General features: G+C 35.8%; 91 protein-coding genes and 1 riboswitch (1 of these 92 running past the window's edge). Of the genes, 57 read left to right on the top strand and 34 right to left on the bottom strand.

The window, feature by feature from the left end; genetic code table 11:
* Window positions 1–195 carry the 3' portion of a Holliday junction branch migration DNA helicase RuvB gene (gene ruvB / locus QV06_RS06935; RefSeq protein WP_065237506.1) on the top strand. It extends 807 nt beyond the left edge of the window, so the window shows 195 of its 1,002 coding nt (coding positions 808–1,002); its start codon lies beyond the left edge, outside the window; its stop codon occupies window positions 193–195.
* Window positions 196–292: 97 nt separating this feature from the next.
* Here the strand turns inward: ruvB and QV06_RS06930 are convergent, their stop codons facing one another.
* Window positions 293–7,765, bottom strand: coding sequence for an autotransporter-associated beta strand repeat-containing protein (locus QV06_RS06930; protein ID WP_065237505.1), 7,473 nt, complete (start codon window positions 7,763–7,765; stop codon window positions 293–295).
* A complete protein-coding gene (locus tag QV06_RS06925) occupies window positions 7,740–9,185 on the bottom strand; it encodes an ESPR domain-containing protein (RefSeq protein WP_065237504.1) in 1,446 nt (481 codons plus the stop codon). The genes QV06_RS06930 and QV06_RS06925 overlap by 26 nt, the downstream gene beginning before the upstream one ends.
* A gap of 426 nt (window positions 9,186–9,611) precedes the next feature.
* Here QV06_RS06925 and infC point away from each other — a divergent pair, with 426 nt between their 5' ends.
* The 4 genes from infC (at window position 9,612) to QV06_RS06905 (ending at window position 11,664) form a co-directional block, all read left to right on the top strand.
* Window positions 9,612–10,154, top strand: a complete 543-nt coding sequence (gene infC / locus QV06_RS06920) for a translation initiation factor IF-3 (RefSeq protein ID WP_082985063.1) — start codon at window positions 9,612–9,614, stop codon at window positions 10,152–10,154.
* 102 nt (window positions 10,155–10,256) lie between these two features.
* On the top strand, window positions 10,257–10,454 hold the full coding sequence (gene rpmI / locus QV06_RS06915; protein ID WP_013745268.1) for a 50S ribosomal protein L35: 198 nt from the start codon (window positions 10,257–10,259) through the stop codon (window positions 10,452–10,454).
* Between the two features lie 59 nt (window positions 10,455–10,513).
* Entirely contained in the window at window positions 10,514–10,867 is a 354-nt protein-coding gene (gene rplT, locus QV06_RS06910) for a 50S ribosomal protein L20 (RefSeq protein WP_065234471.1), read from the top strand.
* Window positions 10,868–10,959: 92 nt separating this feature from the next.
* Window positions 10,960–11,664 carry a DUF7606 domain-containing protein gene (locus QV06_RS06905; RefSeq protein ID WP_065237502.1) on the top strand — a complete coding sequence of 235 codons (705 nt, stop codon included), beginning with the start codon at window positions 10,960–10,962 and terminating at the stop codon, window positions 11,662–11,664.
* 85 nt (window positions 11,665–11,749) lie between these two features.
* Here the strand turns inward: QV06_RS06905 and QV06_RS06900 are convergent, their stop codons facing one another.
* Complete coding sequence (locus tag QV06_RS06900; RefSeq protein WP_065237501.1) at window positions 11,750–12,040, bottom strand: YfcZ/YiiS family protein; 291 nt, start codon at window positions 12,038–12,040, stop codon at window positions 11,750–11,752.
* Between the two features lie 230 nt (window positions 12,041–12,270).
* On the opposite strand from QV06_RS06900, the gene QV06_RS06895 reads away from it, so the two are divergent.
* Window positions 12,271–13,608 carry an outer membrane protein transport protein gene (locus QV06_RS06895; RefSeq protein WP_065237500.1) on the top strand — a complete coding sequence of 446 codons (1,338 nt, stop codon included), beginning with the start codon at window positions 12,271–12,273 and terminating at the stop codon, window positions 13,606–13,608.
* A 62-nt stretch (window positions 13,609–13,670) separates the two neighbouring features.
* On the opposite strand, the gene QV06_RS06890 is transcribed toward QV06_RS06895, so the two are convergent.
* From QV06_RS06890 to QV06_RS06850, 9 genes are all read right to left on the bottom strand, one after another.
* On the bottom strand, window positions 13,671–13,982 hold the full coding sequence (locus QV06_RS06890; protein ID WP_065237499.1) for a c-type cytochrome: 312 nt from the start codon (window positions 13,980–13,982) through the stop codon (window positions 13,671–13,673).
* A 4-nt stretch (window positions 13,983–13,986) separates the two neighbouring features.
* The gene (locus tag QV06_RS06885; RefSeq protein ID WP_065237498.1) at window positions 13,987–14,475 is read right to left on the bottom strand and encodes a TlpA family protein disulfide reductase; all 489 of its coding nucleotides are present in this window, start codon (window positions 14,473–14,475) and stop codon (window positions 13,987–13,989) included.
* A 15-nt stretch (window positions 14,476–14,490) separates the two neighbouring features.
* Window positions 14,491–15,165, bottom strand: coding sequence for an ABC transporter ATP-binding protein (locus QV06_RS06880; protein WP_065237497.1), 675 nt, complete (start codon window positions 15,163–15,165; stop codon window positions 14,491–14,493).
* A gap of 2 nt (window positions 15,166–15,167) precedes the next feature.
* Complete coding sequence (locus tag QV06_RS06875; protein ID WP_065237496.1) at window positions 15,168–16,307, bottom strand: ABC transporter permease; 1,140 nt, start codon at window positions 16,305–16,307, stop codon at window positions 15,168–15,170.
* Entirely contained in the window at window positions 16,294–17,616 is a 1,323-nt protein-coding gene (locus QV06_RS06870) for an ABC transporter permease (RefSeq protein WP_065237495.1), read from the bottom strand. Before QV06_RS06870 ends, QV06_RS06875 begins: the two co-directional genes overlap by 14 nt.
* Window positions 17,616–19,016 carry a Fe-S-containing protein gene (locus QV06_RS06865; protein ID WP_065237494.1) on the bottom strand — a complete coding sequence of 467 codons (1,401 nt, stop codon included), beginning with the start codon at window positions 19,014–19,016 and terminating at the stop codon, window positions 17,616–17,618. The genes QV06_RS06870 and QV06_RS06865 overlap by 1 nt, the downstream gene beginning before the upstream one ends.
* Before the next feature lie 135 nt (window positions 19,017–19,151).
* On the bottom strand, window positions 19,152–19,673 hold the full coding sequence (locus QV06_RS06860) for an iron transporter (RefSeq protein WP_065237493.1): 522 nt from the start codon (window positions 19,671–19,673) through the stop codon (window positions 19,152–19,154).
* 47 nt (window positions 19,674–19,720) lie between these two features.
* Window positions 19,721–21,634 (bottom strand): FTR1 family protein, encoded by a 1,914-nt coding sequence (locus QV06_RS06855; protein ID WP_065237492.1) that lies wholly within the window; start codon window positions 21,632–21,634, stop codon window positions 19,721–19,723.
* 248 nt (window positions 21,635–21,882) lie between these two features.
* Window positions 21,883–22,887: an AI-2E family transporter gene (locus QV06_RS06850; RefSeq protein ID WP_065237491.1), complete on the bottom strand. Its 1,005-nt coding sequence runs from the start codon at window positions 22,885–22,887 to the stop codon at window positions 21,883–21,885.
* 147 nt (window positions 22,888–23,034) lie between these two features.
* Between QV06_RS06850 and hrpA the strand changes: the two genes are divergently transcribed.
* The 3 genes from hrpA to ribD are packed head-to-tail and all read left to right on the top strand — an operon-like array spanning window position 23,035 to window position 28,627.
* Entirely contained in the window at window positions 23,035–26,979 is a 3,945-nt protein-coding gene (hrpA, locus tag QV06_RS06845; RefSeq protein WP_065237490.1) for an ATP-dependent RNA helicase HrpA, read from the top strand.
* Between the two features lie 57 nt (window positions 26,980–27,036).
* Window positions 27,037–27,498: a transcriptional regulator NrdR gene (gene nrdR / locus QV06_RS06840; RefSeq protein ID WP_065237489.1), complete on the top strand. Its 462-nt coding sequence runs from the start codon at window positions 27,037–27,039 to the stop codon at window positions 27,496–27,498.
* A 1-nt stretch (window position 27,499) separates the two neighbouring features.
* Window positions 27,500–28,627, top strand: a complete 1,128-nt coding sequence (ribD, locus tag QV06_RS06835) for a bifunctional diaminohydroxyphosphoribosylaminopyrimidine deaminase/5-amino-6-(5-phosphoribosylamino)uracil reductase RibD (protein WP_065237488.1) — start codon at window positions 27,500–27,502, stop codon at window positions 28,625–28,627.
* Window positions 28,628–28,693: 66 nt separating this feature from the next.
* Here the strand turns inward: ribD and rimI are convergent, their stop codons facing one another.
* Together rimI and QV06_RS06825 are read right to left on the bottom strand one after the other, a co-directional pair.
* Window positions 28,694–29,143, bottom strand: a complete 450-nt coding sequence (gene rimI, locus QV06_RS06830) for a ribosomal protein S18-alanine N-acetyltransferase (protein ID WP_065237487.1) — start codon at window positions 29,141–29,143, stop codon at window positions 28,694–28,696.
* Complete coding sequence (locus tag QV06_RS06825) at window positions 29,130–29,552, bottom strand: DNA polymerase III subunit psi (RefSeq protein ID WP_065237486.1); 423 nt, start codon at window positions 29,550–29,552, stop codon at window positions 29,130–29,132. The genes rimI and QV06_RS06825 overlap by 14 nt, the downstream gene beginning before the upstream one ends.
* 311 nt (window positions 29,553–29,863) lie before the next feature.
* Here QV06_RS06825 and folE point away from each other — a divergent pair, with 311 nt between their 5' ends.
* Both folE and thrS read left to right on the top strand, forming a co-directional pair.
* The gene (folE, locus tag QV06_RS06820) at window positions 29,864–30,520 is read left to right on the top strand and encodes a GTP cyclohydrolase I FolE (RefSeq protein WP_065234229.1); all 657 of its coding nucleotides are present in this window, start codon (window positions 29,864–29,866) and stop codon (window positions 30,518–30,520) included.
* Window positions 30,521–30,690: 170 nt separating this feature from the next.
* Window positions 30,691–32,649, top strand: coding sequence for a threonine--tRNA ligase (gene thrS, locus QV06_RS06815; protein ID WP_065237485.1), 1,959 nt, complete (start codon window positions 30,691–30,693; stop codon window positions 32,647–32,649).
* A gap of 60 nt (window positions 32,650–32,709) precedes the next feature.
* Here the strand turns inward: thrS and selD are convergent, their stop codons facing one another.
* The gene (gene selD / locus QV06_RS06810) at window positions 32,710–33,795 is read right to left on the bottom strand and encodes a selenide, water dikinase SelD (RefSeq protein WP_065237484.1); all 1,086 of its coding nucleotides are present in this window, start codon (window positions 33,793–33,795) and stop codon (window positions 32,710–32,712) included.
* Between the two features lie 208 nt (window positions 33,796–34,003).
* On the opposite strand from selD, the gene QV06_RS06805 reads away from it, so the two are divergent.
* The 15 genes from QV06_RS06805 to QV06_RS06740 all read left to right on the top strand — a co-directional run bounded on the left by QV06_RS06805 (window position 34,004) and on the right by QV06_RS06740 (window position 48,892).
* Window positions 34,004–35,641, top strand: a complete 1,638-nt coding sequence (locus QV06_RS06805; RefSeq protein WP_065237483.1) for an ABC transporter substrate-binding protein — start codon at window positions 34,004–34,006, stop codon at window positions 35,639–35,641.
* Between the two features lie 224 nt (window positions 35,642–35,865).
* The gene (locus tag QV06_RS06800) at window positions 35,866–37,506 is read left to right on the top strand and encodes an ABC transporter substrate-binding protein (protein ID WP_065237482.1); all 1,641 of its coding nucleotides are present in this window, start codon (window positions 35,866–35,868) and stop codon (window positions 37,504–37,506) included.
* 73 nt (window positions 37,507–37,579) lie between these two features.
* Complete coding sequence (gene oppB / locus QV06_RS06795) at window positions 37,580–38,500, top strand: oligopeptide ABC transporter permease OppB (RefSeq protein WP_065235304.1); 921 nt, start codon at window positions 37,580–37,582, stop codon at window positions 38,498–38,500.
* Window positions 38,501–38,515: 15 nt separating this feature from the next.
* Window positions 38,516–39,427 carry an oligopeptide ABC transporter permease OppC gene (gene oppC, locus QV06_RS06790; RefSeq protein WP_065237481.1) on the top strand — a complete coding sequence of 304 codons (912 nt, stop codon included), beginning with the start codon at window positions 38,516–38,518 and terminating at the stop codon, window positions 39,425–39,427.
* Between the two features lie 10 nt (window positions 39,428–39,437).
* A complete protein-coding gene (locus QV06_RS06785) occupies window positions 39,438–40,436 on the top strand; it encodes an ABC transporter ATP-binding protein (RefSeq protein WP_082985062.1) in 999 nt (332 codons plus the stop codon).
* Window positions 40,433–41,410, top strand: a complete 978-nt coding sequence (gene oppF / locus QV06_RS06780; protein WP_065235301.1) for a murein tripeptide/oligopeptide ABC transporter ATP binding protein OppF — start codon at window positions 40,433–40,435, stop codon at window positions 41,408–41,410. The genes QV06_RS06785 and oppF overlap by 4 nt, the downstream gene beginning before the upstream one ends.
* A gap of 144 nt (window positions 41,411–41,554) precedes the next feature.
* The gene (locus QV06_RS06775) at window positions 41,555–43,357 is read left to right on the top strand and encodes an AMP-dependent synthetase/ligase (RefSeq protein WP_065237479.1); all 1,803 of its coding nucleotides are present in this window, start codon (window positions 41,555–41,557) and stop codon (window positions 43,355–43,357) included.
* A gap of 282 nt (window positions 43,358–43,639) precedes the next feature.
* Window positions 43,640–43,855: a hypothetical protein gene (locus QV06_RS06770; protein WP_065237478.1), complete on the top strand. Its 216-nt coding sequence runs from the start codon at window positions 43,640–43,642 to the stop codon at window positions 43,853–43,855.
* Window positions 43,856–43,946: 91 nt separating this feature from the next.
* Window positions 43,947–44,084: a hypothetical protein gene (locus tag QV06_RS11720; RefSeq protein WP_156541999.1), complete on the top strand. Its 138-nt coding sequence runs from the start codon at window positions 43,947–43,949 to the stop codon at window positions 44,082–44,084.
* 61 nt (window positions 44,085–44,145) lie between these two features.
* Entirely contained in the window at window positions 44,146–44,430 is a 285-nt protein-coding gene (locus tag QV06_RS06765; RefSeq protein WP_065237477.1) for a hypothetical protein, read from the top strand.
* 62 nt (window positions 44,431–44,492) lie between these two features.
* The gene (locus tag QV06_RS06760) at window positions 44,493–44,708 is read left to right on the top strand and encodes a hypothetical protein (protein WP_065237476.1); all 216 of its coding nucleotides are present in this window, start codon (window positions 44,493–44,495) and stop codon (window positions 44,706–44,708) included.
* Between the two features lie 40 nt (window positions 44,709–44,748).
* Window positions 44,749–45,354 carry a hypothetical protein gene (locus QV06_RS06755; RefSeq protein WP_065237475.1) on the top strand — a complete coding sequence of 202 codons (606 nt, stop codon included), beginning with the start codon at window positions 44,749–44,751 and terminating at the stop codon, window positions 45,352–45,354.
* A gap of 350 nt (window positions 45,355–45,704) precedes the next feature.
* Window positions 45,705–47,009 carry a branched-chain amino acid transport system II carrier protein gene (gene brnQ, locus QV06_RS06750; RefSeq protein ID WP_065237474.1) on the top strand — a complete coding sequence of 435 codons (1,305 nt, stop codon included), beginning with the start codon at window positions 45,705–45,707 and terminating at the stop codon, window positions 47,007–47,009.
* 516 nt (window positions 47,010–47,525) lie between these two features.
* Complete coding sequence (locus QV06_RS06745; protein WP_065237473.1) at window positions 47,526–48,452, top strand: SPFH domain-containing protein; 927 nt, start codon at window positions 47,526–47,528, stop codon at window positions 48,450–48,452.
* Complete coding sequence (locus QV06_RS06740; RefSeq protein WP_065237576.1) at window positions 48,452–48,892, top strand: NfeD family protein; 441 nt, start codon at window positions 48,452–48,454, stop codon at window positions 48,890–48,892. The genes QV06_RS06745 and QV06_RS06740 overlap by 1 nt, the downstream gene beginning before the upstream one ends.
* Before the next feature lie 80 nt (window positions 48,893–48,972).
* Here QV06_RS06740 and QV06_RS06735 read toward each other — a convergent pair whose 3' ends face one another.
* Together QV06_RS06735 and sbcB are read right to left on the bottom strand one after the other, a co-directional pair.
* A complete protein-coding gene (locus tag QV06_RS06735; RefSeq protein ID WP_065237472.1) occupies window positions 48,973–51,174 on the bottom strand; it encodes an NADP-dependent isocitrate dehydrogenase in 2,202 nt (733 codons plus the stop codon).
* 171 nt (window positions 51,175–51,345) lie between these two features.
* Complete coding sequence (gene sbcB / locus QV06_RS06730; protein WP_065237471.1) at window positions 51,346–52,764, bottom strand: exodeoxyribonuclease I; 1,419 nt, start codon at window positions 52,762–52,764, stop codon at window positions 51,346–51,348.
* Window positions 52,765–53,030: 266 nt separating this feature from the next.
* Here sbcB and cspD point away from each other — a divergent pair, with 266 nt between their 5' ends.
* Window positions 53,031–53,240, top strand: a complete 210-nt coding sequence (cspD, locus tag QV06_RS06725; RefSeq protein WP_065237470.1) for a cold shock domain-containing protein CspD — start codon at window positions 53,031–53,033, stop codon at window positions 53,238–53,240.
* Window positions 53,241–53,346: 106 nt separating this feature from the next.
* On the opposite strand, the gene tdeA is transcribed toward cspD, so the two are convergent.
* The 3 genes from tdeA to QV06_RS06710 form a co-directional block, all read right to left on the bottom strand.
* The gene (tdeA, locus tag QV06_RS06720) at window positions 53,347–54,717 is read right to left on the bottom strand and encodes a toxin/drug exporter TdeA (protein ID WP_065237469.1); all 1,371 of its coding nucleotides are present in this window, start codon (window positions 54,715–54,717) and stop codon (window positions 53,347–53,349) included.
* Between the two features lie 116 nt (window positions 54,718–54,833).
* On the bottom strand, window positions 54,834–56,771 hold the full coding sequence (locus tag QV06_RS06715; RefSeq protein WP_065237468.1) for a MacB family efflux pump subunit: 1,938 nt from the start codon (window positions 56,769–56,771) through the stop codon (window positions 54,834–54,836).
* A gap of 10 nt (window positions 56,772–56,781) precedes the next feature.
* Window positions 56,782–57,948 (bottom strand): efflux RND transporter periplasmic adaptor subunit, encoded by a 1,167-nt coding sequence (locus QV06_RS06710; protein WP_065237467.1) that lies wholly within the window; start codon window positions 57,946–57,948, stop codon window positions 56,782–56,784.
* Between the two features lie 295 nt (window positions 57,949–58,243).
* Between QV06_RS06710 and glnS the strand changes: the two genes are divergently transcribed.
* Window positions 58,244–59,908, top strand: coding sequence for a glutamine--tRNA ligase (gene glnS / locus QV06_RS06705; protein WP_065237466.1), 1,665 nt, complete (start codon window positions 58,244–58,246; stop codon window positions 59,906–59,908).
* An 84-nt stretch (window positions 59,909–59,992) separates the two neighbouring features.
* Here the strand turns inward: glnS and metF are convergent, their stop codons facing one another.
* The 5 genes from metF to QV06_RS06680 form a co-directional block, all read right to left on the bottom strand.
* Window positions 59,993–60,886, bottom strand: a complete 894-nt coding sequence (gene metF, locus QV06_RS06700; protein WP_065234754.1) for a methylenetetrahydrofolate reductase — start codon at window positions 60,884–60,886, stop codon at window positions 59,993–59,995.
* Window positions 60,887–60,997: 111 nt separating this feature from the next.
* Window positions 60,998–61,981 (bottom strand): bifunctional peptide-methionine (S)-S-oxide reductase MsrA/peptide-methionine (R)-S-oxide reductase MsrB, encoded by a 984-nt coding sequence (gene msrAB, locus QV06_RS06695; protein ID WP_065237465.1) that lies wholly within the window; start codon window positions 61,979–61,981, stop codon window positions 60,998–61,000.
* 147 nt (window positions 61,982–62,128) lie between these two features.
* On the bottom strand, window positions 62,129–63,466 hold the full coding sequence (rimO, locus tag QV06_RS06690; RefSeq protein WP_065237464.1) for a 30S ribosomal protein S12 methylthiotransferase RimO: 1,338 nt from the start codon (window positions 63,464–63,466) through the stop codon (window positions 62,129–62,131).
* 164 nt (window positions 63,467–63,630) lie between these two features.
* On the bottom strand, window positions 63,631–64,965 hold the full coding sequence (gene gudD / locus QV06_RS06685; protein ID WP_065237463.1) for a glucarate dehydratase: 1,335 nt from the start codon (window positions 64,963–64,965) through the stop codon (window positions 63,631–63,633).
* Between the two features lie 63 nt (window positions 64,966–65,028).
* Entirely contained in the window at window positions 65,029–66,384 is a 1,356-nt protein-coding gene (locus QV06_RS06680) for an MFS transporter (protein WP_065237462.1), read from the bottom strand.
* Between the two features lie 351 nt (window positions 66,385–66,735).
* On the opposite strand from QV06_RS06680, the gene garL reads away from it, so the two are divergent.
* The 5 genes from garL (at window position 66,736) to QV06_RS11710 (ending at window position 70,822) form a co-directional block, all read left to right on the top strand.
* Window positions 66,736–67,506, top strand: coding sequence for a 2-dehydro-3-deoxyglucarate aldolase (gene garL, locus QV06_RS06675; protein WP_065237461.1), 771 nt, complete (start codon window positions 66,736–66,738; stop codon window positions 67,504–67,506).
* Between the two features lie 44 nt (window positions 67,507–67,550).
* On the top strand, window positions 67,551–68,438 hold the full coding sequence (gene garR / locus QV06_RS06670) for a 2-hydroxy-3-oxopropionate reductase (protein WP_065237460.1): 888 nt from the start codon (window positions 67,551–67,553) through the stop codon (window positions 68,436–68,438).
* Between the two features lie 68 nt (window positions 68,439–68,506).
* Complete coding sequence (locus QV06_RS11715) at window positions 68,507–69,646, top strand: glycerate kinase (RefSeq protein ID WP_065237459.1); 1,140 nt, start codon at window positions 68,507–68,509, stop codon at window positions 69,644–69,646.
* A gap of 24 nt (window positions 69,647–69,670) precedes the next feature.
* Complete coding sequence (locus QV06_RS12095; RefSeq protein ID WP_280641930.1) at window positions 69,671–70,024, top strand: sugar diacid recognition domain-containing protein; 354 nt, start codon at window positions 69,671–69,673, stop codon at window positions 70,022–70,024.
* Window positions 70,025–70,039: 15 nt separating this feature from the next.
* A complete protein-coding gene (locus QV06_RS11710) occupies window positions 70,040–70,822 on the top strand; it encodes a helix-turn-helix domain-containing protein (protein WP_280641929.1) in 783 nt (260 codons plus the stop codon).
* A gap of 119 nt (window positions 70,823–70,941) precedes the next feature.
* Here the strand turns inward: QV06_RS11710 and garD are convergent, their stop codons facing one another.
* Window positions 70,942–72,501: a galactarate dehydratase gene (gene garD / locus QV06_RS06655; protein ID WP_065237458.1), complete on the bottom strand. Its 1,560-nt coding sequence runs from the start codon at window positions 72,499–72,501 to the stop codon at window positions 70,942–70,944.
* Between the two features lie 550 nt (window positions 72,502–73,051).
* Here garD and aceE point away from each other — a divergent pair.
* The 9 genes from aceE (at window position 73,052) to bioC (ending at window position 88,311) form a co-directional block, all read left to right on the top strand.
* Entirely contained in the window at window positions 73,052–75,715 is a 2,664-nt protein-coding gene (gene aceE, locus QV06_RS06650) for a pyruvate dehydrogenase (acetyl-transferring), homodimeric type (RefSeq protein WP_065237457.1), read from the top strand.
* Between the two features lie 30 nt (window positions 75,716–75,745).
* Window positions 75,746–77,644, top strand: a complete 1,899-nt coding sequence (gene aceF, locus QV06_RS06645) for a pyruvate dehydrogenase complex dihydrolipoyllysine-residue acetyltransferase (RefSeq protein ID WP_065237456.1) — start codon at window positions 75,746–75,748, stop codon at window positions 77,642–77,644.
* 100 nt (window positions 77,645–77,744) lie between these two features.
* On the top strand, window positions 77,745–79,169 hold the full coding sequence (gene lpdA, locus QV06_RS06640) for a dihydrolipoyl dehydrogenase (protein ID WP_065235047.1): 1,425 nt from the start codon (window positions 77,745–77,747) through the stop codon (window positions 79,167–79,169).
* A gap of 171 nt (window positions 79,170–79,340) precedes the next feature.
* Window positions 79,341–81,743, top strand: coding sequence for an endopeptidase La (lon, locus tag QV06_RS06635; RefSeq protein ID WP_065237455.1), 2,403 nt, complete (start codon window positions 79,341–79,343; stop codon window positions 81,741–81,743).
* Window positions 81,744–82,044: 301 nt separating this feature from the next.
* A complete protein-coding gene (gene ppiD / locus QV06_RS06630) occupies window positions 82,045–83,913 on the top strand; it encodes a peptidylprolyl isomerase (RefSeq protein ID WP_065237454.1) in 1,869 nt (622 codons plus the stop codon).
* Window positions 83,914–84,107: 194 nt separating this feature from the next.
* On the top strand, window positions 84,108–85,400 hold the full coding sequence (gene bioA, locus QV06_RS06625) for an adenosylmethionine--8-amino-7-oxononanoate transaminase (protein WP_065237453.1): 1,293 nt from the start codon (window positions 84,108–84,110) through the stop codon (window positions 85,398–85,400).
* A 59-nt stretch (window positions 85,401–85,459) separates the two neighbouring features.
* Complete coding sequence (locus QV06_RS06620; RefSeq protein ID WP_065237452.1) at window positions 85,460–86,617, top strand: 8-amino-7-oxononanoate synthase; 1,158 nt, start codon at window positions 85,460–85,462, stop codon at window positions 86,615–86,617.
* Between the two features lie 124 nt (window positions 86,618–86,741).
* Window positions 86,742–87,389: a DUF452 family protein gene (locus QV06_RS06615; protein ID WP_065237451.1), complete on the top strand. Its 648-nt coding sequence runs from the start codon at window positions 86,742–86,744 to the stop codon at window positions 87,387–87,389.
* 97 nt (window positions 87,390–87,486) lie between these two features.
* Window positions 87,487–88,311: a malonyl-ACP O-methyltransferase BioC gene (gene bioC / locus QV06_RS06610; protein WP_245174261.1), complete on the top strand. Its 825-nt coding sequence runs from the start codon at window positions 87,487–87,489 to the stop codon at window positions 88,309–88,311.
* Between the two features lie 41 nt (window positions 88,312–88,352).
* Here the strand turns inward: bioC and QV06_RS12090 are convergent, their stop codons facing one another.
* From QV06_RS12090 to pflA, 6 genes are all read right to left on the bottom strand, one after another.
* Entirely contained in the window at window positions 88,353–91,040 is a 2,688-nt protein-coding gene (locus QV06_RS12090) for a pertactin-like passenger domain-containing protein (protein ID WP_065237450.1), read from the bottom strand.
* Between the two features lie 337 nt (window positions 91,041–91,377).
* The gene (locus tag QV06_RS12085; RefSeq protein WP_065237449.1) at window positions 91,378–92,448 is read right to left on the bottom strand and encodes a S6 family peptidase; all 1,071 of its coding nucleotides are present in this window, start codon (window positions 92,446–92,448) and stop codon (window positions 91,378–91,380) included.
* Between the two features lie 398 nt (window positions 92,449–92,846).
* The gene (adk, locus tag QV06_RS06595; protein WP_065237448.1) at window positions 92,847–93,491 is read right to left on the bottom strand and encodes an adenylate kinase; all 645 of its coding nucleotides are present in this window, start codon (window positions 93,489–93,491) and stop codon (window positions 92,847–92,849) included.
* A gap of 170 nt (window positions 93,492–93,661) precedes the next feature.
* Window positions 93,662–94,930 (bottom strand): AmpG family muropeptide MFS transporter, encoded by a 1,269-nt coding sequence (locus tag QV06_RS06590; RefSeq protein WP_065237447.1) that lies wholly within the window; start codon window positions 94,928–94,930, stop codon window positions 93,662–93,664.
* A gap of 30 nt (window positions 94,931–94,960) precedes the next feature.
* Window positions 94,961–95,977 (bottom strand): UDP-glucose 4-epimerase GalE, encoded by a 1,017-nt coding sequence (galE, locus tag QV06_RS06585; protein WP_065237446.1) that lies wholly within the window; start codon window positions 95,975–95,977, stop codon window positions 94,961–94,963.
* A 26-nt stretch (window positions 95,978–96,003) separates the two neighbouring features.
* Complete coding sequence (gene pflA, locus QV06_RS06580; RefSeq protein ID WP_065234138.1) at window positions 96,004–96,744, bottom strand: pyruvate formate lyase 1-activating protein; 741 nt, start codon at window positions 96,742–96,744, stop codon at window positions 96,004–96,006.
* Window positions 96,745–97,306: 562 nt separating this feature from the next.
* On the opposite strand from pflA, the gene mutH reads away from it, so the two are divergent.
* From mutH to bioB, 7 genes are all read left to right on the top strand, one after another.
* Window positions 97,307–97,993 (top strand): DNA mismatch repair endonuclease MutH, encoded by a 687-nt coding sequence (mutH, locus tag QV06_RS06575; RefSeq protein WP_065237445.1) that lies wholly within the window; start codon window positions 97,307–97,309, stop codon window positions 97,991–97,993.
* Between the two features lie 52 nt (window positions 97,994–98,045).
* A complete protein-coding gene (locus QV06_RS06570; protein WP_065234140.1) occupies window positions 98,046–98,762 on the top strand; it encodes a TerC family protein in 717 nt (238 codons plus the stop codon).
* 178 nt (window positions 98,763–98,940) lie between these two features.
* Window positions 98,941–99,897 carry an AEC family transporter gene (locus tag QV06_RS06565; RefSeq protein WP_065237444.1) on the top strand — a complete coding sequence of 319 codons (957 nt, stop codon included), beginning with the start codon at window positions 98,941–98,943 and terminating at the stop codon, window positions 99,895–99,897.
* Window positions 99,898–99,937: 40 nt separating this feature from the next.
* A riboswitch (TPP riboswitch) is annotated at window positions 99,938–100,046 on the top strand.
* A 49-nt stretch (window positions 100,047–100,095) separates the two neighbouring features.
* Window positions 100,096–101,091, top strand: a complete 996-nt coding sequence (gene thiB, locus QV06_RS06560; RefSeq protein WP_065237443.1) for a thiamine ABC transporter substrate binding subunit — start codon at window positions 100,096–100,098, stop codon at window positions 101,089–101,091.
* Window positions 101,091–102,686: a thiamine/thiamine pyrophosphate ABC transporter permease gene (thiP, locus tag QV06_RS06555; protein ID WP_065237442.1), complete on the top strand. Its 1,596-nt coding sequence runs from the start codon at window positions 101,091–101,093 to the stop codon at window positions 102,684–102,686. The genes thiB and thiP overlap by 1 nt, the downstream gene beginning before the upstream one ends.
* Window positions 102,679–103,341, top strand: a complete 663-nt coding sequence (gene thiQ, locus QV06_RS06550) for a thiamine ABC transporter ATP-binding protein (protein ID WP_065237441.1) — start codon at window positions 102,679–102,681, stop codon at window positions 103,339–103,341. The genes thiP and thiQ overlap by 8 nt, the downstream gene beginning before the upstream one ends.
* Window positions 103,342–103,407: 66 nt before the next feature.
* The gene (gene bioB / locus QV06_RS06545) at window positions 103,408–104,418 is read left to right on the top strand and encodes a biotin synthase BioB (RefSeq protein WP_065234145.1); all 1,011 of its coding nucleotides are present in this window, start codon (window positions 103,408–103,410) and stop codon (window positions 104,416–104,418) included.
* A gap of 196 nt (window positions 104,419–104,614) precedes the next feature.
* Here the strand turns inward: bioB and QV06_RS06540 are convergent, their stop codons facing one another.
* The gene (locus QV06_RS06540; RefSeq protein WP_065237440.1) at window positions 104,615–105,919 is read right to left on the bottom strand and encodes an O-antigen ligase family protein; all 1,305 of its coding nucleotides are present in this window, start codon (window positions 105,917–105,919) and stop codon (window positions 104,615–104,617) included.
* Between the two features lie 64 nt (window positions 105,920–105,983).
* Window positions 105,984–106,202: a translation initiation factor IF-1 gene (infA, locus tag QV06_RS06535; RefSeq protein WP_065237439.1), complete on the bottom strand. Its 219-nt coding sequence runs from the start codon at window positions 106,200–106,202 to the stop codon at window positions 105,984–105,986.
* A gap of 462 nt (window positions 106,203–106,664) precedes the next feature.
* Here infA and QV06_RS06530 point away from each other — a divergent pair, with 462 nt between their 5' ends.
* From QV06_RS06530 to rfbB, 8 genes are read left to right on the top strand one after another with little or no spacing between them, the layout of a single operon-like run.
* A complete protein-coding gene (locus QV06_RS06530) occupies window positions 106,665–107,420 on the top strand; it encodes a glycosyltransferase family 2 protein (RefSeq protein WP_065237438.1) in 756 nt (251 codons plus the stop codon).
* Between the two features lie 24 nt (window positions 107,421–107,444).
* Window positions 107,445–108,353 (top strand): glycosyltransferase family 25 protein, encoded by a 909-nt coding sequence (locus tag QV06_RS06525; protein WP_065237437.1) that lies wholly within the window; start codon window positions 107,445–107,447, stop codon window positions 108,351–108,353.
* Window positions 108,346–109,896: a lipopolysaccharide biosynthesis protein gene (locus tag QV06_RS06520; RefSeq protein ID WP_065237436.1), complete on the top strand. Its 1,551-nt coding sequence runs from the start codon at window positions 108,346–108,348 to the stop codon at window positions 109,894–109,896. The genes QV06_RS06525 and QV06_RS06520 overlap by 8 nt, the downstream gene beginning before the upstream one ends.
* A 2-nt stretch (window positions 109,897–109,898) precedes the next feature.
* On the top strand, window positions 109,899–110,768 hold the full coding sequence (locus tag QV06_RS06515; RefSeq protein WP_065237435.1) for a hypothetical protein: 870 nt from the start codon (window positions 109,899–109,901) through the stop codon (window positions 110,766–110,768).
* Window positions 110,769–110,777: 9 nt separating this feature from the next.
* Window positions 110,778–111,716 (top strand): glycosyltransferase family 2 protein, encoded by a 939-nt coding sequence (locus QV06_RS06510; protein ID WP_065237434.1) that lies wholly within the window; start codon window positions 110,778–110,780, stop codon window positions 111,714–111,716.
* Window positions 111,717–111,737: 21 nt separating this feature from the next.
* Entirely contained in the window at window positions 111,738–112,748 is a 1,011-nt protein-coding gene (locus QV06_RS06505) for a glycosyltransferase family 8 protein (protein ID WP_065237433.1), read from the top strand.
* Between the two features lie 46 nt (window positions 112,749–112,794).
* On the top strand, window positions 112,795–114,240 hold the full coding sequence (gene wbaP, locus QV06_RS06500; RefSeq protein ID WP_065237432.1) for an undecaprenyl-phosphate galactose phosphotransferase WbaP: 1,446 nt from the start codon (window positions 112,795–112,797) through the stop codon (window positions 114,238–114,240).
* 11 nt (window positions 114,241–114,251) lie between these two features.
* Window positions 114,252–115,268: a dTDP-glucose 4,6-dehydratase gene (gene rfbB, locus QV06_RS06495; RefSeq protein ID WP_065237431.1), complete on the top strand. Its 1,017-nt coding sequence runs from the start codon at window positions 114,252–114,254 to the stop codon at window positions 115,266–115,268.
* Window positions 115,269–115,343 lie beyond the last annotated feature (75 nt).

Raw genomic sequence — 115,343 nt, 5'->3', positions numbered from 1 at the left:
ATGGCGATTATTGAACGCTTTGATGGTGGACCAGTAGGTTTAGATAATCTTGCCGCAGCGATTGGTGAAGAAAAAGAAACAATCGAAGATGTTTTAGAACCTTATCTTATTCAGCAAGGTTTTTTACAACGTACTCCAAGAGGCAGAATTGCCACCTCTCATACTTATCGTCATTTTGGATTAGCTCAAGTTTAAGCAAGATTAATCTTATGATGCAGAAGTGAGAAAAACACGCCACAAACGTGGCGTGAATTTTTCGGGTATCTATTGTTATTATTATCGTGTTATGGAACTAAAATGTCATTTTGAACGATACCGTTGGGTTATGTTCAATATAGCCTTTACGTGCAGTTGCATCATATCCCACGGAAATGGTCGCCATAGGAGAAAGCTGATAACTTATATTCAAGCTAACTTCACTATTAATACGACCGTGACTAGCGCTTTCAGTAGTGAACTTCAAGTCAGATGCCCCTATAAAGGCAGCTTGTATAGAAGCTGGCTCACCAATTAAGTCATAACCAATCCCAAGTCGTGAATTAAGGGTAAGTTTCTCAGTAAGACGAGCATATACTCCCATACCTACCTGACTAATAAATGACTGGTAAGTTCCTGCATTAACATGAAGATGTAATACGCTAGGGTCTAATGAATCAGTTCCTCCTTTCGTATTTGTTCCTATTTCAGAGAAGTTGTTATGACGCACAACTTGATAATCAAGGCGTATAAAAGGTTTGATTTCAAATTGTTGAGAAGTATAGGCATTAAAGTTAAGCCCAACTGCAGCATAACCTATCTTATTGACATAGTTTCCTTGCATAGAATGGTTAGCAAAACTGATATAACGTGTAGAACTAATATCACTATAGCCAATACCTGCTTTAAAGTCTAAATCTGCAACAGTACTAATTGGTGTATTACCATAAAGACCTGCTTGAATGGTATCTGCACGTAAACGTTGGTTTGAAATAGACTTGTTGCTATGGATATGGTCATAAGCATAACCTATCATCACTCCTAAGCGAGATTGATGACGACATTTTTCTAATCCGACAGCAAAGCCATAACTTTCTCCTTGATAGCCTGTGGCACCATAATAAGCCTGTTGAGTTGCCCAACGACCAAATGGTTTCACCCATAAATGCTTATCCTGTTCTGGTTGCTGGATAGTATAACAGCGCTCATAAAGAGGTGCTAAATTAGCTAACCGTTTGCTAGTATTTGCTACTACTTGACCACTAGCTGCAATTAAAGATGGTAAAGCATCTAATAATCGAGAAGCTGATTCTTGCTTGTTTGGTGTTCGATAGAACCATTGTGAGAGTTCATTTTTAGGTGCTCGTTCAAAGTTAGCATCTAAAGCTGTTGCAGCGCCTAATGCTCGTTTTAGATTAAACATTTTTGCAATATCAACTAATTTTGTAGCTGGTGTTGGAATAAGATTAATTGACTTCCCATCTGGAGAAATCTGAGGAACAAAATTAAAGAGTTCACTATTGTCGCTATAATCAGAGAATGGATTATTTTTATTAATGTCTATATATGTTCCATCAGGTTGTTTATGTTTAAAAGTGTCAGCTTGAAGAATGTTATCTAGCTTTACTTTGGCAAGAGCATCTTCATCGCTACCCGCAATATCAATAAATAGGATACCGTTAGCGGTATCAGCATTACGAGCTATATTAATTTGGCTATGACCTGTTGGCGTAGCAATTATATTAAGTGCGCCATTAAGTGTTAAACTTCCAAGCGAGGTACCTTGTGTATCTACCGCTAAAGTTGCTCCTGATTTCACTGTAACATCTGCCTGCCCTAGCTTTCCGCCCTCTGTCATTTGGAGCTTACCTTCATTAACATTCACTTGACCTGCAAATGGATTATCGGCTTTTACTTCAAAGGTTCCATTACCATTTTTATTCAATGTACCCACGCCTGTGATGGGCGCTGATACTGGCTGTGTGATGCTACCTGAAGCCACATCAAGATTGAGTGTGCCATCTATATTGATAGTATCCTTGCCATCTGGCGTACTATTTAAGCCTTCAAAGAGCGGTGTTCCGTCTGTTGGATTAAGGTTTAATGTGGCATTGTTGGCGACATTGATTATTGATGCTTCATTGTCATTAGCATCTGGACTCACGATATTAGGGGTAGTCAATGTTGCATTTGGATTGACATTAAGTGTACCGCCATTCATAGAAATCGGATTTGTCGCATCCAATTTACCCGCAGCAGTTGAGCCAGAAGCATCGCCTACGTTTAAAGTACCGTCTTTAGCGATATTCACATCGGCGGTAACGGCTGCTTCACCATTAATATTTACCGTAGCAGATTGGTCATCACCGTTGCCCACATTGAGGGTATCTGTCGTGAGTTTTGAGCCTTGATCAACAGTTAATTCACCATCATTGACATTCACTGTGCTAATGGCGTTGCTTGGTGCTTTCAATACCAAGCCACCCAAACCATTTTTATTCAATGAACCTGTGCCAGCTATCGCCGCATTCGGCGCTTGCTCCACAGTGCTACCTGAATCAATTGCTACATTTAATGCTCCATTAATCTCGATGACATCACCTTGAGTGGTATCCAGCCCTGAGAATAATTGTTCCCCATTTGCTGGTTTAAGATTAAGTATACCTGTGCTGCCGACAGTAATCTTCGCATCTTCACCATCACCCGCTATTGCAGGGTCTGAGGTGATATTTTTCGCATTCAAAGTACCATCAACTGTAACACGACCAGAATCAACAACTAAGTTATGTTCACCACGCTCACCAGAATTTAGGATACCGCCTTGGTTAATTGCGATAGTGCCGCCAGCTACTTTCGCACTGCTTGTTGCAGTTACTGTAGCACCATTATTCACCGCAATATTACCATCTTGATTCACCACTAAATCGGTTGCTTTTACCGTTCCACCTGCATTAAGCGATGCGGTACTTGGTTCGCCATCCCTATTACCTACAGTGAGTCTGCCTGCATCTAAGGTTGCATCACTTGCGACATTCAATGCACCATCATGAATATCGGTATTATCAGCTTTGGTTGTACCGCCATTAACGTTCACCGTACCGTTATGATCTACAGTTAAAGTATTCGCTTTGGTTGTACCTGATGAATTTAACGTACCACCATCAACATTAACAGAGCCAATAGGTGAACTAGCGCCTAATTGACCTGATTCATTAACATTGACGGTTCCATCATTACCATTCACGGTAAGGCTTGTGGCATCTACCTTACCATCTATCGTTAAGGTTGCAGTATCGCTATCCTTATCGCCCACAGTAATATCGCCACCATTCAGAGTACCTGCTGCCTCTACAGAGATAGCCCCCTCTTGAATAGCGGTGGTATTCGCTTTGGTTGTACCACCAGTAATATTCACGGTACCTGATTGTGTTGCATTATCCGCTTTAGTTACAGTTAAAGTATCTGCTTTTGTGCTACCTGAAGAGGCTAAAGTACCGCTTTCTACTTTTAATTCATCTGTAACATTAATACCTTCGTTATTGTCTGTTGTTGGATCATCTGCTTTATTATTTGTCAGGATTGCATCAGATTTGACTGTGATACTACTTGCATTAACAGTTCCGTCATTGGTTAGGCTTGCTGTTCCTGTATTGCCTATTCCATCGCCAACAGCAACGGTACCCCCATTTAAGGTAGCTCCATCAGAGATATGCGCTGCACCGTCTTTAATGGAGGTGGAGTTAGCACGAGTAGTACCGCCAGTAATATTAACAGCACCTTTGTTATCAACGGTTAAAGAGTTAGCTGTAGTTGTGCCTGATGAATTGATAGTGGCATTATCCGCTTTCAGATCACCAGTTACTGCCGTTTTACCAGAGAGAGTAGCTTGCCCTTGATTGCTAACGCTGAAATCTCCACCGACAGTGGTTGCGCCTGATGAAGTAACCGTACCACTATTGACAGTTAAATCATTAGTAACGTTTAGACCGTTTTCTACATTAGAAGTGTTAGTTAATGCGCCATCATTGTTTACAGTAATATTATTGGCTGCAACGGCACCGTTGTTAGAAATAATGAGTTTGGCTGCATCAGCTACTGCTGTTCCATCATTGTTTCCAACCGTAATATCACCACCATTTAGCGTACCGCCAGATACAGAAACAGAACCATCTTTAATCGAGGTTGTTGCTGCTGTGGTAGTGCCATTAGTAACATTAACAGTTCCATTTTCTACTGTAATTGCGTTATTAATTGTAGTTGTTCCAGAGGAATTTACTGTACTACCGTTATCTACGGTTAAGCTACCTGCTGTCGTTGTACCAGCAGAATTGATTGTACCGCCATTGGCTTTTAATTCACCCGTAATATTGGTTGTACTACTAGCCCCTAAATCTACAGTACCCGCACTTGCCGTAAGTTTATTGGCTGTAGTCGCTGCATTAAGCGTTAGATTACTTTCTGCATTATTAACCGTGATTTCATCTGCTTTCACTGTACCATCAGAAGTGAGATCACCCCCTGATAAAGTCAGGTCGCCATTAGGGCTTAAATCAAAAGTACCGCGTTGATGAACGGTAGTTGTACCACCAGACAAGTTAGCTGAGTTTGTTGCGGTAATTGTTCCGTCATTATTAACATCAACTGTACCGCCACTAATGGCGATATTGGTGGTGTCAAGTTTACCATTCGCATTAACATCAACATCGCCACCGCTAATGTTGGTAGTTGGAGCAGAAACTGTACCAGCAATATCTACATCACCGCCGCTTATATCTAGTTTAGTGAGCGAGGTATTGCTTCCTGCACCTAAGGCGACTGTACCTGCACTGGCTGTTAAGTTCGTTGCTTGAGTTGTGCCGGTTGAATTGAATGTACCGCCTTGGACATTAATATCGGTAATTGGCGAATCCTCAGTACCTAATGAACCTGTATTCGCTAATTTGCCATCTCTTTTGATATTCACCGTTTGACTGGTTACCGTACCGCTATTGGTTAAGGTTGCGGTATTTGGAGTACCATTGTCTTCATTACCGACATTTAAGGTATCACTATCTAAAGTAGCGCCGCTTGCTACATTAACGGTTCCATCATTTAAGTTTGTCGTGGTTACATCAGTTTTACCACCTGTTACATTTACAGCACCACCATCAACGGTTAAATCATTTGCTGTTGTTGTACCAGCAGAATTAATCGTACCGCCCTCAGTTTTTAGTTCACCCGTAACTTTTAAACCTTCTTGAACATCGGCTGTATCTGGATTATCCGTTGCATTATTGGTTAAATTACCATCATTTTTAACTGTTACACTATCGGCTTCAACAGCACCAGTATCCGAGATTGTTAATTTTGCAGCATCATTTGTAGCTGTGCCATCATTGTCACCAACAGTAATAGCACCACCATTTAATTTACCGCCTGATACAGCAACCTCACCATCTTTAATGGTGGTTGAACCTGCACTTGTTGTGCCACCTGTTACATTGACATTACCGCTTTCTACGGTCATTGCCCCTGCAACATTGGTTGTACCCGATGAAGTGACTGAGCCACCATTGACTGTTAATGCACCTGTAACGTTTAAGCCCTCTTGAACATCGGCTATATCTGGATTATCAGTAGCACTATTGGTCAAACCACCATCACGATTCACCGTTACGCTAGTTGCTTCAACCGCACCGCCTGTAATATTCAATGAGGCTGCATTATTTGCGGTATTTTTATCGTCTCCATCTCCAACGATAACTACACCAGCATTTAATTTACCGCCAGAAACGTTCATCGCACCATCATTAATCTGCGTTGTTGCAACCGTAGTATCGCCACCAGTAATAGAAACTGAACCCGCAGTTTCTGTTGAAGCGCCATCAGCACCTTCTGTACGAATGCCTTTATCAATAGTTAAAGTGCCTATATTGGTGCTACCTGAAGACTCAACTTGTCCGCCTTGAACATTCAGTGTACCAGTTACCTTGATACCTTCTTGCTTATCCGTTGTAGCTTTGTCATCAGTTGCAGTATTACTTAACTTACCATCTGCTTTAACATTCACTGTTGTGCTAGTAATGCTACCTGTACCACTATTTTCTAAAGTTGCGGTTGTCGCACCGCCCTTTCCATCGCCTACATTAATCTCTGTACTGCTTAATGTACCTGTATTGCTCAGTTTTCCATCGTTAATGTTAGTGGTATCACTATTCAATGTCCCTGTATTAGCTAAGGTTCCTGTTTCCACATTGGTGGTGGCAAGTGTATTACTTGCAGTCAATGTAAGCGTTCCAGCACCTTTCTTATTCAGAGTACCTTTAGCATCATTCAGTGCAGTGATATTGGCATTGCTATCTTGAGCAACAGAAACGCCCTCTGCAACATCAACATTTAAATTACCAGATAAACCAATGTTATCACCTTGTTCAGTATTAAAACCTGAAAACAAGGTATCGCCTGCTGTCGGTTTTAAATTGACCGTCCCCGCAATACTCACTTTGGCATTTTTATCGTCAGCCGTAGCGCTATCTGAAGTAATATTTTTCGCATTAACTGTACCCGATACCGCGAGTTCACCACCATTGACTTTAATATTCGCAGGTGCTTCACCATTTGCCGCTGTTAAGGTACTGTTAGCTTGAATATCAACCTTACCATCATCGCCTTCAATGGTTACACTCGTGGCTTTAGCGGTTGCACCGTCTTTAACTACCACACTAGCACTTCCAGTATCCCCTGTCTTATCACCGACTGTCATCGCTCCAGCGTTAAACGTCGTATCTGCACCCGATGCCGTTATTGTTCCGCTATTTACCGTAGTGGTTGTCGCTGTGGTTGTACCACCTGTGATATTGACTTCACCTTGGCGGGTAGTGCCGTCTGTATTGGTACCTTGATTAACTGTTAATGTCCCTGCTGTTGTGGTGCCAGATGATGCCAATGTACCGCCATTCACAGCTAAATTTTGCGTAACGTTAAGTGTTCCTTCATTGTTGGCATTCCCACCATTTTCTATAGTGAGATTGTTATTGACTGTAACACTGCCGCTAGATTTATTGGCTAAGTCGCCATCTGATTTAATATTGATATCATTCGCTGTTACAGAACCATTAACTTCTAACCCTGCTGATTTTGGTTTGCCTACATTATTACCAATATTAATGGTATTGGTAACTGTTAAACTTTTATCCGCTGAAACAGCAATTTTCCCATCATCAATATCAAGATTACCAATGCTGTTATCGGCATTCAGGGTTAATTGCCCTGCACCTTGTTTAACCAATTTACCCGACCCAGTGAATGCGGCATCGGCTTCTTGTGCCACTGTACCGCTCGCAACATTAGCATTCCACGTGCCATCAATGGTTACGATATCTGGTGCAGGGGTAGATTTAAAGTTTTGGAATAAAACATCGCCGTCAGTTAAATTTGTGGTTAATGTGCCACCACTTGCGACATTGACTGTAGCTAATTTTGTACCCTCAGTATCGGTTGATTTGATATTACCAACCGTTGCCGTACCATTGACGGTCAATAAGCCGCTATTGATCTCCACATCACCATTATTGGCTGTGGTTAATGTCCCATTAACGGTTAATTTCGCTTGATTAGCGCCTTGAGTAGCATCGTAGATAGCTTGGTTATCAATTAAAACATCGCTGGTCTGAGTGATACTGGTATTGGCAACAATATCAAGTTCACCACCCGATACAATGGTTTTACCTGAATAATCATAGGTTTTACCATCGACTAGAGAAGTGGTGCCACTGCCTGCTTGCTCAAGATACCCCCCCCCCAGTAACAATATTATCTAAGTTATAAGAATTTGAACGGTTGATTTTTAATCCAGCACCTGAAGCAATAGTAACTGTACCATTACCAATATCACCAGTTTCTCCACCATCACCAACTTGCAAGATACCAGCATTGATCTCTACATTGCCAGTAAAGTCACTGCTATCTTTGGTAATAGTAGTAGTTCCTGAGTTGTCTGCTAATTGGATTAATTTCCCTGCACCTGAAATAGCATTATCTAATATGTAATCATTAGCACCATGATTAAGTGCTAGGGTGGTATCGTTTGCTAAAGTAATATTACTTTCAGTAGCAAGATCACCAGTGGCAGCACCATTTCCTAATTGCAAAGTACCTGCATTAACATTGGTTGCACCTGTGTAGATATTATCAGCACCAAAAATTAAGGTGCCATTACCTGTTTTACTTAAATTACTGCTACCTGAAATAACACTCTTATTGTCTAATGTTAATGTTTTGCCCTCAGCAACATCAATAGTTGAATCTGCTTGTAAATTGATTGGTGCAGCCTCTGATGTGGTCGTAATCGTACCCGTTTCACTGGCAGCAAGTGTCCCGCCATTAAGATTTAGGCTAGAGTTAGTTAAAGTTAAACCGTTAGTGAGGTCTAATGTTGCATTTGCATTAAGTTTAACGGAAGAAGAATTAGCAAACGTTGAATTATTAATTAATTTAACTGTGGAGTTGGTTAAATTTAAACTACTTCTATTAAAATTACCTGCTATATTGCTTAATTGAGCACCGTTATTAGTAAACTTTAATGATGAATTATTGATCTGTCCTTGTGATAATTGAAATGTAGATTTATTATCCACTAAAAGTGTTAATTGTGAAATTCTCCCATATGATATAGACAATAAACTATTACTTTGAACCTTTATATTTATATTCTTGCCTGAGCTTGTAGTAAAGCTTGAGGCATTGAGGGAGGAATTTCTCAGGACGTTCAAACTGGAATGAGAAGTTGCACCAACTTCAATAAGTGGGGTGCTTATTGTTGTTCCATCTTGAACATTAAAGGTGTTTGTTCCATTAGGTTTATCATTATTCCAAACACTAAGCTTAATATTAGAAAAAGTCCTTCCCTTAGACCATGATTGTGCTTTTACTTCTCGTACAAATTGATCTAAGCCACTAATTCCAATTGCAGTAATGGTTCCTGTGTTATATATGGATCCTATATAAAGATTGTTATCACTAACTGCTACTCCCCCACCAGCAACAACTTGCGCCAAACTCTCATGCACAGGTAATAAAGAAATTATAGTAGAAAGAATAAAAGTAATTTTCTTGCTTTTATTAACTATTTTTTTACTAGACTTTGTTTTCCCCTTAGCAGGTGTAAGTTCTGATACACACTGCCATAACCCCAACGTTGCATTCCATACAACACGATAAATTTTATTCATATGTCAATCCTTTGATTTATTATCATCAATAATGAAGTAAACCTAATGATTAAAAATCTCAATATAATCAAATTAACGGTTGTTTATTATCGAAAAGCGGAAGATTCTATCAGTTATTTAAATTATTACAAGAAAATTAGTAATTTAATTGCTATTGTTGCAATAGGTTATAATTTTATTTGTTTTTATTGATACTATTTCTGTAGTAAAAATCCATTCTGAAATAATATCTTTTTTAACTTTATAAATTAAAACTTACTTATTGATATGGATAATATATTTCTTCTCAACCTCTTGCAAACGAAAGGAAGTTTCTATAGAATTTGCACGTTTTTTGCCAAAGAAAAGGATTGGTGAACAACATTTGATTTTCTGCTTAATTAAAAGCAGTACAGTAGTAAGTGAAATTATTAGAGGAATAAGACTATTAAAACCGTAAAAAAAGCCCCAGCAACTAATCGCCCGAATCGTATTAATGATGAAATTCGTGTGAAAGAAGTCCGCTTAATTGACCAAGATGGTGAACAAGCGGGTATCGTATCTATCCAGCAAGCGTTGGAAATGGCGGAACAAGCCGAACTCGATCTAGTTGAAATAAGCCCTAATGCAGAGCCTCCAGTGTGCCGCATTATGAATTACGGTAAGTTCCTCTATGAAAAGAGCAAAACTGCAAAAGAGCAGAAGAAAAAACAAAAAGTTGTTCAAGTTAAAGAGATTAAGTTCCGTCCAGGAACTGACGAAGGCGACTATCAGGTAAAACTACGCAGCCTGATTCGCTTCTTAGAAGACGGGGATAAAACCAAAATCACACTACGTTTCCGTGGTCGTGAATTAGCCCATCAACAAATTGGAACTGAAATGTTAGAGCGGATTAAAACAGATTTAGCAGATTTAGCGGTTGTTGAATCTGAACCATCTAAGATTGAAGGTCGCCAAATGGTGATGGTACTTGCCCCGAAAAAGAAATAATAATTAGTGCAACTCAAGTAATAATGGTAACGGTGGTTTCATCGTTACTTTTTATTCGCCTAATTATTGGTGATTAATAATAAACAATGCGGAGTTAAACTCATGCCTAAAATTAAAACAGTACGTGGTGCTGCTAAACGTTTCAAAAAAACTGGAACTGGCGGTTTTAAACGTAAACAATCTCATCTTCGTCATATTTTGACTAAGAAATCAACTAAACGTAAACGTCATTTACGTCATAAATCAATGGTTGCGAAAGCAGACCAAGTTTTAGTCGTAGCTTGTTTACCATATGCATAACCCACGGTTGTGCGAACGTTTCGTTATTTTTTAAGTACAAATAGACAAAGGAGATTCCTATGGCCCGTGTAAAACGTGGTGTAATTGCAAGAGCTCGTCATAAGAAAGTTCTTAAGGCAGCTAAAGGTTATTATGGTGCACGTTCTCGTGTATATCGTGTTGCTTTCCAAGCAGTAATTAAAGCTGGTCAATATGCTTATCGTGACCGCCGTCAACGTAAACGTCAATTCCGTCAATTATGGATTGCACGTATTAACGCAGCAGCTCGTCAAAATGGTTTATCTTACAGCCGTTTCATCGCTGGCTTGAAAAAAGCGTCTGTTGAAATCGATCGTAAGATCCTTGCAGATATCGCAGTGTTTGATAAAGTAGCATTTACCGCTTTAGTTGAAAAAGCAAAATCAGCACTTTAATCAACCAAATTATTTTAATTTAGTTTGTGAGAAAGGATAGTGGTTAAAAACCCTATCCTTTTTTACTACATAAAGGAGATGAGGAGAGAAAAATGAAATTAAAAACATTTTCTACACTATTTTTAGCAGCTTGTTTGCAAGTTGGTACATTCAATGTAATGGCTGCATCGAATAATTTTTCAGTACAATTTCCGAAGGGGGAAACTGCGGCTGAATTAAATGGGACGATTAAAGGAAATGATGTTGATCGCTATACTTTTTATGCAAAAAAAGGGCAGGTAGCAACATTAGAAATTTTAGATAAAGATCCACAAGTTCAATTTGCATTGGCATATGCAAAGAAATCCAAGCAAGTGGATTTAAGCGCTAGCCAACAGTTATTGCCTTATTCAGGGAAATATATCTTAACGGTTTATCAAACAAGAAATGATGCGCGTAAGCAACCAAATAAACAACATTTCTATAATGTGAAATTATCTATTACAGAGCAAAACGCACAATCAACCGCTACAATAGACAGTTTAACTTATCGTTGTGATAATGGGAAAACTTTAGTTGTTGCTTATCAAAATGATCAAGCAAAAGTAACTTGGCAAGGTAAAGAGCAGTTATTAAAACAAGATCGTAAACTGAGCAAAAATAATACCCTCGTATTTAGTAATCAAGCTCATTTATTAAGTGTTGATGTGATTCAGACACAAGATTGGCAACATAGTAAAATTAATTCTTGGTTAAAATTAGGAAAAACAGCAACAAAAGATCAAGTGTTGTTGCAAGAGTGTGTAGTGACGAAATAATTAGATAATTGAGAGTATGTGGTTGATAGAATATTTGTAATAAAATATAAGATAGTATGTAAAACCACATACCATCCCAAGAGAATTAACGAGTAGAAAGTTGGAAAATCATAGTTTCAGCTTGGCAGCAGAAAGTAAAACTTGCATTTAGTTGATAACCACCATTTACCGCCACGATTTCACTGGTAATTTCACAAGGATCGCTTTCAGCTGCACGCGCTTTTTCGGTTAAATAAGCTAATGCTTCTTTGGCTTGTTCTTCAGTTGTATAGACTTGGCTAAAGTTTACGCCACAATCTTCATTATCAATTACCGTACCAACATCAACGCAGCAGCATACTTTCGCTTCTTCTGCTTTACATTTCATTTGACTCATAAATAGCTCCATTTCAAAAAAAGATATAAAAAAACAAATTTATTTTAACACGAGAGCATAAGAAAACCTTGAAGAGTTAAGTAATTTTGATCTATATCAACAGTAAATCATAGGTACTGGTCTAATCACTGTATAAATAGCCATAAATTGTATTGAGTTAATTAATAAAGTTCCCTAATATGCGACCTTCAAATAAAAAACATTGTTAATAACTACAAGGAATAATAAAAATGCGTTTACTTTCCAAAACTCTACTTGCAAGTTTAGTGGCTGTTGCATCGCAAGGTGCTTTTGCTTCTGCATTCCAACTACATGAAACTTCAACTTCTGGTTTAGGCCGTGCTTATGCGGGGGATGCTGCGGTTGCAGATGATGCTTCAGTAGTTGCTTCTAATCCAGCGTTGATGACTTTCTTTAAACGCCCAGAAATCTCTGTTGGTGGGATTTATGTAAATCCGAATATTGATTTAACAGGAACATTTGGTTCAGTGGACGCAGGGCACAAGAATATTGCAACTAAGGAATTAGTTCCTTACCTTTATACTGTCTATCCAATTAATGATCGTTTTGCTGTGGGGGGTGGAGTAAACGTTAATTATGGTTTAGCAACAGAATTTGACAATGGTTACAATGCGGGACCATTTGCAGGTAAAACCGACTTAACTACTTTAAATTTCAATTTAAGCGGGGCTTATCGTGTAACCAATAATTTTAGTATTGGTGCAGGGTTAAATGCAGTATATGCAGATGCTACAGTAGAACGCCGTTTAGGAGCATCATCGGCAAACTTTACTGCTCTAAATAGTGCTTTAGGTTTAAATTTGAATAATTCTACTTTATTACATAAGCTAGAAGGGGATGTATGGGGTTATGGTTGGAATGTTGGTGCGTTATATGAATTTAATGAAAATAACCGCATTGGTGTAGCATATCATTCACATGTATCACTTGATTTTGATGGGGACTATACAACAGGTATTCCAGCTACTCCAAAAGTAATACCTCATCCAACACTAGGCTTATTAACTCTTCGTGAGGCATTAGGGGTTAGTGGTGATAATGGTCCAGGTTCATTGAAATTACCTTTACCAGCGTATTGGGAAGTGGCAGGTTATCATCGTGTATTACCAAAATTTGCCGTTACTTATAGTGTAAAACGTACAGAATGGAGCCGTTTCCAAGAATTATATGCACATCGTGGTGGCGATGGATTATTCCAAAAAGATGAAAACTTTAGTGATACTACCCGTATTGCAGTTGGTTTTATCTATGATGTAGATGATAAATTAACCTTACGAGCTGGTCTTGCTCATGATGAAAGTGCAGTAGATAAGGATCACTCTTCAATTTCGATCCCAGATACTGATCGTACTTGGTATACTTTAGGGGCAACTTATCGCTTTACGCCAAATCTTTCTGTGGATGCAGGATTTGCCTTTATTAAAGGGAAAAAAGTTTCATTTGAGGAAACACAATTTAATAAGAAAACAGGAAGTGTTGTTACGGGGAATTTCACCTCAAAATCAACTGCAACACTTTACGGTTTAGGTTTAAATTACCGCTTCTAATTAATATTATTTAGAGAATGAAAAGGCTGAACTCTGTTCAGCCTTTATTGTTAATAAAAGCATTAGTTTTTTAAAGTTTGCAAATATTCAGCAACCGCTTTCATATCATCTTCATTTAAACGTGATTTAGCTGCATTTCCTGCACCAACAATCTCACCTGATTTACGTTTTTGTAATGCTGTTATGATCTCATCAACACTTAGCGTATTAATAATTGCGGATTGATTGAGTGCAGATTTTTCACCTTGTTTACCATGACATAAAGCACAGCCTTGACTAAATAAACGTTTACCGCGATCAAGATTACTATCAGCGTGAGCATAAGAAATGGTTGTTAATAGAGTGACGAATAAGGTTAGAGATAATTTTTTCATTATTTTATTGCCCCACAAATAATTGTTGTAATGTTTTATCTGGAATTAAACCTTCGAATTTATAAAGGATTTTACCAGTAGGGTCAATGAGAAAAGAGGTCGGCGTACCGACTAGTTGATAACGTTCAGCAGTGATTTTTAGCTGATCTTTCACGATAGGGAGATTAAGTTTATTTTTCTCTACGACTTTGCGAGTATCGCTATTTTCGCCATCAATATTAATTGCTAATAGTTGTATCTTTTCGGGATGTTGTGCAGCAAGCTTCTCAAATGATTTCAATTCAATTAGGCATATTCCACAGGTACTAGACCAAAAATTGACTAATACAGATTTACCCTTAAATTTTTCCAGAAAAACTTTGTTGCCGTCCAAATCAAAAGTAGCAATTTCTGGGGCAGGTTTGCCGATTTCTGCGGTTTCTTCTTTACACGCAATTAAACTAAAACAGAAACTGCTGATTAATACTATTTTAAGGAATGAAAATAATTTCATCTTTTACTCTCTAAATCATTTATGTTGATTATGTTCTTCTTTGAGAAACTTACCATGTTGTAAAAAGATAGTGCGGTCAGTGAGTTTGCCCAGATCAGGGTTATGCGTCACCATGACAATAGTTTTACCTTGTTGGTTTAAAGTAGTAAGAAGATCAAGAACCAATTTTTCGTTCTTTTCATCAAGATTTCCAGTTGGCTCATCTGCAAAAATGACTGGAGGTTGATTAACTAAAGCTCGTGCAATACAAACACGTTGTTGTTCACCACCTGATAATTGACTAGGGCGATGGTCGATACGATGACCTAAACCAACTTGTTCAAGGACAGCTTTTGCAGCAGCTTCATCTGTTACACTATGATAGTGTTGTGCTAGCATAACATTTTCTAAAGCTGTCAAATAAGGAATTAAATGGAATTGTTGAAACACTAATCCAATTTTTTCAGCGCGGAAACGTTGTTGCCCCGTTTCATCTAATTGTGCAGCATCAATACCATCTAGAATGACTTTTCCCTCTGTTGCTGTATCTAAGCCAGTGAGGATATTCATTAATGTTGTTTTACCTGAGCCTGATGCTCCCATAATAGCAACAAATTCACCCTCTGAAATTTGAATATTAATATCTTCAAGTGCTGTGACTTGACCAAATCTTTTATATAAATGTTGAGTTTCAATTACGTAATGAGTCATAATTATTCGCCTTTAAGAATATTGGCTGTTTGTATTTGTAATGCCCGACGTGTTGGGAAGATAACAGCGATAATTGCTACTAAAAGAGAGAGCAGAATTGTGATAGGAATTACAGGTAAACGCATATCAATATAGGATTTAAATACGGTAATACCTAGAATTTGTGCAAGAAGATAGCCAATCACAAGACCAACAATGATTGCACAACTGGCAATAATTAAAATTTCAGTACCAATTTGCTTGATAATATCATTCCGTTTAGCCCCTAAAGCTTTTTGTAAAGCAAATTCTTTTGCTCGCTCGCCGACAATGGCAATTAATGTTGTATTGACACACAAAGTTGCAAGAATCAGGATAACTAACGCAATTAGCCCCATTAATCCTTTGATTTTGTCGAGAATTTGTCCCTCAGATGAGGATACTTTCAAAATTGGACGAATTTCTAAGTCGGGATAGCGCTGTTGAAGCTGGGTGGCGAATTGTTCTACTTGCCCTTGATCGTTTTTCATATTAAAAAGAGCATTGGTAACTAAATCTTGTTTATCTAACCAGTTTTGTGCAAATTCTAAGCTAACGATAAGCATATTGTCAGTAGCATCGCCACTTTCAATAATACCTTTAATTTTGAAACTATGCTTTTCAGCAGAATTTTTTGATAATGTAATTTGACTACCAACTTGTAAATTAAGGCGCTGTGCTAATGTTTTTCCAATCAACGCATGTCGATCATCAAAATTTACCCCGATGGCAGAGCCTGTAATTTGCCAATAAGGTGCGAGAGTTCGCATATCAGAAAACCATACTCCCATTAGTACAATTTTTTCTAAATCGGAACGTGCAACACCATAAAGATAAGGACTTGCTGCGGTAATTAACCCTGAAGGGGCGTGATGTAAAATTTGTTTAATTTCCTGTTCTGGAATTAGACCACTGCTATTAGAACCAATATAGAAATTAGCACCAAATGTACGTAATTCTTGGCTCATTTTAGTATTAATATCAAAATAGACAGCTGCCATTGCAGTCACAATGCTGGCTCCAACAGTAAGTGCAGCAAATATGATAAAAACACGTTGTAAACGTAAGCGTAAAGCATTAATAACTAAACGCCAAAACATAGATCTTGGTTTATTGGCGACCATATAACACCTCCACGGGGTAGAGTTGTGCAATGCGGTGAGCTGGGAACCAAGTACCAATTAAAGCAATTAGAGTAGATAATACTAAGACACAAGGAACTACAATCCAAGTGAAGCTGAGTGGTAAACCAAAAAGTGTAATACCAATAAACTTAGCTAATCCCCAACCAGCAATACAGCCTAAAGCTCCACCGATTAATGCGCTAATCATCGCTTCACAATAGAAAAGAAGAACGATTTGCCATTGGTACGCACCTAATGCTTTCATTAAACCGATTTCTTTACTTCGTTCAATGATTGTTGTGGTCATTAAAGAGGCAATGCCCATTGCAGCAGCAATAAGAGCAGCTACAGTAACAACCGCCAATAATAATTGAATTTTTTCAATAATAACGCCTTCAGAAGCAGCCACTTGCCAGATAGGACGAACGATAGCTCCAGAGATGGCTTCTTCAAGTTGGTGTGAAATTGAGGATACATAGGCGGTACAATACCAACGATCATATTCTTCCGCAGCAAGTGCATCGGCATTATCACGAGCTTTGCGAGATAATTCATTTTCAGGCACGGTTAATGCAGATACTTTGATAGCTTGTATTTTTCCTACTAAACCTAATAGCGTTTGAGCTTTACTTAATGGCAGAATAAGTTGTTGATCTTCATTGCCACCAGACGATAGCAACCCTTTAATCTCTACTTTAAGTTGCTGCGAAAAGTTTCCTTCTTGATAACTAAGCTCTAATTGGTCACCAATTTTCCATTGATTTGTTTTAGCTAATTGTTCACCGATTAAGACAGGGGTAAATTCAGGGAACTGATCAGTGCTATCATCAACCCATTCACCAGTAACTTTCCAATAAGGACTGATAATTCGTTGTCCTGTATGGTAATCATCTTCATCAGGAATAGCGATTTGGTGATCAAAAAAAGTCCCTAAGATTGAGATATTTTTTTGTGTATTTGTTGATAAGTTTTTTGCATGAACTTCAGCAATTAATAGCGGGGCAAAACCGACAATATTATTTCGCCAAAAAATATCTTTAACATTAGGTAATTCTTTTTCATCAAGAAAATCTTGTGTAGAAAGTGCAGTATTACCGTTTATATCAGCAGGTAAAACTGCACTACTGGCAGGTTCAACTAAAATATTTGCACCATACGATTTTAATTCACGTGCCATTTTATCGCCAATATCAATAGACACTGCAAGTAAAGCGGAAACTAATCCAGCGGCAAGAAAAATGGTGATAATTGCTAAAAGCTTGCGCTTCAAGCCGTGACGCCAAGATTGAAATAACATACGGGCTAACATTATTTGTTTCCTCCCGTAGTAGAGAGATAGTTTTCGGGGTGATCACGGAATAAATTAAGATTTTGTTCACTTGTGAAGAAATAGGTTTTACCCTCGTAACTGTATTTATGTTCTGCGCTTGTGTTTTTTAATTTTTTGCCATTAACAGGATCAGTGACATCTAATTCCACAATAGTTGAGAAATAATTTAAACCGTCTTCTAAGCTTTTTTTATTAATGATGACATCTGTATCTGTTTGCTGCCAACCCTCAATAGGAACAGGATTGCAACCACCAGCTTTGCCAATAGAAGGAATAAATAATCTTACGCCACAACCAACACAAATAACTTGATCCCCTTCCATAACATAGCCTTGATCGCCACATAGAATACAAGCATCAAATACTACCGCTAGGCTTAGATTTTTAGTTGATCGATTAATAATAAAGAAACGAACAGCTTTACCATCACTGGCAATCCACACAAAACGGTGTAGTTTCCCATCTTTAACTTGTGCGATTGGGATCTGTACTTTATTTTCTTGATCTAAGGTGACTGGAATTGCTTCAGATAATTTAGGTGGTTGAGAAGCAATTTTATCCCAATAAAGTTGGGTACCAAGTAATACTAATACTGCAAGTAGTCCCCAGATAATTGTTCGTTTGCTATTCTGAACTAGTAACTTTTTTTTCCGCTTTTCAATTGATTGTTGCTCTGCAAGCATATTGTTACGATATGGTAGATAAATGCGAATAGCAAAAAAAGCAATGAAGATAAGAAGAATAATACTGATAAGATAATTTAGATAGGATGTGAGATTACTTGATTTAGCGACAAAACTTAGACGTGGTTTTGTGAGTTCAATCACTTGTAATTTCATTAGTGCCAAAATGATTTCACTAAGCATTGGCGTTAGTAATAATATGGTGATAAGAATAATAAGTAGCCAGCGTAACGAGGTAAATTTTTTTTGCGCTTGACCTTGTTTAAAGAAAATAGTTAACCATGCAGTGATAAAAATACAAAAGAAAAGACCTAAAATTACAGCAGATAAATGTAAAAGAAAATCAGTATTGATGACATCTGTATTAGTAATTGCACTCACATTTGGATCTTTAGCCCAGAAAATACCTGCAATGAGAGAGAGTATAAATTGCCAGAAATAAGCAAGTTTGATGGAGTGAATAAATTGTGTTAGTAAAAACAGTAACAGTAAACTAAAAATCATACTGTTTAGTATTAATTTAGCTTGTTGGGTATTTGGATAATTTAAGCTAATAATAATACCTAGAAAGAGCGCTATTATACTGAACCATAATATATTTTTAACTTTAAGATTGGTATAATTAGCCCAATGGCAACCAAGTAAGATAGCTAAGGGTAAGATAGCTTGTAGTAAAAAGACGAAGTAGTAATTCATAATGATTCATCACAACAACAGAATAAAGTAGTGCTTTAAGTTCTTTATCATTAAATAGTAGATAAATTTTTAATAACGTTTTATATGAAAAGTAGAAAAGCACGAAAAATTATTTTCGTGCTTTTTTCAGTCTAATTATTTCAAACCAGTAAATTTAAATTCATAGCTAACATCAAATGGTTTCCACCAACGACCTACACCAGTTTCTTGGTCAGTATGACGATGCATACCTGCTTTAGAAGGGGGATCAATATGATAAGTTACTTTGTAATTACCTACGCCCATCATTTTTACATTAGCACCATAGTGAGGACCATCACCTGCAACCATTGGCATAAATGAACCCTCCTGTTTCTCACCTGTGTCTGTATTGACTAGCGTATAAGAAATCGTTAAGTAAGGCATCCATTCACCTTCACCGAAACCATTTTTATTGCCTTTAGTCGCATGAATGTCTGCTTCAAGGTGAATATCAGAATCTTTTGCTGATAAACCCATTCCACGAGGCTCCATATCAATAGGTTGTAAATAAACTGCTGCAATTTCCATTTCATTCATAGTAACAGCTTCACCGATAGGATATTCTTTAAATGCGAATGCTGATGGTGCTGTTAGAATACTAGCAAGTAAGGTTGCAGCTAATAAGGTTTTTTTCATAGCGATCTTCTCCTGTTGTTAATTAATATATTGTGCCGTGAAATGGGTTAATCTGCTCGCTTACTCTGATATTTCATATAGATCAGAGCAAAAATAGCAGCAATAATTAAAATAGCTTGTGGTATTAAAGTTTCTACATAAGGGTAAATACCTAACCATGAAATTTCAGGGATGCCTGAAAGTAGCGTTGGTTCAAATAATTTTCCTTCAATCAGTTCTAGAATAGATTTACCAGCAAAGATGAAAGCCATAAGGTACATAAATGAGCCGGTGAACATAAAAAATGGTTTTAGAGGTAATTTCACTACGGTATAACGCATAATGAAATAACAAATTGCTAATAAAACTGCCCCAATAATAAAGCCACCGAGTAAGTAGAAATAATCTAATGTGGTGGAAACATCACCAACTAACGCATAATAAAATAGTACGGTTTCAGCACCTTCACGATACACAGCTAAGAAGCTAGTTAGCCATAATCCAATTAAAGAACCTGTCGTTAAAGCAGCAGAGAGCTTACCTTCTAAATAACGCTTCCAATTATTTGCTTCAACTTTAGACAATAACCAATAGCTCATAGTAAATAACATCACAACAGCAATAATCATCGTGAAGCCTTCTAATAATTCACGGCTTGCTCCTGAATTGGAAAACAATAATTGGAAAATTGCTGCGGTAATTACACTGGCTATCAAAGCGACATAAACGGATTGTTTAATGACAGGAAGTTTATCTTGGTGATTATTTTTTACTAAATAAGCCACAATCGCAGCAACGATTAGAAGTGCTTCTAAACCTTCACGCAAAATAATTAATAAACTATACAAGAACAGCCCCCAAGCACCTTGTTCCCCGCCTTGTAACATTTCAACCGCTTTTGTTAATCCTTGTTGTAAACCAGTAGCTTGTTGTTGCAATTTATCAATAGATTCATTGGCTTTCATTAAACTTACTAAGCGAGTGAAATAGCCTTCTAAATCAGCCTTAAAGTTACTATCTCTAGAACCAATTTTATTTTCCATACCACTGTTTTCAAAAATATCGAAGTAAGTATCTTGAACAGCTAAGATGGCTTTTTTAGTTTGTCCTTGTTCAAATAAAGAAATAGCTTGTTGAATATGCTGATTTACTTGATTAACAACTTTATTCCAATCTTGTTCTGGTACATTATTTGCTGGTGTAGTGTTAGCAGTTTGAGCAGTAATTTGTTGGCTTTCACGTGTAGTTGGTAAGTTAGGTAGCTGTTCCTCAAGATCTTGTAATAATGTGGTAATTTGATAACCAAGATGATTAATTTGATCAGGCTGTTCACTTATTTTGATTAAATCATAAAATTGTTGATTGATGTTGGCAGAAATAGCCGAAGAACGATTTTGACGGATCGACATCTCCATTTCAGAGTTTTTGTAACCATCATATTGAGCTTGTTGTATCAATTTTTTAGCTGCTGCATAGTCGCCTTTTTGATAAGTACTAATTGCTTGAGCAAGGAGATCATCAATAGTTTTAAAACTTTGTTGCCAGTGTTGTGCGATTTCAGCATGATCATATACGCTGTGTTGACTAGAAGCATTTAGTTGGTGTCCCTCTTTGAGGGAAGGTAATACTTCTTGTAATTCTGCTTTTAAACCATCAATTTTGGCTTTAACTTCTGCTAGCGGCTTACCATCACCAATCATTTTCCGAATTTCACCAAAAGTTGCTTCCATTTGATAGCTTTTTTGAGCAGAGAAGTTAATTCTGATTGGCCCTTCTAGATTCTCAAATACCTCAAAATAAGCCATTTGTACTTCTGTACGAGCATCATCAATATTATTTTGCTGATATAACGTAGCTGTTTTATCTAAGCGATTTTCAATATCTTGAATCCATTGTTGATAGTTATTATCAGCGTATACATTGGTAAAACAGAATAAAGCAAAGATACAAATCAAAAGACGATGATAGAGAGAAAAGACCATAAATTTACCTAGTTAAATAAAAACTATTCTTATGTTTGTTCATATTATCCTCCGATTATTTTTTAATACAATGGTGAAAAGAAAGTTTTTAGGTAAAAAATATTTTCCGTTACAGAAAATTAACAAAAATAAACATTAATATATCAATAGGTTATGAATATAGAACATTTCGTTAAAATGTATTTGTATATAGGTGAAAAGTGAACTAAGAAAATTGTTAGGTAGAAATTCTCTTAGTTCTAAAATTTTTAAATCCAATTTTGGTGAGTAAGGAGGGATTTAATTTGAGCATAGATAATTGGTGCACTAATCAATCCAGGAATACCAAATGAAGCTTCCATTAATACCATCATGATGAGCAATTCCCATGTTTTAGCATTAATGCGGTGTCCAATAATTTCTGCATTAAGAAAATATTCTAATTTATGAATAACAATAAGAAAGATCATTGAGGTTATTGCAATACTAATGCTGTCACCTAAGCTCATAATCACAATAAAAGAATTGGAAATAAGGTTTCCCACAACAGGAATCAGACCAGTAATAAAGGTTGCAAATACCATTGTTCCAGAAAGAGGTAATGGTTTACCAAATGCAGGTAAAATCACTAAGAGATATAACGCTGCTAATAGTGTATTAATTAATGAAATACGGAATTGAGCAAAAAACACATTGGTGAAGCCATTAAGTAGTGTTTGAAAATGTGACTGTAGCAGTTGAGGGAGTGTTTTAAGATTTGATGATTGAAATGGGAGTGTTTGAAATGCAGCAATAGTACCTATTACTACCCCAACGATGATATGGCCTAAGCTGCGTACTGTATATAAGCCAGCAGTTTGCAATTCTTTGGCATTCTCTTTTAGCCAATGTGACAATTGAGCTTGTAATGTGCTAACACCATCAGGAATGTGGATTGCAAGAGAAGCTGGTAATTTAGTATGTAATTCATCTAGGATATTGGCAACACTACTGATTAATTTCCCAGCACTAAAAGTATCAGCTCGATTTTCTAGCCAAATAACAAATAGAAAAATAAGTAGAAGAAATAAAGTAATGACAATAAACACAGCATAACCAACGTTATGTTGAGTGTGTTTGCGTAAATAATTTGAGAAAGTTTGTGTGAGAGCATAAGCACTGAGTGCTATAAATAGCATTAAAACGAGATGTAATTCAAAAACAGGTAACCATAAGATAAGAACACTACTAATCGTAATTAGAAAGTGCTTGAAGGTGAGTGGTAATTTTTCCATATTGGACCGCCATACTCCTAAGTAAAAATAATATGTAATAGTGAGAATTATATCGTAGATTGATTAAATAGCAGTAAGAACAAGCCTTGTACCGACTATTAACACCAGTATAATAGTCAAATTATTTTATTCATTTTCCAAAAAATTATGTCAGAACAACAAAAAACAAATAATAAAAAAATACGTCATTTCAATAAAAAAACAGCAAGACATTCACAACTGTTAGCAGAGTGGCAACGTGAATTGTTATCGCAATTAAATGATGTAATGTTGATGGAAAAATATCCGTTAATGGCTCGGATTAAAAATGCACCACAACAAGCAAAAGAAGCATTACAAACCGAGCTTAATCAAGTAGTAATGGTAGCGAAACAACGATTATCACAACGCCAGCAACGAGCTATAACGATTACTTATCCAGAAGAATTGCCAGTTAGCCAACGCCGAGAACAGATTTTAGCCGCTATTCGAGAACACCAAGTTGTCGTGATTGCAGGAGAAACCGGATCGGGTAAAACAACGCAATTACCGAAGATGTGTTTAGAGTTAGGTTTAGGAAAGCGAGGCTTAATTGGTCACACACAACCGCGGCGAATTGCGGCTCGTTCAGTGGCTACCCGAATTGCAGAGGAATTACAAACAGAATTAGGCGATTTAGTTGGCTACAAAGTGCGTTTTAATGATCAAGTTGGTGATGAAACGCAAATCAAATTGATGACGGATGGGATTTTATTAGCAGAAATTCAATCGGATCGTTATCTGAACCAATATGAAGTGTTAATTATTGATGAAGCCCATGAACGCAGTTTAAATAATGATTTTATTCTTGGGTATTTAAAACAGTTATTACCACGTCGCCCAGACTTAAAAGTGGTGATTACCTCAGCAACGATTGATGTTGAACGTTTTTCACGCCATTTTGATCATGCGCCGATTATTGAAGTATCGGGCAGAACCTATCCTGTTGAAGTACGTTATCGCCCTGTGGCAGAGAGCGAGGATCAGGATCAGTTACAAGCGATCTTTGATGCAGTAGATGAACTGCAAGCAGAAGGTCGAGGTGATATTTTAATTTTTATGAATGGTGAACGGGAAATCCGAGATACAGCAGAAGCGCTAGAAAAAAGAGAATTACGTCATACAGAAATTTTACCACTGTATGCTCGTTTATCGGCACAAGAGCAAAATCGTATTTTTCATCCAAGTGGCTTAAATCGGATTATCTTAGCGACAAATGTGGCAGAAACTTCATTAACTGTACCAGGCATTAAATATGTGATCGATCCGGGAACGGCGAGAATTTCGCGTTATAGCTATCGTACTAAAGTACAACGTTTACCGATTGAACCAATTTCACAAGCCTCAGCGAATCAACGTAAAGGGCGTTGTGGACGTGTGAGCGAAGGGATTTGTATCCGTCTGTATTCAGAGGAAGATTTCAATAATCGCCCACAATTTACCGATCCAGAAATTTTGCGAACCAATCTTGCTTCAGTAATTTTACAAATGACAGCATTGGGGTTAGATGATATTGAGGCATTTCCATTTGTAGATGCCCCAGATCGCCGTCAAATCCAAGATGGATTACGTTTATTAGAAGAATTACAGGCATTAAAATGGATTGAAACTCGTTCAGGTAAAAAACGGGTATTAACTGAAAGTGGGCGACAATTAGCTAATTTACCAATCGATCCTCGTTTAGGAAAAATGGTGTTGAGTGCAGCACAAATGGGAAGTTTACGTGAAGTAATGGTGATTGTTTCTGCGTTGTCAATTCAAGATCCACGAGAACGTCCACAAGAGAAACAACAATCTGCTGATGATAAACATCGTCGTTTTGCAGATAAAAATTCAGATTTCTTAGCTTTTGTGAATTTATGGCAATACATTCAAACACAACAAAAAGCACTGTCACGTAATCAGTTCCGTCGTCTATGTCAAAAAGATTATCTCAACTATTTACGGATTCGAGAGTGGCAAGATATTTATCACCAATTACGTTTAACTGTACGAGAAATGGGGTTAGCTATTAATTCAGAAGCAGCGGAATATGTTGCTATTCATACGGCGTTGCTAACCGGTTTACTCTCTCATATTGGTAATAAAGAAGCAGAAAAACAGCAATATTTAGGGGCAAGAAATGCCCATTTCTCGATTTTCCCAGCTTCTGTTTTATTTAAGAAACAACCTAAATGGTGTATGGCAGCGGAACTTGTAGAAACAAGTAAATTGTGGGGAAGAATGGTTGCCAGTATTGAAGCTGAATGGATTGAACCATTGGCACAACATTTAGTAAAACGTAGTTATCACGAACCACATTGGTCAAAAAAACAGGGGGCGGTATTAGTCAGTGAAAAAGTTACACTTTATGGTGTCCCGATTGTTCAAGGCAGAACTGTCAATTATGGACCAATTGATCCTCTTACTTGCCGAGAAATTTTTATTCGTTCAGCTTTAGTTGAAGGGGATTGGCATACTAAACATAAATTTTTCGCTGAAAATCAGAAATTGATTCGGGAAGTCGAGGAGCTGGAACATAAAACACGCCGCCGTGATATTCTGGTGAGCGAGCAAACGCTATTTGAATTTTATGATCAACGTATTCCAACACAAGTGATTTCACAACGCCATTTTGATAAATGGTGGCAACAAGCACAAAAAACAGAACCTGAATTATTAAATTTTGAAAAGGCTTTCTTATTAAATGAAGAAGCTAATATTAGTGCTTTAGATTTCCCAAATTATTGGCATCAAGGTAACTTAAAATTAAAACTTACTTACCAATTTGAACCGGGTAGTGATGCGGATGGGGTAACTGTTCATATTCCATTACCGCTGTTAAATCAGGTAGGGTTACAAGGGTTTGATTGGCAAATTCCGGGTTTACGTAAAGAGTTGGTGATTGCGTTAATTAAATCGTTGCCAAAAGCTCAACGACGAAATTTTGTCCCCGCGCCAAATTATGCAGAAGCATTTTTAGGACGAGCAGAACCTTTTGCAAAACCGTTAGTAGAAACTTTGAGCGAACAATTTAGAAAGATGACTGGAGTTTGGGTTGAACCGTCAGAGTGGAATTGGGAACAAGTACCGACACATCTAAAAATGACTTTCCGAGTCATTGATGAAAAAGGACGTAAAATCGCTGAAGATAGCGATCTTGATGCTTTGAAAGTCGCATTAAAAGATCGTATTCAACAAAGTATTGCCGAAGTTGCGGATGATGGCATCGAACAAACAGGAATCCATATTTGGAACTTTGATAAATTACCGCAATTTTATGAGCAAAAGAAACAAGGTTTTAGTATTAAAGCCTTTCCTGCAATTGTGGATGAGAAAGAATCAGTTGGTATTAAACTATTTGAAACTGAATTTGAACAGCAACGAGCGATGCAACAAGGATTACGCCGTTTATTGCTGTTAAATGTACCGTCGCCAATCAAATATTTACATGAAAAATTGCCAAATAAAGCAAAACTGGGATTATATTTCACCCCTTTTGGTACAGTATTACAGCTGATTGATGACTGTATTGCTTGTGCGGTCGATAAGTTAATTGTTGATTTTGGTGGATTTGTTTGGGAAGAAGAAAAATTTGAACAGCTACGGGATTTTGTGCGCGCAAATTTAAATGAAATTACAGTTGAGATTGCACAAAAAATAGAACAAATTTTAACCTTAGTATTTGAAATTAATAAACGTATGAAAGGGCGTTTAGATTTCAATTTAGCATTCGCCTTATCAGATATCAAAGCACAATTAGCAGAGTTGATTTATCCAGGATTTGTTGAAAAAACAGGGTATCAGCGTTTGCCGGATTTATATCGTTACTTGCAAGCGATTGATAAACGCCTAGATAAAGTGGCACAAGATGTTAATCGTGACAGGGCGGCAATGCTACGGATTGAAAAAGTCCAGCAAGCTTATCAACAGCTATTAAATAAATTGCCAAAATCAAAACCAATTTCAGATGAAATTTTAGAAATTCGGTATATGATTGAGGAATTGCGAGTTAGCTTATTTGCACAGCAATTAGGAACCGCTTACCCAATTTCAGATAAACGGATTTTGAATTTATTACAAGAGTTGGGATAAAACGCCATTACCTTTTAAGGTAATCATCAATACATCCATTAAGTAAAGGAGGCATTTATGCATTGTCCATTTTGTGCAGCGCCAGAAACTAAAGTAATTGATAGCCGTTTAGTCGCTGAAGGTTATCAAGTAAGACGCCGTCGTGAGTGTTTGCAATGCAAGGAGCGCTTTACTACTTTTGAATCGGCTGAATTAATTATTCCACGTATTATTAAAAATAATGGTAATCGAGAGCCATTTAATGAAGAAAAACTGCGTACTGGGATTTATCATGCGTTAGAAAAACGCCCAGTGAGTGAGGCACAAATTGAAGATGCGATTATGCGCATTGAACACGCATTACAAGCAACTGGGGAAAGAGAAGTGCCGAGTAAATTGGTCGGTAATTTAGTGATGAATGAATTAAAGAAGATGGATAAAGTAGCGTATATTCGTTTTGCTTCGGTCTATTTAAGTTTTGATGATATTAAACAATTTAGTGATGAAATTGAAAAATTAAAAGAGAGAGATAACGATTAAGATGTCAGTAGTAGGTTTTTTAGAACAAGATCAGCAGTTTATGGCATTGGCAATTGAACTTGCCAAAAAAGGACGTTTTACTTGTACCCCTAATCCAGCAGTAGGTTGTGTGTTAGTTAAAGACGGAAAAATTGTTGGGCAAGGTTATCATGCAAAAGCAGGGGAAGGTCATGCAGAAGTGATGGCAATGCGTGAAGCAGGAGAAAACGCAAAAGGTGCGACTGCTTATGTGACTTTAGAACCTTGCTCTCATTATGGACGGACACCACCTTGTGCTAAAGGATTAATTGAAGCAGGCGTGGTGAGAGTAGTGGCAGCAATGCAGGATCCCAATCCGCAAGTAGCTGGTCGTGGTTTGAAAATGTTAGCCGATGCAGGAATCAGTACCTCGGTAGGGTTGTTAGAAAAGGAAGCTGAACAATTAAATCGTGGGTTTTTAAAGAGAATGCGAACTGGTTTGCCTTATGTACAATTAAAAATGGCAATGAGCATTGATGGGCGAACTGCAATGGCAAATGGTGAAAGTCAGTGGATTACTGGTGAGTTAGCTAGACAGGATGTGCAGCAATATCGTGCGATGGCGTCTGCCATTTTGTCAACCAGTAAAACAGTAATGGTCGATGATGCCGCATTGACGGTGCGTTGGTCACAATTAGATCCACAGATCCAAGCGATCTATCCAGAGGAAAAATTACGTCAACCACTACGTATTATTTTAGATTCACAACATAAGGTATCACCAACAGGGCGTCTATTTGCAACACCAACGCCAATTTGGTTAGTGAGTTCGCAAGCTAGAGAAATGCAAGGTTATCCTGAGTTTTGTCAGCAGCAACAATTACCGGAAAGTCCCTATTTTTTAACGGATCTATTTACTTTTTTAGGCAAACAGCAGATCAATTCTGTTTGGGTAGAAGCGGGAGCAACTTTAGCGGGTAAGTTAATTGAAGCTGGGGTTGTAGATGAGCTGATTGTATATATCGCGCCGAAGTTATTAGGAGATCAGGCAAAAGGGTTATGCCATTTGCCGAATTTACATCGTCTTGCGGATGCTCCCTTATGGAAACTCGCTGAAATGACACAAATCGGTGAAGATATTAAATTAGTTTATCGTCAGTCAGAGTTGTAGTTGTTAGGTTTCAACATAATACGGCGTTATATCATCACGCCGTATTATTTATGTTATTGTCTTCTATTAAAGGTAGCACGCCATAATAATCGCGTGTTCACGTCCGCCATCAGGCAGAGGATAATAGTTTTTGCGTAGAGAAACTTCATTAAAGCCGAGTGTTTGATATAAACATTGGGCTTTTTTATTTGATTCACGTACCTCTAACCAAAGCGTATTTATCCCTTTTTCTCTTAACTGTGCCATTAATGATTGCAATAAAGTTTTACCTAGCCCTTGTCCTTGTGATTGAGGCGTAATTGCAATATTAAATAAGGTAGCTTCATCAAGCACCATTTGGCAAATACAAAAACCAACAATCTGATCTTGTTGTAAGAGTTTGAGATTAAGATAATTTTCGCCCTGATTATTTTTTAGTGTTCCTAAACTCCATGGTACTGTATGAGCAGCAGTTTCAATAGAGAAGATTTGAGCGAAATCAGTTTCTTGGATCGGTTGAATATCAATGTTTATCATATTGGATTAAATATTGTTGAATCTGTTGCCAAATTTGCCGTTTTTGTACAGCGTCTAATTGTAGATGTTTTGGCAAAGCGATGACTTGGTGTGGTGGTTTTGCAAAAGGAGAATTCGCTAATGCTGTTTGGCAATCTTCAGTATAAAAAATTAGTAGGGGCTGCTGGCTTTCAACACGAGCTAATTTATCACTGGAAAGGGTGAGCAACGTGTTGTTGGTTGTGCTATTTGCTGCACGCAGTAAATCTTGTACTAATGGTTGTTGCAGTAAATGCGGTTGATTGGTGAGTAATAGCGTATGAATCTGTGATGAAAGTTGAATGTTACCTATGCCCTGTAACACATCTGGGCGAGTTAATTCCCAAAGTGTGATTCCCATTTCATGTAGTAACAATTCTCGTCGGTTCATCTTTCATACTCCTTTTTGCCGCCACCAATCATAGCATTTCTTGCTAGAAAAAGAAGTAGGCGTAGTTTGATTTACTCAAGAAAATCTAGCTTGATGTAAAGTCTATCTAGTATTTGCTTATCTTTTTCCGTAATGGGTATTTTGATTTTTACTTAAAAAAGAAGCCTAAATAATCATTAACAGAAAATTTCTCTGAGAAATATAAGGGATATTTATTTTTAAATTGAATCTATTTCAGTAAATGTTTATTTAGTCTTTCATAAATGTATTAGCGTTGTTAGAATATTCGCTGGAAAATTAAGGAGTGGTTAATGAACACAATTTCACTAGAAGCTCAGCAAGTTAGAGCGGCTTTATCGGCGAAAGGCATAGAAACGCCAATGGTGGCACGTGTTGGAACACAAGATGAACGCCGCCAAAAAATCGAACAACATATGCGTGAAGTGATGAATATTTTAGGGTTGGATCTGCGTGATGATAGTTTAGAAGAAACGCCAAAACGCTTAGCTAAAATGTATCTTGATGAGATCTTCAGTGGTCTGGATTACCATAATTTCCCTAAAATTACCCGTATTGAAAATCGAATGAATGTCAGTGAAATGGTATTGGTGAATGATATTAATTTAACCAGTACCTGTGAACATCATTTTGTTACATTTGCCGGCAAAGTATCGGTGGCTTATTATCCAAAAGATTGGGTGATTGGTTTGTCGAAAATTAATCGTGTGGTCGATTTTTTAGCGCAACGTCCACAAGTGCAAGAACGTTTAACAGAACAAATTTTAGTTGCATTTCAAACCTTATTAGAAACAGAAGATGTGGCGGTTTATGTGAGAGCAACCCATTTTTGTGTGAAATGCCGTGGTGTTCGTGATGCGAATAGTTTTACCGTAACCTCTGCGTATGGTGGCGTATTCCAACAAGATCGTGAACGTAAGCAAGAATTCCTCGCTTTAATATCAAAATAGTTTAATTTTTCAAATTTTATTCATATTTAAAGCATTCTGTACTATACTTTCGCCCGCAATGAAACAGACACATTGTGGGTGTTTATCATTGCAGAGTCTGTTAAAAATAAACTTTTTTAATTAATCACAAGTTACCCCTCGTATAGGTAACCACTGTAAGGATTTTTATTATGCCAATTATTACTTTACCTGACGGTTCTCAACGTCAATTCGATCAACCTGTAACTGTTCTTGAAGTCGCACAAAGTATCGGTGCTGGATTAGCAAAAGCCTGTATCGCTGGACGTGTTAATGGTGTGCGTAAAGATGTCTGTGATCTGATTAGCGAAGATGCTAAGTTAGAAATTATCACAGCAAAAGATGAAGATGGTTTAGAAATTATTCGCCACTCTTGTGCACACTTACTTGGTCATGCATTAAAACAACTTTATCCAAATGCCAAAATGGCGATTGGTCCAACGATTGAAAATGGCTTCTATTACGACATTGATTTAGAACAATCGCTAACGACCGAAGATTTAGAACAATCGCTAACGACCGAAGATTTAGAAAAAATCGAAAAGCGTATGCTCGAGTTAGCGAAAACCAATTATGACGTGGTGAAAGAACCTGTGTCTTGGCAGCAAGCACATGACGTATTTGAGCAACGTGGTGAGCCATATAAGATGGCAATCTTAGAAGAAAATATTGAAAGAACTGCAACACCAGCACTTTATCACCACCAAGAATATATTGATATGTGTCGTGGACCACACGTACCCAATATGCGTTTTTGTCATCACTTTAAACTACAAAAAGTGGCAGGAGCTTATTGGCGTGGTGATAGCAATAATAAGATGTTGCAACGTATTTATGGTACTGCATGGGCGGATAAGAAACAGCTTGCTGAGTATTTAAAACGTCTTGAAGAAGCTGCAAAACGTGACCACCGTAAAATTGGTAAAGCATTAGATCTTTATCATATGCAAGAAGAAGCACCGGGAATGGTGTTCTGGCACAATGACGGTTGGACGATTTTCCGCGAATTAGAAACTTTTGTGCGTACTAAATTAAAAGAATACGATTACCAAGAAGTAAAAGGTCCATTTATGATGGATCGTGTTTTGTGGGAAAAGACAGGTCACTGGCAAAATTATGGTGATTTAATGTTCACTACTTCATCAGAAAACCGTGAATATGCAATTAAACCAATGAACTGTCCAGGACACGTACAAATTTTTAACCAAGGTTTAAAATCATATCGTGATCTTCCATTAAGAATGGCGGAATTTGGTTCATGTCATCGTAATGAACCATCAGGATCATTACATGGATTAATGCGTGTACGTGGCTTTACTCAAGATGATGCTCATATTTTCTGTACTGAAGATCAAATTGAAAGTGAAGTAACCTCTTGTATCAAGATGGTTTATGACATTTATAGCACTTTCGGTTTTACTGATATTTATGTAAAACTTTCAACTCGTCCGGAAAGTCGTATTGGTTCTGATGAAATGTGGGATCGTGCGGAAGCAGACCTAGCGAAAGCATTAGAACATAACGGATTAGCATATCAAGTACAACCGGGGGAAGGTGCATTCTATGGACCGAAACTTGAGTTTGCTTTACGTGACAGCATTGGACGTGAATGGCAATGCGGTACCATTCAGTTAGACTTTGCTTTACCGGGTCGTTTAAATGCGTCTTACGTTGCAGAAGATAACGAACGTAAAACACCAGTGATGATTCACCGAGCAATTCTTGGTTCTATTGAACGTTTCATCGGAATTATTACTGAAGAATATGCTGGTTTCTTCCCTGCGTGGTTAGCACCAACTCAAGCGGTAGTAATGAATATTACTGACTCACAAGCAGAATATGTGCAAAACGTGGTGAAAACTCTTTCTGATGCTGGATTACGTGTTAAATCAGATCTTCGCAATGAGAAAATTGGCTTTAAGATCCGTGAACATACCTTAAAACGTGTTCCTTATATGTTGGTATGTGGGGATAAAGAAATCGCAGAAGGTAAGATTGCGGTACGTACTCGTAAAGGTCAGGATTTAGGTTCTTTCTCAGTCGAAGAATTTACCGAAATCTTGAAGAAACAAGTAAGAGGACGTGAGTTGAAATTACTTGGTGAAGAGTAAGCTAGATTAGTTTCTAGATAATAATGTAGAAAACCACGCTAGTAATAGCGTGGTTTTCCTCTATTTAACGGTCACTAATATATCGTTTTCGGCAGATTTTTCGATTAATCGCCCAACAGGGATTAAATGAATATTCGCCTGTTCTGCTAAAGCAAATAACGCTTGTCTGGCTTCTGGTTTTACTGCGACGAGTAAGCCACCAGAGGTTTGTGGATCACAAAGTACCGCTTTTTGTTGTGAGGTAAGAGGGCTAACATGATGACCATAGCTATCAAAGTTACGTTCTGTACCACCTGGAATACAGCCTTTCTCAATATAATCATACACACCATCAAGAGTGGTAATATTAGCAAAATCAACCTCTGCCGCTACATTTGAACCCTCGCACATTTCGAGTAAATGTCCTAATAAACCGAACCCGGTCACATCAGTCATCGCCGTAACGCCATCAAGTTCAGAGAATTGGGCACCAATCTTATTCATTTGACACATCACTTGTGCGGCTAAACTTTGATGTTCTGGTTTCAATTTGCCTTTCTTTTCGGCAGTAGTTAAAACGCCAATACCTAAAGGTTTAGTGAGATATAATTCACAACCTGCCTGTGCGGAATTATTTTTTTTCACTTTTTCAATTGGAATAATTCCTGTTACAGCAAGCCCAAAAATAGGTTCAGGTGAATCAATAGAGTGTCCTCCAGCTAATGCAATTCCAGCTTCTTTACAAGCTTGGCGCCCTCCTTCAACGATACGTCTAGCAATTTCAGGCGGCAAAAGTTTAATTGGAAAGCCTAAAATAGCTATTGCCATGATCGGTTTTCCTCCCATGGCAAAGATGTCGCTAATTGCATTTGTAGCGGCAATTCGACCAAAAGTGAACGGATCATCAACGATCGGCATAAAAAAATCGGTGGTACTAATAATCCCCATACCATTACCAATATCATAAACAGCCGCATCATCTTTGCTTTCGTTGCCAACCAGAAGATGAGGATCGATAAACTTTTCAATTTCGGTATGTAGGATAGATTCAAGAACTTTAGGAGATATTTTACATCCACAGCCAGCGCCGTGACTGTATTGGGTTAAACGTATTACATCTGCAACTGTATTTTCAAAATCAATATTGCTATTTGCGTGATTTGTCATAAGCATTCACTCCGTTTTAGCTTAAAGAATTTTTACTATAGCTTAACACTTTAACTTGCGTAAAAAACAATTTTGATCACATTTTTAAAATAAAGATGGATAAATGAGCTGATTTAAGTAATCGCTTTATTTACAAAATGTTAAATTTTAGTTATTAATTGAGCAATTCTACATCGGGTAGAAGATATTGACTGAAGGAGAATAGGTTATGCAAACCTTATTTAAAAAATCATTACTTGTTGCTACATTAGGTTTAACAATGACAGGTGTAGCAACAGCAGCCAATGTACCCGCCGGTGCGGATCTTGCGAAGAAACAAGAGCTAGTTTGGAATATTAGTGCTAATCCAGCAACGTTAGATCCACAAAAGATGGAGGGCGATGTAGAGGGCTATTTTGCTAGACAAATTTTTGAAACATTAGTGACTTCAGATGAAAAGGGACATATTTTGCCGGGTGCAGCCACTTCTTGGGAACATACCGATGATTTTAAGACCTGGACATTCCATCTTCGCCCAGAAGCAAAATGGTCAAATGGTGAACCTGTTACTGCACAGGATTTTGTGTATGCCTGGCAGCGTCTAGCTGATCCAAACACAGCTTCACCTTATGCGAGCTATTTAGATTTTTTGAAATTAGAAAATGCGGACAAAGTTTTAGAAGGCAAAGCTCAAGTTAAAGATTTAGGTGTGGAAGCGAAAAATGATCATACATTGGTATTACATTTAACAGAGGCTGTGCCGTATGTTGATAAATTGGTGGAACATTACGTGCTTTCACCAGTTAATAAAAAGGTCGTTGAGCAATTTGGTGATGCGTGGACAAAACCGGGTAATTTAGTGGGGAATGGTGCATTTAAACTTGTTTCGATGGTAGTCAATGAAAAAGCCATTTTAGAAAGAAACACGCATTATTGGGATAATGCAAAAACGGTATTAACAAAAGTGACATTATTGCCAATTGAGTCAGCAGCAACAGATGTCGCGCGTTATCGTGCTGGTGATGAGGATGTGACAGGGAAGGAATTACCAATAGAATTGTTCGCAAAATTGAAAAAAGAAGTACCGAACGAAATTTATACCCCACCAGTCTTATGTACTTATACTTATGAAATGAATACCGTTAAGCCACCGTTTAATGATGCTAAGGTACGTAAAGCATTATCTCTTGCATTAGATCGCCATATTATGACGGATAAGATTTTGCAACAAGGACAAACCCCCGCTTATCTGTTCACACCACCGTTTATTAATGGTGCAGAAAAGATGAAAAATCCAGAATGGGCAAGTTGGGATCAAAAGAAACGTAATGAAGAAGCGTTGAAATTATTAAAAGAGGCTGGCTACGATAAATCACATCCACTGAATTTTAAGTTGTTATATAACACTTCGGATAATCACAAAAAATTGGCGATTGCCGCACAATCAATTTGGAAGAAAAATCTTCAGGGTGTTGTGGATGTGACATTAGATAATCAAGAGTGGAAAACCTATTTGGATACTCGGCGTCAAGGTAACTCACAAATGGCACGAGCCGGGTGGTGTGCTGATTATAATGAAGCAACAACCTTCTTAAATTATTTCTTATCAAATAGTGCTAACAACCGTGCTTTCTATAAGAATAAAGAATATGACGAATTGATTGCGTCTTCTTTCCGAGCTAAGACAGATGAAGAACGTGCAGAGATTTATGTTAAAGCAGAACAGATCTTAGTGAAAGATAGTGCAGTAATTAATGTCTATTATTATGTTCAACCAAGATTAGTGAAACCTTGGGTGAAAGGTTTTGCAGCTAATCATCCAGCGAAAAACTACTATTTAAAAGATGTTTATATTCTTAAACATTAAGATTTAGAACGATGGACAATTTGTCCATCGTTTTTATTATGAGCTTTATTTTCGTCTATTAAATAAGCAAATTAGTAGAGAAATTATCTATAAAGACTGAAAAAAATGACTAATAATATAGTAAATCTCAAAGGCGTTATTTACAAATAGCCAGATTTACTTTATTAATTAGAACTAATTCTACATTTCGGTAGAAGAAATCATTATTTTTTAAGGAGTGAAGCATGCAAAAACCATTTAAGAAATCTTTGCTATTTGTAGCGATAAGCTTGGGGGGTATAGCAACAAGTGCGATAGCGGCGAATGTGCCAGCAGGAACACAATTAGCAGACAAACAAGAATTAGTATGGAACATTAGTGCAAACCCAGCAACGTTAGATCCACAAAAAATGGAAGGGGATGTTGAAGGTAATTATGCACATCAATTATTTGAAACTTTAGTAACCTCAGATGAAAAAGGTCATATTCTTCCTGGTGTCGCAACTTCATGGGATCATAGTGAAGATTTTAAAACATGGACATTCCATCTTCGTCCAGAAGCAAAATGGTCAAATGGTGATCCTGTCGTAGCAGGTGATTTTGTGTATGCATGGCAACGTTTAGCTGATCCAAAAACAGCCTCTCCTTATTCAACTTTCTTAGATTTCCTTAAACTTAAAAATGCTGATCAAGTTATTGCAGGTAAAGCGCCTGTGACTGATCTTGGCGTTGAAGCAAAAGATGACCGCACTTTAGTTCTACATTTAACAGAAGCAGTACCTTATGTTGATAAATTAGTTGAACACTATGTGTTATCACCAGTCAATCCAAAAGTGGTAGAGAAATTTGGTGATAAATGGACCGCGCCAGAAAATATCGTTGGTAATGGGGCGTTTGTGTTGAAATCAATGGTGGTGAATGAAAAAGCGGTATTAGAGCGTAACCCACATTATTGGGACAATGCAAAAACAGTATTAACCAAAGTAACTTTATTACCAATTGAGTCTTCTGCAACCGATATTGCACGTTACCGTGCTGGTGATGAAGATATGACAGGTAAAGAAATTCCAATTGAATTATTTGCGAAAGTTAAAAAAGAATTACCAGATGAGTTACATATTTCGCCATTACTTTGTACTTATTTATATGAAGTAAATACAGCGAAAGCGCCATTTGATAATGAAAAAGTCCGCCGAGCACTGTCATTAGCATTAGATCGTAATATCATTACTGATAAGATCTTACAACAAGGTCAAACACCTGCGTATATCTTTACTCCACCATTTATCAATGGTGCAGAGAAGATGAAAAATCCAGAATGGGCTAGCTGGGATCAAAAGAAACGTAACGAAGAAGCAATTAAATTGTTAAAAGAAGCTGGTTATGACAAGTCAAAACCACTCAATTTTAATTTGCTATATAACACTTCTGACAACCACAAGAAATTGGCGATTGCGGCACAATCTATCTGGAAGAAAAATTTACAAGGTATTGTGAATATTAATTTAGAGAATCAAGAGTGGAAAACTTACTTAGATTCTCGTCATCAAGGTAACTTCCAAATGGCAAGAGCAGGTTGGTGTGCGGACTATAATGAAGCAAGTACCTTCTTGAACTATTATTTATCTAATAGTGCGAACAACACTGCCTTCTATAAGAGTAAAGCATACGATGATCTAATTGCTTCTGCATTTAAAGCACAAACAGATGCTGATCGTGCTGAAGTTTATGCAAAAGCAGAAGCTCAATTAGATAAAGATACAGCAATGGTACCTGTTTATCATTATGTACAACCTCGTTTAATTAAACCTTGGGTAAAAGGTTTTGCGGATGCACACCCAAGTCAAAATTACTACTTAAAAGATGTTTATATCATTAAACATTAATTCTTTCTGTTATAGCCCAATCCATAGATTGTTATGGATTGGGTGTTTTTGCTAAATTTTGTGGGATGTGTATATGCTTAAATTAATCTTTCGCCGTATTTTAGAGGCGATCCCAACACTATTTATTCTGATTACAGTTTCCTTCTTTATGATGCGCTTAGCACCGGGTAGTCCATTTTCGAGTGAAAAGAATTATCCGCCTGAAGTGATTGCGAATATTGAAGCAAAGTATCATTTAAATGAACCATTATTAGTCCAGTATGGTATCTATTTAAAAGATCTTGCACACGGCGATTTTGGTCCTTCATTTAAATATAAAGATTATACGGTAAACCAACTTGTCGCAGATTCTTTTCCAGTTTCATTAAAACTCGGTTTTTCAGCGTTTTTATTGGCGCTATTTTTTGGTATTTCTGCTGGCGTCATTGCAGCTTTAAAACAAAATAAATGGTTAGATTATTTGATAATGACGTTTGCAATGACAGGTGTTGTAGTGCCGAGTTTTGTGGTGGCACCATTATTAGTCCTTATTTTTTCGATTATTCTCAAATGGTTACCATCAGGCGGTTGGAATAACGGACAATTTATCTATATGTTAATGCCGATGGTTGCACTTTCTCTCTCTTATATTGCCAGTATTGCTCGGATTATGCGAAGTTCGATGATTGAAGTATTACATTCCAATTTTATTCGTACAGCAAAAGCGAAAGGTTTACCAATGCGTCGTATTGTATTGAAACACGCATTACGCCCAGCATTACTGCCTGTTATCTCTTATATGGGACCTGCTTTTGTAGGGATTATTACAGGATCAATGGTAATTGAAAGTATTTTTGTATTACCGGGGATTGGACAGTTATTTGTGAATGGTGCATTGAATCGTGATTACTCATTAGTATTAAGTTTAACCATTTTAGTGGGTACTTTAACTATCGTGTTTAATGCGATTGTTGATATTTTATATGCTGTGATTGATCCAAAAATTCGCTACTAAAGGATGAGGTAAAAGATGTTAAAACCAAAAGAAAATCAAGCCCTCATGCAAAAGTTGGGCGAACAATTAGAAACTGTTGATGGGCGTAGTTTATGGCAAGATGCTAGACGCCGTTTTTTCCGCAATAAAGCAGCAGTTGCCAGTTTAATTATTCTCTTTTTTATTGTGTTCTTTGTGGTGTTTGCACCGATGCTAATGCCATTTAGCTATGATGATACTGATTGGGAAATGATGACTAATCCACCAGATTTTGAATCAATGCACTATTTTGGTACAGACTCTTCTGGGCGAGATCTGTTAGTTCGCTTAGCGATTGGCGGTCGTATTTCATTATTAGTTGGAATCGCTGGAGCATTGATTGCTGTTTTAGTAGGAACACTCTATGGCGCGACAGCAGGTTATATCGGCGGGAAAACTGATGCAGTATTAATGCGCATCTTAGAGATTCTTTATTCATTCCCATTTATGTTCTTTGTGATTTTATTAGTTACGTTCTTTGGGCAAAATATTCTATTAATCTTTGTCGCCATTGGAATGGTGTCTTGGTTAGATATGGCACGGATTGTACGTGGGCAAACATTAAGCCTAAAACGCAAAGAATTTATTGAAGCCGCGATCGTATGTGGGGTTTCTTCTCGTCAAATTGTTTGGCGTCATATTGTGCCGAATGTATTAGGTGTTGTGGTGGTCTATGCTTCATTATTAGTGCCGGGAATGATTTTATTTGAATCTTTCTTAAGTTTCTTAGGGCTAGGTACACAAGAGCCACTAAGCAGTTGGGGAGCATTATTAAATGATGGTTCAAAATCAATGGAAGCCGCACCTTGGCTATTAATTTTCCCAGCAATTTTTTTAGTCATCACATTATTCTGTTTTAACTTTATTGGTGATGGTTTGCGTGATGCACTTGATCCAAAAGATCGATAAGGTGAGAAAAATGAAAAACGAAAAACAACCTCTCCTTGATGTTCAAGATTTACGAGTCACTTTTAAGACACCTGATGGCGAAGTGACAGCAGTAAATAATTTAACCTTTACCTTAAATGCCGGTGAAACGCTTGGTATTGTAGGGGAATCTGGTTCAGGTAAATCACAAACTGCTTTTGCGCTAATGGGATTATTAGCGGATAACGGTAGAACGTCAGGTTCTGCTCGTTTTAATGGTGAAGAAATTTTAGGTTTACCAGAAGCCCAACTTAACCGCTTACGTGCAGAACAAATTGCCATGATTTTCCAAGATCCAATGACTTCACTTAATCCTTATATGAAGATTGGTGAGCAATTAATGGAAGTATTGATTCTGCATAAAGGCTATGATCGCAAACAAGCCTTTGAAGAATCCGTCAAGATGTTAGATGCGGTAAAAATGCCAGAAGCGCGTAAAAGAATGGATATGTATCCACATGAATTTTCTGGCGGTATGCGTCAGCGGGTAATGATTGCGATGGCGTTGTTATGTCGTCCAAAGCTGTTAATTGCAGATGAGCCAACGACTGCGTTAGATGTGACAGTGCAGGCACAAATCATGGCATTATTGAATGATCTTAAGCGTGAATTTAATACGGCAATCATTATGATTACCCATGATTTAGGCGTAGTAGCAGGAAGCTGTGATCAAGTATTAGTGATGTACGCTGGGCGTACGATGGAATATGGTTCAGCAAAAGAGATTTTCTATCAACCAACACACCCTTATTCAGTTGGCTTAATTAATGCTGTGCCACGTTTAGATACTGAAGAAGATCAATTAATTACTATTCCAGGAAATCCGCCGAATCTATTGCATCTTCCTACTGGATGCCCATTTCAACCACGTTGTAAGTTTGCGACAGAACAATGTTTGGAAGCGCCGGCATTAAGCCGTTTTGCAAATAATCGCTTACGTGCGTGCTTTATCAGTGCTGAGGAAATGATTCTAAGAGGAAGAGCAGAATGAAAAAATTATTATTAGAAGTTGATGATCTTAGCGTACATTTCCAAGTACAAGGAAATGAAGGTTTATTCTTTAAGAAAAAGCAGACCTTAAAAGCGGTAAATCACGTTTCTTTTAAATTATATGAAGGTGAAACGTTAGGCGTAGTAGGTGAATCAGGTTGTGGTAAATCAACGTTAGCGCGTGCCATTATTGGATTAGTAAAATCTGCTGGTGGTAATATTCTTTGGTTAGGTAAGAATTTAAGTAGTCAATCTGACAAAGAGTGGCATAGTACGCGCAAAGATATCCAGATGATTTTCCAAGATCCGTTGGCATCATTAAATCCACGTATGACGATTGGTAACATTATTGCCGAACCATTGAAAATTTATTTCCCTGAATTATCTGCTGAGGAAGTAAAAGAGCGTGTACAAGCAATGATGTTAAAAGTTGGATTGTTACCGAACTTGATCAACCGTTACCCTCACGAATTTTCAGGCGGACAATGTCAGCGTATTGGGATTGCTCGTGCTTTAATTGTTGAGCCAAAATTAATTATTTGTGATGAGCCAGTTTCTGCTTTAGATGTTTCTATTCAGGCTCAGGTAGTAAACCTATTAAAATCTTTGCAAAAGGAGATGGGAGTATCGCTGATCTTTATTGCTCATGATTTAGCTGTGGTAAAACATATTTCTGATCGTGTATTAGTTATGTATTTAGGGAATGCAGTAGAATTAGGAACTTACGATAAGGTGTATCATGAAACGAAACATCCTTACACAAAAGCATTGATGTCAGCAGTGCCAATTCCTGATCCCGATTTAGAAAAGGGCAAAACGATTCAGTTATTAGAAGGTGATTTACCTTCACCGATTAATCCGCCTTCAGGTTGTGTATTCCGTACCCGCTGTTTATTAGCAGATACGGAATGTACCTTAGAAAAACCTCGTCTGACAGGAGAAGCACAACATCTTGTTGCTTGTTTTAAGGTATAAATGTGAGCTAAATCACAAATTAGATCGCCCATTGATAATTCAATGGGCGATTGTGTTTCTAGGCAGTAAAAGCACTGGATTTTTTATATAAGAATGGTATATTTGCGCACAGATGTTAGCTGAAATTAAGGAAACGCATTCACAATGCAACACCATTCTCAACAACTCGTCCATTTTGTCGATGTTATTCACCAACAAAGTGAAAAATTATCTCAACAAACAGCATTACGCTATTTTGATGAACACCACCAACACCATGATATTTCTTGGCAAAACTTTCGCCAACAGAGTGAACAGTTGTCATTAGCTTTATTATCACTTGGTTTACAAGTACAAGATAAAGTAGGGATTTTTGCCCAAAATATGCCGCAATGGACTATTGCTGATTTTGCAATTTTACAGATGCGTGGTGTGACAGTGCCGATTTTTGCAACAAATAATGAATACCAAACAGAATATATTGTGAATCACTCTGATATGAAGGTGTTATTTGTTGGTAATCAAAAAGAGTATGATGTGGCGTTATCTATTGTGCCTCGTTGTCCGCAATTAGTAAAAGTGGTGGCAATGCAGCCATTAGATTTACGTGACGCTGAGATTGGTATAGATTGGCAAACTTTCTTACAATCGGCGACAACGGAAGCCCAACCAGAATTAACGCAACGTTTGCAAACTAAAACAATGGATGATCTGTTTACCTTGATTTATACCTCAGGGACAACAGGCGAGCCAAAAGGGGTAATGTTGGATTATCATAATCTTGCCCATCAACTCGCTACCCATAAGCAAACGTTAATGAATATTGACAGCAAAGATGTTTCCTTATCGTTCTTACCGTTATCACATATCTTTGAACGTGCTTGGGTGGCTTATGTATTGTCACAAGGTGCGGTAAATGTTTATTTATCGGATCCACAACAAATTAAGCAGGCGTTAGTGGCAGTTAAACCAACCTTGATGTGTGCTGTACCACGTTTCTATGAAAAAATTTATGCGGCTGTACATGATAAAGTGAAACAAGCGCCTTGGTTGCGCCGTCAAATTTTTTATAGTGCATTGCGGATTGGTAAACTTGCATTACATTATCGCCAAAAACAACAACCATTACCTGTTTGGTTACAACCATTACATAATGTTGCAGAACGTTTAGTATTTCATAAGTTACGTAACTTACTTGGTGGTCGTATTAGAATGATGCCATGCGGTGGAGCAAAACTAGAACCACAAATTGGGCGTTTTTTCCATCTAATTGGGGTCAATATTAAGTTAGGTTATGGTATGACAGAAACCACAGCAACAGTATCTTGTTGGCCTGATTTTGGCTTTGATTCTAACTCGATTGGAAAAGTGATGATTGGCACTACCGTGAAAATTGGTGAGGAAAATGAAATTCTCGTCAAAGGTGGCGGTGTGATGAAAGGGTATTATAAAAATCCAGAAGAAACTGCGAAAAGTTTTACTATGGATGGTTTCTTGAAAACAGGCGATGCTGGTTATCTTGATGAGCAAGGTAATTTATTTATGACTGATCGTATTAAAGAGTTGATGAAAACTTCAACTGGAAAATATATTGCACCGCAATTAGTAGAAGGTAAGTTCTTGCAAGATAAGTTAATTGAGCAGATTGCGGTGATTGCTGACGCAAGAAAATATGTCTCTGCGTTAGTCGTGCCTTGTTTTGATACGCTTGAAGAGTATGCGAAAAAATTAAATATCCAGTATCAGAATCGTTTAGATTTGATTAAACATACAGCAATTATTGAGATGTTTGAAAAGCGGATCAATGAGTTGCAAAAAGAATTGCAAGGGTTTGAGAAAATTAAAAAGTTTACTTTATTACCTCAAGCGTTCTCTACTGAGCTAGGTGAAATTACACCAACGTTAAAACTACGCCGTAAGGTGATTTTAGAACGTTATCGCCATTTGATTGAAAAAATGTATCAGTAGAAATCACTACTCCAACAAATAAAAACAGCTTAACTAGGTTTTAGTTAAGCTGTTTTTTTGTCCTCTCCTTATCTGTCTTATCATTCATCATTTTACTGCGTATTTTTGTGATTTTATGTGCTGATCACGCTTAGACATTGATTTTGGTTATTATCGTTTAGTATAGTTATCAGTTAAGTCTGTATCCCCTGTATAAGATAAAAAATTTAAGTAGATAAAGGAGATAGTAAGCATTATACAGCGATACCACGTTCATATTTTTAACTGGATTAATGCGTATATATGGAAGAAGAAATAAATACCTCTACCTCAGAATATTTAGGCTTTAAAGTAATAAAATATTTATTACTAGCTTTCATTATCTTTTTACTCGGGTTGTGTAGTCATATTGTTTGTGATGTATCGAGATCTGCATTGCCCGAAAAGGTATTTCCGGTTCCACTTAAAGCTGATGGTGCCACTTATGAATTTGAATATATTCCCCAAATACTAGTTTAAGAAGGCAAACTCTATTTCTATATAGATAATAATGACTATTACTTATGGAGAGAGAAATTAAACTTAGGAGATGAAGATTTTAGTGTAGGGTATGTTTTTACTATTCAAAGAAGAAAAATATAAGATTGTATTTAAAGATTTATCTACTGATCCAGAAATCAAACATTTAAGAATCTATTTAGGTTTAGATGGTGCTGGTGTGGATAGCGTCTATAAAGTTAAGACATAAACTTGCATTATTAAAAAAGAGAATTTGAATAAAATATAAACTACTTGATTATGGAATTTGTATGATTGTCTCTGAATTGAATAAAAAAACTAGAAAATTTACAGGTAAATGGTTTATTTTAACCATTTTATTAGGAGGAGCTTGGGCTTTGATATTTAAATTTCTTTTTTTAGATGGAAATTTATCTAAAGAAGTTTTAGTGGAAATACAACGCTATAGTTTAATAATTATGAGTGTGTTGTTTTCTTTGTTTTATTTTATTTTTGTCTGGAAGAAGTGTGGTTTCTTAGATTTTTTTGTTAAAAGAATTCATTATGATAATAAGGTAAAATATTTTTTTCTTTAGCAGTATTTTTATCTATCCTTTCATACTCTGTAATCTATGATATAGAGGAGTTATATAATACTGTGAAAGAAGGAGTAACAAGATCAGAAAGATTGAGTAATTTAACATTTTCTTTGACTTTTCCTGGTATATGGTATTTGACACATCTAAATTTACTTTTTACATGGCTTATTGCTGATTCATTAATTTTGGCTATGTTAATAGTTAGATACTTTTTTGATAAAAAGTATCGAGAAAGATATAAAATATTTTTAGATAATATTGTTAAAGAAAACTAAAGTTTGAATAGAATATAAACTACTTGATCAGGTGATTTGTATGCCATTATCTAAAATGAATAAAGAAAATAGACGACTTTCTAATAAGTTTCTTTTGTTAACAGTTTTGTTAGGGGGAGTCTGGTCGGTAATTTTTAATCTAATTTTTGTGAATAGGGAAATTAGTAAAGATATTCTAATTGAAATTTATCGTTATAGTTTAATCGCTATAGATACATTTTTTCTTTTTTTATATTTTTTTATTGTTTGGAAAAAATTTGGTTTTTTTACTTATTTTGTAAAAAGAGTTAATTATAACAGTAAAATAAAATTTTTTTTATTTTTGTTATTTGGATTTTTATTATTATCTATTATTTTCTTTGGTTTAGCATTATACAATTTGGATGAGATTTTTTATAATGTAGAAAATAGTGAAGAAATAACAAGAAGAGAAGTAATGAATAAAGCAATATTTTCTTTTAGTCTGTTTGGAGTATGGTATTTATCTTCTATGACTTTATTTTTTACATATCTTCTTTCTGACGCAGCAATTATATTTTGTTTAATAGTGAGATACTTTTTTGATAAAAAGTATCGAGAAAGATATAAGCACGAACTTAATAAACTTGAACAAGAGATTGGTGACGTAAATCAGAGAGAGCTTTGAGTTATAAAAATATCTAAACGGAATATTCAGAAGATAGCAATCACGAAAAGGTTTCTCAAGATCCTGATTATGTAAGAAGAGAATGTTATCTATCTTATCTATGGTTTGAACAACTTTTTACAAAAAAGAGGTTTTTGCCTAATCTTTGAACAAATCTAAATTGTTAGTAATAAGGCTAGCGTTGAATAAAAAATGAAAGGGATCTAATAATCACTAAAAATAATGAGAAATATTAGATTTCATCTAATTTAATCGGGAAAAACGTAAAAAGTAGCATTTTTTTCTTCTAATTAGCTCTTAATCTAGATAAACTTTCCGCCCTTAAAAATATTACAGTGTAGGAAAAAATAATGTTATCAAGAAAAGACATTTTGATTTTAGGCATGATGATTTTTTCACTGTTTCTTGGAGCGGGAAATATTATCTTTCCACCAATGGAAGGATATCATGCGGGTACAAATTGGTTATGGGCTGCGCTAGGTTTTATTCTTACTGGTGTATTTATGCCATTTATCACTTTGATTGTGGTAACTGTACGCGGTCGAGGGGAAGCCTTATCAACTGACTTACCACCTTGGGTAGGAGTAACGTTCTGGTCGATTTTATATCTAATTATTGGTTCAACGTTTGCTATGCCGCGTGTAACTAACGTGGCATATGAAATGGCGTGGTTGCCATTGAATATTTATAGCGGTGAATATTCACATATTATCTTTGCTGTAATTTTCAATTTAATTGGTATGGGATTTATGTTGAAGCGTAGCTCAATGATCTCAACCATTGGAAAATTTATGGCACCAATTTTACTGGTGTTATTAATCATTGTTGGAATTGGGGTAATTTATAATCCAATTTCTGCTATTGTCGCCCCATCAAGTAATTATGCGGAAGGTTCTGCATTAGTAACTGGTATGATTGGCGGTTATCAAACAATGGATGTGTTATCTGCAATGGCATTTGGAGGTATTGTCGCCCGTGCTTTTGCTGTAAATAACGTAACAGAAGCGAGAACGATAGCACGTTACACCTTAATAGCTGGAATAACGTCAGTGATTTTGTTAAGTGGGCTATATCTTTGCTTGTTCTATTTAGGGGCAACAGGTGATATGGTTGCAGCCACTTCAACTAATGGAGGGCAAATCTTCTCTCGTTATATCAATGCGTTGTTTGGTACGCCAGGATTATGGATTATGAGTGGTATTGTGATGTTAGCGAATTTAACCACATTAGTTGGCGTAACCAGTGCATGTGCGGATTATTTTTCACGTTTTCATCACCGCTTAAATTACCCGTTCTTTGTGATTTTATTTACTATTGCAACCATTATTATTTCAGAAACTGGATTAGATACCTTATTAAGAGTTACAATTCCAGCATTATTGTTGATCTATCCAGTTGCTATTATGTTGGTAGTATTACAGTTGTTACGTAAGAAATTACCAGTAATTAGCTGGAGTTACAATGCGACTATTGCTTTAACTACACTGTTTAGTTTATGTGATAGCTTAAAAAATATGGGAATTTTACCAGAAAGTGTTGAGGCGATTTTAAAACGCTTTCCATTCTATCAAGAAGGCTTAACTTGGTTGATTCCTGTGTTAGTGATGTTAATCCTGACAATTATTGTTGGTAAGTTAAGCGGTAAAAAAGCGTAATGATAATAAAGATGACCTAAAGTAATTTAGGTCGCCTGATTGCTGATAAACCTAAATTTTGTTTAATCAGCCTTTATCATTTTAGCTAGTCTGTATTGAGCATTTTTGTTAGTAAGCCTTTATCATTTTGGCCGGGTTAATTTGAGAGTTTTGGTTAATTGGTGTTTGTATTTTAGCCAATCAAAATTGACTATTATTTTGAGCTATTCATTTCTACCAAAATGTACTGAATATGATTCAAATGCTGAGTGATCGCTTCTCTTCATTTATTGAAGAGGAGTGAGGAGGAGATGGCATCTTTGCATCTCCCCTAGCCCCTCTTCAAGTCTGAAGAGAGGAATTGTAGTGGTACAACTACACATCTTAAATTTAGGATTATCAGCAGTCCGATGCTCTTGTTTTTTATATCTGAAAATAAATTTTTGTTATATCGCTAGCATTTTTTATATCAATCTTTTGACTTATTGGCATAATGTGCGATGATGAAATAATTATCAACAGAAACAAGAGGTTATTATGATTTATTTAGATAGTTTTCCAATTGGGACACTGTTTTTTATTATTCTGGTGATTGTATCCTTATTTTCGGCAGTAAAAACTGTGCCACAAGGATATCACTGGACAATAGAACGTTTCGGGCGTTATACCCGTACTTTAACACCTGGTTTGAACATTATTGTGCCTTTTATTGATCGTGTTGGACGCAAAATCAATATGATGGAGCAAGTATTAGATATTCCCTCTCAAGAAGTGATTTCTAAAGATAATGCAAATGTGTCTATTGATGCGGTCTGTTTTGTGCAAGTAATTGATGCACGTAATGCTGCTTATGAGGTAAATCATCTAGAACAAGCGATTATCAATTTAACCTTAACCAATATTCGTACGGTATTAGGTTCAATGGAGTTAGATGAAATGCTTTCTCAACGTGATTCTATTAATAGTCGTTTATTGGCGATTGTTGATGAAGCAACGAATCCTTGGGGTGTAAAAGTGACCCGTATTGAAATCCGAGATGTGCGTCCGCCAAAAGAGTTGATTGATTCGATGAATGCACAAATGAAAGCAGAACGGAATAAACGTGCGGAAGTATTGGAGGCAGAAGGAATTCGTCAAGCTGCAATTTTACGGGCTGAAGGGGAAAAACAATCTCGTATTTTACAAGCAGAGGGGGAAAGACAAGAAGCCTTCTTGCGTGCAGAAGCGAGAGAACGTGAAGCAGAAGCAGAAGCGAAAGCAACGCAAATGGTTTCTGATGCGATTGCAGCAGGTAATACACAAGCGATTAATTACTTTATTGCACAAAAATACACAGAAGCATTACAACAAATTGGACAAGCAGAAAATAGCAAAGTAGTGATGATGCCATTAGAAGCGAGTAATTTAATGGGATCTATTGCGGGAATTAGCGAACTCTTGAAACAAACAGGGTTGAAAAAATGATGGCGTGGTTTGCTGACTGGGGCGTAGTACACTGGCTAGTGTTGGCATTTCTCTTATTAATTTTAGAAATCATCGTTCCCGGTATTTTCTTTTTATGGTGGGGAATTGCTGGATTAATTATTGCTGCAATAACCTATTTTGTTCCACTCTCACTGGTTGTTAGTGTAGTTTTATTTGCGGTGATTGCCATTATTGCGAGCGTTGTTTGGTGGCGTTACCAGGCGTCTAAAAATCAACATGATGATTCAACAACATTAAATCAACGTGGTTTAGCAATGCTAGGTCAACAAGGTCGAGTGACTGCAATTTTAGGTAATAATACTGCTCGCGCTGCATTTGGCGATACAACTTGGCGTGTAGAAGGAAGTGATTTGCAGCTTAATGATCAAGTGGAAGTGGTTTCTGTACGTGGTATTACATTATTAGTTAGAAAATTATAGATATTAACCAATATCTCCATATAAAAAGAACCCCGATAGGTGAATAACTTATCGGGGGTTGTTTGTTGATAAAGATCTAATTAGAAGTTATCAATTAAGGCGTTTAATGTTGCACTTGGACGCATTGCTTTTTGTGCAAGTTCTGGATTTGGATGATAGTAACCACCCATATCAACAGCATGGCCTTGTGCATCATCTAACTCTGCCATAATAGCTTGTTCATTTTCGGCTAAGGCAGCAGCTAAAGGTTTAAATTGCTGTGCAAGTTCACTATCTTTTTGTTGTTGGCTAAGTGCTTCTGCCCAATAACAAGCGAGGTAATAGTGACTACCACGATTATCAATTTGTTTGACTTTGCGAGCAGGTGATTTGCCATTCAATAATAATTTTTCAGTCGCAACATCAAGAGCATCTGCAATAATTTGAGCACGTTGATTGCCTTCACGTTGTGCCAAATGTTCAAGCGAAACAGCTAAGGCTAAGAACTCACCTAAAGAATCCCAACGTAGGTGGTTTTCTTGTAAGAATTGTTGTACGTGTTTCGGTGCTGAGCCACCAGCACCTGTTTCAAACATACCACCGCCGTTCATTAATGGCACAATAGACAACATTTTTGCACTGGTTCCCAATTCTAAAATAGGGAATAAGTCAGTGAGATAATCACGTAATACATTACCTGTTACTGAAATAGTATCTTTACCCGCTTTTGCACGTTCAAGTGAAAGTTGGGTAGCTTCTACTGGAGAAAGAATATGTAATTCCACTTTGCTAGTATCAATCGCTGCAAGGGCTTTTTTAACTTTTTTCAAGACTTCACGATCGTGAGCACGATTCTTATCAAGCCAGAAAACAGCTGGAGTATCAGAAAGCTGTGCACGTTTTACAGCAAGTTTCACCCAGTCAGTTACTGGGGCATCTTTAGTTTGACACATACGCCAAATATCGCCAGCTTCAACAGTATGCTGCATTAGAACGTGATCATTTTGATCTAAAACTTTCACCACACCATCAGTAGCAATTTCAAAAGTCTTATCATGTGAACCATACTCTTCTGCTTTTTGTGCCATTAAGCCAACATTAGGTACACTACCCATTGTTTTTGGATCAAATGCACCATGTTGTTTACAGAATGCAATAGTTTGTGCATAGACGCCAGCGTAACTACTATCAGGAATGACTGCTTTGGTGTCTTGTAATTGACCTTGAGCATTCCACATTTTGCCAGAGCTACGAATCATCGCTGGCATGGAGGCATCAATAATTACATCACTTGGTACATGAAGATTGGTGATCCCTTTATCTGAATCAACCATTGCAAGAGCAGGACCATCCGCTAACGCTTGATCTACGGCACTGCGTACTTCAGCAGGGAGCTTATCTAAGTTAGCGATTAAATTACCTAAACCGTTATTAACATTAACGCCCACTTGATCAAGTAATGCACCATATTTTTCAAATACAGGTGCTAAAAAGGCTTTTACAGCGTGACCAAAAATGATGGGATCAGAAACTTTCATCATAGTGGCTTTCATATGTAAGGAAAATAGCACACCTTGCGCTTTTGCATCTGCAATCTCTTTAGTTAAGAAAGCAAGTAATGCTTTTTTGCTCATCATAGTAGCGTCAAGAATTTCACCTGCTTGTCCTTTTAAGGTTTTTAATACAGTTTGTTTACCTTGTTTATCTTCTAATACAACACGAATTTCGCCAGCTTGATCGAGCGTTACTGATTGTTCATTATGATAGAAATCACCAGAACTCATAGTAGCAACGTGTGTTTTTGAATCGGCAGCCCAAGCTCCCATACTATGAGGAAACTGTTTAGCATAATTTTTAACTGCTTTTGGTGCACGTCTGTCAGAGTTACCTTCACGCAATACAGGGTTTACTGCACTCCCTTTAATTTTGTCATAACGCGCACGAATTTCTTGTTCTTCTTCAGTAGCAGGTGAATCAGGATAATTTGGTACAGCATAACCATGAGCTTGTAATTCAGCAATAGCTGCTTTTAATTGAGGGATAGATGCACTGATATTTGGTAATTTAATAACATTAGCTTCTGGTTTAGTCACAAGTTCGCCTAATTGAGCAAGAGCATCTTCTACACGTTGATTTTCCTGTAAATAGTCAGGGAAATTCGCCACAATACGTCCAGCTAATGAAATATCACTAACAACCATCTCAATATTTGCCGGTTTTACGAATTTTTCAATAATGGGTAGGAAAGATAGGGTGGCTAAAGCGGGAGCTTCATCTGTGTAGGTATAGATAATTTTACTCATAATCACCTCTCTGATTAACTATTAATAAGTATGTGTTGTTTATTATTGACTTAATATTCATTAGAATATTTAAGGCTATTCCTACTGAAATAAGTTATTCCAGTTTGCTTAATAAATTTTAATAAAACGTTAAAAAATTTATATGTATTTGCTAAATTGCTGTCTATCTTATCATTTCATCATCAACTTTAAACCATAATCATAAAGATTTTTTAGCAAAGTTAATTTGTTTTCATCATTAGCATATTCAGCGGAAAGCTTTTCTAATTCAGCAATAAAGTTTTCACTATATTGTTCCAATTTGGTGCGACAATATTTTTGCCATTTCACCTGCTCAGCTCGAGAAAGGGTTTTATAAAAATGTCTTGCTCGATAGTGAAAAAGCAATTCGGGAATACGGGCATCTTGAAAACTTAAACTATGGTCAGCTAATTTTTCTGCAGGTAAGGTACGTAAAATTGCCAAATTGTTTTTATCTGAATAAGGATAAAATCCTGTATAAAGTGCAGTTTCAACATCGTCATATTGATTAGAATATTCATCGAGATAGATCTGATGTACTTTTTCACGAATATCAGGTCTTTCTTTTAATTTAGCGAGATTGTCTAGACAAAGTTGGCGATCAATACCGAGTCGCGTAGCAGTTTCAGGTAATAACGTTTTTGCAGGGGCTAAAATTGGACATTTATTAAGATGTACTAATTTTAATGGAACCGCTTTTTTACCTAGCTGTTCTAACTCTGTTTTCTTCGTATAAAGATTCTGCTTTAATGTTTCTGCATCAAGCGTTAATAAGTCGCTCAGATCGCTCGCAAGATCACAAAAGATAACTGCATTTTTATTAGTCGGGTGTGGTGCTAATGGTACCATCCAGCTGGTGTTGCCACGATAATTACCTAACATACCCGATACATGAACTAATGGTGTCATATTAATGTAATCAACAAGCTGTTCTAACTCTTTTTTACCTCGATTTTTAAAAAAGTAATCGAAAAGTTTTGGTTGTTTTTGCTTGATTAATTTTGCCATTTCAATCGTGGCATAAACATCGGACATGGCATCATGCGCATGGCTATGTTCAATCCCATTCGCTTTAGTTAATAATTCTAAGCGAAAGCTAGGCATCCCTTCGTCATCATAGACCCAGTTAATCCCATCTGGGCGTAAAGCATAAGTTGCTCGGACGAGATCAAGTAAATCCCAACGTGAATTGCCGTGACTATAACTGTATTCATAAGGATCAATAAAATTACGATAAAAAGTATAACGTGTCATTTCATCATCAAAACGGATATTGTTATATCCCATAATACACGTATTGGGTTGGCTAAACTCTGCAAGGATTTTTTCGGCAAATTCAGGTTCGCTAACACCTTGTTGATTACAAAGCTGTGGCGTGATTCCAGTTAATACCACCGCCGCAGGGTGCGGTAGATAATCATCGGTCTGTTTACAATAAAGAATAATGGGGTCACCAATAATATTAAAATCTTGATCAGTACGGATACCAGCAAATTGAGCGGGGCGATCTCGGGCAGGGTCTACGCCAAAACTTTCGTAGTCATAAATAAAAAATGAGAAATCAGTCATATTTTGGATTGAATTTAAAAATACAAAAAAATTACATCATGATTATAGAGAATGATAACTGAGGATAAAACCTCAAATTTGAGGTTAATTTGCCAGAAATAAGACTGTTTTTAAACAAATTTACTAAATTTCTGTGATCTCCCGCTAATTTTAAACATTAGCTATTTGATTTATCTGTTAACTTGGATAAATATGTAGCCAGTACAAGGCGATCCTGCCGTTGTATATTTTTAATTAAGTTAAAAAATCCATTATTCGAGGTTATTATGGAAATCGGTGTAGTTAAGTGGTTTAACAATGCAAAAGGGTTCGGTTTTATTTCTGCTGAAGGTCAACAAGGCGATATTTTCGCACATTATTCTGTGATCGAAATGGATGGTTATCGTTCATTAAAAGCAGGACAAAAAGTACAGTTTGAAGCTGTCCATGGCGACAAAGGCTCACACGCAATAAAAATTGTGCCAATTGTTGAATAATTATATCGCAATTACTTTCTGTATTAATTTTGTTTGAATGAACAAAATTAGCCAATAAAAAAGATACACTGGGGTAGTGTATCTTTTTTAGTTTTAGGCATTGATCTTATTTTTTATTGTAATAACCTGCCATTGCTTGATAAACCGCAGTTTCATTTTTAATCAAATTATATTTTTGATTTAAAATAGAGATTTCAGAGGCTTTTTCGGTATTCGCTGCGGATAACCAATCTTTTAATTCTGAAACGCCTGCATTATAACGATCACGATAATATTGACTAATTCTCTTATCGTAGTTGTATTTATTTAATAGATTGTCATAACTACGTTGTGATTGTTGATAAGCAAAATAGAGAGCATCAATTTCATTTAATGCAGTAGTAATACTTTGTTCAAAACTTAAACGAGATGCTTCATAAGTTGCTTCAGAAATTTTAACGTTCCATTTAACAGTTTGCCAAGAGAGGAATGGTAGAGTAATTCCTAACGTACCTACTCCCATTGGGTTATCACTGACATTATTTAGCTTAGTACCACTCGCTTGTAGTGTGCCAGCTAAACTAATGGTTGGGAACCAACTCTTTTGCATTGCTTTAGCATCTTTAAAGGTACTTTGTAAGCGATATTGAGCGGCACGAACATTAGGACGATTTGCAATAACTTCAACCGGAACGTTTAAATTTACCCCAGGCAATTTTACTTTCAATAAGGTTGGCAAAGCTAAATTGAGTGGTTCATTCGGTTTTAGATTTAATAAGTTGTGCAATGTTTGTTGTGCAGTTTTTTGTTGTGCTTGTAAATCAAGAAGTGTGTTGCGCGCTGTTAATACAGCTTGCATTGCTTGAGCACTACTTAATTGATCAATGACTCCGAAACGTTGTTTATTTTGCACCACCGTATTGATCTGATTGTAATAATTTACAGATTCTTCTGTGGCTTTAATCGCATCATTTAAATAAGCAAGACTATAATAGGTGTCAATCACACTATTAATTAAGGCTAAACGAGCGGCGGCGAGATCTTCAACGGTTGCTTTATGTTCCCATTCTGTGGCATCAGCTGAATCAGCGAGTTTACGCCAGAGATCAAGCGTATAACTAATACCAATTTGACCAGTATGTACAACAGTTGAATTACCCCCTTGTTTAATATTCTTACTGGCTGAGGATTCACTGCCGCCACTAAATGTTGGTACTAAATTTGCACCCAATAAATTTGCTTTGTATAAAGCAACATTGACGGCAACAGCACTTTTTGCTAAATCAAGATTATTTTTTAATGCAAGATCGATTAACCGGTTGAGTTGAGGATCGTTATATAATTTCCACCACTCTTCATTAACATTAAATTGTGAAGTAGCAGAAATATATTGTTCAAAATTTTGTTGGCTTGCATTAAATGAATCATCAATATTGGCACAGCCAACTAGAATAGTGGATAAAAGTAATGCCGCAGTAATTTTATTAAACTTCTTCATAGTTATCCTTAAAAATATATCCTTAGAAAATAGATAAAAATGTTATAAAAATTATAGCAATTTTCCCCATTTTCGACCAGTAATCACATCTGAAATTATTCCTAATATAAGGTAATTTACTCTTGAGATAACGCTGTAATTGGGTTCAGTTTGGCTGCATTTTGTGCAGGAACATAACCAAAAATAATCCCAATTAAGGTTGAACAGAGTACTGCGACAACAATCGAGAATGTAGAAAATAGCATCGTAAAATCGGTCATAAATTGATTAAATAATACACCAATTATGCCAGATAAACAGATACCAATAATGCCTCCGACTAAACAGACTAATACCGCTTCGATGAGAAATTGCTGTAAGATATTATGCTGTTTGGCACCGATTGCCATTCTGACACCAATTTCTTTGGTTCTTTCTGTCACTGATACCAACATAATATTCATCACCCCAATCCCACCGACAATTAATGAAATTAACGCAATCGAAGAGATTAACAATTTCATTGTATTGGTGGTACTTTTTATGGTTTGTTTAATCGTATCTGTATTTAAAATAAAAAAGTCTTTTTTGCCATGACGACTTAATAGCAGGGCTGTTACATTTTTTTCGGCTGCTGCCGTAGTAATGCCTTCGGATACTTTTACTGTAATTGAACTGATTTTTTTCTCACCTGAGATTTTATTCATTGCAGTAGTATAAGGAATCCAAATATTTAAATTTTCACTATTAATGCCCATGACATTAGAAGTATTGACCACACCAATAATTTTTAATGGCTTTTTATTGATCATAATAATTTGCCCAAGCGGATTATTATCTTTAAATATTCGGCGTTGGGTATTTTGATCAATTACCGCAACAGATTGATTTAATTTCACATCTTGAGCGGTAAATAGGCTTCCAAGTGCAGATTGAATCCCTTTTACATTAAAATATTGTTCACTAACACCTCGCACTTGAGCGGTGAATGCACTATTGCGATAAGTCAATGTCCCACTTACCGAACTATTTGGCGTTACGCTTTCAATATAAGGCTGTTTCATCAACATTTCACTATCAGCAACAGTAAGATTTTGCATACTTTCCGCTCGTCGATCACCAAAACCAGTACCATTGAAGATATCCATCGTATTAGTGCCAAGCGAATTGATATTTTGTAAGACTTTTTGTTGTGAACCATTACCTAAGGCAACCACACATACAACTGAAGTTATTCCGATAATGATTCCAAGCATTGTTAATAAAGAGCGCAATTTATGAGCGATAATCGCTTTAATCGACATATTAAGTGCTTCAATAAATTGATCACGATAAAAAGCAAAACCAGTATGATTATTTGCCTGACTAATTGGTCTATGTTGCAGATTATGATTGTTACGGTGATCTTGGATAATTTCCCCATCTTTAATTTCAATGATCCGGCTGGCAAATTTGGCGATATTAGGATCATGAGTAACTAAAATAATGGTGTGCCCTTCTTGGTGAAGTTGTTGCAAAATTTGCATTACCATTTCACCACTTTTCGAGTCTAATGCGCCAGTTGGTTCATCAGCGAGAATAATATCACCACCATTCATTAGTGCTCGAGCAATGCTGACTCGTTGTTGTTGCCCACCAGATAGTTGATTGGGCTTATTTTCCATTTTATTGGCTAGACCTAATTTATCGAGTAATTGTGCAGCTCGAGCTAATCTTTCCTCTTTTGCCATCCCTGTATAAACGGCGGGTAATGCCACATTTTCTTGAGCATTTAATGTAGGTAATAAATTGTAGCGTTGAAAGATAAAACCAAAACGCTGTTGGCGTAATTCCGAGAGCTGATCTGCTGTTAGTGTAGCGGTTTCTTGTTCAGTAATTTTGTATGAACCACTCGTAGGTGTATCTAAACAACCAATAATGTTCATTAAAGTAGATTTACCAGATCCAGATGTCCCAATAATCGCAATAAAATCACCTTGCTGAATATCAAGGTGAATGTTTTTTAGAATATGAACTCGGTTTTCTCCCTCGCCAAAAAATTTATTGAGGTTTTTGATTTCAATAATATTTTGCATAAAAACCTCATTACATCATTCTTGGTGTTCTAACTCTAACACTCGGTGCATCACTGCTTGAAGATTGGGAAACAATGACTTTTTCACCTTCAGTAAGCCCAGAAACGACCTCAGTATTAATGTCGTCATGTAAACCAGTCGTGATCACTTTTTCCAGCACTTTACCATTTTCTAGAACTTGAACGATGGATTGGTTGCCTTGCTTACGAATGGCTAAGGTTGGCACTGTTAATACATTTTGTTTTTCAGCAATGATAATAGTGTTTTGTGTCGTCATACCAATTTGTAGCTTATGTTGTGAATTATTTACCAACACATTGGCATAATAATAAATTGCATTAGTATCACTCACAGATTCAGTATATTCATTGTCAGTCAGCGTGGTCATTGCAGGATCAACTGAATCAATTTTAGCGGTATAAATTTCATCTGGTTCAGCCAACGTTGAAAATTTGACGGTCATACCTGCTTGTATTTTGGTGATATCGCCTTCAGAAATTTCAGGTTTAATCAACATTGTATCTAAATCAGCCACTTGAATAATGGTTGGTGTTGTTTGATTTGCATTAACCGTTTGCCCTTCAGATACAGGAATAGAGATTACAGTACCATCTAAAGGAGAAGTAATTTTAGTGTAATTCAAGTTTGTTGTTGCCGTATTTACTTCAATTTCAGCTTGTTTTACTTGAGCTTGAATTTGTGCCACGCTTGCTTTCGCAGTTTCTAAAGTATTTTGTGCAGTTTCGTAATCATTCAATGAGCTTGCTTGTTTTTTATATAATTTTGCCACTCGATCATAATTAGATTGCGCAATTCGATAAGCAGTTTCTGCAGCAGCAAGTTGGGCTTTATAAGAAGCTAATTGTGCAACAGCGGTATTCAGTGCGTTTTCCTGAGTAATCGAATCAAGTTGAGCAATTAATTCTCCTTTTTTCACTTGTTGTCCAAGTTTGACATAAATTTTTTCTACTTTACCAGATACTCTTGCCCCAACTTCAACACGTTTTGAGCTACGTACTGTGCCGGTAGCGACCACAGTTTGCTGTAGATCCATTTTTTTTACAGTTTCAGTGAAGTATGAGGTTTGAGGTTGGTTATCGTGTGTAAAATAATAAAAGAGCCCAGCAATAATAAAAACAATGGCAAGGCTCCAAATAAATTTTTTCTTTAATGTCATAAATTGATCCTTTCAACAAACAAGGATTTTTTCTACTAAATGAACATTCATTCATTTTATAGAAAGATCATCTTGTAAACAAATACTATTTTGGGAATTGAAGATCAGATTATTGGTAAAAGGAGAGTATGATGATGCTATTTTGCGAATAATCTGACTGGAATTTACCAATGCAGAATAATGAAGATAAAAAGTTAGAAGAAAATTAGTATTTACTAAACCTTCGGTTTGGTGTTATTTGCTAAAAAGTGTAAAATGCGAAAATTATTTTGCGTAAACTCAACTTGAGGAAATTATGAGTCATACAGAAACGACTGAGATAAAACCAACAAATTTTATTCGTCAAATTATTGACGAAGATCTTGCACAAGGTAAACATCAATCTGTGCATACTCGCTTCCCACCAGAGCCAAACGGCTATTTACATATTGGTCATGCAAAATCTATCTGCTTAAACTTTGGTATTGCTGAAGATTATCAGGGGAAATGTAATTTACGTTTTGATGATACCAACCCAGTAAAAGAAGATATGAGCTATGTGGAGTCAATTAAGCAAGACGTAGAGTGGCTTGGCTTTACTTGGGATGGACAACCGCGTTATGCATCAGATTATTTTGATCAACTTTATGGCTATGCGATTGAACTAATTAAAAAAGGATTAGCATATGTTGATGAACTTTCACCAGAAGAGATGCGTGAATATCGTGGAACATTAACAGAGCCAGGTAAAAATAGCCCATATCGTGATCGTTCGGTAGAAGAAAACTTAGCATTATTTGAAAAAATGAAGAATGGTGAGTTTGCTGAAGGTAAAGCGGCATTACGTGCCAAAATTGATATGGCATCACCATTTATTGTAATGCGAGATCCTGTTCTATATCGCATTAAATTTGCCCATCATCATCAAACAGGCGATAAATGGTGTATTTATCCAATGTATGATTTTACGCACTGTATTTCAGATGCGATCGAACGTATTACCCATTCACTCTGTACATTAGAATTCCAAGATAATCGCCGTTTATATGATTGGGTATTAGAAAATATTTCGATTGAACGTCCGTTACCACATCAATATGAGTTTTCTCGTTTGAATTTAGAAAGTACCTTAACGTCTAAACGTAAGTTATTACAGTTAGTGAATGAAGGTATTGTTGATGGTTGGAATGATCCACGGATGCCAACAATTTCAGGCTTACGTCGTCGTGGTTATACGCCAGAATCTATTCGTGAGTTCTGTCGCCGTATTGGTGTCACAAAACAAGATAATGTGGTGGAGTATAGTGCTTTAGAAGCTTGTATTCGTGAAGATTTAAATACCAATGCACCACGTGCGATGGCGGTGATTAATCCTTTACGGATTGTGATCGAGAATTTTAATGGTGAAGAATTATTAACTGCACCAAACCATCCAAATCGTGAAGAGCTTGGAACACGAACTTTACCATTCACTAAAGAGATCTATATTGATCAAGCAGATTTCCGTGAAGAAGCAAATAAACATTACAAACGTCTTGTGTTAGGTAAAGAAGTACGTTTACGTAATGCGTATGTGATTAAAGCAGAGCGCGTTGAGAAAGATGAGCAAGGCAATATCACTACCGTATATTGTACTTATGATCCTGATACATTAGGGAAAAATCCGGCAGATGGACGTAAAGTAAAAGGGGTAATTCATTGGGTATCAGCAACACATAATCATCCAGCTGAATTCCGTTTATATGATCGCTTATTTACTGTATCAAATCCGAGTGCGGCGGAAGATATTCATCAAGTGCTTAATCCAGATTCACTTGTGGTGAAACACGGTTTTGTTGAACAAAGTTTAAGTGCGGCGGAAGCAGAAAAATCTTACCAATTTGAACGTGAAGGTTATTTCTGTGCAGATAGTAAAGATAGCCACCCAGAACATTTAGTGTTTAACTTAACGGTTTCATTAAAAGAGAGTGTAGTCGTTTAAAGCGATTTTTAGATTGATTGAGAAGGCTATTTGTCTTAAGGCAAATAGCCTTTTGTTTATCTATGTATTCCTAAAAAATCCTTTCTATGCAGCCGCAAGATGCGGACGTAATCCTAAGGTATGGCAGATTGCATAAGTGAGTTCAGAACGATTTAAGGTATAGAAATGGAAATCTTTTACCCCTTCTTTAGAAAGGATTTTTACCATATCAATCGCAATGCTTGCACCAATCAAATTACGGGTTGTTTGGTCTTGTTCTAAACCATCATAAAGTTTATACATCCAACTTGGAATGCGAACATTAGTCACTTTTGCCATTTTTTGTAATTGAACAAAATTAGATACAGGTAAAATACCCGGTACAATTTCAACATCAATGCCTACGGTAACGCAGCGATCACGGAAACGCAGATAACTGTCAATATCAAAGAAAAATTGAGTAATTGCTCGATTCGCGCCCGCTTCTACTTTTTGTTTAAGAAAAATTAAATCGGCTTGTGCAGATTTTGCTTCAGGATGAACTTCTGGATAGGCTGCAACAGAGATATCAAAATCAGCAACACCTTTCAATAAAGTGACTAAGTCGCGAGCGTAAAATGGCTTTTTACTGTAACCAGGCGGTTCATCGCCACGTAAAGCGACAATACGTCGAATACCACTATCCCAATACTCTTTAGCAATTTGCTTTAATTGTTCTGGTGAGGCATCAATCCCAGTAAGATGTGGTGCGGCTTCAATACCAGTTTGTTGTTTGATGGCTTTAACCACACCATGAGTACGCTCACGCTCACCAGAGTTTGCACCATAAGTTACAGAAACAAATTTAGGCTGTAATACTTTTAAGCGTTGGATTGAGTCCCAAAGCAGATTTTCCATTTTTTCATTTTTGGGTGGGAAAAACTCAAAAGAAACATTAATTTCTCCATTTAAATCTGCAATGCTTCTATTTAAAACATCAATTTCCTTGGCGTAACTCATATTATTCTCCTTATTTAGATGTTTAGCCGTCTAGACATTAAAATAGGGATATTTTAGAGTTGCGTCAATTTAATAATTTTCAGTTTTAAAATGAATTTAATTCATAATTAACTATTTATTAATCCGCTTATAAAGATAAGCATAGCCTTCTGCAACTAATTGCTGTAATGGAATAAAACGCAGAGCAGCACTATTAATGCAATAACGTAATCCTCCTTTATCCTGAGGACCATCTTCAAATACGTGACCTAAATGGGCATCAGCAACTCGAGATCGGACTTCTGTGCGTATCATGCCATGGCTAGTATCGCGATGATAAACTACAACATCTGCAGCAATCGGTTTGGTAAAGCTTGGCCAGCCACACTCAGAAGGAAATTTATCATTGGAAGCAAATAATGGTTCACCGCTAATAATATCGACATACAACCCAGGTTCGAAAAAATTCCAGTAGCGATTAGAGAAAGGGCGTTCTGTACCATTTTGTTGAGTAACATTAAACGCTTCAGCCGTTAATTTCTGCTGAATCTCAGCATCAGTTGGCTTAGTGTATTTATCAGCGTCAATAATGACTTCTTCGGCTTTACGTAAGTCAATATGGCAATATCCATTAGGATTTTTTGCTAAATAATCTTGGTGGTATTCTTCGGCAGGGTAATAACTTTGTAATGGCTGAACTTCAACGACTAATGGTTGTTGCCATTTAGTTTGCTCTTGGGCCATGGCTGCATCAATAATCGGCTTTTGTTCAGGATGGGTATAGTAGATACCAGTACGATATTGAATACCTTGATCATGACCTTGTTTATTGAGGCTTGTTGGATCTATTACACGAAAATAATATTCCAGAATAGTTTTTAGGGAAAGCTGTTTGGCATCATAAGTGACTTTAACTGTTTCAGCGTGTCCGCTGCCTTGACAAACTTGTTGATAACTTGGATTTTCACTGTCGCCATTAGCATAACCAGACTCTGCATCTAATACGCCACCAATTGCTGCGAAATAGGCTTCTAATCCCCAAAAACACCCACCGGCAAGGTAAATTTCCGCAGGTTGGATAGATTGTGAAGTTGAAGGGAAAGATATTTCTGTCATAACTGCCTCTCTCTTATCAAAAATCGTTTTATTTTCATCAGGAACGGAGAGGTTTTAGCACAGATTAGTCAGTTTGTGAATGTGAAAGAAAGGAGATTTGTGGCTATTGGTGAAGTTATCCTCAAATCTCCCGATATAGTTTAAAGATTAAATGGTTGCCCACAAATCATATTCATCAGCATTGTGAATAGTAGCCATCACAATATCGCCGATTTTAACATTTTGTTCGCTGAGATTATCAATATAAACAACCCCATCAATTTCTGGTGCGTCTGCCATTGAACGACCGATAATTCCTTCCTCATCAATTTCATCAATCATCACAGGTAGAGTTTTACCGATTTTTTGTTGCAAACGTGCAGCAGAAATTTGTTGTTGTAGCTGCATAAAACGATGGAAGCGTTCTTCTTTAACCTCTTCTGGGACTTGATCTGCCATTTCTGTTGCAGGTGCACCTTCTACTGGACTAAATTTAAAACAGCCGACACGGTCAAGTTGAGCTTCTTGAATAAAATCAAGTAGCATTTGGAAATCTTCTTCAGTTTCACCAGGAAAACCCACGATAAAGGTTGAACGTAGAGTTAATTCTGGACAGATTTCACGCCATTGTTTAATTCTTTCTAAAGTACGATCGATAGCACCAGGACGTTTCATAGCTTTTAAGATTTTTGGGCTAGCGTGTTGTAGCGGAATATCTAAATAAGGCAAGATTTTTCCTTGTGCCATTAATGGAATAAGTTTATCTACGTGTGGGTAGGGATAAACGTAGTGTAAACGTACCCAAACACCTAATGTACCTAACTGTTCACAGAGGGTAAGCAAATCGTTTTTGATTGGCATACCGTTCCAAAACACCGTTTTTGACTTCTGTTCTTTTTGATTTTTATCTAAAGCATAAGCGGAAGTATCTTGAGAGACGATCAATAATTCTTTAACACCTGCATCAACTAAACGTTTAGCTTCATCTAAAATTGTATTAATTGGACGACTATCTAAATCACCGCGCATTGATGGAATAATGCAGAAAGTACAACGATGATCACAGCCTTCAGAAATTTTGACATACGCATAATGTTTAGGTGTTAGCTTAATCCCTTGTTTTGTAACGACATTAATATAAGGATTATATTCTGGTTTAGGTGCATATTTATGAACGTGATTCATCACCGCTTCATAGCTATGTGGTCCAGTAATTTCTAATACTTTTGGATGAACTTCACGAATTTGATTCTCTTTTGCTCCTAAGCAGCCAGTTACGATCACTTTACCGTTTTCTTCTAACGCTTCGCCAATCGCTTCTAATGATTCTTGTACTGCGCTATCAATAAAACCACAGGTATTGACAATAACAAGATCTGCGTTTTCATAAGTAGGAACAATGTTATAACCTTCCGCACGTAATTCAGTCAAAATACGTTCAGAATCCACTAAATTTTTTGGACAACCAAGGCTTAAAAAGCCAATGTTTGGAGTTGTAGTATTCATAGGTTTTTATATATAAATAAACAGATTAATCACTCAAAAAAGGCGTAGATTGTACAAAATTTGTAATCGGAAAGCTAATGTTTGTTAGAGGTATATAGGTAGAAAAATTCGCCAATAACTTAGGTTATTGGCGAATAGGTTAGAGTAGTGCAATCAGATGAAAATTATCTTACTAAACAAGGTTTTTTATTATCAAATGTCCATCCTGGAATCAGGAATTGCATTGCCATAGCATCATCACGTGCGCCTAATCCCATATTTTTATAGAGTTCATGCGCTTTCATTACTTGATCCATATCTAATTCGATACCTAAACCAGGTTTTTTCGGTACTTCAACTAAACCATTCACAATTTTTAATGGTTCTTTAGTTAGACGTTGGTTACCTTCTTGCCAAATCCAGTGGGTATCAATTGCTGTAATGTCTCCTGGTGCTGCGGCAGCAACATGGGTAAACATAGCTAAGGAAACATCAAAGTGGTTGTTAGAGTGTGAACCCCAAGTTAAACCCCATTCATTACACATTTGAGCAACACGTACTGAACCTTGCATTGTCCAGAAGTGAGGATCGGCCAATGGAATATCAACAGATTGTAATGAAATTGTGTGTCCCATTTGACGCCAGTCAGTGGCAATCATATTGGTTGCAGTTGGTAAACCAGTTGCACGGCGGAATTCAGCCATGACTTCACGGCCAGAATAGCCTTGTTCTGCACCACAAGGATCTTCAGCATAAGCTAAAACACCACGGAGTTGTTTACCGACTTTAATTGCTTCATCAAGTGACCAAGCACCATTTGGATCTAGTGTAACACGCGCATTTGGGAAGCGTTTTGCTAATGCTGTTACCGCTTCTGCTTCTGCTTCGCTATGTAATACACCACCTTTAAGTTTGAAATCATTAAAGCCATATTTTTCATAGGCAGCTTCAGCAAGACGAACAACAGCTTCTGGAGTTAATGCTTCTTCATGACGGATACGATACCATTCACAAGGATCATTTTCTTGGTTTTGGTAAGCAAGAGTAGTTTTCTTTCTATCGCCGATAAAGAAGAGATAACCTAACATTTCAACTGCATCACGTTGTTGACCATCACCTAATAAAGAAGCAACAGATACATTGAGGAATTGACCTAATAAGTCAAGCATTGCTGCTTCAATTGCGGTAACAACGTGAATAGTAGTTCTTAAATCGAAAGTTTGTAAACCACGGCCGCCAGCATCGCGATCAGAGAATGTTTTACGTACTGCTTCCATTACATTTTTATATTCGCCCAAACCTTTGCCTAATACTAATGGTTTAGCATCTTCTAAAGTTTGACGAATCTTTTCACCACCCGGGACTTCACCAACACCAGTGTGACCACTGTTGTCTTTTAAGATAACGATATTTCGGGTGAAGTAAGGGGAGTGTGCACCACTTAAGTTTAATAACATACTGTCGTGGCCGGCTACTGGAATAACTTGCATTTCAGTAATAACTGGGGTTGATGAACTCATAATAAACTCCTATTTTTGAATTAAATTTTGTGAATTATAAAGTGTAATTTTAATTTGATAATCTTAATCAAGTGGTTTTAATTCCATACGTTTGATTGGTCCAACGATAAAGAGGAAACTAAATGCGGCAACCAATGCATGTACTGCAACAAAGATGAGGGCATATTCAAAGTGGCCTGTCATTTTTACAATATAACCGATAGCAATTGGTGATACGATACCAGATAAGTTACCACACATATTGAATAAACCACCGGCTAAACCACTGATTTCTTTTGGTGCTGTATCAGCCATAACCGCCCAACCTAATGCACCAACACCTTTACCAAAGAAAGCAATCGACATAAAGAGAACAACGAGGTAAATAGAATCTACATAATTACACACTACCATTGTCATTGAACCTAACATACCGAGTACAATCGGGGTTTTACGTGCAATAGAAAGTGAATTTGTTTTCTTCATTAAAGCGTCAGAGATAACACCACCTGCTAAGCCACCTAAGAAACCACAGATTGCAGGAATAGCAGCAATAAAACCAACAGATTTAAGATCTAAACCTCTTTCAGTTGCCAAATATACTGGGAACCAAGTAATGAAGAAGAAGGTTAAACAGTTAATACAATATTGACCAAGATAAACACCAAGCAACATACGATTGCTAAGAAGTTGTTTTACATAGCCAAGTTTAGGGCCTTCATTTTTACCTTCTTTTTTGCCTTGATCCATATTAGTTAATGCACCACCAGCTTCAATATAGTCAATTTCAGTTTGGTTTACTTTTGGGTGATCTTTAGGGTTATAAATCACTTTTAACCAAACGATACTGATAATTAAACCTACAGAACCCATAAAGATAAATACGGATTCCCAGCCGATTTCAGCAGTTAGCCAGCCCATAATTGGAGCAAAGATAACAGTGGCAAAATACTGAGCTGAGTTAAAGATCGCAACGGCAGTAGCGCGTTCTTTTGCAGGGAACCAAGCAGCGGCAATACGACTATTACCTGGGAAGGACGGTGATTCGGCTAATCCAACGAGAAAACGTAGTGAGAATAGAATAATTAATGCCCAAACACCAGAGAATAGACCAACTGCACCTTGTAGTAAGGTAAAGAGTGACCAGAATACGATACCTAAGAAATAAACTTTCTTGGAACCGAATTTATCTAATAACCATCCTCCAGGTAATTGGCCTAATACATATGCCCAAGAAAAAGCTGAGAATACCCAGCCCATGCCAGCAGCATCAATACCAATCGCATCTGACATTGGCTTTCCAGCAATAGCCAGGGTGGCACGGTCACCATAGTTAATTGCTGTAACAAAGAATAGTAGTACCACAATGACCCAGCGGACATTGGTGCGTTTTATTACTTCTGCAGTTGTAGAAGTAGCGTTAAGGGTGTTGTCGTTCATAAGATGACTCCTATATGGGGTTGCAATTTACTTGCCAAGCATTATAGGAAAACACTCCATTTTAAGAATTCACGGAATATCAGAAGATCACGTGGGTAAAATAAAATTTCTTTGTGCATATGCCAGATAAAATGTGACTGACATCACAAAAAAAGCATTTTTAAGCTAAATTTTAGGTCAAAAAATAAACTTTGATAAAAGGTGATTTGGCATTTATGACATAACGACTGTGCAAATGCACATTTAGGTACTAAAAAAAAATAAAATATTTGTGCTGTTGAATAGTGTTTATTTAAAAAGGCTCGATTAGACTTTTTCACAAATCATTTTCCCACTTAAAGGACCATAATTATGAATGAAAAATATTTGCCAAATCTATTTAAACAGAAGTTGCTTAAAGGTGAAACCCTAATTGGTTGTTGGAGTGCATTAGGTAATCCAATCACTACGGAAGTTTTAGGATTAGCAGGTTTTGATTGGTTATTATTAGATGGTGAACACGCTCCGAATGATGTTCTATCATTTATTCCTCAATTAATGGCGTTGAAAGATAGCGACAGTATGCCAATTGTGCGTCCGCCACAAAATGAACCTGTTGTTATTAAACGTTTATTAGATATTGGTTTCTACAACTTTTTAATTCCTTATGTAGAAAATGCGGAAGAAGCGGCTCAAGCTGTTGCCGCAACACGCTATCCACCGGCAGGTATTCGTGGTGTATCTGTTTCTCACCGTAGTAATGGCTATGCAACAGTGCCAAATTATTTCTCAATGATTAATGACAATATTACGGTAATTGTACAAATTGAAAGCCAAGAAGGCGTTGATAATGTTGATGCTATTGCTGCGGTAGAAGGAGTTGATTGCTTGTTTGTTGGTCCGGGAGATCTTTCTGCTGCTCTTGGTTATTTAGGTCAACCAAATCATCCAGAAGTACAAAAAGTGATTAAAGCTATTTTTGAGTGCACGAAAAAACATGGTAAAGCGTGTGGAATTTTAGCGCCAGTAGAACAAGATGCACGTCGTTATCTTGAATGGGGTGCAACTTTTGTTGCAGTAGGTAGTGATTTGGGTGTGTTTAGAGCAGCCACTCAAAACTTATGCAACACATTTAAAAAGTAATTGATTGAATGTTATACATTTTTAACTAAGAAAGAGGTGAAATTATGAAAATCGGATTTATCGGTCTAGGAATCATGGGTAAACCAATGAGCAAAAACTTATTAAAAGCAGGTTATTCATTGGTTGTTATGGATCGTAATCAAGAAGTGGTTAAAGAAGTTGTTGCTGCAGGTGCAGTAAGTGCTGAAACACCAAAAGCAGTAGCAGAACAAGTAGATGTTATTATTACAATGTTACCAAATTCACCACATGTAAAATCAGTTGTATTAGGTGAAAATGGGGTAGTTGAAGGTGCGAAAGCGGGTAGTGTTGTAATTGATATGAGTTCTATTGCACCATTAGCAAGCCGTGAAATTTATGCAGAACTTGAGAAAAAAGGTATCGATATGTTAGATGCTCCGGTAAGTGGTGGGGAGCCAAAAGCAATTGATGGTACTTTATCAGTAATGGTTGGTGGTAAAAAGGATGTTTTTGATAAATACTACGATATCATGAAAGCAATGGCTGGTTCTGTCGTTTATACTGGTGAAATTGGTGCAGGTAATGTAACAAAATTAGCTAATCAAGTCATTGTGGCATTAAATATTGCAGCAATGTCAGAAGCGTTAATGTTAGCAACTAAAGCTGGTGTTGATCCTGAATTAGTTTATCAAGCAATTCGTGGTGGATTAGCTGGTAGTACAGTGTTAGATGCAAAAGCACCAATGGTATTAGATCGTAACTTCAAACCAGGTTTCCGTATTGATTTACATATCAAAGACTTAGCTAATGCAATTGATACTTCTCATGGTGTAGGTGCATATTTACCGCTTACAGCATCAGTAATGGAAATGATGCAAGCATTGAAAGTAGATGAGTTAGGTGGTGCAGATCATAGCGCATTAGCTCGTTATTATGAAAAATTAGCAGGTACTGAAATTAAACGTTTCTAAGCGGTTGTATAGAGGAGCTAGTAGCTCCTCTGTTTCCCTAGAACAAGATCAAAAGTGAGGTTGTTAACATGAAAGTTGTAATTGCACCCGATTCTTATAAAGAGAGCCTGTCTGCGATGCAAGTGGCTGATGTAATAGAAAAGGGATTTAAACAAGTTTTCCCAGATGCAGAATATGTAAAAGTACCTGTTGCAGATGGGGGAGAAGGCACAGTCGAAACCATGGTGGAAGCAACCAATGGTAAGGTAATTGCAGTTGATGTTGTTGGGCCACTTGGTGAAATTATGCCTGCATTTTGGGGTATTTCAGGTGACGAAAAAACAGCTTTCATTGAAATTGCTTCTGCAAGTGGTCTAGAACAAGTCCCTTTCGATAAGCGAAATCCATTAATTACTACAACATATGGTGTAGGCCAATTAATCCTTTCTGCATTGGATTATGGAGTAACACATTTCATTGTAGGATTAGGGGGAAGCGCAACCAATGATGCTGGTGCAGGAATGTTACAAGCGTTAGGTGTTAAGTTATTGGATAGTGAAGGGAATCAAATTGGTTATGGTGGTGCTGAATTAGCACGTTTGGCTAAGATTGATATCTCTGAAATGGATAAAAGATTAGCTGGTTGCCAATTTGAAATTGCTTGTGATGTAACTAATCCATTAACGGGTGAAAGAGGCGCCTCAGCAATTTTTGGCCCACAAAAAGGAGCAACGCCAGAAATGGTGAAACAACTTGATGCAGCGCTAGCCCATTTTGCACGAGTGATGGAAAGAGATCTTGGTTTAGCGGTATCAGATATCCCAGGCACTGGAGCAGCTGGTGGGTTAGGCGCAGCTTTTGCTGGTTTCTTACAAGGTAGTTTAAAAAGTGGTATCAAGATTATTGTTGAGCTATTGGCTTTGGATAAGAAAGTTGCAGATGCAGATCTCGTTATTACTGGTGAAGGTCGGATTGATCATCAAAGTATTAATGGTAAAGTCCCTGTTGGAGTTGCCGCAGTGGCGAAAAAATACCACATTCCGGTGATTGGTATTGCAGGATCGTTAGGCAAAGATATTGAAGTTGTACATGATTATGGGATTGATGCTGTATTTAGTATTTTGAATAAAGTGTGTACTTTCCCAGAGGCGATGCAGGATGCGGCTCAAAATCTTGAGATTACTGCACGCAATGTGGCTGAAGTGATCAAAATGCAATTTCATGCTTAATTGTAAACAATAAAAGGGTAGGCTATGTCAGTTTATTTATTGGATGAAAAACTAGCACAGAAAATCGTCGAACGCACAATGGATATTATTAACTGTAATATCAATATTATGGATGCAAAAGGCAGAATTATTGCCAGTGGTGATTTAAATCGTGTTGGGGAAATTCATGATGGTGCATTACTTGCCCTTTCCCAGGGTCGAACAGTCGATATTGATAAGGCGGTTATCCATAGCCTTCATGGTGTCAGACCAGGAATTAATCTCCCGCTTAAATTAGATGGCAAAATTATTGGGGTAATTGGGCTAACAGGTGATCCAACTAGCTTAAAAGAGTTTGGTAAGTTAGTTTGTATGACCGCAGAGATGATGCTGGAATAGGCCAGACTATTTGATATGTTGGCGCAAGATACTCGTCTAAAAGAAGAGTTGGTATTAAATTTAATTAATAATAAAGATAATTCGGCGAGTTTAGCCGATTGGGCTAATCGATTAGGCGTGGATTTATCTATGCCACGTATTGCCTGTGTTATTGAGGTAGATAGTGGACAATTAAGTATTGAAAATGCACGTAGTGAATTACAAGACTTACAATCGTTATTAAAAGTGCCTGAAAGAGATAACTTAGTTGCTATTTCTTCGTTGACAGAATTAGTTGTATTAAAACCAGCGTTAAATGCATTTGGACGTTGGGATGTACAAGAACATTTAAATCGTATTCAACAACTACTTTCTCGTATGAATGAGAAAGCTAAATTGAATGTACGGATTGCGTTAGGACACTATTTCCCTGGCGAAAATGGTGTGTCTTTATCGTATCATACGGCTAAAACAGCCTTAAAAATTGGTAAGGCTCGCCTACCAAAACAACGTATTTATAATTATCAAGAATTGATTTTGCCGGTGTTATTAGATCAATTAAAAGATGGCTGGCAAAAAGAGGAGCTAGAACGCCCAATTCGTAAGTTACAGCTGATGGATAATAATGGAATTTTATGCAAAACATTAGCGGTTTGGTTTGAAAATAATATGCAAACTGTTGCAACAGCAAAAGCGTTATATGTTCATCGTAATACATTAGAGTATCGTCTGAATAAAATTGCTGATTTAACAGGGTTGAATCTGAATAGTACAGATGATCGTTTCTTATTATATATGGCATTACACGTTACATCATAAACCAACAATTAAATGAACCTGTGATATAGAGGACATGGATGTCCTCTTTTTTATTTGTTTTGTATTTAAAATAAAGCCTTTGTTGAATAACAAAGGCTTTGATTAATTAGTATTTAGTATCAGGTAACAGGTGCTGGATTAAAGACAGACAAGGCATTATGTAACCCCCATTTATCTGACCAAGTGGTTTTACGTCCACTAGCAACATCTAAAATATAATGGAAAATCTGCCAGCCTACATCTTCAATAGTAGCTTCTCCGGTAGCAATAGTTCCTGCATTAATGTCCATTAAATCAAACCAACGATTAGCTAAGTCACTTCTTGTAGCGACTTTGATAACGGGTAATGCAGCAAGGCCATAAGGTGTACCGCGTCCAGTTGTAAAGACTTGTACTGTAATCCCTGAAGCTAATTGTTGAGTACCACAGACAAAATCACTTGCTGGGGTTGCTGCATAAATTAATCCTTTTTTAGTTGGGCGTTGACCAGGTGATAAAACTTCAACAATAGCGCTAGAACCGGATTTGGCAATAGAACCAAGCGCTTTTTCTACAACATTAGCTAAACCACCTTTTTTATTTCCTGGAGAGGGATTTGCACTGCGGTCTGTTTTACCCATATTAAGATAATCGTCATACCATTGCATTTCTTCTAATAAACGTTTGCCGACCTGTTGATCAATAGCTCGTGGGGTGAGTAGATGAATAGCGTCACGTACTTCTGTTACTTCAGAGAACATTACAGTTGCACCACAGCGTACTAACAAATCAGAAGCAAAGCCAACCGCTGGGTTAGCAGTGACACCAGAAAAAGCATCACTACCTCCGCATTGCATACCGACGACTAAATCAGAAACAGGACACGTTTCGCGTTTACGTTGATTAAGGCGTTCTAGATGTTGTTTTGCAGTAGCTAATATTGATTTCAACATAGCTTCAAATCCGACAAATTGTTCATCTTGTAAACTGGTAATTGAAGCATCTTCCAATGAAATAGGATAAACGTCAGGTGTACCTTCTAATAATCGAGTTGGTTGTAGTTTTTCACAACCTAAACCGATTACCATAATTTCACCACCAAAATTAGGATTAAGCGCAATATTGTGAATGGTACGGATAGGGACAATAGCTGCTGGCGCATTAATGGCTACACCACATCCATATAGATGATTTAAACCAACAACCCCATCTACGTTCGGATAATGAGGAAGTAATTCTTTTTCAATAATTTTTACAACATAATCAACAACTCCAGCAACACAATGGACACTGGTTGTGATACCTAACATATTTTTAGTCCCTACACTACCGTCTTTATTACGATAACCTTCAAAAGTATAACCAGTAAGAGGTTCTAGTTGCGGGGCAGGGCGAGTAGCTAATGGCAAGGTTTCTAGTGGAGGTGCTTTAGGTAATTCAACAATGGATTCATCAATCCAACTTCCTTGAGGAATATCACGTAGTGCATAACCGATAATTTCTCCATAACGAATAATTGGCGATTGTTTTGGGATATCTATCAGTGCAACTTTATGTCCTTGTGGTATATGTTCAATTAAGGTTAAACCATCAGGAAAGGTTGTGCCAGCAGGTAAACCATTACTATTAACGATAATAGCAACGTTATCTGTTGAATGGACTTTAATATATAAAGGCACAGATTGGGCAGTATTTGTCATAAATCACTCCATATTGATTGAAATAGTGTGTAATTATTATAAAAGGCGGGGAAAGTGATCTGGATTGTGCAAATGCCTAAGAATGAGGTGTAAAAACACGATATTTTGCTGAATAACAAGGAGAACAAGTGATAGAGATCACAGAATGATAAAAATCTATTATAGATTTTTGTGTAATGAGTAGAGAAACCCCACAAAAAGAGAATAAATTTATTTAACGATTTAGGCATTAGCCTAAAGACAAGCCACTATAAATCTTTCAATAATGAAGTAAATAAGAACTAGACCATAAGTGGTATATTAGGTGTGACGCTAGTCATAAAATAGACAATTTTAGGAAATTTTGGTATTTTGAAACAAATTTTATCTATCTTTATTTCAAAAAATCTAATAAAATTTCTAAAATTAGTTAATAAATTGTGAAGTCTGCACTTTGATTTCACAGGCCTAATTTAACAGATAATGTTTTATCAGTCGCTTAATACTTTCCTTGCTGTTGAAAGTATTACAGCATTTTGTCAACTTATAATACATAAAAAAGGAAGAACCCATGTCGGATATGGTAAAAAATGACGTGGATCCGATTGAAACCAACGATTGGTTGTTGGCAATCGATTCAGTGATTCGTGAAGAGGGTGTTGAACGAGCTCAATATATTATTGAACAACTTGTGCAACGTGCGAGAGCAAATAATGTTTCACTTCCTACTGGAATGACAACAGACTATATCAATACCATTCCTGTTAGTGAAGAGCCTAATTACCCAGGTAATTTAGACCTTGAACGTCGTATTCGTGGTGCAGTTCGTTGGAATGCAATTATGTCTGTATTACGTGCGTCTAAGAAAGATCTTGAATTAGGCGGACACATGGCGTCTTTCCAATCTTCAGCGACTTTATATGAAGTTTGTTTCAACCACTTCTTCAAAGCACGTAACGAAAAAAATGGTGGCGACCTCGTTTTCTTCCAAGGTCATATCGCACCGGGAATCTATGCTCGTGCATTTGTTGAAGGTCGTTTAACCGAAGAACAAATGGATAATTTCCGTCAAGAAGTTCACGGTAAAGGTTTATCTTCTTATCCACATCCAAGATTATTACCAGAATTCTGGCAATTCCCAACAGTATCAATGGGCTTAGGACCATTGAACGCAATTTATCAAGCACGTTTCTTAAAATATTTAAATAACCGTGGCTTAAAAGATACTTCAGATCAAACTGTATATGCCTTCTTAGGTGATGGTGAGATGGATGAAGTTGAATCACGTGGTGCGTTAGCGTTTGCTGCACGTGAAAAATTAGATAACTTAGTTTTCGTTATTAACTGTAACTTACAACGTCTTGATGGCCCAGTAACAGGTAACGGTAAAATTATCCAAGAATTAGAAAGCAACTTTAATGGTGCTGGTTGGGAAGTTATTAAAGTTATTTGGGGACGTCGTTGGGATCGTTTACTACAAAAAGACACTTCAGGTAAATTACTACAATTAATGATGGAAGTGGTTGATGGTGACTACCAAACAATGAAGTCAAAAGATGGTGCGTATGTACGTGAACACTTCTTTGGCCGTTATCCAGAAACTGCGGATTTAGTGAAAGATATGACAGATGATGAAATCTGGGCATTAAACCGCGGTGGTCACGATCCAATCAAAATTTTTGCTGCACTTAACAAAGCAAAACAAGTTAAAGGTAAACCAGTTGTTTTACTTGTTAAAACTATCAAAGGTTATGGAATGGGTGATGCAGCAGAAGGTAAGAATATTGCTCACCAAGTTAAGAAAATGGATATGTCAGGCGTTAAACACGTACGTGACCGTTTCAATATTCCTGTTTCTGATGCAGATCTTGAAAAATTACCATATATCCAATTTGCAGAAGGTTCAGAAGAATATAAATATATCCATGAACGTCGCCAAGCATTACATGGTTATGTTCCAAGCCGTTTACCGCGCTTTACACAACAATTTGATGTGCCAGCAATTGAAGAGTTTTCTCAATTATTTGAAGCACAATCACGTCCAATTTCAACCACAATGGCGTTTGTACGTACATTAAATGTGTTGTTAAAAGATAAATCAATTGGAAAACATATTGTGCCAATTATCGCTGATGAAGCGCGTACTTTTGGTATGGAAGGTTTATTCCGTCAAATCGGTATCTATAACCCACATGGTCAAAACTATATGCCACAAGACCGTGAACAAGTGGCTTATTACCGTGAAGCTATTGATGGTCAAGTATTACAAGAAGGGATCAACGAACAAGGTGCAACAGCTTCTTGGATTGCAGCAGCAACTTCATATAGCACCAATGACTTACCAATGATTCCATTCTTTGTTTACTACTCAATGTTTGGTTTCCAACGTGTAGGTGACTTAATGTGGTTAGCAGGTGACCAACGTGCAAGAGGTTTCATGATTGGTGGTACTTCTGGTCGTACAACCTTAAATGGTGAAGGTTTACAACATGAAGATGGTCATAGCCATATCCAAGCATTAACGATTCCAAGCTGTGTATCTTACGATCCAGCATTTGCATTTGAAGTACCAGTGATCATTCAAGACGGTGTACGTCGTATGTATGGTCCGGATCAAGAAGATGTTTACTACTACATCACTACCTTGAATGAAACTTATGATCAACCGGCAATGCCGAAAGGTGCAGAAGAAGGTATTCGTAAAGGTATCTATAAATTTGAAACTGTTACTGGTCAAGGTAAAGGCAAAGTTCAATTACTTGGTTCAGGTGCAATTCTTCGTCATGTTCGTGAAGCTGCACAATTATTAGCGAATGACTTTGGCGTATCTTCAGATGTGTATAGCGTAACTTCTTTCACTGAACTTGCGAGAGAAGGTAACGAAATCGAACGTTACAACACATTACACCCAGAAGCAGAGGCGAAAGTTCCTTATATCACTAAAGTAATGAACGATGCGCCAGCGGTTGCAGCAACAGATTATATGCGTTTATTTGCTGATCAAGTGCGTGCGTATGTACCAGCAAGCAGCTACCTTGTATTAGGAACTGATGGTTTCGGTCGTTCTGATAGTCGTGAAAACTTACGTTCACACTTTGAAGTTGATGCGAAACACGTTGCAGTAGCAGCATTATCACAATTAGTGAAAGCAGGTACTTTAGATAAGAAAGTATTAGTCGAAGCGATTAGCAAATATGGTATTGATGCTGATAAAGCATACTCTTTACACGCATAATTAACTGTAACAATCACAAGGATATAAAACATGTCAAAACAAATTCTTATACCTGATATCGGCGGTGATGAAGTTACTGTAACAGAAGTTATGGTTAAAGTTGGTGACACTGTTGAAGTTGATCAAAGTGTGATCAATGTAGAAGGTGATAAAGCTTCAATGGAAGTCCCAGCGCCAGAAGCAGGTGTAATTAAAGAACTTTTAGTTAAAGTTGGTGATAAAGTTTCTACTGGTACACCAATGTTTATTTTAGAAGAAGCAGGTGCAGCAGCACCTGCCTCAGCTCCAGCTGCCGAAGCGCCAGCAGCTGCACCAGCATCTCAAGCAGCAGCTTCTGTGGTTGATGTTAATGTACCTGATATTGGTGGCGATGAAGTGAATGTCACTGAAATTATGGTGAATGTTGGTGATACTGTGACTGCAGAGCAATCTTTAATCACAGTAGAAGGTGATAAAGCTTCAATGGAAGTCCCAGCACCATTTGCCGGTGTCGTAAAAGAAATTCTCGTGAAATCAGGTGATAAAGTATCAACTGGTTCATTAATTATGCGTTTTGAAGTTGCCGGTGCCGCAGCGCCTGCGTCAGCACCAGCAGCAGAGAGTGCACCAGCTGCACAACCTGCAGCAGTATCTGGTGGTGTACAAGATGTTCATGTACCAGATATTGGTGGCGATGAAGTGAATGTGACTGAAATTATGGTAAGTGTTGGTGATAGCGTTAGCGAAGAACAATCACTTATCACTGTTGAAGGTGATAAAGCTTCAATGGAAGTACCAGCACCATTCGCCGGTGTGGTAAAAGAAATTCTCGTGAAATCAGGTGATAAAGTATCAACTGGTTCATTAATTATGCGTTTTGAAGTTGCAGTGGCAGCTCCAGCAGCAGCGGCTGCGCCAGCACAAGCACAACCAGCAGCTCCAGCAGCATCTGCACCAGCAGCACCAGCACCAGTTGCAGCAGCTTCAAGTGAAGATGTTACTAAGAGTGCAAGTTTTGCTCATGCAACACCGGTTGTTCGTCGCTTAGCACGTGAGTTTGGCGTTAATTTAGATAAAGTTAAAGGTACAGGTCGTAAAGGACGTATCTTAAAAGAAGACGTTCAAGCTTATGTGAAGAATGCAATTAAAATTGCTGAATCTGGTACAGCACCAGCTGCGGCAGCAGGTGGAAATGCAGGTGCGGGTCTTGGCTTATTACCATGGCCGAAAGTTGACTTCAGCAAGTTTGGTGAAACTGAAGAAGTTGAATTAGGTCGTATTAAGAAGATTTCAGGTGCAAACTTACACCGTAACTGGGTAATGATTCCACATGTTACTCAATGGGATAAAGCAGATATCACTGAACTCGAAAAATTCAGAAAAGAACAAAATGTTCTTGCTGAAAAACAAAAACTTGATGTTAAAATTACTCCGCTTGTCTTCATTATGAAAGCTGTTGCAAAAGCATTAGAAGCTTATCCAACATTTAACAGCTCAATTACTGAAGATGCTCAGCGTTTAATCTTGAAGAAATACATCAATATTGGTGTGGCAGTAGATACACCGAATGGTTTGGTGGTACCTGTATTCAGAGATGTGAATAAGAAAGGTGTTATCGAACTTTCTCGTGAACTTGCTGAAATATCGAAGAAAGCACGTGCTGGTAAATTAACTGCGTCAGATATGCAAGGTGGTTGTTTCACTATTTCAAGCTTAGGTGGTATCGGTGGTACTCACTTTACACCAATCGTAAATGCACCAGAAGTTGCAATTCTTGGGGTATCTAAGTCTGAAATGACACCAGTGTGGAATGGTAAAGAATTTACTCCACGTTTGATGTTGCCATTATCATTGTCTTATGATCACCGCGTGATCGATGGGGCTGATGGGGCTCGCTTTATTACCTATATCAGTGGTGTGTTGTCGGATTTGCGCCGCTTAGTCATGTAGTAAAATGGAAGCAAGAGCCTGAAGATTCAGGCTTTTGTTACAAATTAATGGAAAACCGTATCTAACAATGGTCTGTTAGAATGGGAAAATGAGGCTTAACATGAATAAAGAAATTAAGACACAAGTGGTCGTATTAGGTGCTGGTCCTGCAGGATATTCTGCTGCGTTCCGTTGTGCGGATTTAGGTTTAGAAACAGTAATTATTGAACGTTTCTCAACATTAGGTGGGGTATGTTTAAACGTAGGTTGTATTCCATCTAAAGCACTATTACACGTTGCAAAAGTTATCGAAGAGGCAAAATCTTTAGCACAACACGGTATTGTTTTTGGTGAACCAAAAACTGACATTGAAAAAATTCGTGGTTGGAAAGAAAAAGTAATTAGCCAATTAACTGGTGGTCTTGCTGGTATGGCTAAAATGCGTAAAGTACAAGTCGTAAATGGTTACGGTAAATTTGCAAGCGCTAATAGTATTATTGTGGCTGGTGAAGATGGTGAAACCAAAATTACCTTTGATAACGCTATTATCGCTGCAGGTTCACGTCCAATTCAATTACCATTCATTCCACATGATGACCCACGTGTTTGGGATTCAACAGATGCACTAAAATTAAAAGAAGTGCCTGAAAAATTATTAATCATGGGTGGTGGTATTATCGGTCTTGAAATGGGAACTGTATATCATGCACTTGGATCACAAATTGATGTGGTTGAAATGTTTGATCAAGTTATCCCAGCGGCAGATAAAGATGTAGTTAAAATCTTTACTAAACGTATCGAGAAGAAATTTAATCTCTTACTAGAAACAAAAGTAACCGCAGTAGAAGCAAAAGAAGATGGTATTTATGTTTCTATGGAAGGTAAGGGTGCAAATGAAACTCGCCGTTATGATGCTGTATTAGTGGCAATCGGCCGTACTCCAAATGGTAAGTTAATTGATGCACATATTGCGGGTGTTGAAGTAGATGAACGTGGTTTCATTCGTACTGATAAACAAATGCGTACTAATGTACCTCATATCTTTGCAATTGGTGATATTGTTGGTCAACCAATGTTAGCTCACAAAGGTGTTCACGAAGGTCATGTTGCTGCTGAAGTAATTGCAGGACAAAAACACTATTTTGATCCGAAAGTGATCCCATCTATCGCCTATACAGAACCAGAAGTTGCATGGGTTGGTAAAACAGAAAAAGAATGTAAAGCTGAAGGCATTGCTTATGAAGTAGCGACTTTCCCATGGGCTGCTTCAGGTCGTGCGATTGCTTCTGACTGTTCAGATGGTATGACTAAACTTATCTTTGATAAGAATACTCATCGTGTAATTGGTGGTGCGATTGTTGGTACTAATGGTGGTGAATTATTAGGTGAAATCGGTTTAGCAATCGAAATGGGTTGTGATGCAGAAGATTTAGCATTAACTATCCATGCTCACCCAACCTTACATGAATCAGTAGGTCTTGCTGCTGAAGTGTTTGAAGGTACAGTAACAGACTTACCAAATGCAAAAGCGAAAAAGAAAAAATAATTTCCTAGCAAATTAATTTTTTCGTACTACAATCTAAGAATCTGCACTTTAGCGTTAGTTGGAGTGCAGATTTTTTACTTATTTATCTCGAAAATTGGTGAATACCCTTGAGATTAAAAAAAGCTCCCCCATATACCCCGAATTCCGTGCAATAGACAAGAGAACAACAATATGAATAAAGAATTATCAGATACAAAACAAATTCCTGTCTTACCATTGCGAGATGTCGTTGTATTTCCACATATTGTGATGCCACTTTATGTAGGACGTGCTAAATCAATTCGTAGCCTTGATGAGGCAATGGAAAGTGGTAAAGATGTTTTATTAGTTACCCAAAAAGAAGCTAATCTCGAAGAACCAAATGCAGAAGATATTTATCAAGTTGGTACTGTTGCAACCATTATTCAATTACTTAAATTACCCGATGGTACAGTGAAAGTATTAGTTGAGGGTAGAAGCAGAGCCAGAGTTGTTCAATTCCATGATGAAGAGTATTTTTCTGCAGAGATAGAAGAAATTCCTGAAATTATTAATAATCAAACAGAATTAAGCGTTATTCAAAATACAGTTTTAACTGAGTTAGATAAATTTTCTACCCAACAACAAAATAAAATTAAGCCAGAAGTGTTGGCAGCATTAAAAGAACTTGATGAGCCAGAAAAATTGGCTGATACCTTAGCGAGCAATATGCCGTTAAGTATTGAGAAAAAACAAAATTTATTAGAAGAAGCTGATGTTTTAAAACGTTTTGAAGCATTGATCGGACTGATTCAAACTGAAATGGAAATTAGCAGTATTGATAAGAAAATCCGCGATCGTGTGAAAAAACAGATGGAAAAGAATCAGCGTGATTATTACCTCAACGAGCAAATTAAAGCTATTCAAAAAGAGCTTGGTGAAGCAGAAGGTACTGAAAATGAAATTCAGCAATTAAAGAAAAAAATTGCTGATGCTCGTATGCCAAAAGCAGTTGAAGAAAAAGCAGAAGCAGAGTTACAAAAATTAAAAATGATGTCACCAATGTCTGCTGAAGCAACTGTGGTTCGTAGCTATATTGATTGGATGGTACAAGTGCCTTGGCATAAACGTACTAAGGTGAAAAAAGACTTAAAGAAAGCCGAAGAGGTTTTAAATAATGATCACTATGGCTTAGAACGGGTTAAAGAACGTATCTTAGAATATTTAGCGGTACAAACTCGTACAAACCAAATGCGTGGCCCAATCCTTTGTCTTGTTGGACCTCCTGGAGTAGGTAAAACCTCATTAGGACAATCTATTGCACAGGCAACTGGTCGTAAATATGTGCGTATGGCATTAGGTGGTGTGCGTGATGAAGCCGAAATTCGTGGGCATCGCCGTACCTATATTGGTGCTTTGCCAGGTAAATTAATCCAAAATATGGCAAAAGTAGGGGTAAGAAATCCACTATTCTTATTGGATGAGATTGATAAATTAGGTGCGGATATGCGAGGTGATCCAGCGTCTGCATTATTAGAAGTATTAGACCCAGAACAAAATAATACGTTTAGTGATCATTATCTTGAGGTTGATTACGATCTTTCTGATGTGATGTTTGTGGCTACCTCAAACTCAATGAATATTCCAGGGCCATTACTGGATCGCATGGAAGTTATTCGTCTTTCTGGTTATACCGAAGATGAAAAATTGAATATTGCTGTACGTCATTTATTAAAGAAACAGATTGAACGTAATGGATTAAAAGAGAATGAATTGATTCTTAAAGAAGAAGCAATTTTAGATATTATCCGTTATTACACTCGTGAAGCAGGAGTACGTAGCTTAGAACGAGAAATTTCAAAAATCTGTCGTAAAGCAGTGAAGAATTTATTATTAGATAAATCATTAAAACAAGTTGTGGTGGATAGTAATAATCTTCACGACTACTTAGGTGTAAGACGCTTTGAATATGGCAAAGCAGATAGCCAAAACCGTATTGGTGAAGTTACAGGGCTTGCTTGGACCGAAGTGGGCGGTGATTTATTAACGATTGAATCCGCGTCAGTATCGGGTAAAGGTAAGTTAAACTATACTGGATCACTTGGCGATGTGATGAAAGAGTCAATTCAAGCGGCAATGACTGTGGTGCGTGCAAGAGCAGAAAAGCTTGGAATTAATCCTGATTTTTATGAAAAACGTGACATTCATATTCACGTTCCTGAAGGCGCAACGCCAAAAGACGGTCCAAGTGCTGGGATTGCAATGTGTACTGCATTAGTATCTTGTTTGACAGGAAATCCTGTTAGAGCTGATGTAGCAATGACTGGAGAAATTACTCTGCGTGGTAAAGTGTTGCCAATTGGTGGGTTAAAAGAGAAATTACTTGCAGCACACCGCGGCGGAATTAAACGTGTGTTAATTCCAAAAGATAATGTGAAAGATCTTGAGGAAATTCCAGAAAATGCAAAAGCAGCGTTAGAGATTTGCCCTGTGGAAACTATTGATGAAGTGTTAGCTTTAGCATTAGAGAAACCGCCAGTAGGGATTGAAGTGGTAAAAGATTTGGCTAAACTAAAAAAGCGTACCACTAAAAATCTCACTTCTACAGTGAATTAATCACAAAAAAGCTGGTTAAATAAAAATTAACCAGCTTTTTCTTAACGCTCTAAATTGTGTAGTGAAATATCGTCATTTAAGTTCAAAACAAGAAAAAGCAACAAGCTGAAGAGCGTATAAATAATACGATGAGGCGAGATAACGCAAGATTATTTTGAAATCAAATGACTATAAAATGTAGGATGGCTGCAAAATTACTCTAATATCGCGATTTGCTTTTACTAAATAGGTGCAGGGTAAGCAACTTTTCTATATAATTTCGCACATTATTGTCTTTTATAAATATAAGGAAAATCTCGCTATGATGGAGAAACTGCGCGGATACACAAATAGTGTTGTCTGGAAAGTAATCATGGGGCTCATTGCTGTTTCATTCGTATTAAGTGGCGTGGCTGGTTATTTAATTTCACGACAAAATACATCCGCAGCTACCGTAAATGGTGTTGAGATCTCTCAACAATTATTCCAACAACAATATCAAGCGCAATATCAACAACTTGCAATGCAAATGGGTGATAAGTTTGCGGCAGTAGCTGATTCAGCAGACTTTACCAACGGCTTACGTAAATCAGTATTAGAACGTTTAATTAATGAAGAGTTATTACGTCAATATATTGATGAATTGAAACTAGGTGTTGGTGACAATGCGGTAAAACAAGCAATTGTTATGAGTCCAAATTTCCAAAAAGATGGCAAATTTGATAACGCATTATATCAACAGTTATTAACCAGCAATAACTTAACATCTGAGCAATACGCTAATCTAGTACGCCAAGATTTAGTAATGTCACAATTAATGAATTCATTATTAGGCACAGATTTCCTCACCGCAGATCAACAGCAACAATTTGTAAAATTGTTTTTCCAAAAACGTACTGTGCGTTTAGCGACTTTCCCAATTGCACCATTAGCAGAAAAGCAAGCTATATCAGATCAAGAAGTTGAAGCTTACTATAATCAACATAAAGCAGCTTTTGCGACACCAGAATTGGTAAAAGTACAATATCTAGATTTAAATAAAGATGATTTAGCGAAAAATCTACAAGTTAGTGATGTAGAAATTGCACAATATTATCAAGATAGTAAAGCGCAATTTATGGGACAAGCGAGTCAACATCTTGAACATATTCAAGTAGCGACAGAAGCTGAAGCAAATGACATTTATCAAAAATTACAACAAGGTGCGAATTTTGAGCAGCTAGCAAAACAATACTCAATTGATAAATTAACTGCGGTTAATGGCGGGGATTTAAGTTGGGTAGTAGCAGGGCAATTACCAAAAGCGTTTGAAGCTGCTGCAAATGAAACTGCTGTGGGTGCTTATAGTAAACCGACCAAAGTAGATGATAAATACCATATTATTAAAGTGTTAGCTCGCAACGAAGCGAAAGTATTACCGCTAGAACAAGTTAAAAGCAAAATTGCGGATGTTGTGCGTCAAGACTTAGCAACACGCCAATATTTTAGTGTTGAAAAAGCTGTTGCAGATAAAGCATTTGAAGATCAAAGCGGTTTAGCGGCAGCAGCAAAAGAAGGTAACTTAACCGTTAAAGAAACAGATTATTTTGCACGAGATGATGTACCAGCCGCATTAAACTTCAGCAATGTAGTGAGTGAAATTTTTAGTCCTGAATTAGTACAAGGCGGAATGAATTCATCAATGATTAGTGTTGGTGAAAATCATAGTGTTATGTTCCGTGTGATGGACTATAAAGCAGCAGGAACTAAGCCATTAGCAGAAGCGAAAGCTCAAATTGTTGACTTATTACAACGTCAAAAAGCGGAAAAAATTGAGCTAGAACGCGTTAAAGGTTTGGTAGCTAAATTACAAGCTGGAGATACTTCTGCTGTTGAATTTAAGCAAGACTTAACTGCGGTATATGCGGAAAGTAAAAATCCAACATTGGATAAACAAATTTTTGCGATGCCAAAACCAGTGGATAACAAACCAAGTTATCACGTAGGCGCAAATGATAATGGTGACATTATTGTGATTGCGTTAGATAAAGTAGAGGATGGACAACTTTCTGCAGAACAAGAAAAAGCATTTGTGTCACAATTAATGCAAATTCGTCAAAATGATCTGCAATCTACGCTATTAAAAGCATTGAGAGAAAAAGCAAAAGTAGAAATCAATCAAGAGATGTTAGATCAACTACAAGATCAATAACTAATTGATTAGATGAGAGATGAAAAGCTCCGTAGGTACTCGCTTACGGAGCTTTTATATTAATTAGAGATAGAGTCGTTTAATTTCAGAGTAATCCTGAGTGACCCCGCTTTGTCGTATTATTTTACGGTTTTTGGCTGGCTGCCTTGTCTTATTTTGAACTTAAAAGATTATACAGAGGAAAAGTAGAAAAAATGGACTTACAACATTGTATTGAAATTGATCGTGAACATATCTGGCATCCGTATGCTTCTATCAGTAATCCGCCAACGATTTATCCTGTTGAGCGAGCAGATGGAGTAATTATTACCTTAAAAGATGGACGCAAATTAATTGATGGAATGTCATCTTGGTGGGCAGCATTGCATGGCTATAATCACCCAGTATTGAATCAAGCAGCGCAACAGCAGTTGGCAAGTATGAGTCATATTATGTTTGGTGGTTTTACCCATGAACCCGCTGTGCAATTAACAGAAACTTTATTAAACATTTTGCCTAAAACGCTGAATAAAATCTTTTTTGCTGATAGTGGATCGGTTGCGGTTGAAGTGGCGATGAAAATGGCAATTCAATATCAACACGCAAAAGGTGAAACACAACGCTACCAATTTGCGACAATTCGTTCTGGCTACCATGGTGATACTTGGCACGCAATGTCAGTTTGTGATCCTATTACAGGGATGCATTCACTGTTCAGTAAAAGTTTACCGATTCAATATTTTTTACCACAACCACCAGTTAAATTTGGTGAAGCGTGGGATGAGGATGCAATTAAGCCGTTACAAGATTTACTTGAGAAACATCACCAAAATATAGCAGGCTTAATTTTAGAACCGATTGTACAAGGTGCAGGAGGAATGTATTTCTATTCACCTGTTTATCTACAAAAAGCAAAAGCATTATGTGAACAGTACGGCGTATTGTTGATTTTTGATGAAATTGCGACTGGATTTGGACGAACTGGAAAATTATTTGCATACCAACATGCGAATGTGATTCCAGATATTATCTGTTTAGGTAAGGCATTAACGGGTGGTTATTTAACTTTGTCCGCAACGATTACTAGTCAATCTGTGGCAGAAATAATTTGTTCTGGAGAAGCAGGTTGTTTTATGCATGGTCCAACCTTTATGGGAAATCCGTTAGCTTGTGCGATTGCAAATGCGTCCGTTAATTTATTATTAGAGAGTGATTGGCAATATAAAGTAGCAAAAATTGAACAGCAATTACGTCAAGGTTTAGCGATTGCGCAAACGTGGGATTGTGTACAAGAGGTCCGAGTTTTAGGGGCAATTGGCGTAATTGAAATGAAAGAAGCCGTCAATATGGCTACACTCCAACCGCGTTTTGTTGAACAAGGCGTTTGGTTACGTCCATTCGGTAAGTTGGTGTATGTAATGCCACCATTTATTATTGGGGATGAGGAGTTAGAAACATTAATTAAAGGAATGTTACAAGCAATTAAGGATGAGTATCAGCTTGCTTAGCTATTGTTTAGTGATTCCTGACTATTTTTTGAGTAACAGTAGAGAATTAAATAAATACAATGCATCTATTTTTTGAAACTAAATTAACTGAATTAGCTCAGATTGGGCAAAAACGTAGTTTTCCAGAGATTAAACATCATGAGAAATGGATTGAGAAAAATGGACAAACTTTACTCAATTTATCTTCAAATGATTATCTAGGATTAGCAGCAAATCCAACATTGCTCAGTGAATTTTTAGCCCAGATAAATTCTGCAGAAAATCCATTAACTAGTTCATCTTCTCGTCTATTAACGGGAAATTTCCTAATTTATACTCAACTGGAACAAGCAATAGCGAGAGATTTCCAACGGGAAGCCTGCTTATTATTTAATAGTGGTTATCACGCCAATATTGGGATTTTACCAGCGATTAGCGATCGTCAAACGTTGATTGTGGCAGATAAATTAGTTCATGCCAGTTTAATTGATGGTTTGCGTTTATCAGAAGCAAAATGGGTACGGTATCGCCATAATGATTATGCACATTTAGCTGAGATTTTGGCAAAACAAGCCTCACAATACCAACGCATTATTATTGTGACTGAAAGTGTGTTTAGTATGGATGGGGATGTTGCAGATTTGCCAACTTTAGTACAGCTTAAACAGCAGTATCACAATGTTTTATTGTATGTGGATGAAGCTCATGCGGTTGGTGTGTTTGGTGAAAAAGGGCTTGGGATAGCAGAACAGCAAGGGTGTATTGCTGCGATTGATTTCTTGGTGGGGACATTTGGTAAAGCATTGGCTTCTATGGGAGCGTTTGTTGTTTGTGATCAGTTAATGAAAGATTACTTAATTAATACTATGCGTCCATTAATCTTTTCGACTGCCTTGCCACCGTTTAATGTTGCTTGGAGCTATTTCTTATGGCAGCAGTTGCCTAAATTTAACCAAGATCGACTTCATTTAGCCAACATAAGTCAGCGTTTAAGAACGTTTATTCAGACAGAATTGGGACAGTCAATGCCAAGTAGTACAAATGTTGTACCTTATATTACAGGAGAGAATCAAGCTGCGGTAAAAACAGCTGAATACTTACAGCAGCAAGGCTTTTATGCGTTACCAATTCGTCCGCCAACAGTGCCTAAAGGAACGGCACGTATTCGTTTTTCATTAACCGCAGCGATTAGTGAGCAAGAGATCGAACAACTGATGACGGTATTACGTGCAATATAGTTCTTTAGGTGCAGGATAAAACAAGGTAACAAGCCAAAGACAGCATAAATAATAGAGTGAAGCGATATAACCATATTATTTTGCAAGCAAACGGTTTATATCAACAGCGATTAGAGTAAGCATAATGAGAATAGAGTATCTACAACAAGGAAAACCAAATTTAATAGTCTATTTTGCTGGGTGGGGAACACCACCAAGTGTTGTTTCTCATCTTGAATTAGGTGATCAATATGATTTATTAATTTGTTATGACTATCGTGATCTGCAACTTGATTTTGATTTCTCACCTTATCAGCAAATTTATTTAGTGGCATGGTCAATGGGGGTATGGGTAGCAGAACAAGTGATGCAGCAAATTCCTTTAAGCAAAGCGATTGCCATTAATGGCACCAGCTTTCCAAGTGATGATCAATTTGGCATTCCAAAACAGATTTTTACTGGAACATTAGCGGGGTTGGATGAAGCAAATCGGCATAAATTTGAACGCAGAATGTGTCAGAGTAAAGCAGTATTAGCAGACTATCAGCAGCGAGCAGATTACCGATCATTGGTTGATATTTATCAAGAGCTTGCTTATTTAGCTGAACAAATTGAACTACGACCGCAAGTTCCGTTTAATTGGGATATAGCTTGGATTGCCACTCAAGATCGTATTTTCCCAGTAGAGAATCAATGTGCCTATTGGCAAGATCGTTGCCAAATAAGAACGATTGAAGCGGGGCATTACGCCTTTCCGTACTTAAAAACTTGGCAAGCGTTATGGCAGGAGTAAAGTAATTTTAAAACTGCGGGCGCTATTTTCAGATAAATTTCAGTATAATAACGCCTTTTATCAATAATACGGCGTGATGAGATAACGCCGTATTATTTTGAAATCCGACAATTATATTCATCACGAAAGGGAAGTTGTTATTTTTACCTCAACTTATAATAAAGAAACGATAAAATCGCGTTTTCAAGCAGCACAGTATAGTTACCCAGAGGCAGCTATTGCTCAACAACAGATCAATCAATGTTTAATTGATATATTAGCGACAACAAACCAAACAAAGTTTAAAAATGTACTGGAGATTGGTTGTGGTACAGGCGATTTTACCCAGCGTTTAGCTAATTATGCGGAGATCGATAATTGGTTGTTGAATGATTTGTATCAGAGTGATGTGGTAATGCAATATTTAGCCGATCAATCTTGGCATTCAAATGTGTCGTTTTTATTAGGTGATATTGAACAAATTCAGCTGCCACATCAGCTGGATTTAATTGTTTCTGCATCAGCTATTCAATGGCTGAATGATAAGGTAAGGTTTCTCCAGCATTGCGCTAAGCAGCTTAATGAAAAGGGGATATTACTATTTAATAGCTTTGCCCCAGACAATTTATTTGAAATTCGCCAATTAACAGGGATTGGTTTAGCATACCCAACACTAGAACAGTGGCAGCAATGGCTTGAACGGGATTTTGTGATTAAACATTTATCAACAGAAACCATTCGCCTAACTTTTGACTCACCTTTACGTGTGCTACAACATTTGCGTGCAACAGGCGTTACCGCCACTCAACAACAATTTTGGACAAAACGGAAATTACAAAATTTCATTGCAGAATATCAACAGCAATTCACCACGAAAAACGGGCAAGTAAGTTTAACCTATTGCCCGATTTATGTGATGGTGGAGAAAAAATATGAAGATTAAATTATTAAACTATTTAATAATATTTTTTTCCTATTTTACGTTTAATTCCATTGGTATCGAATACCAAATATAATTGATTTTGTTTTATTAGTTTCTTTTCCTTGTTCATAATTAAATTGAAGGTCAAAATTGATTTGATCATAAGCTAATGTAGTTCCTATTTTTGTGTATAGATAGTCACTAAATTCTAGTAAAAATTGTTCTGAGTTATTGGATAAAATACTATTTTGATTATATTTTATATAACCAATAGAGAAGTTTGGTATTATCTTGATTGTATCTGTTAGCATGAAAGATTTCGCTAAATCTAAGCCTAAATGATAACTTGCTAAAGTTTTATCTAAGATATTAATCTTTGCTTTATCTATTGAGTAGCTAAAACCAGAAATAGACGTCTTGTTAATACCAATCATGCCTTTTATATCAAGGTCATTAATATTAAATGACTTAGATGCACTGATACCAATTGTTTTTGCTTTACGATTCAATGGGATAACAGTATTTTCTAAGAGTAACTGCGTCTTTGTTTTTATATAACCAATATTTATTGCTAGACTTACTTGATTATCTAAGATCTGTTTAATATAAAGAGTTGGACTTTTAGTTTCACTTGTACTTTTTATATTATCTGAAAAATAGCTTTGGCTCTTACTTGTGGAATAAATAGTACCAACTGTTAATTGTCCAAAGTTATTAGTAAAATTCTTATTTATACCCAACTGTGTTAATTTTTCTTTTTTATCATATTGTCGATAGAGTGAAGAAACATGCTCTTTTTGGCTATCTTGATATTCAATATATACTGTTTGTTCATTATTTCTATTTATATGATTAAAGATATTGTGATTAATACTGCTAAGGGTATCAATATAAGAAGAATATTCAGATAAGGCAGTATTAGTATATTTACTAATATTATTTTTTTGCAAATTGTTAGTAAATTGTTGATGCTTATCATGTGAGTAAGTTGGCTCATCAGATTTAGCATCTACTTCAGGATTAGAATCTACTTCAGGATTAGAATCTACTTCAGGATTAGAATCTACTTCAGATTTAGTATCTAATTCTGATTTAGTATCTACTTCAGGTTTAGTGTCTAATTCTGGTTTAGAATCTACTTTAGGATTAGAATCTACTTCAGGATTAGAATCTACTTCAGGATTAGTGTCTAATTCTGGTTTAGAATTTACTTCAGGATTAGAATCTACTTCAGGATTAGAATCTACTTCAGATTTAGAATCTAATTCTGGTTGAGTTCCTGCTTCTGCTTTAACTTCTTCAGCATTAAGCATTTCTTCTATTATTGGATTATAAAGCCTATAACTAGAACCATCTTTAATTAAGTGATATCTATAAGCACCCAGATCAACGACTTCATTGGTATTTTCTAAAGTAATATTTAATGATTTCTCTTGTTGTATTTCATTATTAATTTTTATTAATGTCAGGCGTTCTTTACTTTTTTGTGGCTCTAAACCTGTGTCTTGCACATATAATTTAAAATTACCTTCAGCACTACCAGAAACAATGGCTTTATCACTTAACATAGCAGATATATCTGTGCGGTAATTAAATTGACCTTGTCCAGATAAGTTTCCTTGAATAGTAAGAGTGTTATAGTTATTGTCTTTATCTCCTAAAGAAATTTTTGCACCTTCAATCATTGTTAAATTACCAAGAGTTGTACTTCTAGGTAATGTCCAATTCGCTTCTGAAGATAATACAACTAGGCTATTAAGAGACCCAGTAATATTACCTTTGATATCTGTTTTTCCTAAAGTCAGCTTAGCGCTATCAGATAAGGTTATATCATCTTGATATTGTAAACGCGGAATAGTATCTAAAATATTACTCTCATAATTTTTTGTGATACATTGAGAGATGCCTGTATATTCAGACCGAGTACAAATAGGTGTCTGGTTATTAATATAACCAAGTTGAATATGAGCATTATCATTAGCTTCAATATTTCCTGAAATTGCACTAATATTGCGGCTAAAAATTAATTGGCTATTTTCTGTAGCAATAAATTTTTTAGCAGAGAAAGTACGATTAATCCAATCATCATCTAAAATTACTTCTTGTTTTGTAATATAATCGTAAGCATGTGATGTTGGTTTTCCGGAAAATAGAATTGTGCTATTACGGTTAGCTATAAACTTACCATTTAAGTAACTTCCTCCGGAAAGTAATAAAGTAGCGTTTTCTATAGTTGGTTGATAGATAATGTTCATTTCTCCATTTATATTATCGTCACTTTCGCCAAAGTAGCCATTAAATGCAGAATAACAACGTTGAAGATTTTTTTGTTCAATAATTGCTTGTATAGCTGTATTTTTTGCTTCCTCGCCACTTCCTAAATATTCCCAGTTATCATTAGAATTTCCTTCTGTTGGATAATATGCGTTAGCATTGCCTTTTAATTTAAAATAATCTTTTCTATTTCCATGGTAATTATTTCTATATTCGTAAATATCACTTCCTGCAATACCCCAAGTACCCCACTTGATTTGATCTTCTGTAAATAGCTCATTACCACTTAAAGTAATATTTGCTGATTGAGCAGTATTGTGATTGACAATTCTTGCACCATCATCCACATTTTGAATTCGTTTAAAAGTGAGACTATTTCCATTAAGATCTAATTTCCCACCACGGAAACCAAAATAAATATTATTTGGATTTATTTGATCAGATGAATTCAGAATAACTGTTGCTCGACCACTCACAATACCTAATGTGTTAAATGCTTGCCGTTGTTGGTTGGTATCTGGCTGTTGATCTAGAATAACTGTACCATCACCAATGCTTATATCGCCTTTATTGATACCAGATCCCTGGACATGTAATATACCAGAGCCAATTTTAGAGAGTCTATCTCCTTCAGGATTCTTAATTTTCCAAACAACAGTTTTATTTGCTGCTACATTAATGCCTGCTCCGATCCATGTAACATTAGGCTCACCCGAAACAATATAATCTGTTTGAAACTGTAATGCACCAGCGCCTTGGTTTATATTATCGGCTAAGTGTAACTGCCCTTGTTCGCCAGTAAAAATAATATCTTTACCGTAATTGAGCCGAGGTCGAATTTGCCCCCCCCCCAGTACTTAATGTTTCATTATATGTATCTATCAAATAGGTTTGTTCAGATGATATCAGTTGATCCTGTCCATTATTTTCTATGTGTTGCCATACCCATAGTGTATTAGGACTAGTATTGTTAATAACAGGGTTTGAATTATTATTCTTAATTTCATCATGATAATCTTTTCGCGTTAATAAAGTGAGGTTTCCTTTTCCACTACTATATAGTGATTGCGTTGTGGCTAATAACCACCATTTTTGTTCCACTGTATCATAAACAAAGACACCTGAGCCACTATCTCCAGGTAATCCAACACTGACCATTGGTCCATATAAATCTCCCATGAAGTTTCCATCAGGTTTTCGATAATATACAGGGAAAGATTGTTGGGTAACCCAGGTCCACTCACTGCGAGGAGTTGCTGATCCAGTTAGAAATGCATAAGGACCAGCAATCCATTTATCTTGCCCATTTTCCCGTACTTTTTGTGTACCTCCTCCAGCCCTTAAAACAACGGGGTAACGTTTCTGATCATTCCTATATGGAAACGCGTTAACTTCAGGTATGCTGTCAATTGGCGTTACTTCTGTAACTAATTTTCGTAACCGTGCGAATTGATAGTCTTTATTATAAGGATGGGTTTCATTTACTTGGTAGTTATTGTTATGAACCAGTTGATAAGTAAAAGTATGGTTATCAGGATGGTTAGCAGCAACCGCACCAAATTGTACTCCTGTATAACCGCCATTATGAGCAACACTTACTACATATTGAGGAGCAGTTAAAGTTGCAAATCCACCATTACTATTGACAACACTGAAATCGATCATAGGAATATTAGGTAGCATAGTACCAACAGAATTTCCCTCTTTGTTATAAATAGTAATATTACGTGATCCAACACTAAATTCGCCTTTGTTTTCAGCAAAATCCCTAAAGTATTGATAGTTAATATCTCCTCGTACTATAGAGGCGAATGAGGATGGAGATGATACGATATATAATGAAGTAATAGTATGATAGAAAATGGCTTTTTTGTTAGCCTTCATAATAGATTTTCCCTAATCCTAAAAAATAAATAAATTATAAAAAATAAAAGAAATAATTATATGCAAGTTATGTCTTGTTACAATACCTTATGGGTAGTAACTCAATAAAAAATACAATAATATAGATAATAATAAATTAATATAGATTGGCTATCTTAATAGAAGTTACTATGTGATTTTTAGTTGGAAAACGTGATAAGAAGCATAAAAAATGTAGTAGCAATTAGCTTATTTTATAAATAGATAACATTGAAATTGCCATATAACGTGTATAATTTTCATCGCAAGAATAACAAATATTAATTGGTTCAGAATTACTCATATGAATACCATTTAAATATCTATTTTAGATATAAATAATCCTCCATTAAGGAGGATTATTAAAAATGATATTTTAATTACCCCAAAATCTCAGCTAATTTTGCGCTGACTTGTTCCACTGGTAGGGTACCGTCTAGGCGGAAATATTGGGTTTTGCCGTTTGCAGCTTCTTTAGAATAGTAATCAACTAAAGGTTTAGTGGTTGAATGATAAACTTTTAAACGATCTAATACGGTTTCTGGTTTGTCATCAGCACGAATAATTAAATCTTCACCAGTCACATCATCTTTGCCTTCTACTTTTGGTGGGTTATACACGATATGGTAGCTACGACCTGAAGCTGGGTGCACACGACGACCACTCATACGTTCTACAATAACTTCATCAGGAACATCAAATTCTAAGACGAAATCAATCGCAATACCTGCTGCTTTTAATGCATCTGCTTGTGGAATAGTGCGAGGGAAACCATCTAATAGGAAACCTTTTGCACAATCAGGTTGTGCCACACGATCTTGCACTAAGGCGATGATTAAATCATCTGGTACTAATTGTCCTGCATCCATCAAAACTTTTGCTTTTTTACCTAATTCAGTCCCAGCTTTGATTGCTGCACGAAGCATATCCCCAGTAGAAATTTGTGGAATGCCATATTTGTTCATAATAAATTGTGCTTGTGTACCTTTTCCTGCACCTGGTGCACCTAAAAGAATGATTTTCATAAAATGACCTCTTGTATAAAAAATATAGTTGTTTAAGTTCAAAATAAAATAACAAGCCAAAACCAATACACATCGTACAACAAGGCATAGTCACTGAACATTATTTTGAACTCAAATGACGATCAGTACCTTACCTGTATGTGTTAGTAAACTCAAGCCTAAACTTACATTTATTGTTTAGTTGTTGAATCTTTATAAGGTGCTACCCAAAATAAGCATAACATTCCTGGTATGGCTAACATAAAACAGAGCCAATAGAAATGGTAGTAACCTAATTGTTCAATTAACCAGCCAGCACTTGAGCTAATTAGTGATCTTGGTAATGCGGCTAAACTGGTAAATAGAGCTAATTGGGTTGCAGTATAAAGTGGATTCGTTTCTCTTGCCATAAGAGCGACAAAAGCAGATGTGCCTAAGCCAACGCCAATATATTCACCACCAACCACAATCGCTAATGCGATTAATTCAAATGTACCAATATGGGTAAATTTACCGAAGCTAGCGAGCCAGGCAAAACCGAGAATTGTGATGATTTGTACAAAACCAAATAACCATAACGCTCGATTAATACCAATTTTTAGCATAATGATGCCACCGACCAAACTAGCGATAATCATTGGCCATAATCCTGCATTTTTCGCCACTAAAGCAATATCAAGACTGCTGTATCCCATATCAACATAGAAAGGTGTCATCAATGCCGTCGCCATAGTATCGCCTAATTTATATAAGCACATAAAGGCTAATACGGTAATCATCCCTTTAACGCCTTTCCGTTGATAAAACTCTACGAATGGATTAATGATATTTTCTTTTAAACTACGGGATTGAGTAATAATTTGTGGTTCTCTAGCGATTAATAGGGTAGCTAATACACCGGGTAACATAAATAAGGCGGTAATGATAAAGACACTTTGCCAACTATAATAAGCAGTTAAGAAAATAGAGAGAGAACCGGGAATTAAGCCTGCCAAGCGATAGGCATTCACATGAATAGAGTTCCCTAAACCTAACTCTTGGTCAGTTAAAATTTCACGGCGATAGGCGTCTAATACAATATCTTGAGAGGCAGAAAAAAAAGCGACGATGGTTGCTAGAGTGGCGATGGTTGGAATGTTTTGTTGTGGTTCAAGCCAAGCAAAGCAAGATAATGTGATAATAAGTAGTAGCTGTAAGATGAGTGTCCAGCCTCGCCGTCGGCCAAGAAAAGGGAGTACAAAACGGTCTAATGCAGGCGACCATAAAAATTTCCATGTATAAGGTAAACTAATTAAGGTAAATAAACCGATTGTTTTTAGATCGACATTTTCTGTTCTTAGCCAATAAGGAATTAAGCTAACTAAAATATAGAGAGGTAAGCCAGAACTAAAACCAGTAAACACACAGATAAGCATATTTCGACTGAAAATTTGTTGCATTAACGAGGTATTTACTGGCATTAGTTACTCCGAAGTTTGATTATTTATTGATTAGTCACGATACCCATTAGGATTATTTTTTTGCCAATTCCAAGTATCTTTCATCATTTGCTCTAAACCACGCTCAGTTTTCCAACCAAGTTCTTTTAAAGCAAGTGATGGATCAGAATAACAAGTTGCGATATCACCTGGACGACGATCAGTTAAACGATATGGAATTTTGATATTGTTGACTTTTTCAAACGCATGAACCATATCTAACACCGAATAACCAGTTCCTGTACCAAGATTGTAGATATGTAATCCAGCATCATTTTCATGACGATCTAATGCTTTTAAGTGACCGATCGCTAAATCGACAACGTGAATATAATCACGCACACCAGTACCATCATGGGTTGGGTAATTGCTACCAAATACCAAAAGTTGTTGTAATTTACCAATTGCAACTTGGCTAATATAAGGTAGAAGATTATTTGGAATACCATTTGGATCTTCACCAATTAAACCACTTTCGTGAGCACCAACTGGATTGAAGTAACGTAAGATAGTCATACTAAATTGTGGAATTGCTTTGACGACATCCATAATAATACGTTCTACCATAAATTTAGATGTGCCATAAGGATTGGTTGTTCCACCAACTTTGCAAGACTCAGTAATTGGAATAATTTCAGGATCACCATATACGGTTGCAGATGAGCTAAATACAAAATTAAATACGCCAGCTTGACGCATTTCATCTAATAAAGTAAGCGAGCCTTCAACATTATTACGATAGTATTCGATTGGTTTGGCGACACTTTCACCTACGGCTTTTAAACCTGCAAAGTGAATCACAGATTCAATCTTATGTTCAGCAAAAATACGTTTTAATAATACACGATCTAACACATCGCCTTGATAAAAAGTGACGGATTTTCCAGTAATTTGTTTAACACGATCTAACGATTTTGCGGATGAATTACAAAGATTATCTAAAACGACGACTTCTTTATTTGCATTTAATAATTCTACGACAGTATGTGAGCCTATATAACCAGCTCCACCTGTTACCAATACAACCATGGTGGCCTCCTTTAGATGTAAATGAATTAATATTTTACAGTTAAGCCAAAAGATTCAAGATGTGCTTTAATTTTTTCTAATGATTCTTTTGTTGGTGGCTTAACATCTTCGAGTTCATATTTTAAGCCAAGGGTTTCCCATTTATGTTTACCTAGTTGATGATAAGGGAGTAACTCGACTTTCTCGATATTCTTCATATCTTTAATGAATTCGCCTAATAATTGGACAGAGTGCTCATCATCGGTATAGCCCGGCACGACTACATAACGAATCCATGTTTTTTGATTACGCTTTTCTAAATATTTAGCAAATTCTAACGTGCGTTTATTCGGCACACCGATAAGATTTTGGTGAATGGTGTCATCTAGTTGTTTTAAATCGAGCAATACAAGATCAGTCACATCTAATAATTCATCAATAATATGATCATAATGACGGACAAAACCATTAGTATCTAAACAAGTGTTAATTCCTTGCTCTTTACAAGCACGGAACCAATCTCGCACAAACTCAGCTTGTAAAATTGCTTCACCACCAGAAGCTGTTACGCCACCGCCAGACGCATTCATAAAATGGCGGTAAGTCACGACTTCTTTCATAAGTTCTTCCACAGTAATATCCTTACCACCGTGTAAATCCCATGTATCTCGGTTATGACAATATTTGCAACGCATTAAACAGCCTTGCATAAAAAGGATAAAACGAATTCCGGGTCCATCTACGGTACCGCATGACTCAAATGAATGAATTCTTCCAATTGTTGACATAGAGTAAACAGCCTTATAGTCCTTATATATAATAGAAAAATGAAATCTTAAAAATTTTTTTAATTTTAGCTGAATTTGTTGTAAAACTCGACAGGAATTCTTTTTGCGAGAAAAATAAAATATCACTCAATATTAGTCTGTGGATAACTTTGTGGAAATAAGAGGCTTAAATTGTGATAATAATGGAATTTTGTTTATTTATGTTTGATTTTAAAAGAAAAAATTATCTATGATAATTTTATAAAATTGTTCAAAAAATAGAATGGTTAGCTAATCAAACAAAAGAAAATTTAAGAAAATGTACTTTGTATTTTTAATAAAATGTTAAATTTTAAAAAAGCAATACTGTTTATTTATTCAGGGTGTGAGTTATTCAGAGAAATTGTGGATAAAATTGTGATTGAATAGGCGTAAATTTACGTATAATTTATTTGCTGGCGTTTTTTTAAACATTGATAAAAATAAAATATTTTATAAATCATATGGTTATAAAATGTTGTCGAAAAAATAGGAAATTAGAAAAATACTGGTTATTTTTTAATCTTTATAACGAGGGATGGTGATGAAACCACCAATAACAGAACAACAATTAATGGAGCGAGCTTATCAACTGGCAGGTAGAACACTAGAGGATATTGCACAACAATTACAACGGCCTGTGCCAGAAAATTTAAGACGAGATAAAGGCTGGGTTGGCAGTTTAATTGAGTTAGCATTAGGGGCACAGGCAGGGAGTAAACCAGAACAAGATTTTGCCCATTTGGGGATTGAGCTGAAAACCATTCCGATTAATCAACAAGGTGAACCACTAGAAACAACATTTGTTTGTTTAGCGCCATTGATTGATAACCATGGTGTGGTGTGGGAGTGTTCTCATGTGCGTTATAAATTATCCAAAGTATTGTGGATCCCAGTTGAAGGGGAACGCACTATCCCCTTAGCTTTACGCCGAGTAGGACAACCTATTTTATGGCAGCCTTCAGCGGACGAAGAGATACAATTACGTCAGGATTGGGAAGAATTAATGGATTTAATTGTATTAGGTGATGTGAAGAAAATTAATGCTCGGATTGGTGAGGTTTTACAATTACGTCCTAAAGGCGCCAATAGTAAAGTATTAACTAAAGGCATTGGCAAACAGGGCGAGGTCATTGATACATTGCCGTTAGGTTTTTATTTACGAAAAAATTTTACCGCACAGATTTTGCACAATTTTCAGCGGGGAAAATATTCCTTTTCGTTGGATTAATCGTTATAGTATGGCGCTTTTACATTGAGTTTGATTATTTAGAGGAGTAGTTATGTTGGAGTGGATTAGTAGCCCGGAAGCATGGGTTGCTTTATTTACCTTAACGGCATTAGAAATTGTTTTAGGGATCGATAATATTATTTTTATCAGTATTCTCGTAGGACGCTTACCTGCTAACCAACGTCAATCAGGCCGTATTTTAGGTTTAGGTCTTGCGATGGGAACTCGTATTCTGTTGCTGCTTTCTTTAGCGTGGATTATGCGTTTAACAGAACCACTGTTTTCAGTAGCAGATTATCAAATTTCAGGTCGTGATCTTATCCTATTATTAGGAGGCTTGTTCTTGTTGGTGAAAAGTACTTTAGAGATCCACCATAGTATGGAAGAAAGTGCAACGCAAGAAGAAAAAACACCAAAAAAAGTGAGCTTCTTAGCTGTATTAATTCAAATTGCTTTATTAGATATTGTGTTCTCTTTAGATTCAGTAATTACTGCGGTTGGTATGGCAAATCATGTTGAGGTAATGATTATTGCGATTATTTTAGCGGTTGGTGTAATGATGATAGCGGCTAAACCAATTGGCGACTTTGTTGAAGCTCACCCAACCTTAAAAATTCTTGCATTATCTTTCTTAATTTTAATTGGGGTATCCTTAATTGGTGAAGGTCTATCATTCCACATTCCAAAAGGCTATATCTATTTTGCAATGGGCTTCTCAGTTTGTGTTGAGATGATTAATTTGAGAATGCGTCAGCATTTAAAAAAATAAGATAATAATTATTTAACTAATCGTTATTTTCCAATTCAAGCTGCATATCGATAGTGATAACATAAGTGATTATCTGAGTTAAGAGATGCAGCTTTTATCTTCTTCCTATCTCTTTTCTTTTTTCTAAAATTTTTCTAGCATATTAATTTTAACAATGTATTAACAAGGAAATATCATAATGGATGGCTTCCTTAGTTCTATTTCATTCTCGGTCAGTGTTACCTTACCCAATATCTTGATGTTATTTTTGGGGAGCTATTTACGCCGTATCGGTATGATTAATGATCAATTTTGCCAACAAGGTTCAAAGTTGGTTTTTAATATTACTTTGCCAGCATTATTGTTTTTAAGTATTGTGCAACACCCAACAGATTATGGCGCTCAATTACAAATTATTGTGGCAGGGTATGTTGGCTGTTTAATTACGTTTCTTTTAGCAGAGTTGTTTGCGGCTCGTTATGTGGCGGATATACGAGAAAGAGGGACTTTTGTTCAAGGTGTTTTCCGAGGTAATACTGGGATTATTGGTCTATCATTATGTGCGAATGCCTATGGCACAGAGGGAATTGCTTCCGCTTCGGTTTATACTGCATTGATTACCATCCTCTATAATATTTTAGCCGTAATTACCCTAAGCCGTTCACTTTCAACAACGGGCAAACCAAGTGTATTACATATTGCGAAACAAATTGCGAAGAATCCATTAATCTTGTCTATTGTTGTGGCATTAATTATCAGCAAGTTTGGTTTTTCAATTCCAAACTCATTAATGAGTACAGGTGATTATTTATCACGAATGACGCTACCTCTAGCGTTACTTTGTACTGGCGCTAGCTTAGATTTTAAAGGCTTAGATCCCTCCTCAAAATTAGCTTTTCAATCCAGTATCGGACGTATTTTAATTGCGCCTTTTATTTTGGTGATTGTCGCTCGTCTATTTGGGCTAACTGGTATTGGTTTAGGCGTAATTTTCTTAATGTCAGCAACGCCAGTTGCAGCAGCAAGTTATCCAATGGTACGCAGTATGGGCGGTAATGCGAAAACAGCAGCAAATATTATTGGGATTACAACATTGGGTTCTATTGTTAGTTCAGCGATTGGTATTGTGATTCTTAAACAATTAAATTGGATGTAATTTTTATTGTGTAATCCATACTGATCTCGTATAGTAATGCCCGTTCTCAACGGGGTGCACCATTAAGCATAATAATAATGGAGCTGAGATAATACCCGTCGAACCTGAACTGATTAGTCGCAGCGGAGGGATTTGAGAAGCATCAAGCTATTCAAAATCCTGTTCATTGCAGTTATGTTATGAAATAGGACACCAATTATGTTAAAAAAAGTTATCTTTGCCAGTGCTTTAACCATAAGCACTGTTTCATTTGCCGCACCAACTACCTTAAATGTTTATACCTACGATTCTTTCTCCTCCGAATGGGGACCAGGTCCAAAGTTAGAACAACTTTTTGAAAAACAGTGCCAATGTGATCTGAAATTTGTTGCTTTTGATAGTAGTGTCACTATGTTTAATCGCTTACGTTTAGAAGGGAAGAACAGTAAAGCGGATATTGCATTAGGTTTGGACCAAAGTTTATTAGAAGCGGCAGAACAATCTAAATTATTTGCAGCGACTTCAGTAGATGCGTCTAGTTTACAACTCCCGATGCAGTGGACAAGTAACACCTATATTCCGTATGACTTTGGTAGCTATGCTTTTATTTATGACAAAACAAAATTAACAACACCACCAACAACCTTAAAAGAGTTAGTCAAAAGAAAAGATTTACGAGTGATTTATCAAGATCCTCGTACTAGCTCCGTAGGGCGTGGCTTATTGCTTTGGATGAATCAGGTGTATCCACAAGATCAAGTCGCTCAAGCTTGGCAGCAACTTGCTCAGCATACTGTAACTGTGGGGAAAGGTTGGAGTGATACATACGGCGCTTTCTTAAAAGGGGAAGGAGATTTGGTATTGAGTTATCGTACCTCGCCTTTATACCATCTATTAAATGAACAAAATGATCATTATGCAGCAACAGTATTTAGTGAAGGAAACATCTTACAAATTGAAGTGGCGGCTAAATTAAAAGCAAGTAAACAGGCGAAACTTGCGGATCAATTCCTACAATTCTTAATTAGTCCGGAAGCACAAAAAATTATTAGCCAAAGTAATGTGATGTTTGCAGTAACTGATTCACCGATTGAACCTCATTATGATCAATTACGCCAACAACTATTATCCGAAAAAACGATTGATACTTCGAAAATAACACATCAACAAACGAAAGCATGGCTAGCGACTTGGCAAAATGCTTTATCTAAATAATGAAGTTCGTGCGTTGGCTTAGGCAATCTTCCTACCTATTATCGGGATTTAGTGTTTTATGTGTGCTTGCTGCCATTTATGGCGGCAGCCTTTGGCAATTATTGCAACAAAGTGCTTTATCTCAATGGGTAGGTTTATTGACCAATGAATATTTACACCAAGTTATCTATTTTAGTTTTTATCAGGCAGGGTTATCTGCATTTTTGTCGGTTATTTTAGGATTACTTGTTGCCAGAGCCTTATTTTACTTGGAATTTTCTGGCAAAAATATTCTACTAAAAATCTTTTCACTCACTTATGTGTTACCTGCATTAGTGGCAGTATTTGGTATTTTAGGAATTTATGGGTTTAATGGTTGGATTAACCAAGTTTTACGCCAATTCCAATTACAATTACCTGATATTTATGGCTTAACAGGAATTCTATTAGCCCATTTATTTTTTAATATCCCGTTAAGTGCTAAGGTATTACATCAACGTCTACAACAACTTTCTCCTGCCCAATTTAAACTGGCCGCACAATTAAATCTACGTGGCTGGCATTTTTTCCGTTGGGTAGAGTTACCTTTTTTACGCCCAATCTGTTTCAGTTTATTTGGCTTAATCTTTTTGCTCTGTTTTACCAGTTTTACAATCGTGTTAACGCTAGGTGGTGGACCAAAATATACCACCTTAGAAGTGGCGATTTATCAAGCAATTACCTTTGATTTTGAGATTGAAACTGCAGCGTTATTAGCTATTTTGCAGTTTGTATTCTGTTTTTTGTTATTTACGATTAATAGCCGTTTTGCTCGTTATCAACAGATGGGGAATGTCAGTGAACAACAATGGCGAGTGCCATTATCTCGCTGGCAGCGTTTGTGGCATGGATTAGTACTATTGATAGCGGCGTTATTTATTGTTAGTCCATTATTAGAAACCTTGATTGCGGGATTAAACGCTCGTCAATTCTGGCAGCAATTACTGCAAGCTGAATTATGGCAAGCGATCATGTTTTCGCTGTTATTAGCTCCTACTGCGGCAACATTTTGTATTATGTTAGCAGTGGCTTTATTACTAACGACTCGGCAACTTTATTGGCGAGGGCAACAAGCTGCCAGCCAACTCTTATTAAACATAGGCACGATTATTCTGGCGATACCAACATTAGTGTTAGCAACGGGATTGTTTTTATTATTAGGACAAATTGATGCCAATATTGTCGTGTTATTTTTATTAGTCGCATTGTGTAATGCATTTGTGGCGATGCCTTTTGCTTTACAGCTATTAACGCCAGCGTTTTATCATAATATGACCAACTATCACCGCCTTTGTTTATCATTGAATCTTCACGGTTGGCAGCGTTGGCGAATTGTCGAAAAAGCAACTTTGTTAAAACCTTTACGTGCTGCGTTTGCGTTAGCTGCAGCGATTTCTTTGGGGGATTTTACGGCGATTGCGTTATTTGGTAGTGATAGCTTTACCTCTTTGCCATTATTACTGTATCGGCAGTTAGGGCATTATCAAAGTGATGGTGCGGCTGTGACGGCAATGGTGCTGTTATTGTTTTATTTCTTTATTTTCTTATTTACGGAACAGAATAAACAAAATGATTAAGCTGAAACAGGTGCAATATGCATATCCACCGATGACAATGATGTTTGATTTAACGCTGCAAGCAGGGGAGAAAGTGGCGGTTATTGGTGCGAGTGGTGCAGGAAAATCTACCTTATTAAACCTTATTGCGGGTTTTGAACAGGTGAATCAAGGTGAAATTTGGTTACAAGGTGAAAATCATACTTATAGCGAGCCATATCAACGCCCTGTATCCATGCTGTTTCAAGATCATAATTTGTTCAATCATCTGACCGTAGCAGAGAATATTGCATTAGGGTTAAAACCGAGTTTGTCGTTAAATATTGCCGAACAGCAACAGGTTAAGCGAGTGGCACAGCAAGTTGGATTACAAACTTATTTAGATCGTTTACCAGAAACATTGTCTGGTGGACAAAAACAGCGTGTTACATTAGCTCGGACTTTATTACGTAACCGACCGATTTTATTATTAGATGAGCCATTTTCCGCACTAGACCCAGAATTACGCCAAGAGATGTTGGTATTAGTAGAACGAATCTGTAATGAGAAAAATCTTTGTTTACTCTTGGTAACGCACCAATTAAGCGAAGTCATTCATATTATGGATCGGGTAATTCGGATTGATAATGGTACGATCTCTGAAAATTATTTGGTAGATCGAGAAAACAGTCGCTAGAATATGGCACTTTGTTAGCAAAGTTGAACTTTGCGATTACTTAGGATAATAACAAAAGGATACGTTATGACAACAACAACAATTCAAATGCCTTCTATTACACCACACCCAACAGTGGAATATTGGTCAGTATGTAAAGTAGAAGCATTATTTGAAACGCCTTTCCTTGATTTAGTTTATCGTGCAGCACAAGTCCACCGTGAGAATTTTAATCCACAAGCAATTCAACTTTCGACATTAATGTCGATTAAGACGGGAGGATGCCCAGAAGATTGTGGTTATTGTCCTCAGTCAGCGCGCTATCAAACAGGCGTGCAAAATGAACAATTATTAGATATTGACGATATTGTAGCTAAAGCAAAAATTGCGAAAGAGCGCGGTGCAGGGCGTTTCTGTATGGGAGCAGCATGGCGTGGTCCAAAACCAAAAGATATTGAAAAAGTATCAGCGATTATTAAAGCAGTAAAAGAGCTTGGCTTAGAAACCTGCGGAACATTCGGCTTGTTACAAGATGGTATGGCGGAACAATTAAAGGAAGCTGGGCTAGATTATTACAATCACAATATTGATACAGCACCAGAGCATTATCATGATGTGATTACGACTCGCCGTTTTGAAGATCGTATCAGTACCTTAGGTAAAGTACGCCAAGCAGGATTAAAGGTGTGCTGTGGTGGTATTGTCGGGATGAATGAAACTCGTAAAGAGCGAGCGGGGTTAATTGCGAGCCTAGCAAATTTAGATCCGCAACCAGAATCTGTGCCAATCAACCAATTAGTGAAAGTAGAAGGTACACCAATGATGGAAGCGGATGAGCTTGATTGGACAGAGTTTGTACGTACCATTGCAGTAGCACGAATCACAATGCCAAGAAGTTATGTACGCCTTTCTGCAGGACGTCATAAAATGCCAGAAGCGATGCAAGCAATGTGTTTTATGGCAGGCGCAAACTCGATCTTCTATGGCGACAAATTATTGGTAACAGGTAATAATGAAGAAGACCATGACCAAATGTTAATGGCTAAATTGGATTTAGTTCCAGAAACCTTAGAAAATAGAAAAGAAACTGAAAATTAATATATCTTTATCTAATTCAATAAGATAAATGATTTTATCACACCCTTATATTTGGTATATAAGGGTGTTTTTATACTTAATATGATACATATGTTTATGGGATAAACATATTTGTTCATATAAATTTAATTGAATGATAAAAAGGGAGAATTTATAGAAGATTGATAAAAGAAAAACCGCCAGATTGGCGGTTAGATTAGATATTCTTGGCAAAAGCTAATAAAGAATTTTGTTTACTATACTTTAAATCTTCTGTTGTTTTTTTATTTTCTAACAACATTGCATAAAACAAAACAGTTAAAAAGAAATAAAACATATTACCAGAGTTGTGGGCAAAAAATACCTGGGTTAATCCATATGACATAACAGAAGTAATATGAATAATGCCAAGCGTAGCTAATGTTTTCACTTCTAAATTATTTCTACTCTCTCGATAAGCCTTGAAATATTGGTAAAGGGGTAATAGAAAAATTCCTAATAAAGAAAACAAACCAATAACTCCACGTTCTAACGTATCATTAATATATTGATTATGAGCATGACCTAAACTTGCTGGGAATTTTGCAAGAATACCTTGTTCACCTTGTTTTTTTCGTTCTTCTTTAGCGCCAGTATAACCCCAACCAAAAATAGGTTTCTCTTGAATAGATAGCCAAGAGGCTTTCCATAATTCTAATCTTGCGCCTACTGAGGTATCGGCATTATCTTCTTTACCGAAATTAGCAACTTCAATTTTAGCCCTTTCAATTTGGGATAAAACTTTAGATGATGGAGTGATCAATAAAGTAACAAAGATTAACAACAAAGCGGATAAGAAACTAATGATGACCTTTTTTGAAAGTGCTTTTCTATTCAGTATAAATAGAATAACAACAATAAATGGCATTAATAACCAACCACCTCGAGTGAGAGATAAGAAACTCCCCAACATACCGCCTAAAGAACCAATAGCACAGAATAAGGTATAAAAATGTTCTTTTCTTTGCAAGCAATAAAATATTAAAGCAAAACTAAATACGCCTAATGACATTGCCATATCACCAGATTGAATTACATAAGTGGTATCTGATAAAGCACGATCGTAATGTAGAAAAAATTTTTGATAGAAAGCATAAATACCAGTAGCAATTCCACCGAGAGGAATACTTAATAATAATGTTTTAAATGAAATTGAATAAAAAGGTAATAGAAAGAATAGCAGTAAGAAAAATAATGATCGGCTAGGCGAGTCTAAAACACTTAGTGAATCTTGATAAATAGCGACAGAACAAAGATAAATAATAAAATAGAAAATAAAAGGGTAAACAAAATAAAGACAGCATAGATCTAGTGTTGGAATTGCTTTATTTTTTATGAGATAGCTAAAAATGAATAATAAGGCAACAATAGCTAAAATAATTCCACTACTGTAAGCTTTAGGAATAATAACAAGAGTAATGAAAAAATAACTGACAACGAAATTTAAAAAGAATTGTAGATAGCGATAGTAATGAGAATTCATATTAGCTCTCTATAAGAATATTTAGAGTAGACCTCCCCTTACATAAATAAGGAGGTCAGGTGGATTAACGACTACGGAAAACAATACGACCTTTACTTAAGTCATAAGGAGTCATTTCTACAGTAACTTTGTCACCAGTTAAAATACGAATATAGTTTTTTCTCATTTTACCTGAGATATGTGCGGTGACTATGTGTCCATTTTCTAACTCGACACGAAACATTGTGTTTGGCAAGGTTTCTAAAATGGTGCCTTGCATTTCAATACTGTCTTCTTTTGCCATATTTCCTCTAAATAATTACAATAATAAATTGAATAAAAAGCTATCATTGTCTTGGTAGCTAACTTTAAGGGGTGAGATTATACACACTTATGCTATACTCGTGAAGTATTATATACACAAATAATAATAAATTATACTTAGAAGTAGATTTGGTATCGTAACTGATTGTTTTTAATATAATAATAGGTAAAATAAACTTCCTTATTATCTAGTGGAATCCCCTTTGATAGATTTCATGATAGTTATAGAAAAAGTAAAGTACTAATTGATAGACATAATAAAATAAAGGTATTAGTATTGTAGAAAAAGAAATGTATTTTATAGCAAGTATTGAACAAAGATATATTATGATATTGAATAATTTTATTCTAAATTTTCTATAGCATTTCTCATCTATAGTAAAGATATAGAGCTATTTTCCTTAAGAATTTAGAATAATTGTTAAAATATAAGAGATATAAAATGAAAGATTATCCTTTAGTAAGTATTATTACACCTGTATATAATGCAGAATTGTATATAAAAGATTGTATTGAGTCTATAATTAATCAAACATATCCTCATTGGGAACTACTTTTAGTTGATGACTGTTCCCAAGATGGTTCTATTAATATTATTAAAAGTTATATCCTTAAAGATAAAAGAATTAAATTATTTAAGAATAGTAAAAATTTAGGACCTGCTGGAGCAAGAAATATAGCATTAAAAAATGCACACGGAAAGTATATCACATTTCTAGATAGCGATGATTTTATATTAAAAGATAAAATAGAAAAGCAAGTTAATTTTATGATTTCTAATCAGATTAAGTTTTCACATGGTAATTATAGCTTTTACAATATTACTAATAGTAATATTAAAAATATTAGAGTTGAAAATTTTATTGATTATAAAATTTTATTAAAAGGGAATCAATTTAAAATTATGACAGTAATGATTGATAGAGATATATTATCAAATCAAATCTTTTCTGAAGTGGCTCATGAAGACTTTCTATTTTTTCTTAATATTTTAGAGAAGGGGTATAAATCCCAAAGATATTCAGAAGAGTATCATTCTATATGTAGAATAAATATACGCAATAGTGTATCATTTAATAAATTAAAAAGTGCAATATGGACTTGGAGAATCTATAGAGTTTATCTAAATCTTGGATTGCTTGCTTCTATATACTATTTTGTCCATTACATAATAAAAGGCATTAAAAAATATAGCTAATAAAAATTTATTAATTAGGAAAATATGATAAAGTCTAATTTATATCAAAAATGGGTATTAAGCTTAGATTCTGCAACGAAAAGAAGAGAGCTGTTTTTCTCACAAGAATATGCAAAATCATTTTTAATTCATACTGCAATAGATGCAAAAAAAAATGAGCATACTTTAATAAAACAATTTGATTTTTCTAAAGCAAAAAAACTTTATAATAGAACATTATCTTTAGGTGAAGCTGCTTGTACATTGAGCCATATAAATATATGGAGAAAACTAGCAGAAGATGAAGTGGCAAAATTTGCTATAATCTGTGAAGATGATGCGTTATTTAGTGATAACTATTTTATATTATTTAATATTATAGAAGATTGGATTAGAACAAATCGAATTAATGATATAGGTTTTATTATTTTTGGAGAATCCAAAGTTAAATCGTATAAGGGAAAATTAAAATATAGAATAGGCTATCCAATGCAGTTTTATCCTAAAATATATAAGATTACAGATAATCAAAATAGAATAAATAAAATCTGTGTGGGAGAATTAGCCAAAAATTATATGTGTGGTACAGTTGGATATATTATCTCTAATTTATGTGCTAAAGAGTTAATTAAATATGATAAGCCATACTGGTTAGCGGATGATTTTGAAGAAATTAAACGTATTATTGAAGATCAAACTAGGAAAGAAATTGGTATTTGGCATATATACCCTCGCTTGGTAAGAGAAAGAAACAATATAGTATCCACTTTAGAAATAGAACGTAAAAAAGAACAAAAAAATAGCTGGGGCTTTTTTAAGTACAAAGTATGGACATATATTAAATTTTTATTAAAGTGCCCTTTAATTTACTTTTTTCTCAGATGGAAAGTTATGAATCAAGCGAATAAACGTGCTGAAATAGTACTTAAAGATCAAATAAATAAAAATGAGTAGAACTAAAAAAAGTATAAAAAATATACTATCAAGTATATTATTCTTTGCCATTGGTATTATTTTAAGTTTCTTTTCTAGAACTCTATTTATTCATTCTTTAGGACAAGAATTAGTTGGTCTTAATACAACAATAAGTAATCTGGTAGGTATTCTCAACTTAGCTGAATTAGGGATTTATTCAGCAGTTTCATTTTTATTATATAAACCTTTATATGAAAAAGATATAGCTACCATCTTAACTATTATTGCACTATATAAGAAAATATACCGTAATATTGGTATATTTTTATTATTTACTAGCTTAATTATTATTCCTTTATTACCCTATTTGATTACTGATGAAAAGGTTGTTTGGTATTATCCTATATTAACATTCTTAGTAATGATGATAGGCTCGTTAAGTAATTATTTCTTTAACTATCGACAAATATTATTATGGGCAAATCAAGAAGGTTATAAGGCTACATTTATAATTGAAGGTACAGCTAAAATAAAACTTATTTTGCAAATCTTATGTGTATTATTCATAGAAAGAAATGTTTACCTTTATTGGCTACTTGCTGAATTCTTAATGCATATATTTCAAATTCTACTATTAGAATGGTGTGTAAAAAGGAATTTTGAATGGCTTAGTGATAATATAATAAACCAAGATTTATTTTATAGTTTAAGAAATGATATTTACCGTACAATAAGAAGAATATTTTTTTATAGATTAAGTAATGTAGTTATAGAACATATTTCACCTTTATTTGTATATATTTATATTAACTTGTCAGTAGTTACTATATATATGAATTATCTATTATTAGCAAAACTTTTAGGACAATTATCTCGTTTTATTAATAGTAGTGTAATTGCAAGTATAGGGCACTTAATAGCAGAAAAAAATATAACTCAAGAAAAGATAATATTTTATCAGTTTTCAAGTATAAAAATTTTCTTAGGTAGTTTATTTTCATTAGGATTTTGGTTTGAATCAACTAACTTAATTAGTTTGATCTTTGGAGGTAATTTTATTTTACCAAATATAGAAGTATTCTTATTTAGTCTTTTAGTATTTATGATGACTATACGAGATATTTCAGAAACATTCCTGTTTGTTAGAGGAATCTATGATGATATTTTTGCTCCTATAGTTGAGATGATAATTTATTTATTCTTTACTATAGGATTAGGATATTTATATGAGATAAATGGTATCATTTTAGGTATTATTGCTAGCTATACATTTATTCTAATTTGGAAGCCATGGTATCTTAAACAAAGATTAGAATTTCTTGATATGAGAAAATATATAAAAATAATAGTAAAAGGTATTATTTTGATAATTGTTTGTTATATAATACATACATATCAAAGATTATATATACTTGATAATTTATTGCCACATTTTACAATAATAAAATTAATATTAGATTCGATGCTATTAATATTAATTACATTTATTTTATTCTTTCTTTTTGAGAAAAATTTTAAATATTCCATTTTAAAAATTTTAGTAGAAGTCACTAAGTATTTTGAGTTTAATAAGAGATTATAATTATGTTAAAATTTTATAATAGAATTAAGCGTCACTTCTTTTATTATCATAAATTCCGTTCTCTCTTAGAAGCAAGTAATGCTCCAGTTAATCCTTATGCTTTTATTCGAGTTCATAACGAAATTCATACTGTAAAAGCATCATTGACAAGTATTGAGGGAGTATTAACACGAGGAGTTATTGGTTATCATGACTGTACTGATGGAACAGAAGAGTTTATTTTAGAATTTTGTTCCAGAAATAAAGGATTTATTCCTCATAAATATGAGTATTCAGTATGGCCACCAGACGATAATAATTATTTTGACTCTTTTGAAAACAGTAATCCAGAAAATAGATTAGATAGCTATTATAATAGCGTCTTAGATAAGATACCTAATTATGAATGGTTAATTAAAATTGATTGCGATCAAATTTATGATAAAGAGCTATTAAGGGCAACATTAAGAATGCCACTTAATGAAAGAGAATGTATTTTTCTACCCAGAATTAATATGCATTATCTAAATAATAAATTATATATTTTGCGTAATTCTCCTTTAAGTATTCATAGAGATCATTGGCTAGTGTATAAAACGCCAAAGCTTCATTTTATTATGAGTAGAGGAATTAATAATGTAGGAAAGCGATATGCATGGGAACTATTAGAGTTACCTCATCTTAATTGGATTGATACTGAGGTAATGCATTGGCATTTCCCCTTAATGAAAGTTAGACGAGAGGAGTTAGGAATTAATATGAATAGTCTCATTTTATTAGAAAATTCTCATGAGTTATTAGAACCATATAGGCAATTATTATTGCCAAATATGATTAATCCTGATTACATTTTAAATACATTAAAGAGTACTGGATTAAAGCCATGGAGATAAATTTTCTAGATGAAAGAACAATATACGTTATCAATTATTATTACAGTTTATAATATTTTTTCTTTTCTAGAAGAAGCAATATTATCATGTTTTGATGATTTATCTAGTGTAGAATTGATTATAGTTAATGATGGATCTTCTGAGAAAATGGATTTTGATTCATTGTTATTAAAGTATAGTAGTGTTATATCAATAAAATATATAAAGCTGAAAAAAAATAGAGGAACTTTTATAGCTAGAAAAGTTGGAGTAAGAGCTTCCACTGGCAAATATGTAGTATTTTTAGATGCTGATGATTATTTTATTCCTGGAGCAATTCTAAAAATTAAAGATCATCTTAAAGAAAGTAGCTATGATCTCCTTTTATTTCAATATAAGAAAAATGAAGAAATACTACCTAGATTTTCAGTAGAAGATAATATTCTAGAAATGACAAATATGACCTTGGTAACCTATTTTAATAATTATCCGGATGATTTTGACTGGTCATCAGCAGGGAAGGTTTATCGTAAAGGTATATTATTGGATGTATATAGTAATTTAGATTTTATTTCTCAGAGATTGGTAATTGCTGAGGATTTACTATTATATTCGGTTGCTTCTATATATATTAAGAAATTTAATTTTATAAATTATCCTTTATATTATTATAGAGTACATGAGGATTCTATTACGCAACAACTAGATAATAATACTTCTCAACTTAGAATGCAACAACTTGATATAATTTATCAATATTTATTCTTTCTAAAGGATAGATTCTATTCCTCCAAAGAAAATAGATTTATTTTTGAGTATTCTTTATTCTTAATAATTATAGAAAGATTAGCTTTAGGATATAAATATAAGAAAAATATACGATATTATATGAAATATATATTGGCTATGTATAAAAAATTAGGTGTAAAATTTTTAATAAAAAGATTATTAAGAAAAATATTAAATTAATATAGAAAAGGAGGGAGGAAAATGTATGATGATAATTTATTTCCTATTGTAATTGCTTGTGATGATAATTATATTCAATATGCATCAGTTCTAATTAGTTCAATTATTAAAAATAGAAATAAGAAATATTTCTATGAAATTAATATTTTATCAGAAACTATTAGTGAAGAAAATAAGAATTATATCTTTAAGCAGGCTAATAATTATGAAAATATCACTATTAAATTTATTTCATTAGATAAATTAAATACAGAAGAGTTTTATTTAAATTCTTATATGACGATAAGCACTTATTATAGGTTCTTTATTCCCATAATATTTAATAATTATGATAGAATATTATATTTGGATTGCGATATTATTGTTGATTCCGATATATCATATTTAATGAAGGTGGATTTGGATGAGTATTTATTAGCGGCTTGTAGAGATGAATATATTTGTAATTTTTTAGAAAAAAATAAAGAAAATATAGATTCTTTAAATTCAGTTTTTTCTTTTTATTATGTGAAAAATATATTAAAAGTTACAAATCCTCTTTCTTACTTTAATGCAGGTGTTTTATTATTTAATTTAAAAGAGTTCCGTGAGAAGAAATTAGAATATGCTTGTTTTGATTTATTAAAAGAAATACATAGACCATATTTCCAAGATCAAGATATCTTAAATTCATTAGCGAGTAGATATATTAATTCTGTAGATAAAATCAGAAAAAATCAAGTTTCAGGGGTTAAATTAATCTCTTATAAGTATAACGTTAATATTCCATATTATATAGGTCATAATAAATTGAATAGAATGATTTTTATTATTAAATTTATACTTTATAGATTTAAAAAAGAAAAATTATATTATATTTATCACTATATTAGTAAAGATAAACCTTGGAAAGTTAAAAGATTTGATGAAATCGCTTTTTATTACTATTTATTTAATAAAAATACACCAGATGAATTTAAGAAAAGTGTTCTAAAAGAAAATAATCGAGCAATTATATATTATATAGTTTTTAAGTGTTTATTTTTGTTATAAGATATATCATGTTAGTTATAGTGTATTATAAATAAAGGTAATTTAAATGAGAATATTAATCTCAATGGTAATACTAATTTTGGTCGATTTTATATTATTTTTTGTTTCTTTTTATTTTGGGATAGCATTAAATAGTTTTTATATGCAGAAAGATATTAATGTTTTTTTGCCTTCGTCAGAATATTTGGAAAGAGAAATAATTCATTTTATATTAGTTTTCTTATGTATATTATGGTTTGGCGGGGGGCAATTAAGACACTATTCATACAGGAAACCATTTTGGTTTGAATTAAAAGAGATTATAAAAATAATTTTTATTTTTTCCATCTTTGAGTTGGCAATTATTGCATTTTCCAAATTATATTTCTCAAGATATCTATGGATAACAATATGGGGTATTACACTTTTTTTTGTGCCATTAGGACGTTTTTTTATTAAGAAATTATTAATTAATCTAAAATTATACACTAAAAATACTATTATTATTGGAGCAAAGAAAAATGCCTTAGATGCGTATAAAGCATTAATAAGTGAGCCTTATTTAGGCTTAGTAATAACACAATTTATTAGTGTAGATAACAGTACTATTGAAGATGAAATAAAAAATCTTGATATTAATATTATAAGAAGTAAGGATGTAGATAAATTTTTAGATTTAAATAATAATATTGATACTCAATTTATTATTGCGTTAGAAGAAAATGAAGATGTACTTAGAAATTTTTGGTTAAGGAAATTAACTAGGAAAAATTATCGGTTTATTTCTATAGTGCCTACTGTAAGAGGTATCCCACTATATAGCACAGATGTAGCTTTTATTTTTAGCTATGAAATAATGCTACTTCGAATACATAATAATTTATCAAAGATATCATCTAGATTTTTAAAGCGTATAATAGATATAATAGGATCGTTATTACTACTTATTTTATTTTCTCCTTTGTTAATTACCCTATATTATCTAATTTCAAGAGAAGAAGGGGGTAGATGGGGGAATGTAATATATGGGCATACTAGAATTGGAAGAAATAAAAAACCTTTTAAATGTTTAAAATTTCGCTCTATGGTATTAAACTCTCAAGAAGTTTTACAACAGATATTAGCTAATGATCCAGTAGCTCGTAGAGAATGGGAAAAAGATTTCAAGTTAAAAAATGATCCAAGAATCACTAAAGTTGGGCACTTCTTAAGAAAAACAAGTCTGGATGAATTACCTCAATTATTGAATGTATTAAAAGGCGAAATGAGTTTAGTTGGTCCAAGACCTATTGTACGTAGTGAATTAATAAAATATAAAGATAATGTTGATTACTATTTTATGGCAAAACCTGGAATGACTGGGCTATGGCAAATAAGTGGTAGAAATAATGTTGATTATACTACTCGTGTTTATTATGATGTCTGGTATGTTAAAAATTGGTCTATTTGGAATGATATTGTGATTTTATTTAAGACAGTGAAAATTGTGTTAAATCGTAATGGAGCTTATTAGTAATTCATTTTATGAAAATCCTCATCACAGGCGGATCCGGGTTTATCGGTTCCGCTGTTGTTCGTTATATTATTAACTTCACTACCCATCAAGTAATTAATCTTGATAAATTAACTTATGCGGCTAATCCTTTAGCTTTATCTAATGTACAAAATAATCCACGATATTTTTTTGAGCAAGTTGATATTTGTGATCGTTTAGCAGTTGATCATATTTTCCAAAAATATCAACCAGATGCTGTTATGCATCTGGCTGCAGAAAGCCATGTAGATCGTTCTATTAGTGGATCAGCAAAATTTATTCAAACTAATATTATTGGTACATATACACTCTTAGAATCTACTCGCTGTTATTGGGAAAAACTTCCTATTTCTAAACAAGAAAAATTCCGCTTTCATCATATTTCAACAGATGAAGTTTATGGTGATCTAGAAATAGAGTCAGAACTGCTTTTCACAGAACATTCGCCTTATGCACCTAGTAGCCCTTATTCAGCTTCTAAAGCCTCAAGTGATCATCTAGTGCGGGCTTGGTATCGCACTTTTGGTTTGCCAATTCTTATCACAAATTGTTCCAATAATTATGGACCATATCAATTCCCTGAAAAGTTAATTCCATTAACAATTTTAAATGCTGTTTCAGGTAAACCGCTTCCTATGTATGGTGATGGGCAGCAAATCCGTGATTGGTTATTTGTAGATGATCATGTAAAAGCTTTATATAAAGTTCTTATAAAGGGAAAGGTTGGTGAAACATATAATATTGGTGGTAATAATGAACGTAAAAATATTGAAGTTGTTGAATCTATATGCCAAATATTAGAGGAGTTAGCTCCGAATAAATCAACTGGAATTTCAGCATACCGTGACTTGATTACTTTTGTGACCGATCGACCTGGACATGATTTACGTTATGCCATTGATGCCACTAAAATCAAAAAAGAATTGGGATGGTATCCAGAAGAAACGTTTGAAAGTGGATTAAGGAAAACAGTGGAGTGGTATTTAAGTAATAAAAATATTATTTAAATGTATTTTTAATTTGTAAATAAAAATCTTTGGTTGTGTTGTCGAGTAGTTTCATAATTATCGTAATAAAAAGAA

This window comes from Gallibacterium genomosp. 3, from assembly GCF_001678475.1.
GTDB classification, from domain to species: domain Bacteria; phylum Pseudomonadota; class Gammaproteobacteria; order Enterobacterales; family Pasteurellaceae; genus Gallibacterium; species Gallibacterium faecale.
The sequence above is the reverse complement of the archived record's forward strand: the minus strand, read 5'-3'. Positions and strand labels throughout refer to the sequence as shown.

Excerpts from the sequence above, each read along its gene's own strand:
- QV06_RS06765 (WP_065237477.1), top strand. The coding sequence starts at position 44,146 with ATGATTGTCTCTGAATTGAATAAAAAAACTAGAAAATTTACAGGTAAA.
- pflA (WP_065234138.1), bottom strand. The coding sequence starts at position 96,744 with ATGTCAACAATTGGAAGAATTCATTCATTTGAGTCATGCGGTACCGTA.
- QV06_RS06735 (WP_065237472.1), bottom strand. The coding sequence starts at position 51,174 with ATGAGTAAAATTATCTATACCTACACAGATGAAGCTCCCGCTTTAGCC.
- QV06_RS06825 (WP_065237486.1), bottom strand. The coding sequence starts at position 29,552 with ATGAACCGACGAGAATTGTTACTACATGAAATGGGAATCACACTTTGG.
- QV06_RS06850 (WP_065237491.1), bottom strand. The coding sequence starts at position 22,887 with ATGGAAAAATTACCACTCACCTTCAAGCACTTTCTAATTACGATTAGT.
- garR (WP_065237460.1), top strand. The coding sequence starts at position 67,551 with ATGAAAATCGGATTTATCGGTCTAGGAATCATGGGTAAACCAATGAGC.
- ppiD (WP_065237454.1), top strand. The coding sequence starts at position 82,045 with ATGATGGAGAAACTGCGCGGATACACAAATAGTGTTGTCTGGAAAGTA.
- rimO (WP_065237464.1), bottom strand. The coding sequence starts at position 63,466 with ATGAATACTACAACTCCAAACATTGGCTTTTTAAGCCTTGGTTGTCCA.
- hrpA (WP_065237490.1), top strand. The coding sequence starts at position 23,035 with ATGTCAGAACAACAAAAAACAAATAATAAAAAAATACGTCATTTCAAT.
- gudD (WP_065237463.1), bottom strand. The coding sequence starts at position 64,965 with ATGAGTTCATCAACCCCAGTTATTACTGAAATGCAAGTTATTCCAGTA.
- aceF (WP_065237456.1), top strand. The coding sequence starts at position 75,746 with ATGTCAAAACAAATTCTTATACCTGATATCGGCGGTGATGAAGTTACT.
- galE (WP_065237446.1), bottom strand. The coding sequence starts at position 95,977 with ATGGTTGTATTGGTAACAGGTGGAGCTGGTTATATAGGCTCACATACT.
- rpmI (WP_013745268.1), top strand. The coding sequence starts at position 10,257 with ATGCCTAAAATTAAAACAGTACGTGGTGCTGCTAAACGTTTCAAAAAA.
- QV06_RS06895 (WP_065237500.1), top strand. The coding sequence starts at position 12,271 with ATGCGTTTACTTTCCAAAACTCTACTTGCAAGTTTAGTGGCTGTTGCA.
- QV06_RS06590 (WP_065237447.1), bottom strand. The coding sequence starts at position 94,930 with ATGCCAGTAAATACCTCGTTAATGCAACAAATTTTCAGTCGAAATATG.
- rfbB (WP_065237431.1), top strand. The coding sequence starts at position 114,252 with ATGAAAATCCTCATCACAGGCGGATCCGGGTTTATCGGTTCCGCTGTT.
- QV06_RS06530 (WP_065237438.1), top strand. The coding sequence starts at position 106,665 with ATGAAAGATTATCCTTTAGTAAGTATTATTACACCTGTATATAATGCA.
- folE (WP_065234229.1), top strand. The coding sequence starts at position 29,864 with ATGAACACAATTTCACTAGAAGCTCAGCAAGTTAGAGCGGCTTTATCG.
- QV06_RS06890 (WP_065237499.1), bottom strand. The coding sequence starts at position 13,982 with ATGAAAAAATTATCTCTAACCTTATTCGTCACTCTATTAACAACCATT.
- mutH (WP_065237445.1), top strand. The coding sequence starts at position 97,307 with ATGAAACCACCAATAACAGAACAACAATTAATGGAGCGAGCTTATCAA.
- garD (WP_065237458.1), bottom strand. The coding sequence starts at position 72,501 with ATGACAAATACTGCCCAATCTGTGCCTTTATATATTAAAGTCCATTCA.
- QV06_RS06570 (WP_065234140.1), top strand. The coding sequence starts at position 98,046 with ATGTTGGAGTGGATTAGTAGCCCGGAAGCATGGGTTGCTTTATTTACC.
- QV06_RS06875 (WP_065237496.1), bottom strand. The coding sequence starts at position 16,307 with ATGGTCGCCAATAAACCAAGATCTATGTTTTGGCGTTTAGTTATTAAT.
- lon (WP_065237455.1), top strand. The coding sequence starts at position 79,341 with ATGAATAAAGAATTATCAGATACAAAACAAATTCCTGTCTTACCATTG.
- thiP (WP_065237442.1), top strand. The coding sequence starts at position 101,091 with ATGAAGTTCGTGCGTTGGCTTAGGCAATCTTCCTACCTATTATCGGGA.
- QV06_RS11720 (WP_156541999.1), top strand. The coding sequence starts at position 43,947 with ATGTTTTTACTATTCAAAGAAGAAAAATATAAGATTGTATTTAAAGAT.
- metF (WP_065234754.1), bottom strand. The coding sequence starts at position 60,886 with ATGAGTTACGCCAAGGAAATTGATGTTTTAAATAGAAGCATTGCAGAT.
- msrAB (WP_065237465.1), bottom strand. The coding sequence starts at position 61,981 with ATGACAGAAATATCTTTCCCTTCAACTTCACAATCTATCCAACCTGCG.
- QV06_RS06770 (WP_065237478.1), top strand. The coding sequence starts at position 43,640 with ATGGAAGAAGAAATAAATACCTCTACCTCAGAATATTTAGGCTTTAAA.
- QV06_RS06510 (WP_065237434.1), top strand. The coding sequence starts at position 110,778 with ATGAAAGAACAATATACGTTATCAATTATTATTACAGTTTATAATATT.
- QV06_RS06620 (WP_065237452.1), top strand. The coding sequence starts at position 85,460 with ATGCATCTATTTTTTGAAACTAAATTAACTGAATTAGCTCAGATTGGG.
- thiQ (WP_065237441.1), top strand. The coding sequence starts at position 102,679 with ATGATTAAGCTGAAACAGGTGCAATATGCATATCCACCGATGACAATG.
- bioB (WP_065234145.1), top strand. The coding sequence starts at position 103,408 with ATGACAACAACAACAATTCAAATGCCTTCTATTACACCACACCCAACA.
- QV06_RS06865 (WP_065237494.1), bottom strand. The coding sequence starts at position 19,016 with ATGAATTACTACTTCGTCTTTTTACTACAAGCTATCTTACCCTTAGCT.
- tdeA (WP_065237469.1), bottom strand. The coding sequence starts at position 54,717 with ATGAAGAAGTTTAATAAAATTACTGCGGCATTACTTTTATCCACTATT.
- lpdA (WP_065235047.1), top strand. The coding sequence starts at position 77,745 with ATGAATAAAGAAATTAAGACACAAGTGGTCGTATTAGGTGCTGGTCCT.
- wbaP (WP_065237432.1), top strand. The coding sequence starts at position 112,795 with ATGAGAATATTAATCTCAATGGTAATACTAATTTTGGTCGATTTTATA.
- QV06_RS06855 (WP_065237492.1), bottom strand. The coding sequence starts at position 21,634 with ATGGTCTTTTCTCTCTATCATCGTCTTTTGATTTGTATCTTTGCTTTA.
- QV06_RS06885 (WP_065237498.1), bottom strand. The coding sequence starts at position 14,475 with ATGAAATTATTTTCATTCCTTAAAATAGTATTAATCAGCAGTTTCTGT.
- QV06_RS06755 (WP_065237475.1), top strand. The coding sequence starts at position 44,749 with ATGCCATTATCTAAAATGAATAAAGAAAATAGACGACTTTCTAATAAG.
- QV06_RS11710 (WP_280641929.1), top strand. The coding sequence starts at position 70,040 with ATGTTGGCGCAAGATACTCGTCTAAAAGAAGAGTTGGTATTAAATTTA.
- ribD (WP_065237488.1), top strand. The coding sequence starts at position 27,500 with ATGTCAGTAGTAGGTTTTTTAGAACAAGATCAGCAGTTTATGGCATTG.
- oppC (WP_065237481.1), top strand. The coding sequence starts at position 38,516 with ATGTTAAAACCAAAAGAAAATCAAGCCCTCATGCAAAAGTTGGGCGAA.
- sbcB (WP_065237471.1), bottom strand. The coding sequence starts at position 52,764 with ATGACTGATTTCTCATTTTTTATTTATGACTACGAAAGTTTTGGCGTA.
- QV06_RS06505 (WP_065237433.1), top strand. The coding sequence starts at position 111,738 with ATGTATGATGATAATTTATTTCCTATTGTAATTGCTTGTGATGATAAT.
- brnQ (WP_065237474.1), top strand. The coding sequence starts at position 45,705 with ATGTTATCAAGAAAAGACATTTTGATTTTAGGCATGATGATTTTTTCA.
- cspD (WP_065237470.1), top strand. The coding sequence starts at position 53,031 with ATGGAAATCGGTGTAGTTAAGTGGTTTAACAATGCAAAAGGGTTCGGT.
- QV06_RS06775 (WP_065237479.1), top strand. The coding sequence starts at position 41,555 with ATGCAACACCATTCTCAACAACTCGTCCATTTTGTCGATGTTATTCAC.
- QV06_RS06925 (WP_065237504.1), bottom strand. The coding sequence starts at position 9,185 with ATGAATAAAATTTATCGTGTTGTATGGAATGCAACGTTGGGGTTATGG.
- infA (WP_065237439.1), bottom strand. The coding sequence starts at position 106,202 with ATGGCAAAAGAAGACAGTATTGAAATGCAAGGCACCATTTTAGAAACC.
- QV06_RS06805 (WP_065237483.1), top strand. The coding sequence starts at position 34,004 with ATGCAAACCTTATTTAAAAAATCATTACTTGTTGCTACATTAGGTTTA.
- QV06_RS06905 (WP_065237502.1), top strand. The coding sequence starts at position 10,960 with ATGAAATTAAAAACATTTTCTACACTATTTTTAGCAGCTTGTTTGCAA.
- adk (WP_065237448.1), bottom strand. The coding sequence starts at position 93,491 with ATGAAAATCATTCTTTTAGGTGCACCAGGTGCAGGAAAAGGTACACAA.
- QV06_RS06745 (WP_065237473.1), top strand. The coding sequence starts at position 47,526 with ATGATTTATTTAGATAGTTTTCCAATTGGGACACTGTTTTTTATTATT.
- oppB (WP_065235304.1), top strand. The coding sequence starts at position 37,580 with ATGCTTAAATTAATCTTTCGCCGTATTTTAGAGGCGATCCCAACACTA.
- QV06_RS06515 (WP_065237435.1), top strand. The coding sequence starts at position 109,899 with ATGTTAAAATTTTATAATAGAATTAAGCGTCACTTCTTTTATTATCAT.
- QV06_RS06615 (WP_065237451.1), top strand. The coding sequence starts at position 86,742 with ATGAGAATAGAGTATCTACAACAAGGAAAACCAAATTTAATAGTCTAT.
- QV06_RS06520 (WP_065237436.1), top strand. The coding sequence starts at position 108,346 with ATGAGTAGAACTAAAAAAAGTATAAAAAATATACTATCAAGTATATTA.
- aceE (WP_065237457.1), top strand. The coding sequence starts at position 73,052 with ATGTCGGATATGGTAAAAAATGACGTGGATCCGATTGAAACCAACGAT.
- QV06_RS06540 (WP_065237440.1), bottom strand. The coding sequence starts at position 105,919 with ATGAATTCTCATTACTATCGCTATCTACAATTCTTTTTAAATTTCGTT.
- thiB (WP_065237443.1), top strand. The coding sequence starts at position 100,096 with ATGTTAAAAAAAGTTATCTTTGCCAGTGCTTTAACCATAAGCACTGTT.
- QV06_RS06740 (WP_065237576.1), top strand. The coding sequence starts at position 48,452 with ATGGCGTGGTTTGCTGACTGGGGCGTAGTACACTGGCTAGTGTTGGCA.
- QV06_RS06880 (WP_065237497.1), bottom strand. The coding sequence starts at position 15,165 with ATGACTCATTACGTAATTGAAACTCAACATTTATATAAAAGATTTGGT.
- QV06_RS06800 (WP_065237482.1), top strand. The coding sequence starts at position 35,866 with ATGCAAAAACCATTTAAGAAATCTTTGCTATTTGTAGCGATAAGCTTG.
- garL (WP_065237461.1), top strand. The coding sequence starts at position 66,736 with ATGAATGAAAAATATTTGCCAAATCTATTTAAACAGAAGTTGCTTAAA.
- QV06_RS06680 (WP_065237462.1), bottom strand. The coding sequence starts at position 66,384 with ATGAACGACAACACCCTTAACGCTACTTCTACAACTGCAGAAGTAATA.
- QV06_RS06870 (WP_065237495.1), bottom strand. The coding sequence starts at position 17,616 with ATGTTAGCCCGTATGTTATTTCAATCTTGGCGTCACGGCTTGAAGCGC.
- QV06_RS06565 (WP_065237444.1), top strand. The coding sequence starts at position 98,941 with ATGGATGGCTTCCTTAGTTCTATTTCATTCTCGGTCAGTGTTACCTTA.
- glnS (WP_065237466.1), top strand. The coding sequence starts at position 58,244 with ATGAGTCATACAGAAACGACTGAGATAAAACCAACAAATTTTATTCGT.
- oppF (WP_065235301.1), top strand. The coding sequence starts at position 40,433 with ATGAAAAAATTATTATTAGAAGTTGATGATCTTAGCGTACATTTCCAA.
- rplT (WP_065234471.1), top strand. The coding sequence starts at position 10,514 with ATGGCCCGTGTAAAACGTGGTGTAATTGCAAGAGCTCGTCATAAGAAA.
- thrS (WP_065237485.1), top strand. The coding sequence starts at position 30,691 with ATGCCAATTATTACTTTACCTGACGGTTCTCAACGTCAATTCGATCAA.
- QV06_RS06785 (WP_082985062.1), top strand. The coding sequence starts at position 39,438 with ATGAAAAACGAAAAACAACCTCTCCTTGATGTTCAAGATTTACGAGTC.
- QV06_RS06860 (WP_065237493.1), bottom strand. The coding sequence starts at position 19,673 with ATGAAAAAAACCTTATTAGCTGCAACCTTACTTGCTAGTATTCTAACA.
- nrdR (WP_065237489.1), top strand. The coding sequence starts at position 27,037 with ATGCATTGTCCATTTTGTGCAGCGCCAGAAACTAAAGTAATTGATAGC.
- QV06_RS06710 (WP_065237467.1), bottom strand. The coding sequence starts at position 57,948 with ATGACATTAAAGAAAAAATTTATTTGGAGCCTTGCCATTGTTTTTATT.
- QV06_RS12085 (WP_065237449.1), bottom strand. The coding sequence starts at position 92,448 with ATGAAGGCTAACAAAAAAGCCATTTTCTATCATACTATTACTTCATTA.
- bioA (WP_065237453.1), top strand. The coding sequence starts at position 84,108 with ATGGACTTACAACATTGTATTGAAATTGATCGTGAACATATCTGGCAT.
- selD (WP_065237484.1), bottom strand. The coding sequence starts at position 33,795 with ATGACAAATCACGCAAATAGCAATATTGATTTTGAAAATACAGTTGCA.
- rimI (WP_065237487.1), bottom strand. The coding sequence starts at position 29,143 with ATGATAAACATTGATATTCAACCGATCCAAGAAACTGATTTCGCTCAA.
- QV06_RS11715 (WP_065237459.1), top strand. The coding sequence starts at position 68,507 with ATGAAAGTTGTAATTGCACCCGATTCTTATAAAGAGAGCCTGTCTGCG.
- QV06_RS06900 (WP_065237501.1), bottom strand. The coding sequence starts at position 12,040 with ATGAGTCAAATGAAATGTAAAGCAGAAGAAGCGAAAGTATGCTGCTGC.
- QV06_RS12095 (WP_280641930.1), top strand. The coding sequence starts at position 69,671 with ATGTCAGTTTATTTATTGGATGAAAAACTAGCACAGAAAATCGTCGAA.
- QV06_RS06715 (WP_065237468.1), bottom strand. The coding sequence starts at position 56,771 with ATGCAAAATATTATTGAAATCAAAAACCTCAATAAATTTTTTGGCGAG.
- QV06_RS06525 (WP_065237437.1), top strand. The coding sequence starts at position 107,445 with ATGATAAAGTCTAATTTATATCAAAAATGGGTATTAAGCTTAGATTCT.